Below are 82878 nucleotides of genomic sequence, written 5' to 3' on the forward strand. Positions count from 1 at the left end.
GGGAGGAACTCGACGTCCTTGAAGGTCCACCCGGAGTTCCGGTAACCGGGCTCGCCGCCGGGGGCCTCCACGACGCCGTCGAGCGAGATGAAGGCCGTGCTGATCAGAGTGCGCATGGGAGTTTCCTCGGTGTCTCGGATGTGCGTTGACGGAAAGTGGCCGATACGGCTGTCCTGGCGCGGCATTCAGGCGAGGAGGCCGGTGAGCCACCGCTGCCACGCGGCTTCGGCGCCGTCCGTGTCCGGGCCGAAAAGGTGGTGGAACATCAGCACCACGCCGGGGAAGTGGTGGAAGGTGTAGATCCCGTCGGCGGTGCGGACCTCGATGCGCTCGTCATCCGACCAGGTCACTTCGCCGTCCAGCGGCGGCAGGCCGGCCGGCTCGGCCTGCGCCCGCGCGCCCGTCGCGACCGGGCTCGGCAGCGACAGACCGCGGGTGAGGGCCGCCCGGACCTCCTGCGCAGGCTGCTCACCCGACGGCACCATGGCGAAGACGGGAACGCCGGCACGGCCCGGGAAGTGTGCGAGGTATTCGCGGAGCGTGTGGAGGTGGAAGGGCCAGCCGCGGCGCAGCGCGTCGTACTCGTCCTGCCAGTCGTCACCGAGCACCCCGCTATGGACGACCCGGAGTACCGTGCTGCCGCCCTCGCGCCCCTCGATCAGGTACTCGAAGGCCATGAACCGGCCGTCCTCGGCAGTGGCCGTGCGGGTGGCGAAGCGCTTGCCGGGTTCGTAGGCGGTGACCACCGCCTCCTCGCGGTTGCCTCCGATGTCCATGGCAACGGTCCCGCCCTCGCGCGGCGCCACCTCGTTGCGGCCCATGAACCAGGAGTCGATTCCCGGTCCGGTGGCGATCGCGTCCCAGACCTGCTCGGGGCTCGCCGGCAGGATCGTCTCCTGGTCGAGCTCGAAGGGGTGCGTCATCGCTGGTTCTCCTGTCCTGCTTCGGAGGCGTGCTCTGGTGTCCCCCCGGTCTTCTGCTGCGGTTCGGCCTGGCTCCCCGAAGCTCTGGGCTGCGCGGTGGGGATCTGGTGGAGTCCGACGATCACCCGGTGGCTCCGGCCCGCGGGGGCGAACTCGTCGTGGTAGCGGCCGACGAGGGTCGTCACGGCCTGGGCCAGCTCGTCGGCGAAGGCCATGCGGTCGGCCGCGGAGGCGAACCGCACCTCCGCGTCGATGCCGAAGGTGGCGACCCGCTTGCGAGCCCGGGAGGCACCGGTCAGCAGAGCGCCGACCTCTTGCACCAGCCGGGCCCCCAGCGCCAGCAGCCAGCGGGCGGAGAGCTGGTCCGGGGACCGGGAAGGGTCCGGGCTGACGGCGGACAGCGCGCTCGGGGAGATCACGTAGGAGGCGGCCGTGGCGCGGTAGATCCGCTCGGTGACGTTGCCCTTGCGCCGTTCCTCGGCCAGCTCGACCAGGCCGTGACGCTCCAGTTCCTTCAGGTGGTAGTTGACCTTCTGCCGGGGCAGCCCCAGGCGGGCGGCCAGCATGGCGGCCGAGCCGGGCTCGGCCAGGGCGGCCAGGATCCGGGACCGTATCGGGTCCAGAGAAGCCTCGGCCGCGGCGGGTTCTTCGATCACAGCGACGTCCAGCACCACTCCAGGATCGGTCCGACAAAATTATTTGTCAAGGACAGAAAAGCTGTCGGCGATCGACCGTCCGGGCTCAGCAGCCGCACCGGAGACGATCACGCACCGCTGATGCTCAGGGCACGCAGGGCGACGTACAGCTCGGCCGTCGAAACCGCGTCGGCGACCCCGCGGCCGGTGAGTTCCTGGATGCGGTTGATGCGGTACAGGACGGTGTTGCGGTGGCAGTGCAGGTGCTCGGCTGCGCGGGTGGTCGAGCCGCCGACGGCGAACCAGGCGTCGAGGGTGTCGAGCAGCACCTGCTGCTCCGGTTCGGGCAGGGCGCGCAGGCCGCCGAGGACGGTGGCGGCAACCTCGGCGGCGACCTCCGGGGAGGCCGCGGCGAGCAGGGTGATGGGTGAACCGCCGTAGACATGGCAGCCGTTGACCCCTCGCGGGAGGCATCGTGCGGCCTGCTGGGCCTGTCGCCAGGCGCCCGGGGCGTCGGTGGGGGTGGCGAAGGGCCGGCTCACCCCGATGCGGCAGTCGGCCGCTGCGTCCAGGTGCTCGACGAGCGCCGTGGCCGCCTGTTCGTCGACGGCGGCGAGCACGCCGACGCGGGCCCCGATCTGCTGCACCCACACCCCGGCAACTCCCGAGGCGCGCAGGCGGTTCTCGGCAAGGAGCGGCGTGCTGGTCAGGGCATGGACGACGAGCAGGACACCAGGGCCGTCCAGGCGCAGGGTGCGCAGGACCTCCGCAGCGCGGACGCTGCTGGCGACGCTGCCGTCCAGGAGCCCGGTCAGCAGGATTCCGCGCATTTCGGCGTCGTGCCGGGCCTGCTCCTCGACAGCGGCCCGGTAGGCGTCCGCGGCGGCGCTGGAGAACTCGTCGATGATCAGCCAGACGTCGGAGGCGACCGGCAGGAGTTCGGTGGCGCATCCCTCCTCCTCGGCGGCGGCCAGCAGGCGCTCCCAGATGAAGCGGCCGGCCAGCCGGTAGGCGTGCAGGAGGGCCGCGAGGGGGATCCCCTGTTCGGCCTTGAGACGGCCGGCCGCGCGGGCGGCGTCCAGGCTCATCGGGCGCCCTTGCAAGGCGGAGAGCAGCGTGCGCAGATTGTCGTAGACGGCGCCGCGCAGCTGGTTGTGGGTGAGCCGGGGGTTGTGGGCGTAGGCCAGTTCGCCCAGGAAGATGCCCTCGGTCAGCTCGTCGGCCAATGGGTCCACCGCCCCGAGGAGGCGGGCGACGAGCCCGGCGACGTGCGGCTCGGAGGCGAGGTGCGGCTGCATGGCGGCAGGCTGCCCCATGCTTGTGCAGCCGCACAAGCATGTCGACGACATCTTCACCGACCGCCTATGGTCAAATCCCTGCCCTTGCTAGGACGATCGCGGTCAGCGCGCAGTGGAGCCGCCACTCGCTTGGTGCGGAGGCACAGTCTCCGCGCTCTCTACCGGTCGGTCGAGGAGATCACGTGGATGAGGGCATGAGCTACGACTACGTCGTCGTCGGAGCCGGATCGGCGGGCTGTGTGCTCGCGGCCCGGCTGAGCGAGGATCCGGACGTGCGGGTGGCGCTGGTGGAGGCCGGCGGCCCGGACACGGCGCAGGAGGTCCACGTGCCTGCCGCCTTCAGCCAGCTGTTCAAGAGCGACCTCGACTGGGATCTGGACACCGAGCCCGAGCCCGGGCTCGACGGCCGGCGGGCCTACCTCCCCCGGGGCCGGGTCTTCGGCGGCTGCAGCTCGATCAACGCGATGATCTACATCCGCGGCAACCGAGCCGACTACGACGGGTGGGCGGCTGCGGGCGCGGCCGGCTGGTCGTACGAAGAGGTGCTGCCGTACTTCCGGCGCTGCGAGGACAACGAGCGCGGTGCGGATGCGTTCCACGGCGCCGGAGGTCCCCTGCGCGTGAGTGAGGGCCGCTCCCGGCACCCGCTGGCAGCCGCCTTCGTGGAGGCAGCGGTGCGCGCGGGCCACGAGCGCGCCGAGGACTTCAACGGGGACCGTCAACTCGGCTTCGGCCACTATCAGTTGACCCAGCGGAACGGGATGCGGCACAGCGCCGCGGTGGCCTGGCTGCACCCGGCGCTCGACCGGCCCAACCTCACCGTGTTCCCGCACACACAGGCGCTGCGCGTCGTCCTGGACGCGGGCCGGGCGACCGGCGTGGAGGTGCGGTCGGCCGGATCAGCCTCGGCCGAACTGCTGCGTGCGGAACGGGAGGTGGTCGTCTCCGCCGGTGCGTACGAGTCGCCCAAGCTGCTCATGCTCTCGGGTCTCGGGCCGGCCGAGGCGCTCTCGGCCTTCGGGATCGAGGTCATCGCCGATCTGCCGGTGGGTCAGGGGCTGCAGGACCACTTCATGGCGTTGCTGAACTACCGGACCGACGCCGAGTCGCTGTACACGGCGGCGAGCCCGGCCAACGCCGAGCTGTTGGCGCGCGAGGGCCGCGGTCCGCTCACCTCCAACATCGGCGAAGCGGGCGGCTTCGTGTGCACCCGCCCCGAACTGGCCGCACCGGACGTGCAGTTCCACTTCGCGCCGGCCCTCTTCCATGAGGAGGGACTGGGGGCGGTGACCGAGCACGGCTTCGGGCTCGCGCCGTGCGTGCTGGCGCCGACGAGCCGCGGTGAAGTGACGCTGCGCTCTGCGCGACCGGACGCCGCGCCCCGCATCCGCCACAACTACCTGACCACGGACGAGGACCGCGCCGCCATGGTGTCGGGCGTCCGGACCGCTCTGGAGATCGTGGCGGCAAAGCCCTTGGCGGACTTCGCCACATCCGGGTTCAGCGTGCCCGCCTCGGACTCGGAGGCGGATATCCTCGCCTGGGCGCGCCGCACCGGCATGACCCTGTTCCACCCCACCTCCAGCTGCGCGATCGGCACGGTGGTCGACCCCGAGCTGCGCGTCCTGGGCGTCGCGGGCCTGCGCGTGGTGGACGCCTCCGTGTTCCCGACCGTGCCACGGGGCAACACCAACGCCCCCACTCTCATGGCCGCCGAGAAGGCGGCCGACCTGATCAAGGGAGCCACCCGATGACCACATCCATGCAGCCGGGGACCGCCCAGGCGGACCGGATCGACCAGCTTCTGGCCGAGCTGGCCGAGGGCGAGGCCGCCTGGGCGGCCTGCGGTCTGGCCCGGCGCCGGGAGCTGCTGGAGCAGGTGCACGCCGCGACGGCCGCCCAGGCTCAGGCGTGGGTCGACGCCGCCGCCCGTTTCAAGCAACTACCCGCCGACAGCGTACTGTTGGGCGAGGAGTGGACGTCCGGACCGTACGCCGTCCTGACCGGTACGACGGCGCTGGCCGCGACGGTGCGGGCGCTGGAGTCGGGCCGCAGTCCCGTCGACGACTACACCCTCGGCCGGGCCCCGGGCGGCCGGGTCGCCGTGCAGGTCCTGCCGCACAGCGTCTACGACAAGCTGTTGCTCAGCGGCTTCACCGCCGAGGTGTGGATGCGGCCCGGCACCAGCGCCCAGGAGGTGCGCGAGCGCGCCGGCCTGGCGCAGCGCACGCCCACGGCGACGGGCGGGATCAGTGTGGTGCTGGGCGCGGGCAACATCACCTCCATCCCTGTCCTGGACGTGCTCTACGAGCTGTACGCGCACAACCGCGTCGTCCTCCTGAAGCTGAACCCGATCACCGACCCGATGCTGGAGGTCTTCCGGACGGTACTGGCACCGTTCATCCGCCTCGGCGCGGTGCGCATCGTCACCGGCGGCGCGGACGTCGGCGGCTACCTCGTGCACCACCCGCGGGTCGCCCACGTGCACATGACGGGCAGCGCCGCCACGCACGACGCCATCGTCTTCGGCACCGGCCCCGAGGCGGCCGAGCGCAAGGCCGCCGGAACGCCGCTGCTGGACAAGCCGGTCACCAGTGAACTGGGCGGCGTGTCGCCGGTCATCGTCGTCCCCGGGGACTGGTCCGAGGCCGACCTGCGCTTCCAGGCCGAACACATTGCAACGCAGCGGCTGCACAACGGCGGCTACAACTGCGTCGCCGGACAGATCGTGATGGTCAGTCAGGACTGGCCGCTCAAGGACCGCTTCCTGCAGCTGCTGCGCCAGGCCCTGGCCGCCGCACCCGCCCGGCCCGCCTACTACCCCGGCAGCGACTCGCGGGTGGAGGGAGCCGTCGAGACCCACCCGGGCGCGGAACGCCTCGCCCACGGACGGGTCCTGCTGCCCGGGCTGCGCCCCGGCGACAACGCGTCGGCGCTGACCACCGAGTACTTCTCCCCCGTCCTCGGCATCCTCGAACTGCCAGGCGCGCCACGGCAGTTCCTCGACGCGGCGGTGAAGACGGCCAACGATGAGCTTCTCGGCACCCTCGGCGCCAACGTCGTCTGCGACCCGCGCACCCTGCGCGAGCTCGGCCCGGCCTTCGACGCCGCCGTCGCCGAACTGCGCTACGGCACCGTCGCCGTCAACGCCTGGACCGCCCTCGGCTACCTCACCCCCACCGCCACCTGGGGCGCCTTCCCCGGCCACACGCTCCAGGACGTCCAGAGCGGCATCGGCGTCGTCCACAACGCGGTCCTGCTCGACTCCCCCGAACGCACCGTCGTACGCGGCCCGTTCCGCCCGGCCCCGCGCTCGGTCCTGAACGGCGAACTCGCGCTGTCCCCCAAGCCGCTCTGGTTCGTCTCCAACCGCACCGCGGCGACCACGGCCCGGCGGCTCACCGCGTTCGCGGCCCGACCGCGAGCGACCGCCCTCCCGGGCATCTTCGCCTCCGCGCTGCGCGGCTGAGCGGGCCACTGGGCAGCAGCCCGGCGCCGAGAAGGCGCGGCGCCGGGCCCTTGGTGAGCAGGCCTAGGCCGAGCCCGCATGGGCTCGAACCGAGACGTCGATACGGCGCGCCGCACGCACCGGTCCGGAAATGCAGCTCAAGTGCGCGCCGGTTCCGCCACGTTGGCAGGTGGCAAGCCCATCGCCCCCACACTCATACGAGTGGCGGACCGTCAGAACTGCTTCTGCGCCGCCATGATGGCCTCGCGGATGCGGTGGTAGGTACCGCAGCGGCAGATGTTGCGGATCTCGTCGAGGTCGGCGTCGGTCAACTGCCGTCCGTCCGCGCGGGCCTGGAGGACCTTGGCGACAGCGGTCATGATCTGGCCGGGCTGGCAGTAGCCGCACTGCGGGACGTCGAGCTGCAGCCAGGCCTCCTGCATCGGGTGCAGCTCCTTGCCCACGGTGGCGGGCAGCCCCTCGATGGTGGTGACCTCGTCCCCGGCCTTGACCTCGCCGACCGGGACGCAGCAGGGGTTGAAGGCCTTGCCGTTGATGTGGCTGGTGCAGGCCTGGCAGACGCCGAGCCCGCAGCCGTACTTGGGACCGGTGACGCCGAGGATGTCGCGCAGGACCCAGAGGAGCCGGACGTCGTCCTCGACGTCGACGGTGACCTGCTTGCCGTTGAGGATGAAGGTGTGCTGAGGCAAGGCGTCTGCTCCTAGAAGGTGCGGCTGAGGCCGTCGGTGGGCGACTGCGGGATCGGCGGGACGGTGGGGAGCGGGTCGAAGGCGAGCGGCGCCTCGTGGTTGATCGGGAAGCTCGTCGGCATGGTCCCGGTGGCCCGGCCGTAGGCGCAGGCGACGGCGGCCATCGCGCCGGCGACGGCCAACTCCCCCGCGCCGCCGGGGGTTCCGGTGGTCGGGGGCATCACCACGATCTCCAGCTCCGGTGGGGTGTTCCACTGCCGGGTGTAGAAGTAGTTGTCCCAGCTCCCCTCCTGGAAGTGACCGTCCTTGAGGTGCAGGCTGGAGGTGAGGGTGATGGCGATGCCGTCCATGATGCCGCCCATCATCTGGGCTTCCAGGCCGCGCGGGTTGACCGCGAGGCCGACATCGACGGCGCACACCACCTTGGTGACCCGGGGGCCAGTCACGGCGTCGCGGACCTTGCGGTTCACCGTGGCCGGGGTGCAGTCGATCTCGGCGAGGACGGCGACGAAGCCGTGGTACTCGGGGTGGATCGCGAGGCCCTGGGCGGTGCCGGGGGCCATCGTACGTCCCCAGTTGCCGACCTCGGCGACCTTGTCGAGCACGGCCCGGGCGCGATCCCCCTTGAGGAACTGGCGGCGGAACCGGTACGGGTCGCTGCCCATGGCCTCGGCCAGCTGGTCGAGGATCAGCTCCTGCGCGCAACGGACGTTGGGCGAGTAGATGTTGCGCATGCTGCCGGTGTGGAAGCCGTTGTCGACCTCGGTGAGCAGCTGGGTGGAGACACCGAAGTTGTACGGGGTCTGCTGGGTGAGCGTGAAGATGGTCTCGGAGAAGGCGAGCCCGCCGACGGGGAGTTTGGCGGCGCTGGCGGTGATGATCTCACCGAGTCCGTGCCCGAACTCGGTGGCCACCGAGGTGTGCCGCTGGTCGAGGGTGAGCACCTGGCCGAGCGAGTAGGTGGCGCGGACCCGTGAGGTGGACATCGGGTGGACGCGGCCGTGCCGGAAGTCGTCGGTGCGGTGCCACATCAGCCGGACCGCCTTGCCCATCTTCTGCGAGACCTCGGCGGCCTCCAGTGCGGCGTCGTGGAAGAGCTTACGGCCGAAGGAGCCGCCGCCCTCGGTGACGTGCACGGTCACCGCGCCGACGGGGAGCCCGAGCCTGGCGGCGATCTCCTCCTGCGCGGTGATCGGCGACTTGACGGAGGCCCAGATCTCGGCGCTGCCCGAACGTACGTCGGCGACGGCGCAGTTGGTCTCCAAGGCGCTGTTGCTGGCGAAGTGGAAGGTGAAGCGGGCGTCGACGGCCTTGGTCAGCAGGGGCAGCGGCGGCACGGTGAGCGGGTTCTCCGCGGCCCGCAGTTCCTGCAGCACGGTGGCGTCGGTGGCGGCGTCCTCGCTGCCCGGCCCCCAGGTCACCTGGAGCGCGCGGACGGCGTCGATGCACTGTCCGAAGGTACGCCCGCGCACGGCGACGCCGGTGGAGACCACGGCGACGTCGGTGATGCCGGGCATGGCCTGGACAGCGGCGAGGTTCTGCACCGAGCGCACGGTGCCGTTGATCGTCGGCGGCCGGCAGATCATCGCGGGCAGGGCGCCAGGGACCTTGACATCCATGGCGAACTGCTTGCGGCCGGTGACGGCGGCCAGCGCGTCGACGCGGTTCTGCGGGGTGCCGATCACAGTGAACGCGGAGGCCGCCTTCAGCTCGACGGCGACCTTGAGGTCCGTCAGGCTCGCGGCCTTCACGGCGAGTTCGGCGTAGCTGATACCCCGGCCGTCCGGCGCGGTGATCACGCCCTGGAGCACGGAGAGGGCGGAGAGCGGAGCGCCCAGCTCGTCGGCCGCGGCCTGCAGCAGGCGGTGCCTGGCCGTCGCCGCAGCCACCCGGATCGGGGTGTACGTCGAGATCGTGGTGTTGGAGCCGCCGGTCAGCTGGTTGAAGAGCAGTTCGGGCCGGGCGTCGGCGAGCGAGACCCGGACCCGGTCCAGCGGCAGGTCCAGCTCCTCCGCGATGAGCATGGCGGTGGAGGTGGTGATCCCCTGCCCCACCTCCGCGCGCGGCAGGGCGAACGACGCGGTCCCGTCCGGGTTCACCCGGATCGTGATCAGGTTCGCGGTGGGGAGGGTCGCGTCCGTCAGCATGTCGCTGAGGTCGTAGAGCTCGGCGGGCTCCGGCACCCCGGGAACCGCCGCGGCGGCGTCCGGGGCCGCGGCGGTCTCCCCCAACTGGGCGGCGACGGTCAGCGTCGACGCGGCGAGCACATATCCAAGGAACCGCCGCCGACCGAACTCCTGCTGCCCTGGTTCACGTTCCATCGATGCCCTTCCCGTTACGACGACCGTCCGGGCGTCTCACTGCGGCAACCGCAACGCAACGCACCGCGCAGCAGCGTGGCGTGTACACGGCCATCGCACAACGGGCGGTCGCCGGAATTCCGTGCCCCGGTTTTGTGCCCGGGCACAATACGCCCAACCGCAGCCGCGCTGCTGTCAGGTGAGCCGGCTCGTCAGGCCACGGCGATTCGTTCGCCGGCCTGCCGTCAGGGGGCAAGCCTGGCCGGGCGCGCCGGGTCGCCCGGGTTGCCGCCCTGCGCCAGGATCTGCTTGGCCAACTCCCGTGCGGATGCGACAGGGTTGGTGTCGGGGCGGGTGGCTCCGGCCGCCAAGGCTCCGTCGATCAGGAGCAGAAGCTGGTCGGCGGCGTGGGCCGGTCGCGGATGGCCGAGCCTGACCAGCTCGCCCGCCAGGAGCCGGCTCACCCGCTCCCGGTACTCACGCGTGACGGCGTGTCCCGGATGGGCGGGGTCGGCCAGGGCCAGGTCGGCAGCGAGATACCGGCAGCCCCGGAAGTCCGGCTCGGTGACGACGGTGTCGAGCTTGTCGAAGACGGCCAGGAGGCGCTCACGCGGATCGTCGCCCGCCGCCCGCATGGTCTGCTCATAGCCGACCTCGTCCTCGGCGGCGCTGCGGCGCAGGACCTCCGCGATCAGGCCGTCCTTTCCACCGAAGTGCTCGTAGAGGGACCGCCGGGCCGCGTTCGCGCTCTTGAGCAGGGCGTCCACGCCCACACCGACGCCATGGCGGTACGTCAGCTCCTGTGCCGCCGCCAGCAGTCGCTCGCGTGGTCCTGGTTCCGCACGGGTACTCATGGGCGCCAGCCTGCCAGTGGTTGACCGATAGATCAACCGTTCTATACATTCCGAGTAGACCGACTGTTCTATCCACCAGGGAGTGAGCATGCCGCTTCGTACGACCGCCGCTGTCATCGACCGCTTCAACCACGCGTTCGTCCACCACGACCCCGACGCGCTCGACGATCTGGTCGGCGAGGACTGCGTCATGGAGGCGGTCCAGCCGGCACCGGACGGTGAACGCCACGAAGGCCGGGAGGCGTGTCTCGCCTTCTGGCGGACGCTTGCGGCCGACCGCACCACCCAGTTCCAGCCCGAGGAGGTCGCCGTCGCGGGCGACCGGGCAACGATCCGCTGGCGCTACCGCTTCGGCGACGGGCCCAGCGACTCCGTTCGCGGCGTGAACCTCATGCGTGTCGAGGACGGCCGGATCGTGGAGGCCCTCGGCTACAGCAAGACCGCCGGCGAAGTCCCGCTGGCCACCGATCCGGACACGGACGAGTGAGTGGCAGCCGAAACGCGGTGCGGTGAGAACTTGGCCGTTATGTGCTGTTGCCACCCCCAAGTCGTCGTAACTGCCGCCGTCCTGCGGGCCTGGTGATACCTCAGTTCCCTTTCACAGACAGGGAATTCGGACCTCTTTCGGTTCCTTTCCCAAGGCTCTTGGTGGGCCGGTCCCGGACAGCTACCTTCGCTGGCGTGCGGCGGCAGCGCTCTGCCCGGCACCGGTGGGGGGAGTGGCGATTGATGCCGTCGTGCGTCCGATTCGGCCATCTTCAAGGGGGGGTTCGGCATGTCCGGTTCCATTCGCATGTCCCTGGCCGGGGGCAGACGGCGAAGATCATCTGTTTGGGCGGTCCTGCTCCTGATCCTGTCGTTCGGGCTGGCGGGCATCGCCTCCACGCCCGCGTCCGCCGTCACCCACGGTCAGGGCAACGCCGCCCGGGCCGCGGCAAGCGGCGGCGCTTCGGTGACGGCTGCCGTCCTCGACAAGCCGCGGCAGTACACAGCCGACGAGCTGGCCCAGCTCAACGCCCGTATGTACGACGAGGACACCATGGACAAGGGCAAGGCGGGGCAACGGCCCAAGCACGCCCCGCTCAGTGCCGCGGTCGCCCAGCCGTCCTCGGTAAGGTCCTTCGCCACCGTGGCGCGCGACAGCGCCATCCCGACCTCCGGGATATCGGGCGGCGCCTCCTCCCTGTCGTCGACCCAGGAGCCGAGCACCGACGCCAACGGCTCCAACATCTTCCAGACGGGCAACTGGTACGCCACCCGCTCCACCGACAACGGCGCGACCTGGTCGTACCTCGACCCGTACTCGCTGTTCGGGTCAGGGTTCTGCTGCGACCAGGTCACGCAGTACGACCCGGCGACCGGCAGGCAGTTCTGGCTGCTGCAGTTCAGCGACCACCTGGTGATCGCCAACGCCTCGGCCTCCGGCCCGGGCGCGTACACCGGCTGGTGCTACTGGAGCATCACCCCGGGCTGGATGGGTCTGGCGAGCACCACGGCGCTGGACTTCAACGACATGTCCATCACCAACAACAACGTCAACATCTCCACCAACTTCTTCCCGAGCACAGGGGGAAGCGGTTCCGGACTGCTGCGGCTGCCGAAGAGTCCGATGAGCACCTGCAGCGGCTTCAGCTACAACTACCTGACCCGCACGGACAACCTCACCTTCAAGCTCGTACCCGGCTCCACCGACACCCTGTACTGGGGCAGCAACTGGGGTCAGACCAACGGCAGTTCCTTCCGCGTGTTCGCGTGGCCGGAGAACTCCGGAAACTACTCGTGGTGGGACCGCACCGTCCCGTCGTACGGCTTCTACACCCGCAACAGCGGCCAGAACTGCGCCAGCGCCGACGGCGTTGTGACCAACTGGTGCCAGTACGCCGACTCCCGCGTCCTCGGCGCCTACCGGACCGCCGGACTCATCGGCTTCTCCTTCAACGCGAAGCAGGACAGCAGCCACCCGTTCCCCTACACCCGGTTCGTCTGGTTCAACGAGTCCGACAAGAACCTCAACGGCTCGGGTGACCTGTGGGGCAGCTGGGGCGCCATCCAGTTCGCCTCGCTCGCGCCCAACTCGCTGGGCCGGGTGGGCCTGGAGTTCGCCTGGGGCGGCGGCACCGGCACCACGCACTACTACCCCGGCAGCGGCATCAACTCCCAGCCCGCCAACGCCATCGACACCAGCCCCAACTACTACCTGTGGGGCGCCGGAAACACCTGTACCTACGCCGGCCTGCCCCGCTGGGGCGACTACCTCACCGTCCGCACCTACCAGGCCGACCCGACCCGCTGGGTCGCCGCCGGCTACGCGATGAAGGGCGGGAACTGCGGCGCCACCGGGGCCTACCCCGAGCCGCACAACGTCCTGTTCTCCTAGCGTCACCCGCAGCCTGGGGCCCGGGGCCGGGCGGGGACCTCTCCGCCCGGCCTCCGGCCGCCCCGTCCGCGGAACCGACCCGCACCTTGGGAAGTCCAACCCGTATGAAGTGCCCCCTTCGCACCGCGCTCGCCGTCCTGGCGCTGGCCGCCGTGCTGTCGGCCGCCGGATGCGGGGACTCTCACGGAGCCGCGGCGCCGACCGCGTCCGGCTCCGGGATCGAGGGCCACACCCTGGTCGACGGCGGCTGCCCGGTGGTCCGCGGGCACAGCCCCTGCCCCGACCGTCCCCTGAGCGCCCGGCTGACCATCACCCGCGGCGATCCCGAACGGAAGGTCACCGGGACCACCAGCGGCGCGGACGGCCACTTCCGCATCTCGCTGCCGCCAGGCACCTACACCATCCACCCCGCCAACCTCACCGGCGCGGTCACCCCGATCGCCCAACCGGTGACCGTCACCGTCACCAGCGGGCGGTTCACCAAGGTCGTCATCCACTTCGACTCGGGCATCCGCTGAGGCTCTGGGGTGCCGTCGGTCAGGCGTCGTGCATGCGGTCGAGCAGCGACCGGGCCTCGGCCGTACGGTGGTGGTCCGGGCCGAAGGCGGCCAGGCAGGCGTCGTGGGCGGCTGTGGCCCGAGTGTGGGCCTCGGTGCGACGGCCCAGGCCCAGCAGGGCGTTGGCCAGGGCCAGTTCGACGGCGCCGGTCTCCGGGTGGCGCACCTCCTCGGACAGGCTGCGGCCCAGCTCGTCGGCGCGCTCAGCCTCGGCGAGAGCCTCCTCGTGGCGGGCCTGGCCGTTGAGGCTGCGGGCCAGGCCGAGCCGCAGGACGAGGTTGAACCGGTCCGGCTCGGGATGGGCGGCGAGGGCCTCGCGGGCGAGCGCCTCGGCCTGCGAGTGGCGGCCCTGCGCGGTCAGGGCGTAGATCTGTCCGTTGCGGGCAGCCGCCGCGAGGAGCGACATCTCCGGCCCTGTGCCGCGGGCCGCGGCCCCGGCCACGGCCGCGCACTCCGCCTCGCATTCGGCGTGCCGGTCGAGCGTGCCCAGTGTCTGGGCGCGGTCCGAGCGCAGTTTCAGCGTGTGCGGGTGCTCAGCACCGAAGATCCGGCCGAACACCGGCAGCAGTTCGTCGTAGGCGGCGAGGGCCTCGGCGGAGCGGCCCTGGGCGCGCGTCGCGAGCGCGGCGAAGTTCAACGCCAGCGGTGCGTACGGATCGTCGCGCAACCGGGGCCGAGCCGCGGCCACGGCGCGGGCCTCGGCCTCCGCTTCGGCATAACGCCCGGCCTGGTACAGGGCTATGGCCTGAGCCAGAGGGAAGCCCGCCGTCTGTCCGGCGCTGTTCCGGCCGCGCGATCTGAAGCGTTTCATGCCCGGAGCTTACGGACCTGCGCCGGGGACACCACCGGCCGCCACTGGAGGACCCGGCGCCGGAGCCTTCGCTGTCGGGGGATTCAACGTCTGCTCCGGCGCCGGGAGTCTTGTCAACCCTGCTGAACGGGCTGGTAGTCACCGGCGGCCTGCTGGGTGCGGGCGGTCACACCTAACTGACAGAGCACGGCGCTGCGATGTGACAGCTATGAGAGTGATCCACGTCTCATTTGGGCCGAGGGTGTGTGGTGACAGCGCGTGTCGGGGAGCTGGGGCCGCCACTTGGCGGGTGATTGACTGCGTCGCATGGACATAGCCAGGGGTGCGCCCCGTTTCGACCCCGAACTGGCCGTCGCCCTGGCGGCTTTGGGGGACGAGGTGCGCGAGCCGTACACCCCGGAGAACCTTGCGGCCCGGCAGGAGCGGGATGCCGCGGCCCGGCCCAGGCCGACGGTCCGGGAGCTGCGGGCCGACGGCCGCTTCGAGGTGGAGGAGCTACGCGTGCCGGGCCCGGCGGGCGGGCCGGACGTCACGCTCGTGTGCGCACGACCCGCCGGTATCGCCCGGCCGCTGCCACTGCTCTACTACATGCACGGCGGCGGAATGATCACGGGCAACGCGTGGTCCGTCCTTCCGCGGCTGCTGCGCGAGTGGGCCCTCCCGCTGGAGCTGGCCGTCATCTCCGTCGAGTACCGGCTGGCGCCGCAGACGCGGTACCCGGGACCGGTGGAGGACTGCTACGCCGGGCTCGTTGGCGCGGCTGGGCACGCTGGCGCCCTGGGTATCGACGCGGACCGCATCATCGTCGGAGGAAAGAGCGCCGGCGGCGGCCTCGCCGCGGCCCTCGCCCTGCTCACCCGTGACCGAGGCGGGCCCACGCCGATCGGGCAACTGCTCCTGTGCCCGATGCTCGACGACCGCAACGACACGTTCTCCAGCCGGCAGATGGCGGGTGTCGACCTCTGGGACCGCACTTCCAACTCGACCGCGTGGCAAGGGCTGTTGGGCGACCGGTACGGTGCGGCGGACCTGCCGCCGTACGCCGCTCCCGCCCGCGCCACGGATCTCTCCCAGCTGCCCCCGGCCTACATCGACGTCGGGTCGGCCGAGACCTTCAGGGACGAGGGCGTGGCCTACGCACATGCGATCTGGCGGGCCGGCGGCCAGGCCGAGCTGCACGTGTGGCCCGGCGCCTTCCACGGCTTCGACACCGTCGCACCACGGGCAGCGCTCAGCGAGGACGCCCGCAACGCCCGTACCCGCTGGCTCCGGCGCCTCCTCACGCAGTCCGCCGCGGACAACTGACCCAGGACGCGGGTACGGCGGGCTGCGCACTGGGAGTCGGCCGCCGACGCCGACCATCGGCGGAAGCAGCTCGCGCCGAGCCGAACTTGTCCATACACCTTTTCTCCACGAACCGATCGGTCAACGTTCCCCCAGCCGTACCGGCATCTGACTAAAGTCCAACGCTGTCATGTACGCGCCCCGCTGGTTCCCAACCCCCGATCCAGCGGGCACCCGACTCACCCCCAGGAGAACGCATGGTCACCCGTCGTACGGCGACCGCTCTCACCTCCGCGGCGGCCCTCGCCGCACTGCTCGGCTCCGGCAGCTTCGCGGCTCCCGCCGCGAGCGCGGCCACCGGCACCGACCTCTCGGTGTTCGCCTGGAACGTCGACCTCGCCACCCCGGTCGTCGACAGCACCCAGAACGAGAAGGCCGCCCAGCGCACCCCGGTCATCGAGGACATCATCCGCAAGCACAACGCGGACGTGGTCGTACTGGACGAGGACTTCAACAACAGCTCGACCGCCGACATCACCAGCAAGCTCGCCGACCTCTACCCCTACCGCACCCCGGTCGTCGGCCAGACCTGCTCCGGCGGCGGCTGGAACGGCATCAGCGGCAACTGCTCCAACTCGTGGTTCGTCATCAACGGCGGCACGCTGATCCTCTCCAAGTACCCGATCACCGCCCAGTACGCCCACGTCTTCAGCAACTCCACGTACGGCACCTGGGACTACCACGCCAACAAGGGCGCGGCGCTGGTGCAGATCGACAAGGGCGGCGTGAAGAGCTGGGTGGTCGGCACCCACCTCCAGGCCGACGAGGACGGCACCTCCACCGACACGACCCAGTCCACCCGGCTCGCCCAGCTCAACGAGATCCGCACCTGGGTCAACGGCATCGCCGGCACGAGCGCGCCGGTGCTGATCGGCGGAGACATGAACGTGGAGTACTACGGCGGCCAGGCCCGCGGCGACTACGCCAACGCCCAGGCCGCGGCGAACGGCGTGCTCGGTACTCCCGCCACCGACCCGGGCCAGACCCTGCGGACCATGGACTGTTCCGTCGCCGCCTGGTGCCAGTACATGTCCGGTGTCGAGACCTTCCCCAAGGACTACCGGGACGACCTGGACTACATCGGCTACCTGAACGCGCCGGGGCGCCCGACGCCGACCGCGATGTCCAAGGTCACGGTCGACTTCGACCCGCAGGCCGGCTGGACCCCCGGCCAGATCGACACCAACGCGCCCAGCGACCACTACCCGGTCGAGGCGACGTTCCACGTGAACTAAGGCCTGCTGAGCCCGCGTTCCGGGAGGATCCGGCCGACGGATCCTCCCGTCCGCACGTACCGCGCCCCAGGCGAACGCCGTGTCCGGCGCCGCGCTCGCGGAGCAGTCCACCGGTCGAACCCGAAGCACGACGCGTCATGCGGGGATGGCGAATTCGACCCACAGCGGGTAGTGGTCGGAGATGTGCCAGGACAGTTCCGTCAGCGTGCGGTCGCCTCGCAGTTCGCCGACGAAGTCGACCTGACCGCCGCCGGTGCACTCCAGCGTGAGCACGGGCCGGTCCTGCTCGTCCTTGGTGAACCAGGCGATCTGGTCGTAGAAGTGCCCGGCGCCCGGCTTGTCGAAGATGGTGCGCGGCAGGCCGGCCAGCGGCGGCGCGGGGGCCAGTCCGGTGGAGGTGAACGCGTCGAAGAGTGGGTCGCCTGCGCGGTCGATGTTGAAGTCGCCCAGGGCGACGAGGTTGTGGTCCCAGCCGAACTCCCGCTCGGCCCAGCCGGCCAGCCACTGTGCGATCGCCTTCAGTTCGGGGACCCGGTCGGCGGCCTTGCCGCCGAAGTCGACGTGCAGGGTCACCAGGGTGAACGTCTGGCCCGAGGCGAGGAAGCTGACCGCATAGGGGGTGCGGGCGAACTGCCGGTCCAGTGCCTGCGCCGTCACTCCCGCGCCCACTTCGAGCGGTACGACCAGTTCGCACGCCAGCCCGGACGGCTTCACCCGGCGTGTGTCGAACAGGAAGGCCAGGCGCTCGTCGTTGCCGGCCTTCCCCTCGGTGACGTCGGTGAGAATGAACGCCCAGTCGTCGCCCAGCACCTTCAGCAGGTGCCGCAGGGCCCGCAGATTGCCGTGCACCTCCTGCACCGCGACCACGTCGAACCGGCGGATGACGGCGGCGATGAAGTGCAGGTCGGTGAAGTTCCGTTTCGGTGACATCCCCGCGCCCGTCTCCCACGCCTTCGTCAGATCCGCGAAGGCCCGCAGATTCCACGTCGCGACCAGCAGATTCGACCCTGCCGCCTTGGCCGGCATCACCTGATCGAGCGCTGCCTCCCACCGGGCCACGCCTGTGGCGATCTGTTGGGGCGGGGCCAGGATGTCGGCTTCGGACGGCACGCGAACCTCCCGTGTCACAGCTGGGGCGGCTCCAGCGAGTCGATGTTCGGTATGCGCTCGGGGTGGAAGGCGGAGAGTGCGGCTCCCGCGAGCCACCAGCCGCGATACACCAGCGCCTGGCACAGACCGAGGTCGAAGCGGTCGAAGACCGTCGGCACGCTCGCCAGGTGACGCCCACCCCAGTCGGTGCGCTCCTCGAACCTCTGGCGCCAGGTGCTCAGCCCCGGCTTCTCGACGTCGCTGAAGTCGGTGGCGAGTGCCACAAGGATGCCGTGGCGGGTGCCGGGTGCGTCGGCCTGGCCCGGTTTCAGACCGGCGTGGAAGCGTTCGTCGATCGCGCGGGTCCGCAGGGCCGTGCTCTGCCGGTAGAGCAGCGAGTTCGCCCGGGCCAGGTCGCGGACGATGGGGACACGGCCGTACGGGCCGGGGTGGAGCAGGCCTCCGGCGTTGAGGATGAAAAGGAAGTCGGGCCGGTAGTACTCGCTGTCGAGCGCCTCGGTCGCCGTGTTGTCGTAGGTGCCCCCGTCGAGCAGGGCCGGGTCATATGCCGCGCAGGGGAAGGGGGTTCGGTCGAGCACGAGCGGCGGGAAGGCTCCGGGAACGGCGGCGGAGGCGGCGACGGCCCGGCTCAGTGCCAGCCCTCTGCCTGCTGTGGGTGCCAGTCCGGTCACGTAGTCGCCGTAGACGTCGCGCTCGAAGCCGAACCGCACGCCGGTGGTCAGGTTCGCGGCGTTGAAGATCCAGCGGACCTGCGGATCCAGCTGTTCCAGTTCCGTGCCGTCGAAGAACCACTCGTCGAGTCTTCGGGCCAGCAGCTCGGTGCGGGTCATCGGGCCCAGGGTCTGCCACAGGCCCAGGATGAGGGACGTCTTCAGCGACTTCGACGAGACCTTGTCGACGACCGGTTTCAAGACGAGTTCGTCGAACGCCGTGGTGGTGAGGCCGCGCTTCTGCAGCTCGGGCCAGGCGGTGGCGAGGACCGCGTTGGCGATCGACCCTCCGGACACCGACGATGCGTACCGCAGTCCGGTCAGCATCCCGGTATCGGCCAGCATCCGGACGAAGCCGAGCGCGGCCAGAGTCGCCCGGAAGCCGCCGCCCGACAGACACACGGCCACCGGAAGATCCGCGGGCGGGGGATTGGCGGGCCGCAGCGCGTCGCCGCAGGGGCGGGCCTGCAGGCCGGTGCCCGCGGCGGGAGAGTCGGCGGCCCAGGCATGCTCGGCGGCGCGCATCGCGCGTTGGACGCGGCCGGCGCTGGTGAAGCGCGAGGCCTGAGGAGTGTCTGAGTCGCGAGGATGGTCTGCGGACGGGCTCATGGCCGATCACCTGCCTCTACAACAAGTGTGGTTGTGCCACCGTGCACCCGGCAACCGAGGGGGCCGACGGTGCAGGTCAGACGATTCCGCTCCACACGCACAGCGCGCCTGGCACGCAGTGCCAGGCGCGGGAGTCGAGGTCCAGTGCGACCGCGGGATCACGGGGGTCGTACGGCAGGCTCGGGTGTTCGGCCACGGCGGCCTTTCCCACCGCCGTGGGCCCGGAAGCATCAGTTCAGGAGCAGGGGATTGGGCAGATCGGCCTCGGGATGCATGCGCAGGAGGGTGTGCAGGACTCCGGCGAGGCCGGACATGAGGCTGGGCGAGAACGCCTCACGGGCCAGGCCGCCCACGGGGCCGCGCTGTTCGAGGCCGGTGAGGATCTCCGCGTCCAGGTCCCGTGGGTCGCCGTGGCCCAGCGATGTGAGGAACTCCCAGAGGCCCAGGTCACCATGGCACAGGGTGTGGCTCCAGCCGAAGCCCTCGGCGGCGCAGGCGCGCGCGGCGCGGTGGGCCATGTCGAGGTGGGCGGGGTCGCCGGTGCGCCGGTGGAGGTCGAGCATGCCGATGCCGACCCCTGCGCTGCCGTGGCACCAGCTGGTGAAGAAGTCGTCCTCGGCGCCGACCCGGACGTCGAGCCAGTTGCCGTGCTCGGGCCGGTAGAGGGACTCCTGGTAGGCGAAGGCCCGCTCGGCGAGGTGGTGCCAGCCACGGCGTTCGGCGGCGCTGCCCGCGTCACTGAGGGCGAGCCGGGCCAGGGCCCAGCCGATGCCGGTGGCGCCGTGGGCGAAGCCGCCGATGCCCTCGGGGTTGAGGCGGGTCGTCCAGCGGGCGCCGCTCTCGTCGAGCGTGGCGAGCCCGGTCAGCCGGCGGCCGATACGGGCGGCGGCGCCGAGCCAGCGGTCCTGCCCGGTCGCGTCGGCCAGGTTGAGCAGGGGGACGACGGCGCCGCAGGCCCCGTTGAGGAGGTCCACCTCGATGTCGTCCTCGACCAGCCGGCCCTCCGTGAGCAGCAGGGCCCGTTCGGCGGCCCGCTCCAGAAACGAGTCCTCGCCGAGCACCCGGTGCAGCGCCATCCAGGTCCACACCTGCGAGGCGGCACCACTGAACGCCCCGGCCGAGGGCGTCGGTGTCTGGTCCTCGGTGGCGACCAGCACCCGCAGCGCCCCGTCGAACGTCTCGGCGGCGCCTGGTACTTCGTCCGCCCGGCCGTTCCGTGTCTCGGTCACGTACTCCGCGAGTGTCAGGGCCACGCCGCCCTGCCCGGTGTAGAGGTCGGCGGGCAGCACCCTGATGGACCATCCGGCGGGCGTGAACACCGGGCTGATCCAGGTGACCGTGCCGTCCTCGCCGCGCACCGCCCCGTCGCACAGCCGCCGTACCATCTGCGCGGCCAGGTCCCGGCGGCGCCGCTCCCGGTCACGGGCGTGCGGCTCGCGGGCGGCAGCCTGCACGCGCGCGGGCAGTGAGCGCTCGTTGAGGTAGGCGCCGACGAGCGCGTCCTGGATCACCGCCTCCTCCCGCGGCAGGTCGGCCGTGCGCCAGTCCTCGACCGTGTTCCGTACGGCGCTCGCGTCCACGGTGAAGGTGAACATCGGTACGTCGCCTGCCAGCAGGTCGGCGATCTCGCCGTCGATGGCCGCGCGGTCGGTGGGCGCGCCGGGCAGCACCTCGGCATTGCGCCGCAGGATGTCCCGGGCCCGTTCGACGGCCGCCGGCTCGTCGTGCAGGGACGCCGGGTGCCACAGCATCCGGCCGATGTCGACGTAGGCCTGCGTCGGCCGCAGGATCCGCCGCGCCTGGGCGCCTTCGAAGCGGCGCAGCAGCCGGTACGGGTCCCGGCCCGGCCGGCGCAGGTGCGCGGTCATCTCCCGGAAGCCGGCCAGGATGCGGTCCCAGTACGTGCTCAGCACCGGGGCGGGGCTGGGATGGTTGGCCGCGGCGGGCATCGCCACCAGGTCGACCTGGAAGCGGGCCGCCGCGGTGCCGCCGTCCGCGATCACCGGGTTCGGGATCAGCGGCTGCTGTCCGGGCAGCGCCCCGACCCCGGAGATGTCGACGCCGCCGAGCGCGAAACCGGTGCCGCGTACGGGCAGCAGTCCGGTGCGCAGCACGGTACGGCGGATGGCCGCAGCCGCCACGTCCACCGCGTCGCCCTGGTTGCTGGGCGGGAAGGGTGCGGGGGCGTCGAAGAGCGTCTCGGCGTCCACGATCACCGGCACCGGACCCGCGGCGATCATGTTCTCGGCGTGCATGTCGGTGCCGCCGGTGAAGCGGAGGACGGCCAGCCAGTGTCCGACGCCGCGGTAGAAGGCGGCGAGTTCGGCGTCGTCCGCGCAGTAGCGGTGGCGGACGAACTCGGCCCAGCCGTAGCCGTCGCGCGTCAGTGTCCGCGGCACCCGGATTCGCGCTTGCGGCGCCGGGGCGGCGGGGAAGTCCGCGAACAGCTCGTCCAGCAGGCCGCCGAGCGCCACGTCGGCCTCGGACGGCCGGGGTTTGTACATGACGCTGCCGCCGGCGAAGTCGACGCGGCTGACGGTGAGTCCGCCCCGGTGGCTGTCGCCCGCCCCGAAGGTGACGGCGCGCAACTCCCCCGCCTCCGCCCCCAGCAGGGGGTGCAGCAGGGCGCGGTCGGCGGCGAGCCGGTGCGCGAAGGCTGCCGTTGCCGCCACCGAGAGCCGTGCCACGGAGGCGATGCGCGCGCCGAGGGTCGGGTAACGGACCGCCAGTTCGTCGAGGTAGCCCGCTCGGCCGGCCTGCTCGATGTACGCGGCCCAGGTGGCGGTGTCCGGTGCGGTGCCCGCGGCCGGTGGCCGGCCGTCTGTGACCAGGCGCAGCGCGTGTAGTTCGATCAGAAACAGGCGGGACAGTTTCGCGTGCAGGGACCTGAGGAGGGCCGTGTGCCCGGCGTCCAGCACCAGATCCCGTTCGTCCCGGCCCAGACCGTCCACGGCGGCGAGCCGCCGGGCCAGTTCGTCCCGCCAGGGGCGGGCGATGCTCCGTACGGGCTGGGCGAACCAGTCCGCCTGGTCTCTGTCCGCCTCGTCTCTGTCCTCCGGCTCTGATGTCTCCGGCCCCGATGCCTCCGGCCTTGATCCGCTCACCGTCCACCTTCCCCGTCCCGCCGCGTCGCGCCTTCAGGGCGCCTGAGGTGGGGTGTGAGGAATCGTTCCACCAGGCTGGTGAAACGATTCCTCACACCCCTGTTCGTGGAACCTCACTCCGCTCTCCGCCGAAGCGCACTCAGGAAGCGCGTTCCGGCGGAGAGACGGTCAGCAGCACCAACTGCCGCGCGAACCGGACGGGCTGGAACAGAAGCCGTAGAGGGAGTCGCTCGGGTCGGTGAGTGCGGCCTCGGCGGCGCTGCCGCCGACGTACAGGGGCCCGGCCGGGTTGGACTGGCCGAACGCGCTCTCGGCGCCCGACAGCCAGGCTTCGAGCACGGCGGTGTGGGACACGTGGGTCTGGGGCATGGATGGCCTCCGGACATAGGAATTGGGGCGGATTGCCCAGACCTGAGTATCGCCGTGCTCGCACACGCGTCAGATGACGGATCCGGCCACACTCGTGTGGTGCTCGTGCTGCGGCCCGCTACTCATGAGGCAGGCGGGAAGGCGCGCCGGGCGTGCCGTGACACGTGCCGGGCCAGGGGAGGCTGCAGCGCGGGTCCGGGCTGGTGGTGGCTCGTGACGGGAAGACGTCTCGACAAACCCGACAACGCGACGGATACGTACAGCCGCACTCGTCATCGCCGTCACCAACCCCTCGACACCCCTTCGACCGGTCAGTCGACGACCATCGTGCCCTTGGTGTAGCGCATGCCGTACTTCTCGCCGATGACGTTCACCTTCTCCAGGTCCATCGCGCCGTCGGCGGTCCTGATGGCGGGTCCGGCCGCGAAGAGGTCTTCCACGAACTGGTCCCAGCCACCCGGTGTGGAGACCTGCAGGGCCCGGGCCGGGGGCTGGGAGCGGTTGCGCAGGGCGTGCGGGACGCCGCGCGGCAGCAGTGCGCACATGCCGGCCGTCAGCCGGTGGGTCTCACCCCCGAGGTCGAGTTCCATCTCCCCCTCCAGCACATAGACGAACTCGTCCGTCCGCTCGTGCACATGGGGCGGGATGTCGATGTCCAGCTGGTTCTCCATGGCGGCCAGCCGGCCGTCGCTGTCGGCGGTACCGACCTTGACACCGAGGCCGGGCGGCAACGGGACCCGGGTCGGACGGCTCTCTCCGGGCTCCAGCAGAAAGAAGCGGTGAATGGACATGGGTGAGTCCTCCTCGCGGGTCGCATGACGCCGGATGGCCTGACTCACCCTACGCGCTTACCGGAGAAAATTCTCCGGTTATCGGGCGGTCGCCTAGCATCACCTCATGACCACCGAGCCACCCCTGCGCGCCGACGCCCAGCGCAACCGCGAGCGCATCCTCGCCGCGGCCTGCGAACTCTTCCGTGAGCGCGGCACCGCGGTGCCCCTGGACGACATCGCACGCCGCGCCGGAGTGGGCCCGGGCACGCTGTACCGCCGGTTCCCCGACCGGGACGCGCTGATCCGGCAGGTCATGGTCGACAGCTTCGAGATCTGCCTCTCGGCACTGACTGCGGCGCGCCAGGAAGTAACCGATCCGGCCCAGGTGTTGGCGCGGTTCTTCCGGCGCATCGTCGAACAGCGCGAACGCCTCGTGCTCCCGATGATCGGCGGCCCCGCCGTGCGCGACGAGCGGGTCCAGGAACTCCAGTACGCCATCCTCGACGCCGCCGAGCAGCTCCTCGCGGACGGCAGGGCCGCCGGTGTCCTGCGGACGGACGTCACCGCGGAGGACCTGGTCATCGCGGCTGCCATGGCCTGCCGCCCGATGCCGCACCTGCCGCCCGAGGCGAGCGCGGCCTTCGCGGCCCGCCATCTCGCCGTCTACCTCCACGGACTACGCCCCGAGGGCGCGCCTGCGCTGCCCGAGGCCGCACCTTCCCGGAACGGCATCACCCGACGCATCGTCATGACACCTGACGACCCGAGCGAACCGGCCTAGCCAGAGGCCGCTTGCCGCCGACACCTGACCCACTCCCCCACGAACGCGCAAAAGACTGCCCGACACCTTGACCGGGCATATGGTCCAGACCAATCATGGTCCAGACCAATAGCCCCGGCCGGGCTCACGTGCGAAACCCCGCTCGATCTCCTGCCGTTCGCTATCCGGGAGTACCCGATGACACGTCTGAGATCCATACGCGCCCTGCTGACCGGCGTGGCCACCCTGGCCGCGTCCGCGGGGCTCGCTCTGGGGACCGGAGGCACCGCGCGCGCGGCAACTCCGCTGCCCGCGCACGTCTTCGCGCCCTACTTCGAGTCCTACAACGGCGACAGCCCCGCCGCGCTCGCGCAGGCCTCCGGTGCCAAGTACCTGACCATGGCCTTCCTGCAGACCGACAAGAAGGGCTCGTGCACGCCCTATTGGAACGGCGACAGCAACAAGCCCGTCGACTCCTCCGTCTTCGGCTCCGACTTCACGACGATCCGCTCACGGGGCGGTGGCGTCATCCCCTCCCTCGGCGGTTACGCGGCCGACAACGGCGGCACCGAACTCGCCGACAGCTGCACGAACGTGGACTCCATAGCCGCCGCCTACGAGAAGATCATCACCACCTACGACGTCTCCCGGCTCGACATGGACGTCGAGGACAACTCCCTGCCGAACAAGGCCGGCATCGACCGCCGCAACCAGGCCATCAGGAAGGTGCAGGACTGGGCCGCCGCAAACGGGCGCTCGGTGCAGTTCTCGTACACCCTGCCCACCACGACGACCGGCCTCGCCGACAGCGGGCTCGCCGTACTGCGCAGCGCGAAGACCGCGGGCGCCAAGGTGGACGTCGTCAACATCATGACCTTCGACTACTACGACGGCGCCACCCACCACATGGCCACCGACACGCAGACGGCCGCGAGCGGACTCCACGGCCAACTCGCCTCCCTCTACCCGAACTTGTCGGACAGCCAGCTGTGGAACATGGTCGGCGTCACCGAGATGCCCGGCGTGGACGACTACGGCCCGGCGGAGACCTTCACCACCACCGACGCCACCAGCGTGTACGACTGGGCGGTCGCCAAGGGCATCAACACCCTCTCCTTCTGGGCACTTCAGCGCGACAACGGCGGCTGCCCCGGCTCCCCCGCCTCCGACACCTGCTCCGGCATCGCCCAGGACACCTGGTACTTCACGCACTCCTTCGCCCCCTTCTCCGGCGGTACGACGACACCGCCGGCCAACGACTTCTCCGTCACCCTGTCCCCCGCCACCGCCTCGGTCGACCCCGGCGGAACCGCGACCGCCACGGTCAAGACGTCCGTGACCTCGGGCAGTTCACAGACCGTCGACCTCGCCGTGAGCGGCGCGCCCGCCGGGGTCACCGCCTCCCTCAGCCCCACCTCGGTCACCGCGGGCGGCACCTCGACGCTGACGGTGAAGGCCGGGACCTCCGCGACGCCGGGCAGCTACCCCCTGACCGTCACCGGCACGGCGGGCTCGACCCGGCACAGCTCCACCTTCACCCTGACCGCGAACGGGCCGGGCGGAACGGCCGTACTCGCAGGCGGTGACTTCGAGACCGGCTCGCTCGCGCCGTGGACCTGCGACAGCGGAGCCTCGGTGGTGTCCACACCGGTGCACGGCGGCTCCCACGCGCTGAAGACCACACCGTCCAGCAGCCAGACCGGCCAGTGCACGCAGACCCTCACCCTGAAGCCCAACACCGCGTACACGCTGAGCGGTTGGGTGCAGGGACCGTACGCCTACCTCGGCGTCAGCGGCGGCGCGACGGCCGGCACCTGGGCCTCCTCCTCGTCGTGGTCGAAGCTGACGGTGCCCTTCACCACGGGCGCTTCGGGCACGGTCACGGTGTACGTCCACGGCTGGTACGGCCAGGGCGCCGTCTACGCGGACGACCTCAGCCTCACCTGATCCGTCACCTGAAATTCCGATCTTGGATCGGGCCTGGACCTCTAGGCTGCGCCGATGTGACGACAACGCCTGACGACAGCCTCCGGCCCTTCCGCATCCAGATCCCCGAAAGCGAGCTGGAAGACCTGTACCACCGCCTCGACCGCACCCGCTGGCCGGACGAACTGCCAGGCGTCGGCTGGGACTACGGCATCCCGCTGAACTACCTCAAGGAACTCGCGCACTACTGGCGCCACGAGTACGACTGGCGGGCCGCGGAGGCACGGCTGAACGAGTGGCCGCAGTTCATCACCACGATCGACGGCGCGGACATCCACTTCGCGCACATCCGCTCCCCCGAACCGGATGCCACACCGCTGATCATCACGCACGGCTGGCCCGGCTCGATCGTCGAGTTCGAGCGGATCGTCGGGCCGCTCACCGACCCCCGGGCGCACGGCGCCGACCCCGCGGACGCCTTCCACCTGGTCCTGCCGAGCATCCCCGGCTTCGGTTTCTCCGGCCCCACCCGCGAGACCGGCTGGGAGTACCGCCGCGTCGCCGCCGCCTTCGCCGAGCTGATGCGCCGCCTGGGCTACGACCGCTACGGAGTCCAGGGCGGCGACTGGGGCTCGGCCGTCTCCATCGAACTCGGCCGCATCCGCCCGGAGCAGGTCATCGGCGTCCACGTGAACCTGATCCCCGGCTCCGGGGCGTCGGCCGAACCGACCGCGGAGGAACTCGCCGCCCTCAGCCCCGCGGAACGGGAGCGCACCCGGGCCTCCTGGGAACGGACGCGGGCATGGCTGCGCGACAAGCAGGGCTACGCCGACCTCCAGTCCACCCGTCCGCAGACCCTCGCCTACGCGCTCACCGACTCACCCGTCGGGCAACTCGCCTGGATCGCCGAGAAGTTCAAGGAATGGACGGACTCCTCCGAAAGCCCCGAGGACGCCGTCGACCGCGACCATCTGCTGACCAACGTGATGCTGTACTGGCTGACCGGGACCGCCGGTTCCTCCGCGCGCCTCTACTACGAGCGCGCCCACGCGCCGTACTGGGGTGCCCCGCCCGAGCCGTCGACGACGCCGACCGCGCTGGCCGTGTTCCCGGAGGAGAACTTCATCGCCCTGCGCCACATCGCCGAACGCACCTACAACATCGTCCGTTGGACGGAGTTCGACCGGGGCGGCCACTTCGCCGCGATGGAGGAACCCGACCTGCTGACCGGCGACATCCGCGCCTTCTTCCGCACCCTGCGCGGGACGCCGCACTCTTGACGCCACGCCCCTGATCAGCAGATGAAATGACCCCGCCTGCACGGCGGGGCGGGCGATCCGGGGGCCGATCAGTGTGAGGACCTGGATGCCGTACGCCTCGTACCGGCCCCCACGCCCGCGTGCCGGTGGACGACGACGGCGGGCTGGCCGTTGGCGCCGGTCGGCTCCATGCGCCACAGGTCACGGCGCATGACCCGGATGGCCAGGAACCCGACGACCGCGTTCCGGCCGGTGAACCAGGTGGGGATCGGCGGCAACTCCAGCTCGACGTCGGCCCGCAGCAGTTCGACCAGCGCGTCGGTGTCGGCGCGGGTGCTGTCCACCCTAGACGGCGGCTCCGGAGGGTGGCTCAGCCGAGCGGCTGCAGGCTGGTGCCGATGCCCGTGCCCGGGGTCATCTGCGGAAGCAGTGTCACGAACCGGATGCGCAGCCCGGCCCGCTCCGACTCCTCGGCCGCGTACCCGCGCAGGTAGCGGACGGCGGCCTTGGCGCTGGCATACCCGCCGCTGAGCGGCGAGCCGCCATGTGCGGCGGGACCCCGGCGTTGAGGACGAGCAGGGTGGGACGGTGCTCGCGGATCACGTCCTGCGCGAGCGCTTCGTCGGCGGCGACGAGCGCGGCGGCGATGGCACGGCCGAAGCCTCGGCTCGCGCCAGTGACGACGGCGGTCTGGAAGGGAGGGGACGAGGGGAGGGACATCGAAGGCTCCGCGGAGGTGGTGGTCGGGTTCGGTCCGCATCCAGACCGGCCACACCCCGGAAATCCGTCGCCCCGTCCCGGAAAATTTCCGCCTTCGGGTCAGTACAGCATCGCAAGGTCGCCCGGCCGTACCCGCACTGTCACCGGCAGGGTGGCGTCCACTTCGCCGTCGGCGCCGTACGGGACGGGGCGGGAGGCCTCGATCCGCAGTTCCCGGCCGCGCAGGACCCGTACTTCTGGGCGGTGCACATGGGCGCCCGTCTTGAGCTGGTTCATGAGGGTGAAGAAGAGGTGGCGGGGTGCCTCGCGGATCATGACGATGTCGAGCAGGCCGTCGTCGACCTGGGCGGCGGGGGCGATCAGGCGGCCGGAACCGTAATAAGGGGAGTTGGCGGCGACGACCGTGTAGCCGCGGTGCTCGTACTCCTCGCCGTCGAGGGTGAGGCGGTAGTCCGCCGGGCGCCAGCTGGTCACCGCGCGCAGGCCGCCCGCGTAGTAGGAGGCGGAACCGCGCAGCAGCCGTGCCTGGTTGGCGTGCTTGTTGGCCAGGGCGTCGACGCCGGCGTAGACGCTGCCCAGGACCACCGTGCGCTGGTGGACGGCCGACTCCACCTCGATGGTGTCGACACGCCGGGGTTCGGCGTGCAGCAGGATGCGGGCGAGGGCCTCGGGCTCGTGCGGCAGCTTCAGCGCCCGCGCGAAGTCGTTGCCGCGGCCGGCGGGGACGAGGCCGAAGACGGTGTCGGTGCCGCTGAGCGCGCCGCCGATGCCGCCGACGATGCCGTCGCCGCCGACCGCCAGCACCACGCGGCCCCGCTCCCCGGCCCGGCGGGCGAGTTCCTGCGCGTGGGCGAGGCTGTGGCTGTACTCGGTGTCCAGCGTGGCCCCGGCCTCGCGCAGCAGCCGGGCCACCTGGAGCAGCGTCGCCGCCCCGGTCGAGCCGCCCGCGGTCGGGTTGACGACGGCGGTGAACTGTCGCATCGGTGTGCCTCCGGGGCGCTGGAAGGTTGGGGCGGGGACGGGTTGGGTGGAGAGAAGAACCTACGGGGTGGCGGTCAGCCGACGGAATACGGCTGACCGCCCGATTACGCCTGGCCGGTCACGGCTGGTCGATGGGCAGCAGGATCCCGGGGTTGAGCAGGCCCTCGGGGTCGAGCCGGTGCTTCACCGCGCGGAGAGCCTCGATGCCGAGCGGGCCGGCTTCGCGGACGTACCAGTCCCGGTGGTCGGTGCCGACCCCGTGGTGGTGGGAGATGGTGCCGCCGGCGGCCAGGATGGCCTCGTTGGCCGCGTGCTTGGCGGGCGCCCAGTGTGCCACCGGGTCCTCGCCCTGGGCACTGACGACGGTGAAGTACAGCGAGGCGCCGTTCTCGTACACGTGGGAGATGTGGCACATCACCAGGGGCGGGGTGCCAGCCTGGGCGAGGGTGTCGGTGAGCGCGGTGCGGACGGCCGTGTACAGCTCGGGGATGCGCGACCAGAAGGCCGCCGTCTCCAGGGTTTCGGCGAAGGCTCCCACGTCGAGCAGGGAGTCGCGCAGGTACGGCGCGGAGTAGCGGCCGTGGGCCCAGCGTTCGCCCGGCTCGGCTCCGACGAGGGTGCCGCCGCAGGCGCGCAGGACGGCCGCCGCCTGCTCGCGGCGCTGGGCGGTGTCCTCAGGGGTGCCCTCGTAGCCGGTGATCGCGAGGCATCCGGCGTCGCTGTTGTCGAGGCCGCCGCCGATCGCGTCGGGCTGGGCCAGGCCGATGAGCGTCTCGGTCTCGTCGGACAGGCGCAGCACCGTGGGCCGCGGTCCGTCCTGGGCGAGCCGGCGCAGTGCGGCGGCCCCTTCCTCGAAGGAGGCGAACCGCCAGCCCTCGTAGACGCGCACCTCGGGCAGCGGGCGGATCCGTACGGTGACGGAGGTGATCACGCCGAAGGCGCCCTCGGAGCCGAGGAACAGCTGGCGCAGGTCGGGGCCGGCGGCCGAGCGGGGGGCGCGGCCGGTCTCGACGGTGCCCTCGGGGGTGGCGAGGGTGAGGCCGAGGACCATCTCGTCGAAGCGCCCGTACCCGGCGGACGCCTGACCGCTGGAGCGGGCGGCGGCGAAGCCGCCGATGGTGGCCCACTCAAAGGACTGCGGGAAGTGTCCGAGCGTGAATCCCCGCTCGGCGAGGAGGGCTTCGGCCTCCGGGGCGCGCAGGCCGGGCTGCAGGACGGCGGTGCGGGAGACCGGGTCCAGGTCGAGCAGGGCGTTCATGCGCCGCAGGTCGAGGACGACGAAGGCGCGCCGCTCGGGGGCGAGTCCGCCGACGACGGAGGTGCCGCCGCCGAAGGGGACGGCGGCCAGGCCGTGGGCCGCGCAGGCGCGCAGTACGGCGAGGACCTCCTCGTGGGAGGCGGGCAGGACCACGGCCTGGGGGACGTCGGAGAAGTCACCGGCGCGGATGCGCAGTAGGTCGGGGGTGGACTTGCCGCGGGTGTGCCGGATCCGGCTCTCGGAATCCGTGCGGACGTGCTCCGCGCCGCCGACCGCCTCGGCGAGCGCCGCCAGGGCGGCGGGCTCCGCCGTGGTCTCGGGCAGGCGGATGTCCTCCAGGGCCAGCCCCGGTGCGGTGCGCGGTTTCACGCCGAGCAGGTCGCGCAGCAGTCCGGTCACCGTGTCGGGCAGCGGTGCCGCCTTGGCCGGGTCGCCCCAGCCGTTCCACAGCATGTCCATCGAAGGGTCGTCCTCACAGATCGGTGTGCTCGGTTCGCGATGCGGCGTCTCCGCCCGGCCCCCGGGGCGTTACACTGTGACACATGACGCCTATTCGTCACAACGGTTCGGACAGCGACCCGGTTCTCGACGCCGTACGGGACTGCGTGCTGGCCGTCGGAATGCGCCGTACGACCCTCGCCGACGTGGCCCGCCGCGCCGGGGTCTCCCGGATGACGCTGTACCGGCGCTGGCCGGACCTGCAGACGCTGGTGGGCGATCTGATGACCCGCGAGTGGATCGACGTGGCCACGCGGGCCATCCCCGAACGCACCCCCGGCATCAGCACGCGCACCCGGATCGTGGAGGGGCTCGTCACGGGTGTCGAGGCGTTCCGCGCGCACCCGCTCTTCCGCAAGATCGTCGACGTCGACCCGGAACTGCTGCTCCCGTACGTGCTCGACCGGCGCGGAGCGAGCCAGGAGGCGCTGCTGGCGCTGCTGGCCGACGCGGTCGAAGAGGGCCACGCGGACGGTTCGGTGCGCACCGGCCACACCCAACGGCAGGCCCGCGTCCTGCTGTTGACCGTGCAGTCCTTCACCCTGTCCCTGCGCACGATGACCGACGAGGACGACCCGGAGCTGGACTCCGCCGCGTTCCTCGCCGAGTTGCGCACCCTTTTGGAGAGGACCCTGACGCCATGAGCCACACCAGGGCTGTACCCGGCTCGTCCCTCAGCGCGCCCCGCCGCCTCCGGGAACTGTCCGAGGCCACGGACGGAAGAGTGGCGGACGTCCTGGTCGTCGGGCTCGGCGCCACCGGGGCCGGAGTCGCCCTGGACGCCGCCGCCCGCGGGCTGGACGTCGTCGCGGTGGACGCCCATGACCTGGCCTTCGGCACCTCCCGCTGGAGTTCCAAGCTGATCCACGGCGGGCTGCGCTATCTGGCCTCGGCGCAGTTCGACGTCGCGCACGAGAGCGCGGTCGAACGCGGTGTGCTGATGACCCGCACCGCGCCCCACCTGGTCGCCGCCCAGCCGTTCGTGCTGCCGCTGACCCCAATGGTGTCGAGGGCCCAGACGGCGCTGTCCTGGGCCGGGTTCCGGGCCGGTGACATGCTGCGCATGGCCGCCCGCACCCCGCGGCAGGTCCTGCCCGCCCCGCGCCGGCTGTCGGCCACGGAGGCGCGGCACCTGGCCCCCTCGGTGCGCGCGGCCGGGCTGCGCGGCGGGCTGCTGTCCTGGGACGGCAAGGTGACCGACGACGCCCGTCTGGTGACCGCGCTGGCCCGGACGGCCGCCGCGCAGGGCGCACGGGTGCTGACCCGGGTCCGGGTGCTGGAGGCGACCGGGACTGGCGCCCGGATCCGGGACGAACTCACCGGCGAGGAGGGCGAGATCCGCGCGCGGGCCGTGATCAACGCCACCGGGGTGTGGGCGGGCGACCTCGTCGAGGGCATCCGGATCCGTCCCTCGCGCGGCACCCATCTGGTCCTGCGCTCGGAGCGGCTCGGCGCCCTGTCGGCCGGCCTGCACATCCCCGTCCCCGGGGAGACCAACCGCTTCGTCCTGGTCCTGCCCCAGGGCGACGGCCGGGTCTACGTCGGTCTCACCGACGAGCCGGTCGAGGGCAGCATCCCCGACGTACCGGAGGTGCCCGAGACGGACATCGGCTTCCTGCTGGATGTCCTCGGCTCCGTCCTGGACGCGCCCGTGGCCCGGGACGAGGTCGTCGGCGCCTTCGCCGGACTGCGCCCCCTGCTGGACACCCCCGCGCCCGCCGGCCCGGACACCGCACCGGCCCGCACCGCCGACATCTCGCGCCGGCACGCGGTGCTGACCTCGCCCGACGGCGTTACCACGGTGGTCGGCGGCAAGCTCACCACCTACCGGCGGATGGCGCAGGACGCCGTGGACGCGGCGGTCGCGGCCCGGGGCCTGCACGCGGGCCCCTCGACCACGGCCGTGCTGCCGTTGGTCGGCGCCGCGCCACCCGAGCAGCTGCGCAGCCTGCCCGCGCCGCGCCACCTGATCCGCCGCTACGGCACCGAGGCCGTGGCCGTCCACGCCCTCGCGGCGCAGGACCCCGCCCTGGCGGAGCCGGTGCTGCCGGGCCACCCGGCCACCGGCGCCGAACTCCTGTGGGCGGCACTGCACGAGGGCGCGCTGGACGAGTCGGACCTCCTGGACCGCCGCACCCGCATCGGCCTCGTCGCCTCGGACCGCGCCGAGACGGTCGAAGCGGCCGGACGCCTGCTGGACCGGGCGGCGACCATGCCGGTGTGACCCCCGGCGACCGGGCCCGGTCCGTGGCCCGGTCCGTGGCCCGGTCTGCCGGTCACAGCAGCCGTCGGATGTCTCCCCGCACCCGGTAGAAGCCACCGGCCGCCGGGTGCAGGGCGTCCACGACGTAGTGCGCTCCGGGCTCGCGTATCGCGCGCGGGAACTGGACGTTCCAGGAGGCGTCGTAGCCCTCGGACACCACGTGCATCCGCAGCCGGCCGGCCTGCTGCACGCACTCGACCACGACCGCGCCGACGGGAGCCTGCGCCACGGTGGCCACCGCCGTCGCGGCCGTGGCCGGCGCGTACGTCGGCAGGGCCGCCGCGAGCTTGACGTCCCGAACGACCGGCACCGAGCCCTGCTGGGCCGCGGAGACGGCCGCGTCGCTCGCGTCGACGCACACCAGCAGGCCGTCGGTGGTCACCAGGTACAGCCGCTCGTCCCGGTACTGCATCGACAGGGCCGAGCCCCCGCCCGTGCCGAGCTTCCACAGCCGCGTACCGTCCTGGTCGAAGCAGTAGACGGACGACGAGGCGTCACCGGCGAAGACGAACCGGCCGTTCGGCGAGGTCGCGCACGAGTACACGGCGCTGTCGCAGGCGTACGTCGCCTCGATCGCGCCGGTCGTCTTCGACAGCCGCTGGACCACGCGGTGCGCGGTGCCCGCGTACACGGCGTCGTCCTCCTGCCAGCCGAACAGCACCCCGCCCCGGGTGGGCGTGTGCCACAACTCGCCGCCGCCGTCGGGCGCGTAGGCGGTGACGCCCCGGTGGTGGCCGTGGTAGACGGCACGGTCGTCGGCGCGGACCATCCAGCCGTGCTCGCCCTGGCTGCGGCGCGCCCACTGGTACTCGTCCTCGTGGTCGATGACGGTGAGCCTGCCGGAGCGGTCCGAGACGTTCAGGACGCCCTCGTGGATGTCCAGCCAGAAGATGTCGACGTCGGCGGCGATGTCGTAGGCGGCGAACGGCAGTTTGGCGGAGAGGTCGTAGACCCTGCCGTCGTCGCAGCCCGCGTAGATCCAGAAGTCGTCGGCCACCAGGCACTTCACGCCGTCCGGCAGGCTGAACCGGGCCAGTACGGCGCCCTCGTGGTCCAGGGTGAAGACGTCACCGGCCTGGTTGCCCACCCAGCAGCGGTCCTCGTCGATATGGATGCCGAACGCCGCGGAGCCGGTGCGGAACCGCCACAGCACGGGCGCCACGGCCCGGGCCGTGGAGGGCGCCGAGGCCACCTGACGCCGGGTCACCGCGCGGGGGGCGCGCTGCCCCTGGACGGCCGGGGCATACCCCTTACGAACCTTCTCCCCCAGCTTCTTCGCGGCAGCGGCCTGCGCCTTCTCCGCACTGGCGAACGTCGTCGTCTGCGTCTGCCCGGCGGCACCGATGCGCCCGTACCGCACGGTCACCACCTGGCCTGCGACACTCACCTCGTAGAACTTGTGCGCGCCGCCGCCGTCTTCCGACAGCTCCAGATACGTCGTCGTCACCGCAGACCCGGCAGCCATGACACACCCCTCCCCAGGACGGACCCTCGGCCGTTCCGGCGGGTCCCACTGCCTGAACCGTACGAGCAGCCACTGACAATGACCTTGGGAGGCGGGGCGCGCTAGACCGGCTGAACCACACGGCTCCAGCTCAGCACTGAGGCCGCTTTCCGTGGTTCGCCGCGTGGTTACGGCGGGACTTCTTCTTACGGCGTCGCTTCGAGGACATGCGGGCCTCCTCACATAGATCGTCTAGACACGGTACCTCCGGACATTCCACACATCCACCGCAGGCAACACAGGCAACACGTGGCCCGGATTCGCGTTCCACGGAACTGTCGGGTAGACCCATGACGTGCTGTTTCGCCAACTCGAGTACCTGGTGGCCCTCTCCCGGGAGCATCATTTCGCCCGGGCCGCCCAGGCCTGCCACGTCTCCCAGCCCGCGCTGTCCGAGGCGATCCGCAAGCTGGAGGAGGAGCTGGACGTGCCGCTCGTCCGGCGTGGCCGAAAGTACGAGGGCCTCACTCCGGAGGGTGAGCGCATCGTCATCTGGGCGCAGCGGATCCTGGCCGACCGCGATGCCCTCAAGGACGAGGTCGGCGCCCTGCGCAGCGGGCTGAGCGGCCGGATGCGGATCGGCTCGGTCCCCACCGCGTCCGGCGCGGTCTCCCTCCTGACCGGCCCTTTCTGCGCGGCGCATCCGCTGGTCACCGTCGAGGTGATAGCGGACCTCCAGGCGACGGACATTCTCCGCCAGCTGCAGAATTTCGAGATCGATGCCGCGATCAGCTATCTGCATGAGGATCTGGCGGAGAATTTCCATACCGTTCCGCTGTACCAGGAGCGGTATGTGCTGCTGACGACGGCTGCAGACGGGCTGGCCCTGCGGACGACGGCCACCTGGGCGGAGGCGTCACGGCTGCCGCTGTGTCTGCTGACCCAGGCGATGCACGGGCGCCGGGTGCTCGACGAGATCTTCGCGAAGGCGGGCACGCGGCCCTCGCCCCGGGTCGAGACCGACTCAGTGGCCGCACTGTTCGCCCATGTCAGGACGGGCCGGTGGGCCAGCATCGTGGCGCACGCCTGGCTCCATGTCTTCGGCGTCCCGCACGGCATGCGCGCGGTGCCGCTGGTCGAACCGGAGTGGTCGGTCCCGGTCGGCCTGGTGACGACCGCCCGGCAACCGGGGTCGATCATGGCACGCGCGCTGACGGACATCGCCCGGAACACCGACGTCGCCGCCGCCCTGGAGCGCCTGCCCGGCGACCCGGGACTGCCGTAGGACGCCGAGCCTCAGACGCCTGGCCCGTCCGACACACCGAACCTCACGGGCTGAACGGCTCCACCCCCACCACCCTCCGCACCCGAACCGGCTCGATCAGCACCATCACCCGCCGCTCCCCCGGCAGCAGCCACGGATACCGTTCCTCGCCGATGTACTTCCGGGTCAACCGGTCCATCGCCCGCTCCGCCTCCTCCCCCTCCACGAAGCGCACCGCCCGCCCCCGGATCTCCACCCGGTCGTAGGGGTTCGCGGTATCGTGGTGCGACAGCGACACCCACGGGTTGCGCCGCAGGTTCCGCTCCTTCACCCGCCCGATGGACGTGTTGACCATGACGCACTCGCCCTCCAGGTCCGCCCACATGGGCGACACCTGCGGCATCCCGTCCGGGCCGACCGTGGCCAGGTGCCAGAAGTTGGGGGCCAGCAGACGCTCACGCGCGTGGTCGTCCAGCTTGGCGCTCACCTCGTACAGACCGTCCATGACAGCCGCCCTCCCCGCCCTACCAATGGGTACCGGTACACACCTGCAATCCGTGATTCTGGCCGAACAGCCCGTAGTCACACCACCCCGGACCTCGTGACCGCCGACGACAGTCCCTGGAATCCTCCGATCAGGCCGTCCGGCAGGGTGTCAGCGAGGTAGGAGGTCACATCGGGTACGTCCGGTGCCAGCATGTGGCGGACCCATGCGGTGCGCTCGTGGGCGAGCGTCGGCAGCTCCCAGACGCAGCCGGCGTAGGGCGTCTCGTTGACGACGTAGTGAGTCGGGTCGTCGTCGGGGCAGCCGACGAACGGTTCGCCCGCGGCTGCCGTCCTCGCGTGGACGACGTTGCCCCACACCCATGTGTAGACGCACAGGTACATCGCGCCGTTGCCGCCCTCGTGCAGCACCAGCCACCCGGCTGCCGGCATTTCGTGGTCGGGCTCGGGCAGCATCGAGCGGGCGGTGTCGTACGCCGCGGCGACGATCTCGGGTGTCAGCGGCCGGTCAGGGTCGCGCAGGACGTGGTAGGCCTTGAGCTGCCAGTGGTCGATGGTCAGGGGCGCATGCCCGCGCAGGTGCTTGTCTCGAAACGCCATGCGTGGACCGTAGGTTGGACCGACTGACACCCTGTGTCAGTCGGTCCAAAGGGGGATGGGGATGCGCGCAAGCCGACTGATGTCGATCGTCCTGCTGCTGCAGAACAGGGGCAGGCTGACCGCCCGCGAACTCGCGAAGGAGCTGGAGGTGTCGGTCCGCACCGTGTACCGGGACGTCGAGGCACTGTCCGCGTCCGGCGTTCCCGTGTACGGCGAGGGCGGCCGGGACGGCGGCTACCAGTTGCTCGATGGCTACCGCACCAGGCTCACCGGGCTGACCAGCTGCGAGGCGGAATCGCTGTTCCTGGCCCCGGACTCGGGGCCGGCCGGGCCGGCTGGGCCTGTGGCCGAGCTCGGGCTGGGCTCCTACCTCGCCAGCGCGCGGCTCAAGCTCGCCGCGGCGCTGCCCGCCACGGTGGGCGAGCATGCGGCGCGGATCGGCTCGCGCTTCCTGCTGGACACGAGTTCCTGGCGGCGGGACGCCCCGGGCTCCGCCCACCTGCCGGCACTCACGCAGGCCATCAAGGACGATCAAGCGGTTCGGGTCCGGCAGGGAGGCCATGAGGCGGAAGCGGGTGACGGCAGGCCCCTCTCCCCGCTGGGCCTCGTCCTTGAGGCCGGCGCCTGGTACCTAGTCGCCCATGACGGAGAAGCTGTGACCAGCCGCCCGGTCGCCGGAATTCACACCGTCGAGCAGGCCGGAGGGCCCTTCCACCACGTCAGTGGCTTCCAGCTGCGTCTCTGGTGGGAGCAGCGTTCGGGCAGTACGACACCCTCACCCAGCGACGGACCGGAGTGGGCGCGGATCCGGCTCACGGGGCCCGGCCCAGAACTCCTCCGGGCCGACGCAGAGCTGGCCGCAATCCTCACCTCCATGGACGATCCGGACTCCGACGGCCACGTCATGGCAGGCCTGCGCCACGACGACAGGCTCGCGGCACGGCTGCTCTCCCTCGGCCCCCACGTGGAGGTGCTGGCGCCACCCGAATTGCGTGCCGCGGTCGCTGACGCGGCGGAGGCGGTCAGCGGCCTGTACCGGAGCGGCCTGTAGGGATTGTCGGCAGCTTCGCTCGGTCAGGGCACGTCAGCCGACGGGCTGGGGTTGCAGGCGTTCGGGGCCGGTGTAGACGTTCATCGAGGTGCCCCGAAGGAAGCCGACCAGGGTCAGTCCGCTCTCGGCGGCGAGGTCCACGGCCAGTGAGGACGGGGCGGAGACGGCCGCCAGCATCGGGATGCCGGCCATCACCGCCTTCTGCACCAGTTCGAAGGAGGCCCGGCCGCTGACCATCAGGACGGTCCCGCGCAGCGGCAGCAGCCCGGAGCGCAGGGCGTGTCCGACGACCTTGTCCACGGCGTTGTGCCGGCCCACGTCCTCGCGCAGGCACAGCAGTTCCCCCTGCGCCGTGAACAGTCCGGCGGCGTGCAGGCCGCCGGTGCTGTCGAACACCCTTTGCGCCGCCCGGAGTTGGTCGGGGAGCGCCGCGAGCAGGTCCGGGCCGACGGTCAGCGGGTCCTCGGCCACGGACCAGGCCGCCGTGGTGCGCACCGCGTCCAGGCTGGCCTTGCCGCACAGGCCGCAGGAGGAGGTGGTGTAGAAGTTCCGCTCCAGTGAGGCGTCGGGGGCGGACACCCCTGGGCCCAGGACGACGTCCACCACGTTGTAGGTGTTGCCGCCGTCCGCGGTGGCGCCGGCGCAGTAGCGGATACCGGCCACGTCGTCGGCGGTGTGCACCACGCCCTCGCTGACCAGGAACCCGGCAGCGAGGTCGAAGTCGTCGCCGGGGGTGCGCATGGTCACGGTGAGCGGGCGCCCGCCGACCCGGATCTCCATCGGCTCTTCGGCCGCGAGGGTGTCCGGACGGTACGTCGGCACCCCGTCGCGGATGCGCAGCACGCGCCGCCGCGCCGTCACTCGTCCCATGGTTTTGTCCTGCCTTCCTGTTGTGGGATTCAGCCTTCCGCGGCGGTGCGGGCGTGTTCCAGGCGGACCAGGACGCTCTTGGAGGTCGGGGTGTTGCTGATGTCGGCGACGCTGTCCAGCGGTACGAGGACGTTGGTCTCGGGGTAGTAGGAGGCCGCCGAACCCCGACTGGCCGGGTAGGCGACGACGCGGAAGTTCTCCGCGCGGCGTTCCAGCCCGTCGTGCCAGACGGTGACCAGGTCCACGGCGTCACCGTCGGCGAGTCCGAGGGCGGCGAGGTCGTCGGGGTTGGCGAGTACGACCCTGCGGGCGTTGTGGATGCCGCGGTAGCGGTCGTTCATCGCGTACGGAACGGTGTTCCACTGGTCGTGGGAGCGCAGCGTCTGGAGCAGCAGATGCCCCTCGGGTATGTGCGGCATCGTGAACTCGTTGCACGTGAACACGGCCTTGCCGCTGGGGGTGGGGAAGACTCCCTGGTTGACCGGGTTGGGCAGCCGGAAGCCGCCGGGCTCGGCGACGCGGGCGTTGAAGTCCTCGAAGCCCGGCACGACCCGGGCGATCCGGTCGCGGATGGTGCCGTAGTCCGCCTCGAACTCCTCCCAGGGGATGGCCGGGGTGTCGCCCAGGGTCCTGCGGGCCAGCCGGGCGATGATCGCGACCTCGCTGAGCAGGTGCGGGGAGGCCGGTGCCAGGCGTCCGCGGGAGGCGTGCACCTCGCTCATGGAGTCCTCGACGGTGATGAACTGTTCGCCGCCGGCCTGGACGTCCCGGTCGCTGCGGCCGAGGGTGGGCAGGATCAGGGCGGTCTCGCCGCAGACCGTGTGCGAGCGGTTGAGCTTGGTGGAGATGTGCGCGGTGAGCCGGCAGCTCCGCATCGCCTCTTCGGTTACCCGGCTGTCGGGCGTGGCCCGTACGAAGTTGCCGGCCACGCCGACGAAGAGCTTCGCGGTGCCGTCGCGCATGGCCCTGATGCCGTCGACCGAGTCGAGGCCGTGCCGGGTGGGCGGGGTGAAGCCGAACTCACCGCCCAGGGCGTCGAGGAACGTCTGGGGCATCCGCTCCCACACCCCCATGGTGCGGTCGCCCTGGACGTTGCTGTGGCCGCGTACCGGGCAGACGCCCGCGCCGGGCCTGCCGATGTTGCCGCGCAGCATCAGGAAGTTGACGACTTCCCGGATGGTGGGAACGCCGTGCTTGTGCTGGGTCAGGCCCATGGCCCAGCAGACGATGATCTTCTTGCTCGCCAGGACCCGCTCGAGGACGCCTTCGATCTCCTCGCGGGTCAGCCCGGTCGCGGTGAGGATGTCGTCCCAGGAGACCTTCCGCGCGTGTTCGGCGAAGTCGGCGAAGCCGGTGGTGTGGGTGTCGATGAAGGTGTGGTCGAGCACCGTGCCCGGCGCGAGGTCCTCGGCCTGAAGCAGCATGAGGTTGAGCGCCTGGAAGAGGGCGAGGTCGCCGCCGGGCCGGATCTGCAGGAACTGGTCGGCGATCTGCGTGCCCCGGCCGATCACTCCGCGGGCCTTCTGCGGGTTCTTGAAGCGGATCAGTCCGGCCTCGGGCAGCGGGTTCACCGCCACGATCCGTCCGCCGTTGCGCTTGGTCTCCTCCAGGGCGGAGAGCATGCGCGGGTGGTTGGTGCCCGGGTTCTGGCCGACGACGAAGATCAGATCGGCGTTGTGGATGTCGTCCAGGGAGACGCTGCCCTTGCCGATGCCCAGGGTCTCCTTCATCGCGCTTCCGCTGGACTCGTGGCACAGGTTGGAGCAGTCCGGCAGGTTGTTGGTGCCGTAGGCGCGGGCGAAGAGCTGGAGGAGGAAGGCGGCTTCGTTGTTGAGCCGGCCGGAGGTGTAGAAGAGGGCTTCGTCGGGGGAGTCCAGGCGGCGCAGTTCCCCGGCGAGCAGGTCGAACGCCTCGTCCCAGCCGATCGGCTCGTAGTGCTCGGCGCCGGGCCGCTTGACCATGGGCTCGGTCAGCCGGCCCTGCTGGTTGAGCCAGTAGTCGGACTTCTGGTCCAGCTCGGCGATCGAGTGACGGCGAAAGAAATCGGCGGTGACCCTGCGCGAGGTCGCCTCGTCGGTGATGTGCTTGGCGCCGTTCTCGCAGTACTCGTTGAGGTGCCGCTTGCCCGGCGCGGGCTCCGGCCAGGCGCAACCGGGGCAGTCGAATCCCTTGACCTGGTTGATGTTCAGCAACGTCAACGCGGTGCGCCGCACGGAGGTCTGGCCGAGGGAGTACTCCAGCGCATGCGTCACCCCGGGCACGCCCGTCGCCCACCGCTTCGGCGCGGTGACCGAGAGCTCGTCGCCCGGGTCCTCGATGCTCCTCATATTCCGTTCTGCCTCTTTCCGCGATATCGGAATCCCGCCGCCGGGCAGCTTCTTCCCACCCCTCAAGAAATGTCAAAGAGGTGACGCCGATGACTCGATAGGCGCCGCTTATCTCGCGCGGCGGATATCCACCGCCTGTCCCCTCATCCTCCGTCCCGCTTTGAATTCCTCGGGGAATAGACCGACGCCGAGCCCTGTCGCCTGGGGGGTGCGTGGGTTTAGCGTGGTGTGATGCGTCATCAGGTGACCGATGCCGACACCGCGGTGGCGGTCGGCAGCGGCGATGTTCCCGTCCTCGCCACACCCCGGCTCATCGCGTGGATGGAGGCGGCGACCGTGCAGGCTGCCGCGCCCTTCACCGGGACGGGCCAGACGACGGTGGGCACCGCGGTCCGCGTCCGGCATCTGCGCGCCACAGGTGTGGGCGGTTCGGTGGAGGTGACCGCCGAGACCACCGAACCCTCACCCGTCGCGATGGGCCGGCGCCTCACCTTCCTGGTGCGGGCGGTCGACGGCTCGGGTGAACTGGTCGCGACCGGCGAGATCGACCGGACAGTGGTGGACCGGCAGCGGTTCCTGGCTGCGGTCCGCGACCCGGCTGTCGGATAGGTGAGCGCAGGCCGGTCCGGCTCCGGATCACACGGGTGTGTGCCCCTGGAGATACGCACGCACGACGTCGGGCAGGTCGGCGTCAGCGGTCTGCGCGAACGGGGCCCAGCGCAGTTCCTCCGGGGCGAGGCTGCCTCCCTCCGACGGGCTCTCGCTCAGCAGTTGACACACCACGGCCGACACCGCGTCCGCCCGCCCGGCCTCCGGGGGCTGCAGTTCCTGGGAGCCGTCCACGAGGTAACCGGTGAGTTCGTAGACGATGCGCCCCGCGGCGGCCTCCGCCGACTCGGCCGGTTGCGGCGTACCGGATGGCAGTCCCCAGCGGTCGTGTTGCGCCACCACCAGCAGCAGCCGTCCGTCGTACGCGACGACCGCCTGCACTGTGCCCGTGGCAGCCTGATCCAGCGTCATGACTCGGCCCTCCCTCCACCCCTGCGTCTTCTCTCCCCTTCTCCGGTCGACCTACCCACGATCGAGGGGTGCCGCACCTGGCCTCCGTGCCGCGAGCAGGTGTCGTATCGTCCGCATTGCCCGCGATCGCCCTATGGTCGACGGGACCGCCGTCGGCGCAACTCTCGTGGAGTGGTATGGCATCCGGGATCCCCTCGCGCATCCCCGGTCCGCCGGCATCGGCCGGCCGTGTACTGCGCCGATGGAAGCTGTGGCTCGCCCCGGGTGTGCTGAGCGCCCTGATCGCCCTGCTGCTCTCGCTGCTCTACATGGGCGGCATCCTCACCCCCAGCAGCAGCCTGCACCGCCTGCCCATCGCCCTGGTGAACGCGGACACCGGCCCGCCGCTGCCGGGCCGGAGCAGCAACCTGGGGACGCAGATCAGCACCGCCATCGTCGCCTCCACCCCGCCCGAACAGGTGCGGTGGCGGCGCCTGAGCCACGCGCAGGCCCAGGACCAGCTTTCGTCCGGCAAGGTATACGGCGCCCTGGTGATCCCCGCCGGCTTCACCACCGACGTCGGGCGGCTGACGACCGCTCAGGCCACCGTCCGGCCGTCGCTGACCGTCCTGACCAACCCCGGGCTGGGAAGTCTGGGCTCCTCGCTGGCGAGCCAGATCACCCAGAAGGCGGCCCATCAGGCGTCGTCGTCCATCGGGAAGCAGTTGACCGCGTCACCGGCCCTGGCGCGCGCGAGCGCCACCACCCGCGTCCTGCTCGCCGACCCGGTCGAGGTCCGGACGCAGGTGGGGCACCCGATCGGCAGTCACAGCGGGCTCGGGCTGAGCGCCTTCTACTACACCCTGCTGCTGGTGCTCGCCGGGTTCCTCAGCGCGAACTTCGTCCACAGCGGCGTGGACACCTCGCTCGGCTACGCGGACAGCGAGATCGGCCCCTGGCACACCCGCCGCCCCACCCTGCCCATCGACCGCACCCAGACCCTGCTGGTGAAAATGGGCATGACCGCGGGGCTGTCCGTCCTGACGGCCACTCTGATCATGGTCGCGACCATCTCCGTCCTCGGCATGAACGCGCCTCACCTCGTGCTGCTGTGGGTGTTCTCCTGCTGCGCGACCCTCACGGTCGGCCTCGGGGTCCAGGCCATCAACGCCGCTTTCGGCGGCATCGGCCAGCTGGTCGCGATGTTCGTCTTCATCGCGCTGGCGCTGCCGTCGTCAGGGGCCACGGTGCCGCTGGAGGCAGTTCCGGGTTTCTACCGTTTCCTCGGGGTCTTCGAACCCATGCGCCAGGTCGTCAGCGGGGTGCGGGCGATCCTGTACTTCGACGCGCGGGCGGACGCGGGCCTGACCCGGGGCTGGACGATGATCGCGATCGGGTTCGCGGTCTCCCTCGTCTTCGGCTTCGCGATGACCCGCTACTACGACCGCAAGGGCCTGCACCGCCTGGTACCGCGGCCCGAATGAACTGATCGCGGCTGCCCGCCTCAGGCCGGTTTCGGCCGGGAGCGCAGGCGGCGCATCTGCTCGTGACTGAGGTCGTGCGCGCGCCGCATGTGCCGGCTGATCACCTCCAGTTCGTCTTCGGTGTGCTCGTCGAGCAGCGCCTGCCACGCCTCGCCGAGGTCGTCCCAGACCGCGGTGACGCGGGCGATGCGCTCCGGTACGGGTGCGACCAGCACCCGGCGGCGGTCGTGCGGGTCGGCCGTGCGGGCCACGTAGCCCTCGCGTTCGAGCCGGTCCACGAGGCGGGTGGCCGAGCCGGTGGTCAGGCCGGTCATGTCGGCGATCTGCCTGACCGTCAGGGGGTTCGGTTCGGCGGTCAGCAGGCTCAGGAACTGGACGTCGGTCGGATGGAGGCCGAGGTGGTCGGCGATGGCCTGGTTGAGGAGCGTGTACGCCGCCAGGTAGCGGCGGGAGGCCATCGACATCTCGTCGTAGAGCCGGGCCCGACGTGGGTTCGCCATCTGGATCACACCCTAATTCACTGCGCGGCGCAGCATTAGCTCCGCTAGTCTGCTGCGTGACGCAGTCAATGCGTCACGCAGCAGACTACTCTCTCTGGAGACCCCATGCTCACCATCGCCGTCACCGGAGCCACCGGAGCCCAGGGCGGGGCCACCGCCCGCGCCCTCCTGGCGGCCGGCCATCGGGTACGGGCGCTCACCCGCCACACGCACTCCCCCGCCACCGAGGCCCTGCGCCGCCTCGGAGCCGACGTGCGCCACGCCGACTTCGACGACCGCGCCTCCCTCGACGCCGCGCTCGCAGGAGCCGATTCCCTCTTCGCCGTCACCACCCCGTTCGGCACCGACACCACCACCGAGACGCGGCACGGCATCGCCCTGGCCGACGCGGCGGCAGCCGCACACGTCGGGCACATCGTGTTCACCTCTGCCGCCCACGCCGACCGCGGCACCGGCATCCCGCACTACGAGAGCAAGCACCTGGTAGAGCGGCACCTGCGCGCCGGCGGCGTGCCCTGGACGGTGATCGCACCGGCCGCCTTCATGGACAACTACACCAGCGGCTGGACCCTCGACGGGCTGCGCGCGGGCACCTTCGCCTGGCCGATGCCCGCCGACCGGCCGCTCACCCTCATCCCCGCCACCGACATCGGCGCGTTCGCCGCACTGGCCCTCCAGCACCGTGACGTGTTCACCGGCCAGCGCATCGACATCGCCTCCGACGAGCGCACGCCGGCCGAGATCGCGGCGATCCTCGCCACGGCCACCGGCGGCCCGATCGCACACCAGCAGGTGCCCCTGCACGCCGTACGCACTCGATCCGCCGACCTGGCAGCGATGTTCGAGTACTTCTGCACCACCGGCCTCGACGTCGACGTCGCCGCGCTGCGCCGCGACCACCCCGAGGTCGGCTGGCACAGCTTCGCCGACTGGGCCACCGGCCAGGACTGGCCCGTACTCCTGTCCGGCACGGCCGCGCATGCGCAATGACCCCGGGCTCCGGTTGACGTTATGCAGGTAGATACCTGCATAATACTGGTGTGAGTGATGAGGCAACCGTGATGGACCCCGTCTTCAAGGCACTGGCCGACCCCACCCGGCGGCTGCTGCTCGACCGTCTGCGGGAGCAGAACGGGCAGACGCTCCGGGAGCTGTGCGAGCAGCTCGACATGGCGCGCCAGTCGGTGACGCAGCACCTCGACGTTCTCGTCGACGCCAACCTCGTCACCGTCGTACGGCGCGGACGGGAGCGGCTGCACTACCTCAACCCGACGCCGATCCACGAGATCGAGGAACGCTGGATCTCGGGATTCGACCGGCCCCGCCTGCAGGCGATCAGCGCCATCAAGCACAAGGCAGAGGAGTACGCCATGAGCAACGCACCTGTTTCCGTGCCGACTTATGTCTACGTCACCTACATCCGCGTAAGTGCGGAGCAGGTGTGGCAGGCGCTGACGGACGCAGACCTGACGGCGCAGTACTGGGGACACGCCAACGTCTCGGACTGGCAGCCGGGTTCGGCCTGGGAGCACCGGCGCGTCGACGGTTCAGGCAAGGTCGATGCCGTCGGCACGGTGATCGAGACCGAGCCGCCGACCCGCCTGGTCATCACCTTCGAGGACACCCCCGACGCCGAAGAGCCGCGAGAGCCGTCGGTCGTCACCTTCGCCGTCGAACCGCACAAGGACATCGTCCGGCTCACCGTGACGCACGAGAACCTCCCCAACCTGGACATGTTCAACGGCATTTCACAGGGCTGGCCCGCCGTGCTGGCGAACCTCAAGTCGCTGCTGGAGACCGGCGACGTCCTCCCGCAGGCCCCGTGGGAGATGGGCAACGCGCACGCCTGAGACGGCAGTACACGAGCAGAGCGAACCGAGAGAAGAGAGAGGAAGGGAAGAGGACATGATGGACACCACCCCGCTGCGCGACGCCTACCGCACCCTGCTCGACGCAGCCGCAACCGTCGCCGAATCCGGCGACGGCGACGCCGTCCCGCCGGCCGGCGAGTGGAACGCCGACCAGATCCTGGCGCACGTCTCCCTCGTCACCGCGGCCACCGTCGCCGCCGTCTCCCGTGTCACCTCGGGAGCCCATACGACGTACGACAACCGCGTCGCCCTCGACACCTGGACGATCGAGCGGCTCATCGCGCTCGCCGGCGGCAACGCGGGGCTCCGGGAACGTATCCGGGTCCAGGGGGACGCCCTCTGCGCGCTCGGCGGACCGGCGCTGAGCGAGGCCGAGCTGGACACACCGGTGCCCACGCGGCTGCTGTCCCACAACACGCTCCTGGTCGATCAGCCGCTGCCACTGAGGGACCTCCTCACCGGCCTCGCGGACGTGGAGCTGCCCGGCCACGCCAGGCAGCTCCTCGCCCTCATGCCGGACGACACCAAGGTCATGTCGAACTCCGGCCCGGGGGCTGTGACGCGCCTGTGACAGTCGGCTGACACGGCCATGAAATCCGGCAAGCAGTCTGAAATCAGGCAAAACGCCTGAAACGGACACAAGCCAACGGATCAGCCGGAGAATCCCATGAGCCTCTCCCTCACCACGGAGCACGTCGAAGCCCCCGCCCCCGCGCTGGCTCCGCGCGAGCGGGAGACGCTCCGGCACATCGCCGCCGGGCGCACCTATCTCCAGACCGCCCGCCACATGGGACTCTCCCAGCACACGGTCGACGCCTATCTGCGCCGCATCCGGGCCAAGCTCAACATCAACAGCACCGCCGAGCTGACGCGCATGGCCATTGCCCTGGGTCTGTGACGACCGGCCGTGCGGGCCACGGTGCCGGCTCACGGACCGGCCGGGTGGTGGGTGTGATCGTGGCCATGATCGTGGCCGCTGCCAGGCTCGGGGGATCCGCCCATCATGCGGAGCATGGACAGCCCCCCGGTGCGGAAGAAGCGGACGACCAGGGTCGCGGCCAGGAGGAGGAAGGCGATGTTGAGGAAGGTGGTGTAGTTCCAGGAGATGCCCCCCATGGGGATCCTGGCGTGGCCCCGGTCGGGGACGAGGCCCAGGCCGCCGAAGGCGAACTCGACGACGTATCCGGCCATGACCATGGCGACGTAGAAGGTGCCGAGGAGGAAGAGCGCCATCCTGGCGCCGTAATACTTCCGGTAGATGACGAGGATCGGCACGATCAGCAGGTCGGCGAAGATGAACGCCACGACACCGCCGAAGCTGATGCCGCCCTTCCACAGCACGACCGCCAGCGGCACGTTGCCGATCGAGCACACGAACGACAGGATCGACACCAGCGGGCCGACAAGGGGACCCCACAGCCGGGCCGCGAGCGGGTGGCCGTCGAAGAAGAAGGCGCGCCAGAAGGAGTCGGGGACCCAGGCGGCGATGGCGCCCGCGATGAGCAGGCCGAGGACCAGGTCGCGCAGGATCGCCGCCCACTCCATGACGAAGACGTGCGCCGTGGCGGTGAAGCCCTCCCGGGAGAGCAGCCGACCGGCGAAGGAGCCCCTGCGCCGGATGGACATGTCCATCGCCGCATGGCCCTCCATCGATCCCGCCAGCCCCCGCTCGGCCTGCTCACGCGCCTGGCGCAGCAGCTCGTCCCGGAGGAACAGACGGAACAGGAGCGCCAGCAGGACGATCATGACGGGGCCGCCGATGAACTCGGCGGCCGTGAACTGCCAGCCCATCAGCAGCGCCAGGATCACGCCGAGCTCCACGACGAGGTTGGTGGAGGCGATCTCGAAGGCCATCGCCGCCGTGAAGTTCGCGCCCTTGCGGAACAGCGAGCGCGCCAGGGCGACCGCGGCGTACGAGCACGACGAGGAGGCGGCGCCGAGGGCGGCGGCGGTGGCGAGGGTGCGCGGACGGTCGTCGCCGAGGAGAGAGACGATCGTGGACTTGGGGACGACGGCCTGGACCACGGCGGACAGGGCGAAGCCCAGGATCAGCGCCCAGGTGATCTCCCAGGTCATGGATCCGGTGATGGACAGGGCGTGCAGTACGGCGTGCATTTCTGCAGCCTTCCCGTCCGGGTGCCGTGCACGCTCGCACGACACGGGATCGGCACCCGAGCGTGTCGCTACGGCCGGCGGGGCGCCGCTCGTGGTGCGGCGCCCCGCCCGCTGTCAGCTCGCGCGCAGCGTCAGCGCGGCGGTGTGGAGCTTGCCTCCGGTCCGGAACTGGAGGAACAGCCGCCAGTTGCCGGCGTCGGGCAGCTCGGCGTGGAAGGACAGGTCCGGGCCGCCGTTGTCACCGGTGACCTCGGTGGTCGGGTGGAGGTGGGCGAACGCCAGGTCTCCCTCGTGGAACGCGGTCAGGTGGGCGTAGGTGTTCAGGTACGGCTGGAGGTCCTTGACGGGCTTGCCGTCCTTGGAGAGGGAGACGGTCAGCGGGTGTGCCATCCCCGCCATCAGCTCGCCCTTGACGGTGACCTGGTAGCCGTCGACCTCGGCGGTGGCGGACGCAGCCGGGAGCGCGGTCCTGGCGGACTTGCCGGGGACAGTGACGGAACGGCTGAGGACGAAGTCCTCGCCCTTGCCGGCCCCGGCGTCCGGGGTGAAGGAGGCGAACACCCGCCACGAGCCGGAGGCGAGCGGGGTCAGCGGGGCCGTCCAGGTGCCGTCGGAGGCCATGGTGGGGTGCACGTGCTGGAAGCCGGTCAGGTCCGAGCGGACGGCGTAGAAGTGCATCTGCTTGGTCTGGTCGACCGCGAAGCCGGTGACCGGCTTTCCGTCCGGGCCGGTGACCGTGAAGCGGTACGCGGCCTGCTTGCCGGCGGCGAGCTGCTGGTCCTGCGAGGTGAGGCTGTAGCCGTCCTCCTTGTCGGACAGGCCCTTGCCGGAGGTCATGTGGTCCATGCCGGGCATGTCCTCTATCGAGGAGCTGCTTGCGGACGGCGTGGCGGACTTGCCGCCGTGGCCCATGCCGGGCATGGACGTCTTCTTGCCGTGGTCCATGCCGGACATGGAGTCGTGGGAGGAGCCGCAGGCGGCCAGGGTCAGCGCGAGGGCGGCGGCGGTGCCGGCCACGGCGAGGGTGCGGCGGCCGGTGAAACGCTGGGACGTGAACATCTGTCTGTTGGTCTTTCCGGGTGGGCGCACCACACCGGTGGTGCGCGGAAGGGCAGGACACGGCGCCGGGTCCCGGCCTGCGGCCGGTCCGGCAGGGTGCCTGTCACGTCCGCGCGACGCACACCTGGAGCAGTAGGGTCCGCCCGGCGGGGGGTGGCCCGCGCCGCATGGTCCGGCCCGACCGCAGCAGCGTCGGGGACCAGAGGACAAGGGCGGCTGCGGCCGCCACGGCGAACGGAGCCGGGGCCGGGACGGGGATGCGCTCGTGCGCCGGGGTCGACACGCACAGCTCGCCAGGCATCCCCGACGCTTCCACGGCCTCGGCGACCGGGGTCGTCGTACCGGCGTAAACCGTATGGGAGGTCGTACCGGCGTGGGTCATGGTCCGCCCGGTCGCGGAGTGGTCCCCGTGGAGCGTCGTGGGGTGGTCCCCGTCCGGCATCGGCGCGTCCATGGTCGCCATCGCTCCGTGGCAGCCCGCGGCGGCGGCGCTCGGGGCGCCGTGCATGAGGAACAGGCCCAGCAGGACCGCGCACAGCGTCAGCAGCCGGGCAACGCCCCGCCTGCCTGCCAGTCCGCCGTCCACAGCGTGTTCCCCTCCGGTGCCTCTGCGTGCTCTGCACGCGCGCTCCCGCCGAGAATACCCCGAGAGGGTATGGCGCGGATCGGGCAGTCGGGAATTGGCCTGAACGACGTCACAAGGCCAGTTGTTCGATCAGAGCGTTCGCGTCGAGCTCTGCCGGCTCGCCCGGTGATACTTCGGCCCAGATCACCTTGCCCTTCGCGGCATAGCGCGTGCCCCACCGGTCCGCGTACTGCGAGACGAGGAACAGGCCGCGGCCCCCTTCGTCGGTGGTGGCCGCGCGCCGCAGGCGGGGTGAGGTGTTGCTGCCGTCCGACACCTCGCAGACCAGGGTGCGGCCCAGCATGACCCTGACGCGTATGGGCGGAGCGCCATAGCGGATCGCGTTGGTGAGCAGTTCGCTGAGGATCAGTTCCATGGTGAACGCCGACTCTTCCAGGCCCCACTCCTCGAGTCGGCGGCTCACCTCCGCGCGGACCCGGGACACGGCCATCGGGTCGAACGCCACGTCCCAGGCCGCGACCCGGGTCGGGTCGAGCAGCCGGGTGCGGGCGACCAGCAGGGCCACGTCGTCGCCGGGGTGCTCGGGCAGCATCGTCTCCACCAGCGCCCGGCAGGTCTGCTCCGGGGTCCGGCCCGCGTGGGCGACGGTCGTTGCGAGCAGTTCCAGGCCCTGGTCGATGTCCCGGCCGTGGGCCTCGATGAGCCCGTCGGTGAAGAGGATGAGCCGGCTGCCCTCCGGCAGGTGCAGCTCGCCCGCCTCGAAGGGGTGGCCGCCGACGCCCAGGGGCGGTGCGACGGGGATGTCGGGGAACGTCACCCTGCCCTCGGGGTCGACCACGGCCGGGGCGACGTGACCGGCGCGGGCGAGGGTGCAGAGCCCGCCGACCGGGTCGTACACGGCGTAGAGGCAGGTCGCGCCGGTGAGCGGGGCACGGTCGCCGTCGGCGGTGTCCGTCTGGGCGTCCAGGCGCATCACCATCTCGTCCAGGTGGGTGAGCAGTTCGTCCGGGGCGAGGTCGAGCGAGGAGAAGTTGAGGACGGCGGTGCGCAGCCGCCCCATGGTGACCGCGGCGTGCAGGCCGTGGCCCACGATGTCGCCGACGATCAGGGCGACCCGGAAGCCGGGCAGCGGGATGACGTCGAACCAGTCGCCGCCGACTCCGGACTGCGCGGGCAGATAGCGCGTGGCGATCTCCAGCGCGTCCTGCTCCGGGAGGTCCTGGGGCAGCAGGCTGCGCTGGAGGGTCACGGCGAGGGCGTGCTCGCGGGAGTAGCGGCGGGCGTTGTCGATCGCGACGGCCGCGCGGGCCACCAGTTCCTCGGCGACGGCGACGTCCTCCTCCTCGAAGCGCGGGGAGCCGGTGACCCGCCAGAAGTTGACCATGCCGAGGACGACGCCGCGGGCGCGCAGCGGGACCGTGATCAGCGAGTGGATGCCGTACGCCAGCACCTGCCGCGCTCCTTCCGGATCCTGGGCCCGCCAGTCCTCGGCGGCGTGCAGGTCGGGCACGAGGACGGCCTTGCCCCGGTGCAGGGCCGCCACCATCGGGGTGTCGGCCACCACGAACCGGATGAGGTCACCGACCGGCTGCAGCGGGTGCCCGGCCCGTGACTCGCTCAGCGCGGTGCGCCGCATCCGGTTGACGGCACCGGTGGGTTCCTCGCCCCGCAGCACGGAGTCGAGGAGTTCCACGGTGACGATGTCCGCCAGCCGGGGGACGGCCACCTCGGCCAGCTCCTCCGCCGTACGCCGTACGTCGAGCGTGGTGCCGATGCGTACGCCGGCCTCGTAGAGGAAGGTCAGCCGGCCGCGGGCCACCTCGGCCTGGCCGGTCAGGGCGCGCAGTTCGGTGGTGTCCCGGAAGGTGGCGACCAGGCCCGGTGCGTCGCCGCGGGGCGCGGTGAGCCGGGTGTTCACGGCCAGCAGGCGGTCGCCGGCCGCGACGACCTCGTCGGACGTGGTCTCGCCCGAGGCCAGCAGCCGCGTGAGGCGGGGTCCGAGGCCCAGGTCGGTGACCTGCCGCTGGTCGGCGTCGGCGGGGAGGTCCAGCAGGCGGCGCGCCTCGTCGTTGGCGAGCAGGATCCTTCCGTCGCCGACGATGACGACCCCCTCACGCACCGCGTGAAGGACGGCGTCGTGGTGCTCGTACATCCGGGTCATCTCGGCCGGGCCGAGTCCGTGGGTCTGGCGAAGCAGCCTCCGGCTGACCAGGGCGGTGCCCGCTGTGGCGACGGCGAGCGCGACCACCGCGGCGCCCGCCACGATCGGCAGCTGCTGGTTCAGCACCCGGCCGAGGGTCTCGAACCCAACCCCGGCGCCGACCATGCCGATCACCCGCCGGCTCGCGTCCGTCACGGGCACCACCGCGCGCACGGCGTCGGTCGGCTTGCCGTGGAACGTCTCGGTGAACGCCTCCCCCGCCGCCGCCCGCTCCACGCCCTCGGCCTTGGTGCCGATCAGCGTGGGGTCGGAGTCGGTGACCCGCACGCCCTGCTTGTTCAGCACGGTGATGAAGTCGACGCCGGATCCGCTGCTTGCCCGCTCGGTGGCCTGCTGGAGGCGGGCCGTCGCATCCGGCGACGCGAGCGCCGTCGCCGTGCCGGGTGCGTGGGCGAAGGCCTCGGCCGCGGCCAGCGAACGGTTCCTGGCGTCGCGCTCGCCGTCGTACCAGCCCTGCACGACCAGGGCCGTCGTCCCCACAGCCACGAGGACCAGCATGATCAGGGCCTGGAGCAGGAAGACCTGCGCGGCGAGCGTGCGGACCCTCACGTACGGCGCGAAGCGGCGTCCTGGTGCCGGCCGGGGCCCGGGGCGAGGGGACCGATCGGATGGCGGCCCCGCGCTGAGCGGCGGCGCCGCTTTCGCCCAGGGCCAGCGGGGACGTCCGCGCATGTCCCTTTTCTAACACTGTGTCTCCGGGGTGGGCGACCGCTGTACCGGAGTGCGCCTGCGGCGCGCGCCGGCCCCGGGCATGCTGGGTCTCCGGGGCCGTGCGCCGGCTCACCGCCGCGAAGGGAGACGCCCGATGGCGTACGACGAGGGACTGGCCGAGCGCATCCGGATGGGGGCACCGCCCGCGCGAGCGCAGCCGAGCGTGGGGGAGGCTCGGCACGGGCGCCGGCGTGTCCGAGAAGCGGATGTTCGGCGGCCTCGCCTTCCTGTACCAGGGCAACATGGCGGTGGGGGTGACCGGCAGTGATCTCATGGTCCGGGTCGGCCCGGATGCCACGGACGCGGCGCTCGCCCGGCCGGGGGCACGGCTCTTCGACATGACCGGCCGTCCGATGCGCGGCTGGATCGTCGTCGCGGCCGAGGCCGTCACCGAGGACGCCGAACTGACCTCGTGGATCGACGAGGGGCGTGCGTTCGCGGCGACGCTGCCACCGAAGTGAGCCCCTGAGCCACACCTCGAACAGGCCCTTGAAATGGCGTTTCCCCGCAGGATGAGCACCGGTTATGCTCCCGCTCGCATCGGGGGCGATCAACGGGGGTGGGGGCATGAGCGACGACGTCGCGTCCAGGAAGGCGCCGAGAGCGGGGGTTCAGGCCGTGGCGGCGGTGGTCATGGTCGCGGGCGCGGTGGGCGGCGCGTGGGGGCTGGCGGAGGCGCTGCCCGACCAGTCCGAGGACCGGGGGCCGGCCGCGTGCTCGTCGGACACGCATCACGCGCTGCCGTCGAAGTACGTGTCCGGAGCGAAGCTCTGCACGGCGCTGAACCGCTCCGACCTGCCGGCACTCCTCGGTACGCCGGACGAGCAAGCGGAGACCGCGGACCCGTCCGGAGGCTGGATCACCCTCGCCGACGGCACCAAGATCGCCGCGCCGGAGGCAACGGTCACGTTCGAGACGTACTCCGTGAAGCTCTCGGACTCCTACGACGGTCTCTCGGTCGGCGCGACGGCCCGCCTGCTCGGCAAGGACGCCGAGTCGAGAACGGTGCTGGGGCACCCGGCGGTTCTCCACTCGGACCGGACCATCGGCTTCACGATCAACGGCGGCAAGGTCGGCACCGGGCCCGGCGGTATCGCTCGCAGCCTGCTGGTCGCCAAGGGCGCGAAGGACGGCGGCGGCTCCTTCGCGATCTCCATCTGGCGGCAGGACGACGTGCCGCCGGACGACACGGCCTTGTTCCGCATCGCCGAAAAGGTCCTGCCGACGGTGCCCGGCTGGCGCGCCGGCTGACGGGTCACGGGCGGCCCGTGCGGGCGCACCCACATGCCACCCGCACACCCCTCAACCCGGCCTCCTATGCTGTGCCGTGATCAACACGGGAGGGGAACAACACATGGCGACCTGGGGACTGATCGTCGAGACGACCGTCGGCGCGTCGGACCGGAAGCACATCGAGACCTACGTGCTGACGCACATGGAGGGCACGCGCGAGGAGGCGCTGCGCGAACTGGAGACGCGTGCCCGGAACTACGTACCGGAGCACCCCAGGATGCCCAAGCGCCGTCGGCTCTTCCGGCACAGCGACGGTTTTCTGCTGGTCGGCGACGGTGCCTGGCAGTCGTTCAGCACCCGGTTCACGCTCGCGGAGCTGGTCGGGGACGACGCGCCGCAGTAAGTCCTCCGGCAGGTCTCCTACGAAGGCGTGAGCGGCAGGTCGTCCGAGTAGGCGTTCACCGGCGGCGACATGGGGCGGGCGGCTCTGACGTCGAGGGCGGCCTCCGCGGTCTTCGTGCCGAGCCCGCCCTTGGCGTGCCAGGTGCCGGTCACCGACAGCCAGGTGTCGGCGGGCGGCGCGTCGGTGCCGTACATGCGGACCTTGACGGACTGTGAGTCCGCCGCGCAGCAGGTGAAGATGATCCGCGTCAGGTACCAGCCACCGCTCGCGCCGGCCGGGGTGACGAAGCCGGTCAGCTGGACGCTGCGGCCCTTGATGGCCCGGCTGCGGTCCTGCTGGACCCGGGTGGTGAAGGCCGTGAGGGTCATCGGCAGGGGTGAGGTGGCGGGCAGTGCGGCGAATCCTTTCTGCACCGCGACCGCCCTGCTGTTCGAGCGAGCCGCGGTGAACGCGCCCAGCGCGGGCGGAGCGTAGAAGAGCAGACTCAGCGCCGGGAGGAACAGCAGCCAGGCGATACGCGGGGCGGTGGAGTGGTCGTGGCCGTGCGCGTGACCGTCCCTTCCGTGAACGCCGGGCGCAGGAGTCGCGTGCCTCTGCCGTACCCGAGCCGCCCTCGCCACCCCGGCCGCCCCCACCACACCGAGCACGAGCAGCACGGCGCCAGAGGCGATGAGCGGGGGACGCAGTCCGGGCTTGACGTAGCGCAGGTAGGTGTCGGTGAAGAGGGCGGCGTGCAGCAGGCCGCTGCCGGTCAGCAGCAGAAGCAGCGCCTGTACCGGGCGCCTCACAGCAGTGCGCCTCCGATCAGGACGCTCGCGGCGACGGCCACGACGGTGGTCGCCGCGGAGAAGCGCCAGGCGAAGGCGCGCCCGAACGTGCCCGCCTGGAGGGCGATCAGCTTCAGGTCGACCATGGGGCCGACCACCACGAACGCGAGCCGGGCGGTCGGCGAGAAGCCGGTGAGCGAGGCCGCCACGAACGCGTCGGCCTCCGAGCAGACCGCCAGCAGCACGGCGAGGGCGGCCAGGAAGAGCACCGAAAGCCAGGGCGAGCCGGAGAAGGTGTCGAGCACGGAGCGCGGCACGGTGACGTTGAAGGTGGCGGCGGCCATGGCGCCGAGGACGAGGAAGCCGCCGGCGTGCAGGAAGTCGTGCTGGCAGCCGAGCCGGAACTCGGTCCAGCGGCTGTGCCCGTGCTGGTGGCCGGTGTGCCGCTGCCGTACGACGGGGCGCAGCCACTTCTCCCGGCCGAGCCAGAGCCACAGCCAGCCCATCGCGGCGGCCGTGCCGAGCGAGGCGAGCAGCCGGGCGGCGACCATCGCGGGGTTGCCCGGGAAGGCGACGGCGGTGGCGGTCAGCACGACGGGGTTGATGGCGGGGGCGGAGAGCAGGAAGGCGAAGGCGGCGGCCGGGGTGACGCCCCGGCGGATCAGGCTGTTCGCCACGGGTACGGAGGCGCACTCGCAGCCCGGCAGGACCGCTCCGGCCACCCCTGCCACCGGCACGGCGAGCGCGGGCCGCTTCGGCAGGACTTTCGTGAACAGGTCCGCCGGCACAAAGGCGTTGATGGCCCCGGACAGGGCGGTACCCAGGAGGAGGAAGGGGAGCGCCTGGACGGTGATGGCCAGGCAGACGGTGCGCCAGGCCTGAACGGCCGGCTGGTTCGGCCACTCGGTGCCCGCGAGCAGGAACACGGCCGCCGCACCGGCTGCGACCGTGATCGCGGCACCGTACGGCCAGGGCCGGAGGCGACGCAGGGGTGAGGCCGGGGACGGGTGCGGAGCCGGGCCTGCGGAGAGGCGGGCTACACCCTCTGCCGCACCCTCCGCCACGCCAACCAGTTCATCCGTTTTTTCCATCATCGCTCCGGATGTCGGTGTCTGGCCGACGATAAGCGAGGAGCGTGACCCGGGCGGCGCGTACACGCCGCCTTACACGAATGAGGCGGGCGGGCTACGCCGAGGCGGCGCTCCGGTCCGGCTCCACGCCAGGGCAGGGACCTGCCTCCGGCAGGTACGTCATCGCCCACTCCCCCAGCTTCCGCATCGCGGGCTCCAGCGCGGCGCCCGCCTCGGTCAGCCGGTACGACACGCGCAGCGGTGGCCCTTCGTCCACCTCACGCAGCACGAGGCCCACCGCGCCGAGCTCGGCGAGCCGGTCGGACAGCATGCGTTCGCTGATGCCGGGAATCGCCCGGCGCAAGTCGGCGAAGTACGCAGGCTGCCCCATCAGGACGGCCACGATCTGGCCGTTCCAGCGCTTGCCCAGCAACTGGAAGACGCGGGTGATGTCCTCGTCCACGCGCTTACACGCTGCACTGTCGTGGTTTCGGTGAGCCCCCATGCGCACATCGTACTACCCGGCCGTGAGGGGATGAAAAAAAGTAAGTCCCTGTGTTATCAATAGTTCAGTACGAAACATCAGCCCGAGCCTACGGCGCAGGGCTACCCCTTCGTTTGCCTGGAGACACCCATGGCCACCTTGCTGCACATCGATTCGTCCGTCTTCCCGCTGATGGGATCCGCCTCGCGTGCCGTGACGGAGGAGTTCCGCAAGCACTGGCAGGAGCAGCACCCCGACGGCAAGGTCGTCTACCACGACCTGGCGGCCGAGCCTGTCCCGCACATCACCGCCGACGCACACCTGGCCGGATTCGCCGACGAGGCGTCCCGCACGCCGGCCCAGGCCGCCGCGTTCGCCGAGCGCGAGCGCCTGATCGAGGAGCTGGAGCAGGCCGACGCCGTCCTGATCGGCGCCCCGATGTACAACTTCGCGATCCCCTCCACGCTGAAGGCGTGGCTGGACAACGTGATCCTGTTCGGCCGCACCGCGGGTGAGAACCCCTCCACCAAGGGCATCCCGGTGACCGTCGTCGCCAGCCGGGGCGGCGCGTACGGGCCGGGCACCCCGCGTGAGGCGTACGAGTACGTGCAGAACTACCTGGGCGCGATCTTCACCGACATGCTCGGCATGGAGACCGACTTCATCGTCCCGGAGCTGACGATGGCCCCGCAGAACCCGGCGATGGCCGAGCTGGTCCCGCTGTACGAGGCCTCGCGTGAGCGTGCCCTCCAGGAGGCGGCCGTCAAGGCCAAGGAGCTCGCCGAGCGCCTCGCGGCCTGATTGCGGCACCGCTCCTCGCTCCGCCCCCGGGCAGCCCTCCGCGGCTCCGGGGGCGGAGTCGTTCCCGCCGTCAGCGGGCGAAGACCGTGCTGGCCAGCACGACGTGCACGACGGTGCCGCCGAGGATGCTCAGCAGGGCGTTGCGGCGCCACAGGTGGAGGCCGACGGTGACGGCGAGAGCCGCGAGCGGGGCGAGGACGCGGGTGTGGGTCACGGGCAGGTCGCGCAGGCAGTAGACGACGAGGATCACCATGATCCCGGCGGGCATCCGGGTGCTCAGGTACCGGACGGTGCCGCTCGCCCGCAGGGGCGCGAGCGCGGCGAAGGGCAGGGCGCGCAGCGCCCAGGTGACCGCGGCGGCGACGAGGACCGCCCCGACGAGGTAGGTCGTGTCAGGCATGGCGCGGCTCCCGGCGCGTCGAGCGGTGGCGGACCAGCAGTGCCGCGGTGAACAGGGCGAAGGCGACCGGGAGCAGCTGCCCCGGGCACAGCAGCCGGGCGACCAGGGCGCTCAGCAGGGCGAGCAGGGGCGTGGGCAGGTCGGCCCGCAGCCCGTGGACGGCGTCGAGGGCGAGCACGGTGAACAGCGCGGTGAGCGCGAAGTCCAGGCCGGTGACCCCCCTCGGGACGAGCGAGCCGAGCAACGCTCCCACGGTGGCGCCTCCCGCCCAGTACAGGTGCATGAAGAGCTGGAGCCACAGGATGCGCCGGCCGGACCAGCCGCGGGCCTGCTCCCCGGAGGTGAGCGCGTAGGCCTCGTCGCACAGCGCGAACGTGCCGTACGCCTTGCCGAGGCGGCCGTCGATCCGGTGCAGCGGGAAGGACAACGCGTAGAAGACGTGCCGTGCATTCACCAGGAACGCCGACACGGCGACGGACACGAGCGGCGCGGCGGCGGTGACCATGCCGATCAGCAGGAACTCGAACGACCCGCCGTAGGCCAGCGCGCTGGACAGGCTCGCCCACCACCAGTCGACCCCGGAGTGCGCGACGAGCACCCCGAAGGCGATGCCGAGCGGGACGAAGCCGAGGCCCACGGAGGCGGAGTCCGCGAACGCGGCCCGCGCCTCGGAAGACATCCGGGGTGCGGGCGGGGGCGCAGGCCGAGGGAGGCCGTCGGCGACGGCGGGAGATATAGGCATGGCGACATTTTAGGAAGAATCGCACGTCATATGGTTGCGGAAAATGTCTCTACGATGGCCCTGTGCGCAATGAAGTAAGGCTTGACGGCATCGACCGGGACATTCTGTTTCACCTGCGTCAGGACGGGCGCCTGACCAACGTGGAGCTGGCCCAGCGGGTGGGCCTGACGCCGCCGCCCTGTCTGCGCCGGGTCAAGCGGCTGGAGGAGGCCGGTGTCATCGCCGGGTACCGGGCCGTGGTGGATCCCGAGGCGCTGGGCCGCGGTCTGGAGGTCCTCATCGACGTCGAGGTCAGTGCGAACGACCGCGCGACGTTCCTGGAGTTCGAGGAGCTCGTGGCGGCCTACGAGGAGGTCGTCGAGTTGCGGCGCATGTACGGCCGCCCGGACTATTTCGTGCGCGTGGCCGTCGCCGACCACGCCGCCTACGAGGCCTTCCTCGTCGAGAAGCTCAGCAACCACCCCTGCGTGCTGCGCATCGACTCGCACCTGACCATGAAGACGATCAAGTCGGGTCCCTGACCGGGGCTCAGACCGCCGTCAGGACGAGCACGAGCGGGATGCCGCGGCACGGGACGAGGCGCAGGCCCTCGTGCTCGCCGGGTGCCGCCTCGCTGAGCAGGCGGCCGAAGTCGGGGCCCTTGGTCAGCGAGCCGGCCAGGTGGGCGGGGTCGGCGGAGGCGGCGACCCGGCCGCGGGCGTTCACCAGGTGAGCGGGGCGGGGAAGCCGGCGGAGCAGAGGGAGGACGGCCGCTTCGAAGTGCCGTAGGTACACGTCGGCGGCGGCGACCCCGGCGAACCGCCCGTCGAGCTCGACCGGTTCGGACAGGGTGAGGCTGTACTCGTCGGAGCAGAGGTAGTCGACGTACGGTCCGGCGACGGCGCGGCGCCCGGTGTCACGGGGCAGGGTGAACCAGTCCCAGTGGGTGTAGTCGGAGTACGCCGAGCGGCCGGGGTCGAGGTCGAGCAGCAGCGGTCGTACGTCACCGTCGGCGTCCGACTGCCACCACTCCAGCCACCCCGGTACGTCGGTGAGCAGGCCGGGGGCGGCGACGAACCCGACGCCGGAGACCAGGTCGTGGCGGCTGAGGCGCAGATGCAGCCCGGGGCGCAGGGCGGCGAGGTCCGCGCTCGCCGGGGGTCTGCCGAGCGCCGCCGCCTTCGCCAGCAGGGCCGCCGTGTCGGCGCGGGTGGCGGAGACGGTCTCGAAGACGGCCTCCAGCGCGCCGCCGATCCGGGCGGCCACCCATGCCTCGGTCTCAGTGCCGCGACTCGACGGCGTCGCTGCCGCGGCGACGAGCCCGGGACTCCAGCCCATGGTGTCCTCCAGCGGACGGGAACCGGACGCGGCGCGGTCAGAGCGTGAGGCGTACGGCGACGAGCCGCGCCGTCGACTCCCTGACGCACCGCTCGGCCAGCGTGCCGGCCGTTGCGTGGGCCCCATCATGCACGGCGGAGATCACGGAGCGGAGACGGTCCGCCACTTCTTCACGATATTCGGCGCCCCCGTCGCCTCCCAGGACGAGGCAGAGCAGGGCGCCCACCTCGCTCTGCAGCGCGACCTGTTCGCGGGTGAGCCGGGCGGACTGGGCGGCAGCCGCGAGTTCGACGTGGAAGCGGCCGTACAGGCGGCTGCGCGCCGCGGCCTCCTCGGCGAGCGCCAACTCCTCGGCGGTACTGCGGAGTCGGTGGAGGTCCTCGGGTTCCGTGCGCTGGGCGGCGAGGCGGGCGGCGGCGCCGGACAGGGCGGCCCAGTGGTCGCCCAGGTCGCGCAGTTCCTCGGTGCTCCAGCCGCGCAGCCGGGTCCTGAGCCGGTCGTCGGCGGGGACTTCGGGCAGGGAGACGAAGCTGCCGCCGCCGCGGCCCCGGCGGGTGGTGAGCAGACCCTGCTGCCGCAGCGCCATGAGCGCCTCGCGCAGGGTCACCGTGGACACACCGAGCTGCCCGGCCAGGTCGCTCTCGCCCGGGAGTTGCTCACCGTCGGCGAGGAGGCCGAGTTCGATGGCGTCTCCTATGCGGCGGACGACCGTGTCCACACGGGCCCGGTTGTCCACAGGGCTGAAGACGGCCTTGCGGGCGCTGCCGTTCATCGTGCGCCGCCGTTCATGCCGTTCACCTCGCGCTGCCTCACGGTCATCACCTCGTGCATTGACTCAAGCTTTACCCTAAAGGGACCTTGAGATTTGAACTATGACTTCATAGGTTTACGCGCAACGTACGGCCCGTCAGAAAGGTTCCCGCATGGAGGGGATTGCGATCCGGCTGCAGGATCTGCGGAAGTCGTTCGGGGAGACGACCGCCGTGGCCGGTGTCGACCTGGAGATCCGGGACGGGGAGTTCTTCTCGATGCTCGGCCCGTCCGGCTCAGGGAAGACCACGGTCCTCAGACTCATCGCCGGGTTCGAAGCCCCCACCCAGGGCCGGATCGAACTCGCCGGACAGGAGGTCACCGGCCTCGCCCCGTTCGAGCGGGACGTGCACACCGTCTTCCAGGACTACGCCCTGTTCCCCCATCTGACGGTCGAACAGAACGTCGCCTACGGGCTGAAGATACGCAAGGTGCCGAAGGCCGAGCGCCTCGTGCGCGCCCGCAAGGCGCTCGCCGAGGTCCGCCTCGAAGGCTACGGCCGGCGGCGCCCCGCCCAGCTCTCCGGCGGCCAGCGCCAGCGCGTCGCCCTCGCCCGCGCCCTCGTCGGCCGGCCCCGGGTCCTGCTGCTCGACGAACCCCTCGGCGCCCTCGACCTGAAACTGCGCGAGCAGATGCAGGTCGAACTCAAGGCGCTGCAGCGGGAGGTGGGCATCACCTTCGTCTTCGTCACCCACGACCAGGAGGAGGCCCTGACGATGAGCGACCGCATCGCCGTCTTCGAGCAGGGCCGCATCGCCCAGGTCGGCACGCCCGCCGAGATCTACGAGCGCCCGGCGAACGCCTTCGTGGCCTCCTTCGTCGGCACCTCGAACCTGCTCGACGGCGAGGTGGCCCACCGGATCGCCGGCGCCCCGGGCACGTACAACATCCGCCCGGAGAAGATCCGCGTTCTCAAGGAGTCCGCGGAGGCCGACGAGCCCGGACACGCCACCGCCACGGGCACCGTGGCAGACGTGGTCTACCTCGGCGACGCCACCCGCTTCCTGGTCGACCTCGACGGCGGCGGCCGGCTCACCGCGCTGCAGCAGAACCTGGAGACCTCCTCCGAGGACGTCGCCGCCTACCGCGGCACCCGGGTCCGCCTCCGGTGGCACCGCCGGCACGCCGTCCGGCTGCCTTCCTGACCTGCACCACTCCATCCCCCCACGGGGCTCCCTCACCCATGGAGAACAACGTCGTGCGTCTCAACCGAAGCCTCAAGGCCGCGGCCGGTGCCGCCGCTCTGCTGCTCGCCGCCGCCTGCAGCTCCTCCGACTCCGGCGGCTCCTCCTCCGGCCTCAACCCGCCCGATCTCAAGGCCCCGACGAAGCTCGGCAAGACGGAGGGCCAGGTCAACCTGATCGCCTGGGCCGGTTATGTCGAGGACGGCTCCAACGACCCCAAGGTGGACTGGGTCAGCGACTTCGAGAAGCAGACCGGCTGCCAGGTCCATTCCAAGGTGGCCGCCAGCTCGGACGAGATGGTCAAGCTGATGAAGACCGGCGAGTACGACGCCGTCTCCGCGTCCGGCGACGCCTCGCTGCGCCTGATCGCCTCCGGCGACGCGGCCCCCGTCAACACCGCCCTGGTGCCCAACTACACCAACATCTTCAGCGGGTTGAAGAACGGATCCTGGAACTCCGTGAAGGGGCAGATGTACGGCATCCCGCACGGGCGGGGCGCCAACCTGCTGATGTACAACACGGAGAAGGTGAAACCCGCGCCCACCTCCTGGTCGGCCGTCTTCGAGGGCGCGGACCAGCACAAGGGTCACGTCACCGCGTACGACTCGCCCATCTACATCGCCGACGCGGCGCTGTATCTCAAGGCCACCAAGCCGGACTTGGGGATCAAGGACCCGTACGCCCTGGACCAGAAGCAGTTCGACGCGGCGGTCGCACTGCTGAAGAAGCAGAACGCGGACATCGGGGAGTACTGGAGCGACTACCTCAAGGAGATCTCCGCGTTCAAGAGCGGCGACTCGGTGGTCGGCACCACCTGGCAGGTCATCGCCAACCTCACCGCCCAGGAGGGCGCCAAGGTCAAGGCCTTTGTACCGAAGGAGGGTTCGACCGGCTGGTCGGACACCTGGATGGTCTCCGCCAAGGCCAAGCACCCCAACTGCGCGTACAAGTGGCTGGACTGGATCGTCTCGCCCAAGGTCAACGCCCAGGTCGCCGAGTACTTCGGGGAGGCCCCGGCCAACTCCAAGGCGTGCGCCGAGACCAGCGACAAGAACTTCTGCACCGTCTTCCACGCCGCCGACGAGGGCTACTGGAAGCGGATCGCCTTCTGGAACACGCCCATCGAGCAGTGCCTGGACGGCCGCACGGACGTGAAGTGCGTGCCGTACGCCAAGTGGGTGCAGGCCTGGACCGAGATCAAGGGCTGAGCCGTGACGACCGAAGCGACGGCCGCCGCCGGACGGGGAACCGCCCGGCGGCTCGCCGGAACCCTGCACCGCAGACCCCGGCTCCGGCTGGCCCTGCTGCTCACCGCCCCGCTGCTGTGGCTCGCCGTGCTCTACCTCGGCTCGCTGGCGGTGCTGTTCGTGTCGGCGTTCTGGACGACGAACTCCTTCACCTCGCAGGTGGTGAAGGTCTGGTCGACGGACAACTTCCACGAGCTGTTCACGACGCCCGTCTTCCGCCAGGTGATCCTGCGCAGCGTCGGCGTGGCGCTCGCGGTGACCGTGCTCTGCGCGGTGATCGCCTTCCCGGTCGCCTTCTACACCGCGCGCGTGGCCCGGCCGAGGTGGCGCCCGCTGCTCGTGGTGGCGATCCTCACCCCGCTGTGGGCGAGTTATCTCGTCAAGGTGTACGCCTGGCGGCTGATCCTCTCCCAGGGCGGCCTCGCCGACTGGATGCTGGCGCCGTTCGGCCTCGGCGGCCCGGGCTTCGGCCTGCCGGCCACCGTCCTCACACTGACGTACCTGTGGCTGCCGTACATGATCCTGCCGATCCACACGGCACTCGAGCAGCTCCCGGCGAACCTCCTCGACGCGTCCGCGGACCTGGGCGCGCGGGCGGGCCGTACGTTCCGCTCGGTGGTGCTGCCGATGGTGCTGCCGTCCGTGGCCGCAGGCTCGGTGTTCACGTTCTCGCTCAGCCTCGGCGACTACATCACCGTGCAGATCGTGGGCGGCAAGACGCAGCTGATCGGCAATCTCGTGTACTCCAACATCGAACTCAACCTGCCCATGGCAGCCGCGCTGGGCACCGTCCCCGTGGCCGTGATCGTCCTGTATCTCCTGGCGATCCGCCGTACGGGCGCCCTGAACAGCCTGTAGGAGAAGAGCGCCATGCATCTTGGCCGCACCGCGCGCATCGCCCTGCGCGCAGGCGCCGCACTCGGCTTCGCGGTGATCTACGTCCCGCTGCTGCTCGTGCTCGTCAACTCCCTCAATCCGGACCGCAGCGCGAGCTGGCCGCCGCCCGGGCTGACCCTGCACTGGTGGTCGGTCGCCACCTCCAACACCGGTGCCCGTGACGCGGTGTGGGTGTCGGTGAAGGCGGGTCTCGGCGCGACCGCCATCGCGCTGGTGCTCGGGACGCTGATCGCATTCGCGGTCGCCCGGCACCGGTTCTTCGGCCGCGACACGGTCTCGTTCATCGTCGTCCTGCCGATCGCGCTGCCCGGCATCGTCACCGGCATCGCGCTCAACTCGGCCTTCGGCACGGTCCTGGAGCCGCTCGGCGTGGGCCTCGGGCTGTTCACCGTGATCGTCGGCCACGCCACCTTCTGCATCGTCGTGGTCTTCAACAACGTGGTGGCCCGGCTGCGGCGCACGGCCTCCTCGTACGAGGAGGCTGCCATGGACCTCGGCGCGACCAGCTTCCGCGCCTTCGTGGACGTCACCTTCCCGCTGGTGCGTTCCGCGCTGCTGGCCGGCGCGCTGCTCGCCTTCGCCCTGTCCTTCGACGAGATCGTGGTGACGACCTTCACCGCCGGGCCCGGCATCGAGACCCTCCCCATCTGGATCTTCAACAACATGACCAGGCCGCAGCAGGCACCCGTGGTGAACGTGGTCGCCGCCGTGCTCGTCCTGCTGTCGGTGGTCCCGATCTACGTGGCCCAGCGGCTGTCCGCGGACACGGCGACGTCAAGTCGGGTGTGAGGCTCGCGCCCCGCGGCGGGGCGGCGGGGGCTTTCGTAGGCTGAGGTCGTGATCGAACTGGCCGCGGCGTTCGCGGTCGCGGGAGCGGCGAGCAACGCCGTGGGCACGGCATTCCAGCGCAAGGCGGCGTCCGCCAGCAGCCGCGGCGGGATCCGGCTGCTGGCGGAACTGGTGCGCCGGCGGTTCTGGCTGCTCGGCATGGCGGGCGTGATCGGCGCCGCCCTGTTCCAGAGCCTGGCCCTGCTCAACGGGCCGCTCGCGCTGGTACAGCCGCTGTTCATCCTGGAACTGCCCTTCGCCCTGCTCGTCGCCGCCCCGCTGATGCACCGCCGACTGCCCCGCTGGGGCTGGTGGGGTGTCGGCGGCTGTGTGGCGGGCCTGGCGGCACTGCTGCTCGCCGCCGCCCCGCACGGAGTCACCCACCAGGCGCCCCTCGCGCGCTGGATCCCGGCGCTGTGCCTGTGCCTGGGCGGGATGGCGGCGGCCGTCCTGCTGGCCGGCCGGGGCCCGGGCGCGCCGCCCGCCCGGCGCGCCGCGCTGCTGGCCGCCGCGTCCGCGACCGGGAACGCGCTGACCGCCGCCCTGCTGAAGTCGGCGACGGGCACCTTCGCCGACGAGGGTTTCCTCGCCTTCCTCCGCTCCTGGCAGACGTACGGCTTCGCGCTGGCCGGCGTGGCCTCCGTGATCCTGCTGGAGAACGCGCTCCAGGCGGGCCCGCTCGCCGCGGCGCAGCCCGCGCTGACGATCGGCGACGCGGTGGTGAGCCTGACCCTGGGCATCACCCTGTTCGGAGAGCGGATCCGCACGGGCTGGTGGCTGGTGCCGGAGGTGCTCGGTGCCCTGCTGATCGTGGTCGGCGTTTTCGTACTGAGCCGGGCCGTTCAGCGCATCCGGTTCACCTGATGCGGTGATCATGTGGGACCGGTCCAGGCAAAAGAGGCCTGTATCGGACGGAACTCGTGAAGTCGCCTGATTACTGTGTGCGTTCATGTGGTCCGGTGCGGTCTTGCGACGGTGCCGCTCCCGGTCGGGGACCGGGGCGGTGCTCGCGCTGCTGCTGGGCACACTCCTGCACGTGCTGGCCTGCGCCCACGGACCGGCGGTCGGCACCGCCGAACGCATCGATGCCTTTCCGCGCACGTCCTCGGCGGCCGTCGCGGCCGTGACGGGCACGCCGTCCTCCTTCGACGCCGATCCCGACGGCCATGACGACGCGCACTGCTGTCCCGGCGCGGACGAGGCTGCTCTCCAGGCCCCCCGCCACAAGGACCTGGCCTCCCCGCCCCTCCACATCGTCCCGCAGGCCGATTCCCCCGGCGCCCCCACCGGCGTAGGCCCCGCGCGGCGTCGCGGATCGCCGTTCCCCGCCGAGGCCTCCTCCGACGGCCCCTCACGCGCGCTTCTCGGCGTCTGGCGGTCCTGAGCGGACCACGTCGCGCTCACGCATCCGGCGTGCGCGCGGCGTCCGTCCGGCTCAGCCGTCACACTTCCCGCACCGCGAACGCCCGGCCGCCGCGCACAGCGCCGGCCGTAGGAGAAGCACGCCATGAAACACCCCACCCCCACGCCCCTCTCCGTCCTCCTCGCCGAGTCACCGGCGTACGCCTCGAGCCGGACGCTCACCCCTGCAGGGCTCGTCGGCGACACCCCCGTGCTGTGGATCGGGGAGCCCTTCACCGCCGCCGGCCGCGGTTTCTGGGCGAAGCTCGAAGGCCACAACCCCGGCGGCATCAAGGACCGCAGCGCCCTGTACATGGTCCGCCTCGCCCGTGAGCGCGGGCAGTTGGCGCCGGGTGCCCGGATCGTGGAGTCGACGTCCGGCACCCTCGGCCTCGGTCTGGCCCTCGCCGGGATCATCCACGGACATCCGCTCACCGTGGTCACCGACCCCGGCATGGAGCCGCTGGTGACCGGTCTGCTCACCGCCTACGGCGCCGAGATCGACGTGGTAGCCGCTCCGCATCCGGAGGGCGGCTGGCAGGGAGCCCGCCGCCGGCGGGTGGCGGAGCTGCTCGCCGCTCACCCCGACGCGTGGTGCCCCGACCAGTACGACAACCCCGACAACAGCGCCGCCTACGCTCCCCTCGCCCGCGAACTCCTCGTCCAGCTCGACCGGATCGACACCCTCGTGGTCTCCGTCGGCACCGGGGGCCACTCCGCCGGCATCGCCTCCGTACTGCGCGCGCACTTCCCGCGGCTGCGCGTCGTGGGCGTGGACACGACCGGGTCCACGATCTTCGGGCAGCCTCCCGGGGACCGCCTCATGCGGGGCCTGGGGTCGGGCATCCATCCCCGCAACGTCGTGCACGCCCTGTTCGACGAGGTCCACTGGGTCGCCGCGGCGGAGGCCGTGTGGGCCGCGCGGCGACTGGCCCGGGCGCACTACGCCACCGGTGGCTGGAGCGTGGGCGCCGTCGCTCTGGTCGCCCGCTGGCTGGCGCGCACCCTGCCCGCCGGGAACCGGATCGTCGCCGTCTTCCCCGACGGGCCGCAGCGCTACGTCGGCACGGTCTTCGACGACACCTTCTGCGCCCGGCACGGCCTGCTCGGGCACCCGCCCGCGGACGAACCGGACCGGATCGCCCACCCCGCCGAGCGGACCGTCACCCGCTGGACCCGCTGCACGCACGTGGTCGACCCGCTGGCCGCCGGGCGCGCGGCGCACGAGCTGACGGGAGTGACCCGATGAGGCACCTGTGGCGGCAGACGCTCTCCTTCCCGTCGGCCGTACGGCTGCTGATGGCCAACCAGTTCCTCATCAATCTGGCCTTCTACATGCTGATGCCGTACCTAGCCGCCCATCTGGCGGGCGAACTCGGGCTCGCCGCCTGGGCGGTGGGGCTGGTCCTCGGGGTGCGCAACTTCTCGCAGCAGGGGATGTTCCTCATCGGCGGCACGCTCGCCGACCGCCTCGGCTACAAGACTCCCATCATGGCCGGCCTCCTCCTGCGGACCGTCGGCTTCGGCCTGCTCGGCTGGGTCGGCGACCTGCCGACGCTGGTCGTCGCCTCCGCCGCGACCGGTTTCGCGGGCGCGCTGTTCAATCCGGCGGTGCGCGCGTATGTCGCCGTGGAGGCCGGGCCCCGCCGGGTCGACGCGTTCGCCCTTTTCAACGTCTACTACCAGGCGGGCATGCTGCTGGGCCCACCGCTCGGACTCGCGCTGCTGGCCGCCGACTTCCGTCTGGTGTGCGGGGTGGCGGCGGCCGTCTTCGTGCTCCTCACGGCGCTGCAGTGGCGCTGTCTGCCGACGCGCCGCGCCGAGCGGGCGGAGCCCGGCACCGGCCGGGCGGGCGTGCTGTCCGACTGGCGTACGGTCGTGTCCAACCGGCCCTTCCTGCTCTTCGCCGCCGCGATGACCGGCTCGTACGTCCTGACCTTCCAGGTCTATCTGGCGCTGCCCCTGGCGGCCTCCGACGTACTCGGGTCCGGTGGTACGGCGGTGACGAGCGGGCTGTTCGTCGTCTCCGCGGCGGTGTCCGCCGTCGGGCAGCTGCGGCTCACCGGCTGGGCCAAACAGCGCTGGCGACCGGCCCAGGCCCTGGTACGCGGGCTGGCGGCGATGGGCCTCGCCTTCGTCCCGCCGGCCCTGGTCCCGGCGGGTTCGGCACCGGCGGCCCTGGTCGCGCTGCTCCTCTCCGTAGTCCTGCTCGCGGTGGGCGGCGCGATCGTCTACCCCTTCGAGATGGACACCGTGGTGACGCTGTCCGGCGATCGCCTGGTCGCCACCCACTACGGCTTCTACAACACCGTCTCCGGCATCGGCATCACCGTGGGCAACCTCGGCACCGGGGCCCTGTGGGGCTTCGCCGGACAGCACGATGTCCGCTGGCTCGCGTGGTCGGCCCTGGCCCTGACGGGCCTCGGCGGCGCGGCCTGCGTGGGCTGCCTCTCCCGTACCGGCCGGCTGGCCGTGCCTACCGCGCAGCCCGTCGCGGCATGAGTGGCGGGATGTGAGGTTCAGCCCTCGCTGCGGCGGGCGTACACCTCGATCTCGATCTTCATACGGGGGTCGGCCAGGCCGCACATCATCATCGTGGCCGCCGGGCGGACTTCGCCGAAGCAGCGGCGCAGGACGGGCCAGCAGGGCTCGAAGTCCGCCCGGTCGGGCAGGAGATAGCGGACGCGCACGACGTCGGCGAAGCTGCACTTCGCCTCGGCCAGGGCGGCCTCGATGTTGCGCAGGCACTGCTCGGCCTGCTCCACCACGTCGTCCGAGATCGTCATCGTGGTGTAGTCGAACCCGGTCGTGCCGGACACATGCACCCAGTCGCCGTCGACCACGGCCCGGGCATAACCGATCTGCTCCTCGAACGTCGAACCGCTGAGGATCGCGCGTCGTTCTGTCATGTACCGAACGCTATGCGAGCAGCGCCGAACAGGTCCATCCGCGATCTTCGTTCGCTCCCAGGATTCGATCGGAACGGGTCACGCCTCCGGCCGTACCGGATGCCGGCTCATGATCGAGACGCGGTTGAACGCGTTGATGGTGACGGCCACCCAGATCACCGCGGATATCTGGTCGTCGGTGAGGACCTCACGCGCGGCCTCGTAGGCGGTGTCCTGCGCGGCGGTGTCCGCGGCGTCGGTGGTCGTCTCGGCCAGGGCGAGGGCGGCGCGCTCGGCCTCGGTGAACACCTCGGTCTCCCGCCAGGCGGCGAGCACGCCGAGCCGCTGCGGGGTGTCGCCCGCCCGCAGCGCGGCCCGGGTGTGCACGTGCAGGCAGTAGGCGCAGCCGTTGAGCTGCGACACGCGGAGGTTGACCAGTTCCACCAGAGTGCGGTCCAGGCCCGCCTCCGCGGCGACCGTACGGACGGCCTCGGACGTCTGCACCAGCGCGTGGTAGGCCTTCGGGCTCTGCTTGTCGATGAAGATCCGCTGCTCGGCGCCGGCCGGTACGGAACTGGTCACCCTTGCCTCCTCCGGATCCCGCAGACGGTCCCCGTACCGTTTCGCGTGCACGGCGCCGCCATGGGGTCTATGATCGCGATAGTTGTTGAACTTAAAACTATCATGATGGGAGGTGGGCCGGATGAGCAATACCGAAACGCGGCCCGTCGAGATGGCGTGCGGCTCCCCCGCCGACGAGCACCGGCCCGCTCCCCGGGTCGAGGTGCTCACGCCGCGCGACGTGCCGCTCGGCGGGCCCCGCGCCATGCCGGTACGGCGCACCCTGCCGCAGCGGGCCCGCACCCTGATCGGCGCCTGGTGCTTCGCGGACCACTACGGCCCGGACGACGTCAGCCGCACCGGCGGCATGGACGTCGCCCCGCATCCCCACACCGGGCTGCAGACGGTGAGCTGGCTGTTCAGCGGCGAGATCGAGCACCGGGACACCCTGGGCAGCCACGCGTTCGTACGGCCCGGCGAGGTGAACCTCATGACGAGCGGGCACGGCATCGCCCACTCCGAGGTCTCCACGCCCGGGACCACGGTGCTGCACGGCGTCCAGCTGTGGGTCGCGCTGCCCGAGGAGCACCGGCACACCGCCCCGGGCTTCCGGCATCACGTTCCGGAGCCCGTGCGGCTCGACGGCGCCGTCCTGCGCGTCTTCCTCGGCTCCCTCGCTGGAGCGGTCTCCCCCGTGCCGACCTTCACGCCCCTGCTCGGCGCCGAGATCACCCTGGAACCGGGCGCGGCACTCGCCCTGACGGTCGACCCCGGCTTCGAACACGGCGTCCTCGTCGACCAGGGCCGGGTCACCGTCGCCGGTACGTCGCTGCAACCGGCAGAGCTGGGCTACGTACCGGACGGCAGCGACACTCTCATGCTCGTCAACGAGTCGGACGTCATGGCGCGCGTTGTGCTGCTCGGCGGAACGCCGTTCGGCGAGGAGATCGTGATGTGGTGGAACTTCGTCGCCCGCTCCCAGGAGGAGATCGTACAGGCTCGCGAGGACTGGACGAAGGGGGCACGTTTCGGTGAGGTGAAGGGCTACGCCGGGGGTCCGCTGCCCGCACCCGAGCTGCCGTCGGTGCCGTTGAAGCCACGCGGAAGGGTGCGCTGACCTGGGAAAACCTGATTCTCCCGGCCAGGGAGTTCGAGACCGTGTCTACGCCTGTCCGGCCACGAGGACCCCTGGTGGCGCGGGCCCTTGGATGCTGCCTCCGGAGCCGAACAGCCTTCGGGGCCAGTCGTCGCAGGCGGACCACTCGGGTGGTTGTGGGAACCCAACAGGTTCAGGTGGAGTGGGACGAAGGTCCGAGCCTTGCGGCCCACAGGTCGACGCGGAGAGTTCCGGCCGCGGCATAGACGACTGGGGTGACATCGCCCTGCCCGAGCAAGTAGGCGCGGGTCGGGCTGCTTGCCGGACCACCACCGCGCACCAGGAAGCGGCGCACATGGCACACCAAGCAACGGCTCCGCCACTCCCAGCGCACCTCCTCCAGTCGCCAGCCCCCGCAGCACCACCATCGAGTGGTACGACAACTCATCCGATCAGAGCTACGACCTGTGGTTTTGCCGCCACTGACCCTCCGAAGTCAGCACCGAACCAGCACCGGGGAATCTCGTGCCGGAGCGGGGAACGCGGAGGCGCCCGGCCTGACCGACCACGGCCCCGACGACAGACAGCAAGGAGGGTCACTCACAGTAGCGCGCTCGACCACAGTGCAGAGCTGAAACTGCTGCCTCGCAGCAACTGCACGCCGACGACCGCTCCCGACCGCCCGTCAGCAGGTCTGCCCCACCCATCGCTCCCCTGGGAGGCGGCGCCGTGGTGCTGCTCGGCGACACGCCGACATCGACGGATCGGGCCCGTACTTTACTTGGGGCGGTGCCCGGACGGCAGCGCAGCGTTCAGACCGGGCTTGCGGGGTTCGCCGCTGTCGAGGACCGGGGCGGCCAGGTCTGTGATGAGAGGATGCCGAGCACATAGGCTCGGGCGACCAGCGCCGGGCGGGTGGCGGCGTCGAGCAGGGCGCGCAGGCGGCTCAGGTGGTAGTCCAGCGTCTGCCGGGACAGGCGCAGCGTCGCTGCGATGTCCGCGTTGCTGTGCCCGGCCGCCAGCAGGGCGAGTATGCGGACCTGGGCGGCCGTCAGATCCGGTCGGGCCTGATGACGCAGGCCGAGGTGAGTGCCGACGGCCCACACGCCCGACACACCGGGTGTCGTACCACACACGGTGCTCAGATGGATTCGGGCCCGGCGCTGCCAGCCGTCCCGGTCGACGAGTACGGCACATGTGCGGGCGCTTCGGCACCGGCCGCTGATCAGGTCGCCCCAGAGCCGGTGCAGGGTGCTCCGTTCGGGTGTCCTGGCGAGCAAGGTGTCGGCCGGCAGGCCGATCAGGTCGGAGAGCCGGATGCGCAGGACATCGGCGACCGCGGTGCCGGCCTCGCTGACCCGGCCATCCGGATTCAGGCGGACGCAGAGCAGTCCGCTGTGGTCGCGCAGGGCCTGTAAGTCGGCCTCGGCCCGGTGTCTTTGGTCCAAAACCTGGGCGTAGTCGGTGACGTCGACGTAGATGCCCGCGACACACCGGACCGCGCCCCAGCGGACGGGGAAGCGGTATCCCGCCGCACGACCCGGGCAACCGTCGACGCGCCGGTAGGTGAGAGTGTGCCGCACCGGCCGGCCGCGCGTCAGGACCTGCTGGTCGAGGGCGAGGAACCGGGCGATGTCACCGGCTTCGTCGACGTCGGCGAGGTGACGGCCGATCACGGCGTCGCGCGTGGTGCCGTACAGGTGGGCATAGGCGTGGTTGGCCCACAGGTAACGGCCTGTGGCGTCGCGTACGAATGCCGCGGCCGGGGCGAGGTCGGCGAACGTGGCGTACGGGTCGTCGTCCGGCCGGTCGACCACCTCGATCGCCACTCCCCTGCTGCCGTGCCGTTCCGGGCCGCCGCCGAGTTCCGGCCAGTGGACGTGGAAGGTTCTGCCCTCGAAATACGCGCGGTACGGGCCGCAGCCGGACGCGCTGGACGGGCCGCCGCCGTCCGCGTGGAGGGCCTCGAGGAAGCGGCGGGTGGCGCGCCGGTCGTCGAACGCGGCGCCCCCGCTGTCGACCACGCTCAGGCTGCTGTCGGCTTCCCACCATGACACCGCAAGAGGCGCGAGCAGCGCCTTGAAATCGGCTTCGTCCACGTTCAACTCCTTCAACCCTGCACCACATCACTTTGGGTGATACCTCATGCGTATCCCGTAAGGGATGGGGCATGCGAGCGAGGGAGCCGCACCGTGGCGTCGGCGGCGCTAGCGCATGACCGCACCTTCACTTGGCGCGGATCGGTGGCAGCAGTAAGGCATTTGCCTGAGTGGTTCGGGAATCTCGGCGCCTCGGACGCGGACGGGTGCTGGTTCGCTTGAAGGAGACGGCGTGACAGTGGTCGATGTACCGACGCAGCCGCGGACCACACACTGGCGCGGCCCCCTGGCCGCCCCACGACATCAGAGGAGTTGGAGTTCCGTGAGCAAGGTGCTGTACGTGCATGCCAAGGGCGGTCCTCCGGTGGGCCATGCCCTGCCACGGGTGGCCGCGAGGTCCGCGGTGCACCTACTGGCCCTCAGCGAGCTGCCCGCCCCCGTGGCCCATGACGCGGCGCAGCTGTACGCGTCGGTCGTCACACCCCTCGACGCCCGCGGTGGCGACCTGGTCGAACTCATCACCGCCCGAGCCCGCGAGGTGGGGGCGGACGCTGTTCTCACCTTCTCGGAGTACGCGGTGGTCGCGGTCGCCGAGGCGTCCCGGCAGCTCGGGCTGAGGGGTGCCGGGCCCGCCGCCGCCCTCGCCCGCGACAAACGCCTGATGCGCGCCGCATGGAAGCGCCGCGACATACCGCAGCCACGGTTCCGCGCCGTCACCAGCGTGGCCGAACTGGAGCGCGCGACCATCGAGTTGTCATGTCCACTTCTGTTAAAGGCGGCCTGGAGCGCCGGTTCGACCGCACACCAGATCATCGAGCGGCCCGCGGACGCGCTGGACGCCTGGCAGCGGTCGCGCGCGGTGATGGCCGAGTCCGCGCTGCTCGGGTTCGCGGAACTGCACGTGCCCGGCGCCTCGGAGGACTTCATCGTCGAGGAGATCGTCAGCGGATGTGCCGAGGAGTGGTTCGACGGCCCGGGCTGGGGTGACTACGTCAGCGTCGAGGGCGTGGTCGTCGACGGAGTCTTCCGCCCGGTCTGCCTGAGCGGTCGGATGCCGACGGTGACGCCCTTCACCGAACGCGCCGCTATCACCCCGGCCGCCGTGGGACGCGAGGCGCAGCGCGTCATCGTGGACCTCGCCCGGCGCGCCGTGGACGCCCTGGGACTGGAGAACTGCGGCACCCACACAGAGATCAAGCTGGGCAGGGAAGGCCGTATGTGGGTCATCGAGACGGCCGCGCGGTTCGGCGGGGCGATGACGGTGCCGCAGATCGAGGAGGTCTTCGGCCTGGATCTCGTCGGCATGTTCACCCACCAGCTGCTCGGCGGCTCACCCGCCTGGCCCGCACGGGCATTGACGCCCGAGGACGCCACGGGCGCGGCCGGATCGCTGGTGGTCCTCGCCGTGCAGGGCGACGGCACCCCTTGGCCCCGCCGTCATCGATGGGACGCCTCGGCGGTCGTCCGCTCGGCGCCGGTCGGCGCCGGCAGCACGCTGTCCGTCGTCCGCGAGAGCTCTCTGCCGGACGGGGCCCCCGTGCCGGTCTACGAGCCTGCCGCCGGGGCCAACACCATGGCGGGCCTGTGCCTGTTGTCGGCGGACCGGCCGCAGTCGGTCGTCCGTGACTTCACCGCCCTGGTCGACGCGCTGCCGCGCATCCTGCCCACGGACGCCACCGAGGGGGCCCGGCCATGACCCACGCACCGCACAAGGCCCACGTCCCCGACACGGCGGGCGATCGTACCGTCGTCGGCGCCAATCTCTCGCTGCCGTTGTTCCGCGCGCTGTCCGGTGTGCTCGCCGGACACCCGTACCTGAAGGTCGTGGTGGACAGGTCCGAGGACACCTGGCACCTGCTCGACACCCCGGTGCACCCCTTCCACGTCGACTACATCGCCACGCGCATCCTCGGCATGAGGATGGACGAACTCGACACCGGCCTGGACGCGTTCAACGCATCCGTGTACATGGCGCCTGACCGCCGCTTCCTGCTCGGGGTTTTGTCCCTGCACAGCGACGAGGACGCCGAAGGCTCCGAGCGGCCCTTCCTGGTCCTGGAGACGACCGAGGCGGACACCATGCACGCCGCACTGCTGGAGGAGTTCTACCACTACGTACGCGCAAGGGTGGACGGACGCCTCCCCCTGCTGCTGAAACCGGCGAACCACGGGCAGGAGCACGAACTCGCCTCGGTCAGTGAGGCACGCGTACCGCGCATCCTCAGCCAGGAGCTGTTCGGCAACCGGACCCGGACCTGCCTCAACCCGGGCATGGCCGAAGGCCGGCTGCGCTACTTCCGCCATCCGGCGGAGTACCACAGCGCCGCCCCACAGCTCGGCTGGGCGGACATCGTCGCGATGGCCTGCCTGCCCGACGACGTGCCCCGGGTGGCGGGGTTCGTCAACACGGAGCCCACGACGCCGCTTTCGCACACCAACGTCCTGGCGTCCGGCTGGGGCATCCCGAACGCGATCGTCCGCGACCTGGACGCGCTGGTGCGGCGGGACGGACTGGACGGCGCGTGGGTCCGCTACCGGGTCTCCGAGGACGCCATCACCCTGGAGCGGCTGTCCGACGCCCCGGTCCTGGAGAGCCCGGTCTGGCACCAGCAGCGCATCCACATCGACGCACCCCTGCTGAACGAGGCGCCGATCATGGCTCTGCCCCGGCTGCGGCGCGCCGACCGCGACAGTTACGGCACCAAGGCCGCCAACCTCGGCGAGCTGCACCATGTCCTGGACAGCCGCACGGCGGACCTGACCGCGTTCTACGCACGCCCGCGCCCGCCGCGGCCCGATCTGCTCGCCCACCTGGCCCTGCGTCTCGGCGAGCCGGAAGCGCCTGTGGAACGGCTGCGGGCCGCCGCGGCCGAACGCGTGGCGGCGACCATCCGGGCACCCGAGGGGGTAGCGCTCCCGTTCCGCCTGCACCATCTCTTCCTCACCTCGTCGCCCGCTCTGCAACAGGGCATCGGCAAGCTGAAGATGGCGCTCGAACTCGAAGCGCTCGACGTGATCGACTCCCTCTGTCTGGACCTGCAGCGCCTGATGCACCGCACGCCGATCCCCGACGAGGTGGCACGGGCCGTCACCGGCGCGGTGCCGGGTCTGCTGGCCGACGAACGTCGTCTCGTGGTGCGCTCGTCCTCCAACGCCGAGGACCTGCCGGGTTTCTCGGCGGCCGGGATCTACGACTCGGTCACCACCGTGCGCGGCGAGGAGCAGTTGCTGGACGCGGTGCGGCAGGTGTGGACGTCGTTGCTGTCGCCACGGAGCGTACGTCTGCGGCACGAGGCCGGCATCGTGCTGGACGACACCTACATGGGAGTGATCATCCAGCGGTATGTGCCCGCTGACCTCGGGGGTGTGCTGGTGACCTGCAATCCGACCCGACGTGAGGACTTCCGCAACGTCTACGTCAACTGCACGGCCGGTTCGCCGGAGCGGGTGGTCGACGGCACGGTCCTGCCCCACCAGTACTTGTACAACACGGTCGAGGGCGGCGGGCGCACCGTGGACGTCGGCTCGTCGGGTGAGGACCTCCCGTCGGACACGCGTACGTCACTGGGCGACCTGGCCTTGGTGGGGCGTCTGCTGCAGTCCCACTTCAGCGCGGGAGACCCCGACGACGCCCTGGACATCGAGTGGCTCATGACTGCTGAGGGGGCGTTCCATCTGGTCCAGGTCCGCCCGTACGCCCGGTGAGGCGCTCCATGACCTCTGTGTGGCACCGCTCCGCGGATCCGGCCATGACCCCGGCCGCCCGCCGCATCATCCGCCTCAACAACGGGTTCCAGCTGTTGTTCAACCTGTTGTGGTGGATGCCCGTGTTCTACGCCTACCAGCGTGCCGCGGGCCTGTCGGACGGCCAGATCTTCGGCATCCAGAGCATCTACTACATCGCCTTCTGCCTGTTCGAGATACCCACGGGGGTCGTCGCCGACCGCGTCGGTGCCCGCAACTGCCTGCGCGCGGGCGCGGTGGTCATGACGGCGGCGAACATGGTGCCGATGCTGGCTCCCTCGTACACGGGCTTCCTCGTGCACTTCCTCGCGATCGCCGCCGGGCGCTCCCTGACCTCGGGCGCGGCGAGCGCCTTCCTGTACGACGGATTGCGCGCCGAGGGAGCGGACGCCCATTACCTCAGGACGGAGGGCACGGCGCGTGCCCTCGGGCTCGCTGCCAAGATCGTCTGCTGGCCGCTCGTCGGACCGCTGATGTCTGTGGCCCACCAGTCGCCGTACGTACTCAGCGCGGCGAGCGCGGCGGGGTCTCTCGGCTGCGCCCTCGCCCTGCCCCGGATCGCCGCCGGTGACACGGGTGCGGGGGCGAGCACTCGTGGGCGGCGGCGGGGAACTCTGCTGCGGGACACGGGCGCCGCCCTGCGCACCCTTCGGTCGTCACCGTGGCTGGCCCTGCTCATGGTGCAGGGCGTGGCGGTCTTCACGCTGTCGCGGATCTGCCAGGTCAATCTGTTCCAGCCGGTGCTGCTCGAGCACGGCATCGCAGAGAGCAGCCACGGCAGTGTCCTCGCGGCGATGACGGTCGCCGAGGCAGTGGCCTCCGCCCGGCCCCAGTGGCTGAGCCGGCGGCTGTCGCCCGCGGCCTGGGTGTCCCTGCTGAGCGTCGCGCTCGCCGCCGCACTCGCCGGCACCACTGTCGGCGGTCCCTGGGCCGTGGTCGGACTGCTGTGCGCGTTCGCTGCGATCACCGGGTTCGGCTATCCGGTGCAGCGCAAGCTCATCAACGACGCCATCCCGAAGGGAGCGCCGCGTGCCACGCTGCTGTCGGTGGAGAGCATCGTGGACCGCGGTGTGTGTGCGGTGGCCGCAGTGGCCGCGGGCGCGTATCTGGCGGCGGGTCGGCTCGACGCTCTTCTGTGGCAGTCCGCCGCGGTCACCTGCGTGTTGATGCCGGTGCTTCATCTGGCTCTGCGCCGCGTGAGTCCGGCGTCGGCCGTGCGTGGGACGCATGGAGCACACGGTGCCGACGCGGCCTCCGCCAAGGCAGTCGCACAGCCGGTGGAGGAGCCCGTTGCGCTGCCCGTCGACGAGGGCGTGGCCCCGCACCCCTGATCGGGCCCGAGGCGACCGACCGCGCCGGGGAGCGTTACGCCCTCGGTCTTGCCGGACTCGACGGTGTGTCGAGGGCAACTTGTCCGCTGCGGAGTCCCGCACTCACCGGGTCTCCCCAGTCGCAGCCGCGCTGTTGAGCGATGCTGAAGATGTGCATGAAGGCGACGACCTGGTGGTCGTCGTGATCACCGCGTACACCGACGCGGACCCGGTAACCGGCACCTTCAGCGAGAGCGACAGGGTGCGCGGTACCGCACGCCCCGCTGCAACCGCCCACGCCTTGTGGTCGTCTTGTGCGCCGACTGTGTACGAAGCAGGGATGTGGGGGGCGTTGTGACGCGGAACGTGACGAAGGCCGGTCTCATTGCGGTGGCCATGGCGACGGTGCTCGGGACCTCGGCCTGCGGTGGGGAAGCCGGCGCGGCGGCTGGGAGGAGCGGCGGGGAGCTCTCCGCGCACGGGAAGGGGGAGTCCGTGGCGTCCTCCGGGGACGGGGCGTCGTCCGGCTCGGCGCCGGCGTCTCCCGGCACCGTGGGGAAGTTGTCCGGGATCGCGCAGACCGAGGCGTCGCCCATCACCCGGCACGTGCCGTGGAACCTGGACATTCTGGATCAGCGGTCGCGGCCGCTGAACGGGAAGTTCACCACCACCGCCACGGGCAAGGGCGTTCACGTCTACGTGATCGACACCGGGATGGACATCGCCCACAAGGAGTTCGGCGCACGCGCCCACCTCGGCGCCGACTTCGTGGGCCCGAAGGACTCCGGTGACTGCTTCAGCGAGGATGGGATGGGCCACGGCACGTTCGTCGCGGGCATCATCGGCGGGGCGAGGTACGGGGTGGCGCCCAAGGCGGATCTCGTACGGGTCCAGGGCATCCTGTGCGAGAGCGAGGGCGGCGGCTCCCCCGAGGCGGCCGAGGCGGCCTTGGTGAAGTCGGTCAAGTGGGTCACCGCGCACGCGCAGAAGCCTGCGGTGGTGAACATGTCGCTCAACCTCGACCACCGGTCCGCGGCACTGGAGTCCGCCGTGAAGAAGATGGTCGACGTGGGGATCCCGACGGTGGTGTCCGCCGGCAACTTTCATGACGACGCCTGCAAGCACTCCCCGGCCGGCGTCCCCGGCACGATCGTCGTGGCGGCCGCCACATCGAACGACCGCGCGTGGAGCGACACCGACTCCTACGGATCGGGCTACGGACGGTGCGTGGACCTGTACGCCCCCGGCCAGAAGGTGACCGCCGCCCTCGCCGGCGGGGGTACGACCACGGAGAACGACGGCGCGACGTCCTGGGCCGCGCCGCATGCGACCGGTGTGATCGCGCTGTACCTGTCGGCTCACCCCCACGCCACGGCCAAAGAGGTCCACGTTTGGCTCGACCACACGGCCACCCGCGGTGTCGTGCATGGCGTCCGCTCCGACACTCCCAACCGGCTGCTCAACACCGGCGGCCTCTGACCGGCCCCGGTCGCACGGTTGCTCAAGCGCCGGACCCTACCGCAATGGCCGGCCCAAGTCGCGCAGTCACCGCGCCCGCACCAGGAGTTGCAGCCCGATCGCTGACCTCGCGGTCGGCAGTGACGATTGGAACACACCGGCCGGCAAACCGGCGGCCTGCGGGGCTTCGACCATGCGGAGTGGCCTCAGTCACGCTTCTGCCATGGTGGCCACACGCATAGCCAACGCTCGAACTACGGTGCCCCACCACATGTGCGCTTGACGTGCGTGTTTCTACGGTGTGCCGACACGTACCCGTCCCCACCGCACACGAGGAAGTGGCACACATGGCCTCCGAAGCAGCATCCGCTCCCCCAACCCCCGCCAGTCTCCCCCGTATCGTCGCCGCCAGCCTCATCGGCACCACCATCGAGTGGTACGACAACTCATCCGGTCAGAGCTGCGACCTGCGGTTTTGCCGCCACTGACCCTCCGGAGTCAGCACCGAACCAGCACCGGGAAATCTCGTGCTGAGTGGGAGACGAGGCCGTGCTCGATCTGGCTGGCTGTGGGGCTTGATGACGGGTACCAGAGATCGTCACTCACCGTAGCGCTTCCTGCGGCACTAGCTTGATCTTTAACCTGTGCGGCGAGGCTTCGGGGTGGTTGAGTTCTTCGTTTGTCGTTTCGCTGACTGCGTCTTGCGGGGTGTGTGCACGTCGTGACGTGGGGTGGGCCGGGTGTTCTTGCGGCCCGGTGGTCGTCCGGGGCCGGGGCGGGTGGGTTTCGGTGCTTGGGCCGGACAGACGGTCTTCGGGCGGATGTGCCGGAAGTCGCGGCGGACGCGGGCGGGGGTGAGTCTGTCCGGGGAGCTTGGCTTCTCCCAGGGGTGACGCAGGTCGGCTGCGAGTGGGCGGGCGAGGCGGAGTCCAACCACGACTCTATGGAGGCCAACCCCCTGGGCCAGTACGCACCCCTGCGGTCACTCATGGGCAGAATCCGCAAGTTGGTTGACAAGACCATTCTTCTCCATGGCCGCGTGGACACCGCTTCTACGCTGGCCTTCATGCGCGAAGTCGAATACCTGAGCAGTGGCGTTCCGTTGGAAGAATATGAACTCACCCGCAGGGACCACCGCCGTCAGAAGCAGAGCGAGGAGATCAGCGAGTCGGTTCGGCGTCAGGTCGAGGAGGACAACGCCAAATGCCGGGCAGACCCGGCGAGGGCGGAGCGTCGGCGCCAGGCGTTCGAGAATGTCGCGAAGCTGATGCAGTCCTTCAAGAAGGCAGACCACGAGATCATGCGGTGGCGTGTCCGGTTGTACTGCGGCCACACCATCGAGACCGAAACGCACTACACGTACACCGACCCCATCTCCGCCGGGTCATACGGCAGGCGATGCTCTGAGTGCGGGGAAGACCGGCAAACAATCGTGGCCTTCGAACCCATCGGACTGCGTTGCGAGCCACCGGAAGCAACAGAACCTCCACCTCCGCCACCCCCGAAGAAGCCGACACGAGCCGACCTCGAACGACGCGTTAAGACCCTTGAGAAGGAGAACGAACGCTTGCGCGCGAAGCTCAGTGGCTGAAAGCTCCGACCGTAGCCACCGGGCTGACTCGCCAGCAGCTCACGGAGGCCGAGCTGACGGCAACGGCGAAGATCGCCGCCCGCACGGGCACCCAGTTCGCCCGCACAATGGCAGCTCATCGCTCCCTTCGGCAAAGACCCGGCCGTGCACCGGTCGGCGTTGCGCGCCATCGTCGTGTAGACACGGTCCACGTCAACCCCCGCTCGTTCGAGCGAATTGTTTCGAACCACCCGTCGCTGACAAACGGAACTGACAACATGCCGCCGTGGTACGTCAACCTCGAGTCGAAAGCGGGCCATTGAACCGGCGGGTCAATCAGCGGCAGCTCTCGGTGTTGCAGTGGGTGAAAGCCGGATGCCCTACCGGCGTCTGGGAGACCAGCTCCTACAAGACCACTTGCCAGGCACTGCAGAACCGGGGCCTGGCCACGATCTCCCGGACGGGCGGGCAGTGGAATGTCGCCCTGACAAGCGCCGGCCAGCACTATCTGGCGCACGGCACGTACCCTCCCCGCGGTTCACGCTCGCAGAAGACCCAGGCCGCCACTCCGCAACCCCCGTCTCACCGCGCGCAGGAAACTTCGGCCTCCGTGCGAAAGCCAAGCTCTCCCCCGCAGCCTCGCGTGACGTTCACGGAGCAGCTGCTGCAAGAGCTCGCGGAGGCGGGCGGCCGGATCGTCAAGAGCGGAAGCGGGCCGGATTCCGTGAACTGGCCGTCTCGTATCGCCGCTGTCCGCAGGTCCGGAAGGGTCCCGGAGACGAAGGAGCTGTACGGGGGCTGGTGCCGTGGCGGGTACGAGATCAAGCTCGTCGACATCCCCGCCTGGCGTCTTGCCGTCCTCGAACCCCTCCCCGTGCCCTCGCGGCTCGTGCGGCCGCACCCCGTGGTCCGGGCCATGCAGAACGAAAGTCAGCCGCTGGGCCTGACCAAGCCCGTCCAAGGGCGTGCTCTCCGACTCATCCAGGCGCTGATCGCCGCCGCCGAGAACGACGGACACTCCAGTTCGGCAGGACAAACTGGCTTCGCACCCCCGTCTCATCGTCGGCGCAGGGCATCTCCCCACTTCACCATCACCGCGCAGGGACAGACCGTGGGGTTCCTCGTCCTCCAGGAGCAGGACCGGACGGAGCACGTCGCCACCGAGAAGGAACTCACCGAGGCGAAGAAGTACTCCTGGGTCAGGATCCCCCGCTTCGACTACACCCCGTCCGAGCGTCTCCGCTTCGTCCTTAGCGGTGGCCAACCGCACCGGGCGAGCGAATGGGCCGACACTCTCGGACGCTCCCTCGAAGAGCAGCTCGCCGAGATCGCGCAGGAGGTCGCCCTCCGCGGCGAAGCCGCCGAACGCAGACGTCTCGACGAGATCGAAGCGGCACGCCAGAAGCGCGTCCGCTGGGAAGCTGCCATGGAGGGGGCTCGCGTCCGGTACGCGGAGGCGTACCGCGTCAGGCACCTCGAAGCCCAGGAAGCGGCATGGCGCCACGCCACCCGACTGACCGAATATGTGAGCGCCGTGCGCACGCGAATCGAGGCCATGCCGCCGGGGAAGGCGAGAACCGAAGCCGAAGCATGGATCAGCTGGGCAGCGGACACCGTGGAGCGTCTCGACCCCCTGGAAACTCCGCCCCAGTTGCCCGACATCCCCGAGCCGCGAGCCGACGACCTGAAGCCCTTCCTCGGGCACTGGAGCCCCTACGGCCCCTGACGCGCCACCCGCCCGACGGCCCGCCCAGCGTCACAGCCAATTGCAGCACGAGGCGTTCAGCAACGGCTACTTCACATCACCGTGAGACCAGGCACATAGCTGGACCCACGGTGACCGCACCACAGTTCATCAGTGCCGGCAGGACGGCCGGACGCTGAGCAGCTCGGTCCGCAGCACGGGCATGCCGTCGACAGGCGCCGGGTCCTGCGAAGTTGGCTCGATACCGCCAGCAGCGATCTTGTCGAGCGTCTTCAGGCCAGCGGCACCGACAGTGCCGAACACCGTGTAGTCCGGTCGCAGCGCGGAGTTGCCGTAGACGACGAAGAACTGCGAACCGTTCGTGTTCGGCCCGGCGTTGGCCATCGCCAGCAAACCGCGCCCGTAAAGGCGACGGACGCCGGTCG

77 protein-coding genes and 2 pseudogenes are annotated in these 82878 nt (G+C 71.1%); 40 read left to right on the plus strand and 39 right to left on the minus strand.

Translation table 11 applies throughout. The annotated features are described in order from the left end of the window. The 4 genes and pseudogenes from ACWD35_RS35155 to ACWD35_RS35170 form a co-directional block, all read right to left on the minus strand. Positions 1-116, minus strand: a pseudogene (locus tag ACWD35_RS35155) (dihydrofolate reductase family protein); the annotation flags it as partial. Positions 117-185: 69 nt separating this feature from the next. Continuing rightward, positions 186-923, minus strand: coding sequence for an SRPBCC family protein (locus tag ACWD35_RS35160; RefSeq protein WP_451355406.1), 738 nt, complete (start codon positions 921-923; stop codon positions 186-188). After that, on the minus strand, positions 920-1594 hold the full coding sequence (locus ACWD35_RS35165; RefSeq protein ID WP_451355407.1) for an ArsR/SmtB family transcription factor: 675 nt from the start codon (positions 1592-1594) through the stop codon (positions 920-922). The genes ACWD35_RS35160 and ACWD35_RS35165 overlap by 4 nt, the downstream gene beginning before the upstream one ends. A 92-nt stretch (positions 1595-1686) precedes the next feature. Further along, the gene (locus ACWD35_RS35170; RefSeq protein ID WP_451355408.1) at positions 1687-2856 is read right to left on the minus strand and encodes a PucR family transcriptional regulator; all 1170 of its coding nucleotides are present in this window, start codon (positions 2854-2856) and stop codon (positions 1687-1689) included. A 194-nt stretch (positions 2857-3050) separates the two neighbouring features. Between ACWD35_RS35170 and ACWD35_RS35175 the strand changes: the two genes are divergently transcribed. Both ACWD35_RS35175 and ACWD35_RS35180 read left to right on the plus strand, forming a co-directional pair. Then, positions 3051-4610 carry a GMC family oxidoreductase gene (locus tag ACWD35_RS35175; RefSeq protein ID WP_451355481.1) on the plus strand — a complete coding sequence of 520 codons (1560 nt, stop codon included), beginning with the start codon at positions 3051-3053 and terminating at the stop codon, positions 4608-4610. Then, positions 4607-6325, plus strand: coding sequence for an aldehyde dehydrogenase family protein (locus tag ACWD35_RS35180; protein WP_451355409.1), 1719 nt, complete (start codon positions 4607-4609; stop codon positions 6323-6325). The genes ACWD35_RS35175 and ACWD35_RS35180 overlap by 4 nt, the downstream gene beginning before the upstream one ends. 212 nt (positions 6326-6537) lie before the next feature. Here the strand turns inward: ACWD35_RS35180 and ACWD35_RS35185 are convergent, their stop codons facing one another. From ACWD35_RS35185 to ACWD35_RS35195, 3 genes are all read right to left on the minus strand, one after another. Beyond that, positions 6538-7014: a (2Fe-2S)-binding protein gene (locus ACWD35_RS35185; RefSeq protein WP_451355410.1), complete on the minus strand. Its 477-nt coding sequence runs from the start codon at positions 7012-7014 to the stop codon at positions 6538-6540. An 11-nt stretch (positions 7015-7025) separates the two neighbouring features. Beyond that, on the minus strand, positions 7026-9335 hold the full coding sequence (locus ACWD35_RS35190; protein WP_451355411.1) for a molybdopterin cofactor-binding domain-containing protein: 2310 nt from the start codon (positions 9333-9335) through the stop codon (positions 7026-7028). Between the two features lie 224 nt (positions 9336-9559). Further along, positions 9560-10168, minus strand: a complete 609-nt coding sequence (locus tag ACWD35_RS35195; RefSeq protein ID WP_451355412.1) for a TetR/AcrR family transcriptional regulator — start codon at positions 10166-10168, stop codon at positions 9560-9562. An 88-nt stretch (positions 10169-10256) separates the two neighbouring features. Here ACWD35_RS35195 and ACWD35_RS35200 point away from each other — a divergent pair, with 88 nt between their 5' ends. The 3 genes from ACWD35_RS35200 to ACWD35_RS35210 all read left to right on the plus strand — a co-directional run bounded on the left by ACWD35_RS35200 (position 10257) and on the right by ACWD35_RS35210 (position 13063). Beyond that, positions 10257-10655, plus strand: a complete 399-nt coding sequence (locus ACWD35_RS35200) for a nuclear transport factor 2 family protein (protein ID WP_451355413.1) — start codon at positions 10257-10259, stop codon at positions 10653-10655. A 288-nt stretch (positions 10656-10943) separates the two neighbouring features. Continuing rightward, positions 10944-12545 carry a hypothetical protein gene (locus tag ACWD35_RS35205; RefSeq protein WP_451355414.1) on the plus strand — a complete coding sequence of 534 codons (1602 nt, stop codon included), beginning with the start codon at positions 10944-10946 and terminating at the stop codon, positions 12543-12545. A gap of 104 nt (positions 12546-12649) precedes the next feature. Beyond that, the gene (locus ACWD35_RS35210) at positions 12650-13063 is read left to right on the plus strand and encodes a carboxypeptidase-like regulatory domain-containing protein (RefSeq protein WP_451355415.1); all 414 of its coding nucleotides are present in this window, start codon (positions 12650-12652) and stop codon (positions 13061-13063) included. Between the two features lie 19 nt (positions 13064-13082). Here ACWD35_RS35210 and ACWD35_RS35215 read toward each other — a convergent pair whose 3' ends face one another. Continuing rightward, positions 13083-13913 carry a tetratricopeptide repeat protein gene (locus tag ACWD35_RS35215; protein WP_451355416.1) on the minus strand — a complete coding sequence of 277 codons (831 nt, stop codon included), beginning with the start codon at positions 13911-13913 and terminating at the stop codon, positions 13083-13085. 306 nt (positions 13914-14219) lie between these two features. Between ACWD35_RS35215 and ACWD35_RS35220 the strand changes: the two genes are divergently transcribed. Then, positions 14220-15218, plus strand: coding sequence for an alpha/beta hydrolase (locus tag ACWD35_RS35220; RefSeq protein ID WP_451355417.1), 999 nt, complete (start codon positions 14220-14222; stop codon positions 15216-15218). A 236-nt stretch (positions 15219-15454) separates the two neighbouring features. Beyond that, positions 15455-16492 carry a sphingomyelin phosphodiesterase gene (locus tag ACWD35_RS35225; RefSeq protein WP_451355418.1) on the plus strand — a complete coding sequence of 346 codons (1038 nt, stop codon included), beginning with the start codon at positions 15455-15457 and terminating at the stop codon, positions 16490-16492. Between the two features lie 135 nt (positions 16493-16627). Here the strand turns inward: ACWD35_RS35225 and ACWD35_RS35230 are convergent, their stop codons facing one another. From ACWD35_RS35230 to ACWD35_RS35250, 5 genes are all read right to left on the minus strand, one after another. After that, entirely contained in the window at positions 16628-17602 is a 975-nt protein-coding gene (locus ACWD35_RS35230) for an endonuclease/exonuclease/phosphatase family protein (RefSeq protein WP_451355419.1), read from the minus strand. A gap of 14 nt (positions 17603-17616) precedes the next feature. Then, the gene (locus tag ACWD35_RS35235; protein WP_451355420.1) at positions 17617-18921 is read right to left on the minus strand and encodes a patatin-like phospholipase family protein; all 1305 of its coding nucleotides are present in this window, start codon (positions 18919-18921) and stop codon (positions 17617-17619) included. Positions 18922-19151: 230 nt separating this feature from the next. After that, positions 19152-22025 (minus strand): type 2 lanthipeptide synthetase LanM family protein, encoded by a 2874-nt coding sequence (locus ACWD35_RS35240; protein ID WP_451355421.1) that lies wholly within the window; start codon positions 22023-22025, stop codon positions 19152-19154. Between the two features lie 168 nt (positions 22026-22193). Continuing rightward, on the minus strand, positions 22194-22394 hold the full coding sequence (locus tag ACWD35_RS35245) for a DUF6229 family protein (RefSeq protein ID WP_451355422.1): 201 nt from the start codon (positions 22392-22394) through the stop codon (positions 22194-22196). A 311-nt stretch (positions 22395-22705) separates the two neighbouring features. Next, positions 22706-23185 carry a cupin domain-containing protein gene (locus ACWD35_RS35250; RefSeq protein WP_451355423.1) on the minus strand — a complete coding sequence of 160 codons (480 nt, stop codon included), beginning with the start codon at positions 23183-23185 and terminating at the stop codon, positions 22706-22708. 106 nt (positions 23186-23291) lie between these two features. Between ACWD35_RS35250 and ACWD35_RS35255 the strand changes: the two genes are divergently transcribed. The 3 genes from ACWD35_RS35255 to ACWD35_RS35265 all read left to right on the plus strand — a co-directional run bounded on the left by ACWD35_RS35255 (position 23292) and on the right by ACWD35_RS35265 (position 27133). Next, positions 23292-23948, plus strand: coding sequence for a TetR/AcrR family transcriptional regulator (locus ACWD35_RS35255; RefSeq protein WP_451355424.1), 657 nt, complete (start codon positions 23292-23294; stop codon positions 23946-23948). A gap of 177 nt (positions 23949-24125) precedes the next feature. Beyond that, complete coding sequence (locus ACWD35_RS35260; RefSeq protein WP_451355425.1) at positions 24126-25874, plus strand: carbohydrate binding domain-containing protein; 1749 nt, start codon at positions 24126-24128, stop codon at positions 25872-25874. 56 nt (positions 25875-25930) lie between these two features. Next, on the plus strand, positions 25931-27133 hold the full coding sequence (locus ACWD35_RS35265; RefSeq protein WP_451355426.1) for an epoxide hydrolase family protein: 1203 nt from the start codon (positions 25931-25933) through the stop codon (positions 27131-27133). Between the two features lie 68 nt (positions 27134-27201). Here the strand turns inward: ACWD35_RS35265 and ACWD35_RS35270 are convergent, their stop codons facing one another. The 3 genes from ACWD35_RS35270 to ACWD35_RS35280 form a co-directional block, all read right to left on the minus strand. Further along, on the minus strand, positions 27202-27456 hold the full coding sequence (locus tag ACWD35_RS35270) for a hypothetical protein (protein ID WP_451355427.1): 255 nt from the start codon (positions 27454-27456) through the stop codon (positions 27202-27204). A 475-nt stretch (positions 27457-27931) separates the two neighbouring features. Further along, positions 27932-28813, minus strand: coding sequence for a YegS/Rv2252/BmrU family lipid kinase (locus ACWD35_RS35275; protein ID WP_451355428.1), 882 nt, complete (start codon positions 28811-28813; stop codon positions 27932-27934). Between the two features lie 118 nt (positions 28814-28931). Beyond that, positions 28932-30530, minus strand: a complete 1599-nt coding sequence (locus tag ACWD35_RS35280; RefSeq protein ID WP_451355429.1) for an FAD-binding oxidoreductase — start codon at positions 30528-30530, stop codon at positions 28932-28934. An 83-nt stretch (positions 30531-30613) separates the two neighbouring features. Between ACWD35_RS35280 and ACWD35_RS35285 the strand changes: the two genes are divergently transcribed. Together ACWD35_RS35285 and ACWD35_RS35290 are read left to right on the plus strand one after the other, a co-directional pair. Beyond that, positions 30614-31213 carry a TetR/AcrR family transcriptional regulator gene (locus ACWD35_RS35285; RefSeq protein WP_451355430.1) on the plus strand — a complete coding sequence of 200 codons (600 nt, stop codon included), beginning with the start codon at positions 30614-30616 and terminating at the stop codon, positions 31211-31213. Further along, positions 31210-32793 carry a glycerol-3-phosphate dehydrogenase/oxidase gene (locus tag ACWD35_RS35290; RefSeq protein WP_451355431.1) on the plus strand — a complete coding sequence of 528 codons (1584 nt, stop codon included), beginning with the start codon at positions 31210-31212 and terminating at the stop codon, positions 32791-32793. Before ACWD35_RS35285 ends, ACWD35_RS35290 begins: the two co-directional genes overlap by 4 nt. A 52-nt stretch (positions 32794-32845) precedes the next feature. On the opposite strand, the gene ACWD35_RS35295 is transcribed toward ACWD35_RS35290, so the two are convergent. Continuing rightward, a complete protein-coding gene (locus ACWD35_RS35295) occupies positions 32846-34297 on the minus strand; it encodes a WGR domain-containing protein (RefSeq protein WP_451355432.1) in 1452 nt (483 codons plus the stop codon). 334 nt (positions 34298-34631) lie between these two features. On the opposite strand from ACWD35_RS35295, the gene ACWD35_RS35300 reads away from it, so the two are divergent. Then, positions 34632-35561, plus strand: coding sequence for a LysR family transcriptional regulator (locus ACWD35_RS35300; protein WP_451355433.1), 930 nt, complete (start codon positions 34632-34634; stop codon positions 35559-35561). 43 nt (positions 35562-35604) lie between these two features. Here the strand turns inward: ACWD35_RS35300 and ACWD35_RS35305 are convergent, their stop codons facing one another. Both ACWD35_RS35305 and ACWD35_RS35310 read right to left on the minus strand, forming a co-directional pair. After that, the gene (locus ACWD35_RS35305; protein ID WP_451355434.1) at positions 35605-36045 is read right to left on the minus strand and encodes a PPOX class F420-dependent oxidoreductase; all 441 of its coding nucleotides are present in this window, start codon (positions 36043-36045) and stop codon (positions 35605-35607) included. 77 nt (positions 36046-36122) lie between these two features. Continuing rightward, positions 36123-36644 carry a hypothetical protein gene (locus ACWD35_RS35310; RefSeq protein WP_451355435.1) on the minus strand — a complete coding sequence of 174 codons (522 nt, stop codon included), beginning with the start codon at positions 36642-36644 and terminating at the stop codon, positions 36123-36125. 61 nt (positions 36645-36705) lie between these two features. On the opposite strand from ACWD35_RS35310, the gene ACWD35_RS35315 reads away from it, so the two are divergent. Next, entirely contained in the window at positions 36706-37695 is a 990-nt protein-coding gene (locus ACWD35_RS35315; protein ID WP_451355436.1) for a helix-turn-helix transcriptional regulator, read from the plus strand. A 33-nt stretch (positions 37696-37728) separates the two neighbouring features. Here the strand turns inward: ACWD35_RS35315 and fdhD are convergent, their stop codons facing one another. Further along, the gene (gene fdhD / locus ACWD35_RS35320; protein WP_451355437.1) at positions 37729-38565 is read right to left on the minus strand and encodes a formate dehydrogenase accessory sulfurtransferase FdhD; all 837 of its coding nucleotides are present in this window, start codon (positions 38563-38565) and stop codon (positions 37729-37731) included. A 29-nt stretch (positions 38566-38594) separates the two neighbouring features. After that, positions 38595-40892 carry an FdhF/YdeP family oxidoreductase gene (locus ACWD35_RS35325; RefSeq protein WP_451355438.1) on the minus strand — a complete coding sequence of 766 codons (2298 nt, stop codon included), beginning with the start codon at positions 40890-40892 and terminating at the stop codon, positions 38595-38597. A 231-nt stretch (positions 40893-41123) separates the two neighbouring features. Between ACWD35_RS35325 and ACWD35_RS35330 the strand changes: the two genes are divergently transcribed. Further along, positions 41124-41501, plus strand: coding sequence for a thioesterase family protein (locus ACWD35_RS35330; RefSeq protein ID WP_451355439.1), 378 nt, complete (start codon positions 41124-41126; stop codon positions 41499-41501). A gap of 27 nt (positions 41502-41528) precedes the next feature. On the opposite strand, the gene ACWD35_RS35335 is transcribed toward ACWD35_RS35330, so the two are convergent. Beyond that, complete coding sequence (locus tag ACWD35_RS35335) at positions 41529-41912, minus strand: NUDIX hydrolase (protein WP_451355440.1); 384 nt, start codon at positions 41910-41912, stop codon at positions 41529-41531. A 176-nt stretch (positions 41913-42088) separates the two neighbouring features. Here ACWD35_RS35335 and ACWD35_RS35340 point away from each other — a divergent pair, with 176 nt between their 5' ends. Beyond that, positions 42089-43375, plus strand: a complete 1287-nt coding sequence (locus ACWD35_RS35340) for a YhgE/Pip domain-containing protein (protein WP_451355441.1) — start codon at positions 42089-42091, stop codon at positions 43373-43375. Between the two features lie 20 nt (positions 43376-43395). Here the strand turns inward: ACWD35_RS35340 and ACWD35_RS35345 are convergent, their stop codons facing one another. Continuing rightward, the gene (locus ACWD35_RS35345; RefSeq protein ID WP_451355442.1) at positions 43396-43875 is read right to left on the minus strand and encodes a MarR family winged helix-turn-helix transcriptional regulator; all 480 of its coding nucleotides are present in this window, start codon (positions 43873-43875) and stop codon (positions 43396-43398) included. A gap of 105 nt (positions 43876-43980) precedes the next feature. Here ACWD35_RS35345 and ACWD35_RS35350 point away from each other — a divergent pair, with 105 nt between their 5' ends. From ACWD35_RS35350 to ACWD35_RS35365, 4 genes are all read left to right on the plus strand, one after another. Beyond that, positions 43981-44865 (plus strand): NmrA/HSCARG family protein, encoded by an 885-nt coding sequence (locus ACWD35_RS35350; RefSeq protein ID WP_451355443.1) that lies wholly within the window; start codon positions 43981-43983, stop codon positions 44863-44865. 71 nt (positions 44866-44936) lie between these two features. Beyond that, positions 44937-45725 carry an ArsR/SmtB family transcription factor gene (locus ACWD35_RS35355; RefSeq protein ID WP_451355482.1) on the plus strand — a complete coding sequence of 263 codons (789 nt, stop codon included), beginning with the start codon at positions 44937-44939 and terminating at the stop codon, positions 45723-45725. A gap of 55 nt (positions 45726-45780) precedes the next feature. Further along, positions 45781-46317, plus strand: a complete 537-nt coding sequence (locus ACWD35_RS35360; protein ID WP_451355444.1) for a hypothetical protein — start codon at positions 45781-45783, stop codon at positions 46315-46317. Between the two features lie 96 nt (positions 46318-46413). After that, the gene (locus ACWD35_RS35365) at positions 46414-46644 is read left to right on the plus strand and encodes a response regulator transcription factor (protein ID WP_451355445.1); all 231 of its coding nucleotides are present in this window, start codon (positions 46414-46416) and stop codon (positions 46642-46644) included. 29 nt (positions 46645-46673) lie between these two features. Here ACWD35_RS35365 and ACWD35_RS35370 read toward each other — a convergent pair whose 3' ends face one another. The 4 genes from ACWD35_RS35370 to ACWD35_RS35385 all read right to left on the minus strand — a co-directional run bounded on the left by ACWD35_RS35370 (position 46674) and on the right by ACWD35_RS35385 (position 52399). Beyond that, positions 46674-47861 (minus strand): permease, encoded by a 1188-nt coding sequence (locus ACWD35_RS35370; RefSeq protein ID WP_451355446.1) that lies wholly within the window; start codon positions 47859-47861, stop codon positions 46674-46676. Positions 47862-47975: 114 nt separating this feature from the next. Next, positions 47976-48920, minus strand: coding sequence for a hypothetical protein (locus ACWD35_RS35375; RefSeq protein WP_451355447.1), 945 nt, complete (start codon positions 48918-48920; stop codon positions 47976-47978). A 103-nt stretch (positions 48921-49023) separates the two neighbouring features. Beyond that, entirely contained in the window at positions 49024-49506 is a 483-nt protein-coding gene (locus tag ACWD35_RS35380) for a hypothetical protein (RefSeq protein WP_451355448.1), read from the minus strand. Positions 49507-49615: 109 nt separating this feature from the next. Continuing rightward, positions 49616-52399 (minus strand): SpoIIE family protein phosphatase, encoded by a 2784-nt coding sequence (locus ACWD35_RS35385; RefSeq protein WP_451355449.1) that lies wholly within the window; start codon positions 52397-52399, stop codon positions 49616-49618. A 230-nt stretch (positions 52400-52629) separates the two neighbouring features. Between ACWD35_RS35385 and ACWD35_RS35390 the strand changes: the two genes are divergently transcribed. From ACWD35_RS35390 to ACWD35_RS35400, 3 genes are all read left to right on the plus strand, one after another. After that, positions 52630-52899: a TfoX/Sxy family protein gene (locus ACWD35_RS35390; RefSeq protein ID WP_451355450.1), complete on the plus strand. Its 270-nt coding sequence runs from the start codon at positions 52630-52632 to the stop codon at positions 52897-52899. Between the two features lie 106 nt (positions 52900-53005). Then, complete coding sequence (locus ACWD35_RS35395) at positions 53006-53689, plus strand: DUF6215 domain-containing protein (RefSeq protein WP_451355451.1); 684 nt, start codon at positions 53006-53008, stop codon at positions 53687-53689. 103 nt (positions 53690-53792) lie between these two features. Next, positions 53793-54074, plus strand: a complete 282-nt coding sequence (locus ACWD35_RS35400; protein WP_451355452.1) for a hypothetical protein — start codon at positions 53793-53795, stop codon at positions 54072-54074. Positions 54075-54091: 17 nt separating this feature from the next. Here ACWD35_RS35400 and ACWD35_RS35405 read toward each other — a convergent pair whose 3' ends face one another. The 3 genes from ACWD35_RS35405 to ACWD35_RS35415 form a co-directional block, all read right to left on the minus strand. Next, on the minus strand, positions 54092-54862 hold the full coding sequence (locus ACWD35_RS35405; RefSeq protein WP_451355453.1) for a TIGR03943 family putative permease subunit: 771 nt from the start codon (positions 54860-54862) through the stop codon (positions 54092-54094). Beyond that, complete coding sequence (locus tag ACWD35_RS35410) at positions 54859-55932, minus strand: permease (RefSeq protein WP_451355454.1); 1074 nt, start codon at positions 55930-55932, stop codon at positions 54859-54861. The genes ACWD35_RS35405 and ACWD35_RS35410 overlap by 4 nt, the downstream gene beginning before the upstream one ends. A 94-nt stretch (positions 55933-56026) precedes the next feature. Then, positions 56027-56416 carry a winged helix-turn-helix transcriptional regulator gene (locus ACWD35_RS35415; protein WP_451355455.1) on the minus strand — a complete coding sequence of 130 codons (390 nt, stop codon included), beginning with the start codon at positions 56414-56416 and terminating at the stop codon, positions 56027-56029. A 129-nt stretch (positions 56417-56545) separates the two neighbouring features. On the opposite strand from ACWD35_RS35415, the gene ACWD35_RS35420 reads away from it, so the two are divergent. Then, a complete protein-coding gene (locus ACWD35_RS35420) occupies positions 56546-57196 on the plus strand; it encodes an FMN-dependent NADH-azoreductase (protein WP_451355456.1) in 651 nt (216 codons plus the stop codon). Positions 57197-57266: 70 nt separating this feature from the next. On the opposite strand, the gene ACWD35_RS35425 is transcribed toward ACWD35_RS35420, so the two are convergent. Beyond that, entirely contained in the window at positions 57267-57596 is a 330-nt protein-coding gene (locus ACWD35_RS35425) for a branched-chain amino acid transporter permease (RefSeq protein WP_451355457.1), read from the minus strand. Continuing rightward, positions 57589-58338 carry an AzlC family ABC transporter permease gene (locus tag ACWD35_RS35430; RefSeq protein WP_451355458.1) on the minus strand — a complete coding sequence of 250 codons (750 nt, stop codon included), beginning with the start codon at positions 58336-58338 and terminating at the stop codon, positions 57589-57591. Before ACWD35_RS35430 ends, ACWD35_RS35425 begins: the two co-directional genes overlap by 8 nt. 62 nt (positions 58339-58400) lie before the next feature. Between ACWD35_RS35430 and ACWD35_RS35435 the strand changes: the two genes are divergently transcribed. Beyond that, entirely contained in the window at positions 58401-58859 is a 459-nt protein-coding gene (locus ACWD35_RS35435) for an Lrp/AsnC family transcriptional regulator (protein WP_451355459.1), read from the plus strand. Between the two features lie 7 nt (positions 58860-58866). Here the strand turns inward: ACWD35_RS35435 and ACWD35_RS35440 are convergent, their stop codons facing one another. Both ACWD35_RS35440 and ACWD35_RS35445 read right to left on the minus strand, forming a co-directional pair. Further along, the gene (locus ACWD35_RS35440) at positions 58867-59655 is read right to left on the minus strand and encodes a cache domain-containing protein (RefSeq protein WP_451355460.1); all 789 of its coding nucleotides are present in this window, start codon (positions 59653-59655) and stop codon (positions 58867-58869) included. A gap of 37 nt (positions 59656-59692) precedes the next feature. Beyond that, positions 59693-60427 carry a FadR/GntR family transcriptional regulator gene (locus ACWD35_RS35445; RefSeq protein ID WP_451355461.1) on the minus strand — a complete coding sequence of 245 codons (735 nt, stop codon included), beginning with the start codon at positions 60425-60427 and terminating at the stop codon, positions 59693-59695. 151 nt (positions 60428-60578) lie between these two features. Between ACWD35_RS35445 and ACWD35_RS35450 the strand changes: the two genes are divergently transcribed. The 8 genes from ACWD35_RS35450 to ACWD35_RS35485 all read left to right on the plus strand — a co-directional run bounded on the left by ACWD35_RS35450 (position 60579) and on the right by ACWD35_RS35485 (position 68524). Then, positions 60579-61610 (plus strand): ABC transporter ATP-binding protein, encoded by a 1032-nt coding sequence (locus ACWD35_RS35450; RefSeq protein WP_451355462.1) that lies wholly within the window; start codon positions 60579-60581, stop codon positions 61608-61610. 53 nt (positions 61611-61663) lie between these two features. Next, positions 61664-62857: an ABC transporter substrate-binding protein gene (locus ACWD35_RS35455; RefSeq protein ID WP_451355463.1), complete on the plus strand. Its 1194-nt coding sequence runs from the start codon at positions 61664-61666 to the stop codon at positions 62855-62857. 3 nt (positions 62858-62860) lie between these two features. Then, positions 62861-63754, plus strand: coding sequence for an ABC transporter permease (locus ACWD35_RS35460; protein WP_451355464.1), 894 nt, complete (start codon positions 62861-62863; stop codon positions 63752-63754). Between the two features lie 12 nt (positions 63755-63766). Continuing rightward, positions 63767-64582: an ABC transporter permease gene (locus ACWD35_RS35465; RefSeq protein ID WP_451355465.1), complete on the plus strand. Its 816-nt coding sequence runs from the start codon at positions 63767-63769 to the stop codon at positions 64580-64582. A gap of 48 nt (positions 64583-64630) precedes the next feature. Next, a complete protein-coding gene (locus ACWD35_RS35470; RefSeq protein ID WP_451355466.1) occupies positions 64631-65485 on the plus strand; it encodes a DMT family transporter in 855 nt (284 codons plus the stop codon). Positions 65486-65624: 139 nt separating this feature from the next. Continuing rightward, positions 65625-66005 carry a hypothetical protein gene (locus ACWD35_RS35475; RefSeq protein ID WP_451355467.1) on the plus strand — a complete coding sequence of 127 codons (381 nt, stop codon included), beginning with the start codon at positions 65625-65627 and terminating at the stop codon, positions 66003-66005. A gap of 123 nt (positions 66006-66128) precedes the next feature. Next, entirely contained in the window at positions 66129-67271 is a 1143-nt protein-coding gene (locus tag ACWD35_RS35480; RefSeq protein WP_451355468.1) for a PLP-dependent cysteine synthase family protein, read from the plus strand. After that, complete coding sequence (locus tag ACWD35_RS35485; RefSeq protein ID WP_451355469.1) at positions 67268-68524, plus strand: MFS transporter; 1257 nt, start codon at positions 67268-67270, stop codon at positions 68522-68524. Before ACWD35_RS35480 ends, ACWD35_RS35485 begins: the two co-directional genes overlap by 4 nt. Positions 68525-68541: 17 nt before the next feature. Here ACWD35_RS35485 and ACWD35_RS35490 read toward each other — a convergent pair whose 3' ends face one another. Both ACWD35_RS35490 and ACWD35_RS35495 read right to left on the minus strand, forming a co-directional pair. After that, entirely contained in the window at positions 68542-68931 is a 390-nt protein-coding gene (locus ACWD35_RS35490) for a RidA family protein (RefSeq protein ID WP_451355470.1), read from the minus strand. Positions 68932-69009: 78 nt separating this feature from the next. Next, positions 69010-69492, minus strand: coding sequence for a carboxymuconolactone decarboxylase family protein (locus tag ACWD35_RS35495; RefSeq protein WP_451355471.1), 483 nt, complete (start codon positions 69490-69492; stop codon positions 69010-69012). 121 nt (positions 69493-69613) lie between these two features. Between ACWD35_RS35495 and ACWD35_RS35500 the strand changes: the two genes are divergently transcribed. Further along, positions 69614-70588, plus strand: coding sequence for a pirin family protein (locus tag ACWD35_RS35500; protein ID WP_451355472.1), 975 nt, complete (start codon positions 69614-69616; stop codon positions 70586-70588). Between the two features lie 791 nt (positions 70589-71379). Here the strand turns inward: ACWD35_RS35500 and ACWD35_RS35505 are convergent. Then, a complete protein-coding gene (locus tag ACWD35_RS35505) occupies positions 71380-72666 on the minus strand; it encodes a PAS domain-containing protein (RefSeq protein WP_451355473.1) in 1287 nt (428 codons plus the stop codon). Between the two features lie 322 nt (positions 72667-72988). On the opposite strand from ACWD35_RS35505, the gene ACWD35_RS35510 reads away from it, so the two are divergent. From ACWD35_RS35510 to ACWD35_RS35525, 4 genes are all read left to right on the plus strand, one after another. Continuing rightward, positions 72989-74362, plus strand: a complete 1374-nt coding sequence (locus tag ACWD35_RS35510) for an ATP-grasp domain-containing protein (protein WP_451355474.1) — start codon at positions 72989-72991, stop codon at positions 74360-74362. Beyond that, positions 74359-76371, plus strand: coding sequence for a PEP/pyruvate-binding domain-containing protein (locus ACWD35_RS35515; protein ID WP_451355475.1), 2013 nt, complete (start codon positions 74359-74361; stop codon positions 76369-76371). The genes ACWD35_RS35510 and ACWD35_RS35515 overlap by 4 nt, the downstream gene beginning before the upstream one ends. 8 nt (positions 76372-76379) lie before the next feature. Further along, complete coding sequence (locus ACWD35_RS35520) at positions 76380-77741, plus strand: MFS transporter (protein WP_451355476.1); 1362 nt, start codon at positions 76380-76382, stop codon at positions 77739-77741. A gap of 474 nt (positions 77742-78215) precedes the next feature. Further along, positions 78216-79199: a S8 family peptidase gene (locus tag ACWD35_RS35525; RefSeq protein WP_451355477.1), complete on the plus strand. Its 984-nt coding sequence runs from the start codon at positions 78216-78218 to the stop codon at positions 79197-79199. A 616-nt stretch (positions 79200-79815) separates the two neighbouring features. Here the strand turns inward: ACWD35_RS35525 and ACWD35_RS35530 are convergent. Continuing rightward, a pseudogene (locus ACWD35_RS35530) lies at positions 79816-80106 on the minus strand (NF041680 family putative transposase); the annotation flags it as partial. Positions 80107-80184: 78 nt separating this feature from the next. Between ACWD35_RS35530 and ACWD35_RS35535 the strand changes: the two are divergent. Together ACWD35_RS35535 and ACWD35_RS35540 are read left to right on the plus strand one after the other, a co-directional pair. Continuing rightward, positions 80185-80769 carry a hypothetical protein gene (locus ACWD35_RS35535; RefSeq protein WP_451355478.1) on the plus strand — a complete coding sequence of 195 codons (585 nt, stop codon included), beginning with the start codon at positions 80185-80187 and terminating at the stop codon, positions 80767-80769. 622 nt (positions 80770-81391) lie between these two features. Next, on the plus strand, positions 81392-82474 hold the full coding sequence (locus ACWD35_RS35540) for a hypothetical protein (RefSeq protein ID WP_451355479.1): 1083 nt from the start codon (positions 81392-81394) through the stop codon (positions 82472-82474). A gap of 129 nt (positions 82475-82603) precedes the next feature. On the opposite strand, the gene ACWD35_RS35545 is transcribed toward ACWD35_RS35540, so the two are convergent. Further along, positions 82604-82878, minus strand: a 275-nt coding sequence (locus ACWD35_RS35545; protein ID WP_451355480.1) for a peptidylprolyl isomerase, incomplete at its 5' end; no start/stop codon positions are given.

This window comes from Streptomyces sp. NPDC002671 (genome assembly GCF_053592475.1).

Coding starts and splice junctions, on each gene's coding strand:
- ACWD35_RS35360 (WP_451355444.1), top strand. CDS start 45,781: ATGATGGACACCACCCCGCTGCGCGACGCCTACCGCACCCTGCTCGAC.
- ACWD35_RS35310 (WP_451355435.1), bottom strand. CDS start 36,644: ATGGCGTTTCGAGACAAGCACCTGCGCGGGCATGCGCCCCTGACCATC.
- ACWD35_RS35235 (WP_451355420.1), bottom strand. CDS start 18,921: ATGAGCCCGTCCGCAGACCATCCTCGCGACTCAGACACTCCTCAGGCC.
- ACWD35_RS35200 (WP_451355413.1), top strand. CDS start 10,257: ATGCCGCTTCGTACGACCGCCGCTGTCATCGACCGCTTCAACCACGCG.
- ACWD35_RS35315 (WP_451355436.1), top strand. CDS start 36,706: ATGCGCGCAAGCCGACTGATGTCGATCGTCCTGCTGCTGCAGAACAGG.
- ACWD35_RS35175 (WP_451355481.1), top strand. CDS start 3,051: ATGAGCTACGACTACGTCGTCGTCGGAGCCGGATCGGCGGGCTGTGTG.
- ACWD35_RS35385 (WP_451355449.1), bottom strand. CDS start 52,399: ATGCGCGGACGTCCCCGCTGGCCCTGGGCGAAAGCGGCGCCGCCGCTC.
- fdhD (WP_451355437.1), bottom strand. CDS start 38,565: ATGGGACGAGTGACGGCGCGGCGGCGCGTGCTGCGCATCCGCGACGGG.
- ACWD35_RS35275 (WP_451355428.1), bottom strand. CDS start 28,813: ATGCGACAGTTCACCGCCGTCGTCAACCCGACCGCGGGCGGCTCGACC.
- ACWD35_RS35420 (WP_451355456.1), top strand. CDS start 56,546: ATGGCCACCTTGCTGCACATCGATTCGTCCGTCTTCCCGCTGATGGGA.
- ACWD35_RS35225 (WP_451355418.1), top strand. CDS start 15,455: ATGGTCACCCGTCGTACGGCGACCGCTCTCACCTCCGCGGCGGCCCTC.
- ACWD35_RS35160 (WP_451355406.1), bottom strand. CDS start 923: ATGACGCACCCCTTCGAGCTCGACCAGGAGACGATCCTGCCGGCGAGC.
- ACWD35_RS35445 (WP_451355461.1), bottom strand. CDS start 60,427: ATGAACGGCAGCGCCCGCAAGGCCGTCTTCAGCCCTGTGGACAACCGG.
- ACWD35_RS35410 (WP_451355454.1), bottom strand. CDS start 55,932: ATGGAAAAAACGGATGAACTGGTTGGCGTGGCGGAGGGTGCGGCAGAG.
- ACWD35_RS35345 (WP_451355442.1), bottom strand. CDS start 43,875: ATGGCGAACCCACGTCGGGCCCGGCTCTACGACGAGATGTCGATGGCC.
- ACWD35_RS35245 (WP_451355422.1), bottom strand. CDS start 22,394: ATGCCCCAGACCCACGTGTCCCACACCGCCGTGCTCGAAGCCTGGCTG.
- ACWD35_RS35430 (WP_451355458.1), bottom strand. CDS start 58,338: ATGCCTATATCTCCCGCCGTCGCCGACGGCCTCCCTCGGCCTGCGCCC.
- ACWD35_RS35490 (WP_451355470.1), bottom strand. CDS start 68,931: ATGACAGAACGACGCGCGATCCTCAGCGGTTCGACGTTCGAGGAGCAG.
- ACWD35_RS35255 (WP_451355424.1), top strand. CDS start 23,292: ATGACCACCGAGCCACCCCTGCGCGCCGACGCCCAGCGCAACCGCGAG.
- ACWD35_RS35365 (WP_451355445.1), top strand. CDS start 46,414: ATGAGCCTCTCCCTCACCACGGAGCACGTCGAAGCCCCCGCCCCCGCG.
- ACWD35_RS35250 (WP_451355423.1), bottom strand. CDS start 23,185: ATGTCCATTCACCGCTTCTTTCTGCTGGAGCCCGGAGAGAGCCGTCCG.
- ACWD35_RS35215 (WP_451355416.1), bottom strand. CDS start 13,913: ATGAAACGCTTCAGATCGCGCGGCCGGAACAGCGCCGGACAGACGGCG.
- ACWD35_RS35325 (WP_451355438.1), bottom strand. CDS start 40,892: ATGAGGAGCATCGAGGACCCGGGCGACGAGCTCTCGGTCACCGCGCCG.
- ACWD35_RS35425 (WP_451355457.1), bottom strand. CDS start 57,596: ATGCCTGACACGACCTACCTCGTCGGGGCGGTCCTCGTCGCCGCCGCG.
- ACWD35_RS35500 (WP_451355472.1), top strand. CDS start 69,614: ATGAGCAATACCGAAACGCGGCCCGTCGAGATGGCGTGCGGCTCCCCC.
- ACWD35_RS35485 (WP_451355469.1), top strand. CDS start 67,268: ATGAGGCACCTGTGGCGGCAGACGCTCTCCTTCCCGTCGGCCGTACGG.
- ACWD35_RS35355 (WP_451355482.1), top strand. CDS start 44,937: ATGGACCCCGTCTTCAAGGCACTGGCCGACCCCACCCGGCGGCTGCTG.
- ACWD35_RS35340 (WP_451355441.1), top strand. CDS start 42,089: ATGGCATCCGGGATCCCCTCGCGCATCCCCGGTCCGCCGGCATCGGCC.
- ACWD35_RS35515 (WP_451355475.1), top strand. CDS start 74,359: ATGACCCACGCACCGCACAAGGCCCACGTCCCCGACACGGCGGGCGAT.
- ACWD35_RS35180 (WP_451355409.1), top strand. CDS start 4,607: ATGACCACATCCATGCAGCCGGGGACCGCCCAGGCGGACCGGATCGAC.
- ACWD35_RS35480 (WP_451355468.1), top strand. CDS start 66,129: ATGAAACACCCCACCCCCACGCCCCTCTCCGTCCTCCTCGCCGAGTCA.
- ACWD35_RS35330 (WP_451355439.1), top strand. CDS start 41,124: ATGCGTCATCAGGTGACCGATGCCGACACCGCGGTGGCGGTCGGCAGC.
- ACWD35_RS35220 (WP_451355417.1), top strand. CDS start 14,220: ATGGACATAGCCAGGGGTGCGCCCCGTTTCGACCCCGAACTGGCCGTC.
- ACWD35_RS35335 (WP_451355440.1), bottom strand. CDS start 41,912: ATGACGCTGGATCAGGCTGCCACGGGCACAGTGCAGGCGGTCGTCGCG.
- ACWD35_RS35290 (WP_451355431.1), top strand. CDS start 31,210: ATGAGCCACACCAGGGCTGTACCCGGCTCGTCCCTCAGCGCGCCCCGC.
- ACWD35_RS35195 (WP_451355412.1), bottom strand. CDS start 10,168: ATGAGTACCCGTGCGGAACCAGGACCACGCGAGCGACTGCTGGCGGCG.
- ACWD35_RS35370 (WP_451355446.1), bottom strand. CDS start 47,861: ATGCACGCCGTACTGCACGCCCTGTCCATCACCGGATCCATGACCTGG.
- ACWD35_RS35395 (WP_451355451.1), top strand. CDS start 53,006: ATGAGCGACGACGTCGCGTCCAGGAAGGCGCCGAGAGCGGGGGTTCAG.
- ACWD35_RS35260 (WP_451355425.1), top strand. CDS start 24,126: ATGACACGTCTGAGATCCATACGCGCCCTGCTGACCGGCGTGGCCACC.
- ACWD35_RS35205 (WP_451355414.1), top strand. CDS start 10,944: ATGTCCGGTTCCATTCGCATGTCCCTGGCCGGGGGCAGACGGCGAAGA.
- ACWD35_RS35375 (WP_451355447.1), bottom strand. CDS start 48,920: ATGTTCACGTCCCAGCGTTTCACCGGCCGCCGCACCCTCGCCGTGGCC.
- ACWD35_RS35440 (WP_451355460.1), bottom strand. CDS start 59,655: ATGGGCTGGAGTCCCGGGCTCGTCGCCGCGGCAGCGACGCCGTCGAGT.
- ACWD35_RS35280 (WP_451355429.1), bottom strand. CDS start 30,530: ATGGACATGCTGTGGAACGGCTGGGGCGACCCGGCCAAGGCGGCACCG.
- ACWD35_RS35285 (WP_451355430.1), top strand. CDS start 30,614: ATGACGCCTATTCGTCACAACGGTTCGGACAGCGACCCGGTTCTCGAC.
- ACWD35_RS35295 (WP_451355432.1), bottom strand. CDS start 34,297: ATGGCTGCCGGGTCTGCGGTGACGACGACGTATCTGGAGCTGTCGGAA.
- ACWD35_RS35400 (WP_451355452.1), top strand. CDS start 53,793: ATGGCGACCTGGGGACTGATCGTCGAGACGACCGTCGGCGCGTCGGAC.
- ACWD35_RS35415 (WP_451355455.1), bottom strand. CDS start 56,416: ATGGGGGCTCACCGAAACCACGACAGTGCAGCGTGTAAGCGCGTGGAC.
- ACWD35_RS35190 (WP_451355411.1), bottom strand. CDS start 9,335: ATGGAACGTGAACCAGGGCAGCAGGAGTTCGGTCGGCGGCGGTTCCTT.
- ACWD35_RS35350 (WP_451355443.1), top strand. CDS start 43,981: ATGCTCACCATCGCCGTCACCGGAGCCACCGGAGCCCAGGGCGGGGCC.
- ACWD35_RS35465 (WP_451355465.1), top strand. CDS start 63,767: ATGCATCTTGGCCGCACCGCGCGCATCGCCCTGCGCGCAGGCGCCGCA.
- ACWD35_RS35450 (WP_451355462.1), top strand. CDS start 60,579: ATGGAGGGGATTGCGATCCGGCTGCAGGATCTGCGGAAGTCGTTCGGG.
- ACWD35_RS35170 (WP_451355408.1), bottom strand. CDS start 2,856: ATGCAGCCGCACCTCGCCTCCGAGCCGCACGTCGCCGGGCTCGTCGCC.
- ACWD35_RS35210 (WP_451355415.1), top strand. CDS start 12,650: ATGAAGTGCCCCCTTCGCACCGCGCTCGCCGTCCTGGCGCTGGCCGCC.
- ACWD35_RS35520 (WP_451355476.1), top strand. CDS start 76,380: ATGACCTCTGTGTGGCACCGCTCCGCGGATCCGGCCATGACCCCGGCC.
- ACWD35_RS35305 (WP_451355434.1), bottom strand. CDS start 36,045: ATGGACGGTCTGTACGAGGTGAGCGCCAAGCTGGACGACCACGCGCGT.